This window comes from Streptomyces sp. CA-111067 (assembly GCF_050956065.1).
In the GTDB taxonomy this organism is placed as follows: Bacteria; Actinomycetota; Actinomycetes; order Streptomycetales; family Streptomycetaceae; genus Actinacidiphila.
In genome coordinates, this window is record NZ_CP192103.1 from 4,596,831 (window position 1) to 4,706,550 (window position 109,720).

At 72.5% G+C, this 109,720-nt stretch carries 104 protein-coding genes, 2 pseudogenes and 1 riboswitch (2 of these 107 only partly in view); of the genes and pseudogenes, 58 read left to right on the forward strand and 48 right to left on the reverse strand.

Annotated features, from left to right (window positions below):
- A protein-coding gene (kdpC, locus tag ACQPW6_RS20045; protein ID WP_433891024.1) for a potassium-transporting ATPase subunit KdpC crosses the window boundary here: on the forward strand, positions 1-336 show its 3' portion. 297 nt of this gene lie to the left of the window's left edge; 336 of the gene's 633 nt are visible here — the last part of the coding sequence; its start codon lies off the left edge, out of view; it ends in the stop codon at positions 334-336.
- On the opposite strand, the gene ACQPW6_RS20050 is transcribed toward kdpC, so the two are convergent.
- The 5 genes from ACQPW6_RS20050 to ACQPW6_RS20070 all read right to left on the reverse strand — a co-directional run bounded on the left by ACQPW6_RS20050 (position 305) and on the right by ACQPW6_RS20070 (position 8,443).
- The gene (locus ACQPW6_RS20050) at positions 305-1,195 is read right to left on the reverse strand and encodes an ECF transporter S component (protein WP_433891025.1); all 891 of its coding nucleotides are present in this window, start codon (positions 1,193-1,195) and stop codon (positions 305-307) included. The two genes, kdpC and ACQPW6_RS20050, sit on opposite strands and share 32 nt — an antisense overlap.
- A 104-nt stretch (positions 1,196-1,299) precedes the next feature.
- Positions 1,300-2,994: an ABC transporter ATP-binding protein gene (locus ACQPW6_RS20055; protein ID WP_433891026.1), complete on the reverse strand. Its 1,695-nt coding sequence runs from the start codon at positions 2,992-2,994 to the stop codon at positions 1,300-1,302.
- Positions 2,991-4,151, reverse strand: coding sequence for a CbiQ family ECF transporter T component (locus tag ACQPW6_RS20060; RefSeq protein WP_433894598.1), 1,161 nt, complete (start codon positions 4,149-4,151; stop codon positions 2,991-2,993). The genes ACQPW6_RS20055 and ACQPW6_RS20060 overlap by 4 nt, the downstream gene beginning before the upstream one ends.
- A 276-nt stretch (positions 4,152-4,427) precedes the next feature.
- Complete coding sequence (locus ACQPW6_RS20065; protein WP_433891027.1) at positions 4,428-5,627, reverse strand: hypothetical protein; 1,200 nt, start codon at positions 5,625-5,627, stop codon at positions 4,428-4,430.
- Positions 5,624-8,443, reverse strand: coding sequence for a prenyltransferase/squalene oxidase repeat-containing protein (locus ACQPW6_RS20070; protein WP_433891028.1), 2,820 nt, complete (start codon positions 8,441-8,443; stop codon positions 5,624-5,626). The genes ACQPW6_RS20065 and ACQPW6_RS20070 overlap by 4 nt, the downstream gene beginning before the upstream one ends.
- A 125-nt stretch (positions 8,444-8,568) precedes the next feature.
- A riboswitch (cobalamin riboswitch) is annotated at positions 8,569-8,639 on the reverse strand.
- Between the two features lie 616 nt (positions 8,640-9,255).
- On the opposite strand from ACQPW6_RS20070, the gene ACQPW6_RS20075 reads away from it, so the two are divergent.
- Positions 9,256-10,239, forward strand: a complete 984-nt coding sequence (locus tag ACQPW6_RS20075) for an aldo/keto reductase (RefSeq protein WP_433891029.1) — start codon at positions 9,256-9,258, stop codon at positions 10,237-10,239.
- A gap of 150 nt (positions 10,240-10,389) precedes the next feature.
- Entirely contained in the window at positions 10,390-10,851 is a 462-nt protein-coding gene (locus ACQPW6_RS20080; protein ID WP_433891030.1) for a type II toxin-antitoxin system PemK/MazF family toxin, read from the forward strand.
- Between the two features lie 132 nt (positions 10,852-10,983).
- On the opposite strand, the gene ACQPW6_RS20085 is transcribed toward ACQPW6_RS20080, so the two are convergent.
- Complete coding sequence (locus tag ACQPW6_RS20085) at positions 10,984-11,763, reverse strand: class I SAM-dependent methyltransferase (protein ID WP_433891031.1); 780 nt, start codon at positions 11,761-11,763, stop codon at positions 10,984-10,986.
- Between the two features lie 347 nt (positions 11,764-12,110).
- Here ACQPW6_RS20085 and ACQPW6_RS20090 point away from each other — a divergent pair, with 347 nt between their 5' ends.
- The 3 genes from ACQPW6_RS20090 to ACQPW6_RS20100 all read left to right on the forward strand — a co-directional run bounded on the left by ACQPW6_RS20090 (position 12,111) and on the right by ACQPW6_RS20100 (position 15,053).
- Positions 12,111-13,289, forward strand: a complete 1,179-nt coding sequence (locus tag ACQPW6_RS20090; protein ID WP_433894599.1) for a PP2C family protein-serine/threonine phosphatase — start codon at positions 12,111-12,113, stop codon at positions 13,287-13,289.
- Positions 13,290-13,458: 169 nt separating this feature from the next.
- A complete protein-coding gene (locus ACQPW6_RS20095) occupies positions 13,459-14,262 on the forward strand; it encodes a hypothetical protein (RefSeq protein ID WP_433891032.1) in 804 nt (267 codons plus the stop codon).
- The gene (locus tag ACQPW6_RS20100; protein WP_433891033.1) at positions 14,259-15,053 is read left to right on the forward strand and encodes a class F sortase; all 795 of its coding nucleotides are present in this window, start codon (positions 14,259-14,261) and stop codon (positions 15,051-15,053) included. The genes ACQPW6_RS20095 and ACQPW6_RS20100 overlap by 4 nt, the downstream gene beginning before the upstream one ends.
- Here ACQPW6_RS20100 and ACQPW6_RS20105 read toward each other — a convergent pair.
- On the reverse strand, positions 15,043-15,591 hold the full coding sequence (locus ACQPW6_RS20105) for a MarR family winged helix-turn-helix transcriptional regulator (protein ID WP_433891034.1): 549 nt from the start codon (positions 15,589-15,591) through the stop codon (positions 15,043-15,045). The genes ACQPW6_RS20100 and ACQPW6_RS20105 overlap by 11 nt on opposite strands.
- A gap of 201 nt (positions 15,592-15,792) precedes the next feature.
- On the opposite strand from ACQPW6_RS20105, the gene ACQPW6_RS20110 reads away from it, so the two are divergent.
- The 3 genes from ACQPW6_RS20110 (at position 15,793) to ACQPW6_RS20120 (ending at position 20,390) form a co-directional block, all read left to right on the forward strand.
- The gene (locus ACQPW6_RS20110; RefSeq protein ID WP_433894600.1) at positions 15,793-16,878 is read left to right on the forward strand and encodes a substrate-binding domain-containing protein; all 1,086 of its coding nucleotides are present in this window, start codon (positions 15,793-15,795) and stop codon (positions 16,876-16,878) included.
- Between the two features lie 336 nt (positions 16,879-17,214).
- Positions 17,215-18,987, forward strand: coding sequence for a purine-cytosine permease family protein (locus ACQPW6_RS20115; protein WP_433891035.1), 1,773 nt, complete (start codon positions 17,215-17,217; stop codon positions 18,985-18,987).
- Between the two features lie 221 nt (positions 18,988-19,208).
- Positions 19,209-20,390, forward strand: coding sequence for a hypothetical protein (locus ACQPW6_RS20120; protein WP_433891036.1), 1,182 nt, complete (start codon positions 19,209-19,211; stop codon positions 20,388-20,390).
- Positions 20,391-20,446: 56 nt separating this feature from the next.
- Here ACQPW6_RS20120 and argS read toward each other — a convergent pair whose 3' ends face one another.
- The 4 genes from argS to ACQPW6_RS20140 all read right to left on the reverse strand — a co-directional run bounded on the left by argS (position 20,447) and on the right by ACQPW6_RS20140 (position 24,173).
- A complete protein-coding gene (argS, locus tag ACQPW6_RS20125) occupies positions 20,447-22,249 on the reverse strand; it encodes an arginine--tRNA ligase (RefSeq protein WP_433891037.1) in 1,803 nt (600 codons plus the stop codon).
- A gap of 135 nt (positions 22,250-22,384) precedes the next feature.
- Positions 22,385-22,765: a roadblock/LC7 domain-containing protein gene (locus tag ACQPW6_RS20130; protein ID WP_433891038.1), complete on the reverse strand. Its 381-nt coding sequence runs from the start codon at positions 22,763-22,765 to the stop codon at positions 22,385-22,387.
- Entirely contained in the window at positions 22,762-23,817 is a 1,056-nt protein-coding gene (locus ACQPW6_RS20135; protein WP_433891039.1) for a hypothetical protein, read from the reverse strand. The genes ACQPW6_RS20130 and ACQPW6_RS20135 overlap by 4 nt, the downstream gene beginning before the upstream one ends.
- Entirely contained in the window at positions 23,814-24,173 is a 360-nt protein-coding gene (locus ACQPW6_RS20140) for a hypothetical protein (RefSeq protein WP_433891040.1), read from the reverse strand. The genes ACQPW6_RS20135 and ACQPW6_RS20140 overlap by 4 nt, the downstream gene beginning before the upstream one ends.
- A 167-nt stretch (positions 24,174-24,340) precedes the next feature.
- Here ACQPW6_RS20140 and ACQPW6_RS20145 point away from each other — a divergent pair, with 167 nt between their 5' ends.
- Positions 24,341-24,706 carry a hypothetical protein gene (locus ACQPW6_RS20145; RefSeq protein WP_433891041.1) on the forward strand — a complete coding sequence of 122 codons (366 nt, stop codon included), beginning with the start codon at positions 24,341-24,343 and terminating at the stop codon, positions 24,704-24,706.
- Positions 24,707-25,012: 306 nt separating this feature from the next.
- Here the strand turns inward: ACQPW6_RS20145 and ACQPW6_RS20150 are convergent, their stop codons facing one another.
- Entirely contained in the window at positions 25,013-25,309 is a 297-nt protein-coding gene (locus ACQPW6_RS20150) for a hypothetical protein (protein WP_433891042.1), read from the reverse strand.
- 219 nt (positions 25,310-25,528) lie between these two features.
- Here ACQPW6_RS20150 and ACQPW6_RS20155 point away from each other — a divergent pair, with 219 nt between their 5' ends.
- From ACQPW6_RS20155 to ACQPW6_RS20165, 3 genes are read left to right on the forward strand one after another with little or no spacing between them, the layout of a single operon-like run.
- A complete protein-coding gene (locus ACQPW6_RS20155; protein WP_433891043.1) occupies positions 25,529-25,780 on the forward strand; it encodes a hypothetical protein in 252 nt (83 codons plus the stop codon).
- Positions 25,761-26,288: a DUF6879 family protein gene (locus ACQPW6_RS20160; RefSeq protein ID WP_433891044.1), complete on the forward strand. Its 528-nt coding sequence runs from the start codon at positions 25,761-25,763 to the stop codon at positions 26,286-26,288. The genes ACQPW6_RS20155 and ACQPW6_RS20160 overlap by 20 nt, the downstream gene beginning before the upstream one ends.
- A 25-nt stretch (positions 26,289-26,313) precedes the next feature.
- Positions 26,314-27,165, forward strand: coding sequence for a DUF5753 domain-containing protein (locus ACQPW6_RS20165; RefSeq protein ID WP_433891045.1), 852 nt, complete (start codon positions 26,314-26,316; stop codon positions 27,163-27,165).
- Positions 27,166-27,186: 21 nt separating this feature from the next.
- Here the strand turns inward: ACQPW6_RS20165 and ACQPW6_RS20170 are convergent, their stop codons facing one another.
- Together ACQPW6_RS20170 and ACQPW6_RS20175 are read right to left on the reverse strand one after the other, a co-directional pair.
- Complete coding sequence (locus tag ACQPW6_RS20170; protein ID WP_433891046.1) at positions 27,187-27,867, reverse strand: hypothetical protein; 681 nt, start codon at positions 27,865-27,867, stop codon at positions 27,187-27,189.
- Positions 27,864-28,796 carry an ATP-binding protein gene (locus ACQPW6_RS20175; protein WP_433891047.1) on the reverse strand — a complete coding sequence of 311 codons (933 nt, stop codon included), beginning with the start codon at positions 28,794-28,796 and terminating at the stop codon, positions 27,864-27,866. The genes ACQPW6_RS20170 and ACQPW6_RS20175 overlap by 4 nt, the downstream gene beginning before the upstream one ends.
- Here ACQPW6_RS20175 and ACQPW6_RS20180 point away from each other — a divergent pair.
- Together ACQPW6_RS20180 and ACQPW6_RS20185 are read left to right on the forward strand one after the other, a co-directional pair.
- A complete protein-coding gene (locus tag ACQPW6_RS20180) occupies positions 28,789-29,649 on the forward strand; it encodes a helix-turn-helix domain-containing protein (RefSeq protein ID WP_433891048.1) in 861 nt (286 codons plus the stop codon). The two genes, ACQPW6_RS20175 and ACQPW6_RS20180, sit on opposite strands and share 8 nt — an antisense overlap.
- A gap of 4 nt (positions 29,650-29,653) precedes the next feature.
- Complete coding sequence (locus ACQPW6_RS20185; protein WP_433891049.1) at positions 29,654-29,875, forward strand: DUF397 domain-containing protein; 222 nt, start codon at positions 29,654-29,656, stop codon at positions 29,873-29,875.
- A gap of 74 nt (positions 29,876-29,949) precedes the next feature.
- On the opposite strand, the gene ACQPW6_RS20190 is transcribed toward ACQPW6_RS20185, so the two are convergent.
- A complete protein-coding gene (locus tag ACQPW6_RS20190) occupies positions 29,950-30,894 on the reverse strand; it encodes a helix-turn-helix transcriptional regulator (protein WP_433891050.1) in 945 nt (314 codons plus the stop codon).
- A gap of 70 nt (positions 30,895-30,964) precedes the next feature.
- Between ACQPW6_RS20190 and ACQPW6_RS20195 the strand changes: the two genes are divergently transcribed.
- Both ACQPW6_RS20195 and ACQPW6_RS20200 read left to right on the forward strand, forming a co-directional pair.
- A complete protein-coding gene (locus ACQPW6_RS20195) occupies positions 30,965-31,516 on the forward strand; it encodes a DinB family protein (RefSeq protein WP_433891051.1) in 552 nt (183 codons plus the stop codon).
- A complete protein-coding gene (locus ACQPW6_RS20200; protein ID WP_433891052.1) occupies positions 31,513-32,166 on the forward strand; it encodes a GNAT family N-acetyltransferase in 654 nt (217 codons plus the stop codon). Before ACQPW6_RS20195 ends, ACQPW6_RS20200 begins: the two co-directional genes overlap by 4 nt.
- Positions 32,167-32,370: 204 nt before the next feature.
- Here ACQPW6_RS20200 and ACQPW6_RS20205 read toward each other — a convergent pair whose 3' ends face one another.
- Complete coding sequence (locus ACQPW6_RS20205) at positions 32,371-32,805, reverse strand: protein-tyrosine phosphatase family protein (protein WP_433891053.1); 435 nt, start codon at positions 32,803-32,805, stop codon at positions 32,371-32,373.
- A 717-nt stretch (positions 32,806-33,522) separates the two neighbouring features.
- On the opposite strand from ACQPW6_RS20205, the gene ACQPW6_RS20210 reads away from it, so the two are divergent.
- Entirely contained in the window at positions 33,523-34,143 is a 621-nt protein-coding gene (locus ACQPW6_RS20210) for a DUF2785 domain-containing protein (protein WP_433891054.1), read from the forward strand.
- A gap of 172 nt (positions 34,144-34,315) precedes the next feature.
- Here the strand turns inward: ACQPW6_RS20210 and ACQPW6_RS20215 are convergent, their stop codons facing one another.
- Both ACQPW6_RS20215 and ACQPW6_RS20220 read right to left on the reverse strand, forming a co-directional pair.
- A complete protein-coding gene (locus tag ACQPW6_RS20215; RefSeq protein WP_433891055.1) occupies positions 34,316-36,400 on the reverse strand; it encodes a glycosyl hydrolase family 28-related protein in 2,085 nt (694 codons plus the stop codon).
- A gap of 312 nt (positions 36,401-36,712) precedes the next feature.
- Entirely contained in the window at positions 36,713-37,363 is a 651-nt protein-coding gene (locus ACQPW6_RS20220) for a hypothetical protein (RefSeq protein WP_433891056.1), read from the reverse strand.
- 226 nt (positions 37,364-37,589) lie between these two features.
- Here ACQPW6_RS20220 and ACQPW6_RS20225 point away from each other — a divergent pair, with 226 nt between their 5' ends.
- Complete coding sequence (locus ACQPW6_RS20225) at positions 37,590-38,825, forward strand: VWA domain-containing protein (protein WP_433891057.1); 1,236 nt, start codon at positions 37,590-37,592, stop codon at positions 38,823-38,825.
- Positions 38,826-38,923: 98 nt separating this feature from the next.
- On the opposite strand, the gene glpK is transcribed toward ACQPW6_RS20225, so the two are convergent.
- Both glpK and ACQPW6_RS20235 read right to left on the reverse strand, forming a co-directional pair.
- Positions 38,924-40,441 carry a glycerol kinase GlpK gene (glpK, locus tag ACQPW6_RS20230; protein ID WP_433891058.1) on the reverse strand — a complete coding sequence of 506 codons (1,518 nt, stop codon included), beginning with the start codon at positions 40,439-40,441 and terminating at the stop codon, positions 38,924-38,926.
- A 66-nt stretch (positions 40,442-40,507) separates the two neighbouring features.
- On the reverse strand, positions 40,508-41,371 hold the full coding sequence (locus ACQPW6_RS20235; protein WP_433891059.1) for an MIP/aquaporin family protein: 864 nt from the start codon (positions 41,369-41,371) through the stop codon (positions 40,508-40,510).
- 371 nt (positions 41,372-41,742) lie between these two features.
- On the opposite strand from ACQPW6_RS20235, the gene ACQPW6_RS20240 reads away from it, so the two are divergent.
- Positions 41,743-42,072 carry a zinc-ribbon domain-containing protein gene (locus ACQPW6_RS20240; RefSeq protein WP_433891060.1) on the forward strand — a complete coding sequence of 110 codons (330 nt, stop codon included), beginning with the start codon at positions 41,743-41,745 and terminating at the stop codon, positions 42,070-42,072.
- 2 nt (positions 42,073-42,074) lie between these two features.
- Here the strand turns inward: ACQPW6_RS20240 and ACQPW6_RS20245 are convergent, their stop codons facing one another.
- Together ACQPW6_RS20245 and ACQPW6_RS20250 are read right to left on the reverse strand one after the other, a co-directional pair.
- On the reverse strand, positions 42,075-44,063 hold the full coding sequence (locus tag ACQPW6_RS20245; RefSeq protein ID WP_433891061.1) for a CASTOR/POLLUX-related putative ion channel: 1,989 nt from the start codon (positions 44,061-44,063) through the stop codon (positions 42,075-42,077).
- Positions 44,064-44,311: 248 nt separating this feature from the next.
- Positions 44,312-46,345, reverse strand: a complete 2,034-nt coding sequence (locus ACQPW6_RS20250) for a S53 family peptidase (RefSeq protein ID WP_433891062.1) — start codon at positions 46,343-46,345, stop codon at positions 44,312-44,314.
- A 393-nt stretch (positions 46,346-46,738) separates the two neighbouring features.
- On the opposite strand from ACQPW6_RS20250, the gene ACQPW6_RS20255 reads away from it, so the two are divergent.
- Positions 46,739-47,650: an MBL fold metallo-hydrolase gene (locus ACQPW6_RS20255; protein WP_433891063.1), complete on the forward strand. Its 912-nt coding sequence runs from the start codon at positions 46,739-46,741 to the stop codon at positions 47,648-47,650.
- A 155-nt stretch (positions 47,651-47,805) separates the two neighbouring features.
- Complete coding sequence (locus tag ACQPW6_RS20260; RefSeq protein WP_433891064.1) at positions 47,806-48,195, forward strand: winged helix-turn-helix transcriptional regulator; 390 nt, start codon at positions 47,806-47,808, stop codon at positions 48,193-48,195.
- Positions 48,196-48,209: 14 nt separating this feature from the next.
- Here the strand turns inward: ACQPW6_RS20260 and ACQPW6_RS20265 are convergent, their stop codons facing one another.
- From ACQPW6_RS20265 to ACQPW6_RS20280, 4 genes are all read right to left on the reverse strand, one after another.
- Positions 48,210-49,493, reverse strand: a complete 1,284-nt coding sequence (locus tag ACQPW6_RS20265) for a dihydroorotase (protein WP_433891065.1) — start codon at positions 49,491-49,493, stop codon at positions 48,210-48,212.
- On the reverse strand, positions 49,490-50,773 hold the full coding sequence (locus ACQPW6_RS20270; protein ID WP_433891066.1) for a Zn-dependent hydrolase: 1,284 nt from the start codon (positions 50,771-50,773) through the stop codon (positions 49,490-49,492). The genes ACQPW6_RS20265 and ACQPW6_RS20270 overlap by 4 nt, the downstream gene beginning before the upstream one ends.
- Positions 50,770-52,257: a hypothetical protein gene (locus ACQPW6_RS20275; RefSeq protein WP_433891067.1), complete on the reverse strand. Its 1,488-nt coding sequence runs from the start codon at positions 52,255-52,257 to the stop codon at positions 50,770-50,772. Before ACQPW6_RS20275 ends, ACQPW6_RS20270 begins: the two co-directional genes overlap by 4 nt.
- A gap of 173 nt (positions 52,258-52,430) precedes the next feature.
- Entirely contained in the window at positions 52,431-53,411 is a 981-nt protein-coding gene (locus ACQPW6_RS20280) for an IclR family transcriptional regulator (protein WP_433891068.1), read from the reverse strand.
- A gap of 283 nt (positions 53,412-53,694) precedes the next feature.
- Here ACQPW6_RS20280 and ACQPW6_RS20285 point away from each other — a divergent pair, with 283 nt between their 5' ends.
- From ACQPW6_RS20285 to ACQPW6_RS20325, 9 genes are all read left to right on the forward strand, one after another.
- Positions 53,695-54,840, forward strand: coding sequence for an ABC transporter permease (locus ACQPW6_RS20285; protein WP_433891069.1), 1,146 nt, complete (start codon positions 53,695-53,697; stop codon positions 54,838-54,840).
- The gene (locus ACQPW6_RS20290) at positions 54,837-55,718 is read left to right on the forward strand and encodes an ABC transporter permease (RefSeq protein WP_433891070.1); all 882 of its coding nucleotides are present in this window, start codon (positions 54,837-54,839) and stop codon (positions 55,716-55,718) included. The genes ACQPW6_RS20285 and ACQPW6_RS20290 overlap by 4 nt, the downstream gene beginning before the upstream one ends.
- Positions 55,715-56,776, forward strand: a complete 1,062-nt coding sequence (locus ACQPW6_RS20295; RefSeq protein ID WP_433891071.1) for an ABC transporter ATP-binding protein — start codon at positions 55,715-55,717, stop codon at positions 56,774-56,776. Before ACQPW6_RS20290 ends, ACQPW6_RS20295 begins: the two co-directional genes overlap by 4 nt.
- On the forward strand, positions 56,773-57,858 hold the full coding sequence (locus tag ACQPW6_RS20300; RefSeq protein WP_433891072.1) for an ABC transporter ATP-binding protein: 1,086 nt from the start codon (positions 56,773-56,775) through the stop codon (positions 57,856-57,858). Before ACQPW6_RS20295 ends, ACQPW6_RS20300 begins: the two co-directional genes overlap by 4 nt.
- Complete coding sequence (locus ACQPW6_RS20305) at positions 57,848-59,497, forward strand: ABC transporter substrate-binding protein (protein WP_433891073.1); 1,650 nt, start codon at positions 57,848-57,850, stop codon at positions 59,495-59,497. The genes ACQPW6_RS20300 and ACQPW6_RS20305 overlap by 11 nt, the downstream gene beginning before the upstream one ends.
- On the forward strand, positions 59,494-61,059 hold the full coding sequence (locus ACQPW6_RS20310) for an amidase (RefSeq protein ID WP_433891074.1): 1,566 nt from the start codon (positions 59,494-59,496) through the stop codon (positions 61,057-61,059). The genes ACQPW6_RS20305 and ACQPW6_RS20310 overlap by 4 nt, the downstream gene beginning before the upstream one ends.
- 2 nt (positions 61,060-61,061) lie before the next feature.
- Complete coding sequence (locus tag ACQPW6_RS20315; RefSeq protein ID WP_433891075.1) at positions 61,062-62,381, forward strand: ring-opening amidohydrolase; 1,320 nt, start codon at positions 61,062-61,064, stop codon at positions 62,379-62,381.
- Positions 62,378-63,466, forward strand: a complete 1,089-nt coding sequence (locus tag ACQPW6_RS20320) for a hypothetical protein (protein ID WP_433891076.1) — start codon at positions 62,378-62,380, stop codon at positions 63,464-63,466. Before ACQPW6_RS20315 ends, ACQPW6_RS20320 begins: the two co-directional genes overlap by 4 nt.
- A gap of 158 nt (positions 63,467-63,624) precedes the next feature.
- On the forward strand, positions 63,625-64,188 hold the full coding sequence (locus tag ACQPW6_RS20325; RefSeq protein ID WP_433891077.1) for a DUF4383 domain-containing protein: 564 nt from the start codon (positions 63,625-63,627) through the stop codon (positions 64,186-64,188).
- Between the two features lie 9 nt (positions 64,189-64,197).
- On the opposite strand, the gene ACQPW6_RS20330 is transcribed toward ACQPW6_RS20325, so the two are convergent.
- The 3 genes from ACQPW6_RS20330 to ACQPW6_RS20340 are packed head-to-tail and all read right to left on the reverse strand — an operon-like array spanning position 64,198 to position 67,020.
- Positions 64,198-65,637, reverse strand: a complete 1,440-nt coding sequence (locus ACQPW6_RS20330; RefSeq protein ID WP_433891078.1) for an ATP-binding protein — start codon at positions 65,635-65,637, stop codon at positions 64,198-64,200.
- A gap of 50 nt (positions 65,638-65,687) precedes the next feature.
- Positions 65,688-66,326: a C39 family peptidase gene (locus ACQPW6_RS20335; protein WP_433891079.1), complete on the reverse strand. Its 639-nt coding sequence runs from the start codon at positions 66,324-66,326 to the stop codon at positions 65,688-65,690.
- A 49-nt stretch (positions 66,327-66,375) separates the two neighbouring features.
- Entirely contained in the window at positions 66,376-67,020 is a 645-nt protein-coding gene (locus ACQPW6_RS20340; protein ID WP_433891080.1) for a TetR/AcrR family transcriptional regulator, read from the reverse strand.
- Between the two features lie 216 nt (positions 67,021-67,236).
- On the opposite strand from ACQPW6_RS20340, the gene ACQPW6_RS20345 reads away from it, so the two are divergent.
- Positions 67,237-69,441 carry an MMPL family transporter gene (locus tag ACQPW6_RS20345; protein ID WP_433891081.1) on the forward strand — a complete coding sequence of 735 codons (2,205 nt, stop codon included), beginning with the start codon at positions 67,237-67,239 and terminating at the stop codon, positions 69,439-69,441.
- A gap of 88 nt (positions 69,442-69,529) precedes the next feature.
- Here ACQPW6_RS20345 and ACQPW6_RS20350 read toward each other — a convergent pair whose 3' ends face one another.
- On the reverse strand, positions 69,530-70,447 hold the full coding sequence (locus ACQPW6_RS20350; RefSeq protein WP_433891082.1) for an SDR family NAD(P)-dependent oxidoreductase: 918 nt from the start codon (positions 70,445-70,447) through the stop codon (positions 69,530-69,532).
- Between the two features lie 139 nt (positions 70,448-70,586).
- Here ACQPW6_RS20350 and ACQPW6_RS20355 point away from each other — a divergent pair, with 139 nt between their 5' ends.
- On the forward strand, positions 70,587-71,165 hold the full coding sequence (locus ACQPW6_RS20355; RefSeq protein ID WP_433891083.1) for a TetR family transcriptional regulator: 579 nt from the start codon (positions 70,587-70,589) through the stop codon (positions 71,163-71,165).
- Between the two features lie 47 nt (positions 71,166-71,212).
- Here ACQPW6_RS20355 and ACQPW6_RS20360 read toward each other — a convergent pair whose 3' ends face one another.
- On the reverse strand, positions 71,213-72,523 hold the full coding sequence (locus tag ACQPW6_RS20360; RefSeq protein ID WP_433891084.1) for a TDT family transporter: 1,311 nt from the start codon (positions 72,521-72,523) through the stop codon (positions 71,213-71,215).
- Positions 72,524-72,593: 70 nt separating this feature from the next.
- On the opposite strand from ACQPW6_RS20360, the gene ACQPW6_RS20365 reads away from it, so the two are divergent.
- Positions 72,594-73,535 carry a LysR family transcriptional regulator gene (locus tag ACQPW6_RS20365; RefSeq protein WP_433891085.1) on the forward strand — a complete coding sequence of 314 codons (942 nt, stop codon included), beginning with the start codon at positions 72,594-72,596 and terminating at the stop codon, positions 73,533-73,535.
- A 195-nt stretch (positions 73,536-73,730) separates the two neighbouring features.
- Here the strand turns inward: ACQPW6_RS20365 and ACQPW6_RS20370 are convergent, their stop codons facing one another.
- On the reverse strand, positions 73,731-74,630 hold the full coding sequence (locus ACQPW6_RS20370) for an aminoglycoside phosphotransferase family protein (RefSeq protein ID WP_433891086.1): 900 nt from the start codon (positions 74,628-74,630) through the stop codon (positions 73,731-73,733).
- A gap of 90 nt (positions 74,631-74,720) precedes the next feature.
- Between ACQPW6_RS20370 and ACQPW6_RS20375 the strand changes: the two genes are divergently transcribed.
- Positions 74,721-75,341 (forward strand): class I SAM-dependent methyltransferase, encoded by a 621-nt coding sequence (locus ACQPW6_RS20375; RefSeq protein ID WP_433894601.1) that lies wholly within the window; start codon positions 74,721-74,723, stop codon positions 75,339-75,341.
- Between the two features lie 76 nt (positions 75,342-75,417).
- Here the strand turns inward: ACQPW6_RS20375 and ACQPW6_RS20380 are convergent, their stop codons facing one another.
- Positions 75,418-76,986: a LamG-like jellyroll fold domain-containing protein gene (locus ACQPW6_RS20380; protein ID WP_433891087.1), complete on the reverse strand. Its 1,569-nt coding sequence runs from the start codon at positions 76,984-76,986 to the stop codon at positions 75,418-75,420.
- Between the two features lie 207 nt (positions 76,987-77,193).
- On the opposite strand from ACQPW6_RS20380, the gene ACQPW6_RS20385 reads away from it, so the two are divergent.
- Positions 77,194-77,766: a hypothetical protein gene (locus ACQPW6_RS20385; RefSeq protein ID WP_433891088.1), complete on the forward strand. Its 573-nt coding sequence runs from the start codon at positions 77,194-77,196 to the stop codon at positions 77,764-77,766.
- A 31-nt stretch (positions 77,767-77,797) separates the two neighbouring features.
- Here the strand turns inward: ACQPW6_RS20385 and ACQPW6_RS20390 are convergent, their stop codons facing one another.
- On the reverse strand, positions 77,798-78,667 hold the full coding sequence (locus ACQPW6_RS20390; RefSeq protein WP_433891089.1) for an NAD(P)H-binding protein: 870 nt from the start codon (positions 78,665-78,667) through the stop codon (positions 77,798-77,800).
- A 63-nt stretch (positions 78,668-78,730) separates the two neighbouring features.
- Here ACQPW6_RS20390 and ACQPW6_RS20395 point away from each other — a divergent pair, with 63 nt between their 5' ends.
- The 8 genes and pseudogenes from ACQPW6_RS20395 to ACQPW6_RS20430 all read left to right on the forward strand — a co-directional run bounded on the left by ACQPW6_RS20395 (position 78,731) and on the right by ACQPW6_RS20430 (position 84,138).
- Entirely contained in the window at positions 78,731-79,459 is a 729-nt protein-coding gene (locus ACQPW6_RS20395) for a helix-turn-helix domain-containing protein (protein ID WP_433891090.1), read from the forward strand.
- 140 nt (positions 79,460-79,599) lie between these two features.
- Positions 79,600-80,133: a DinB family protein gene (locus tag ACQPW6_RS20400; RefSeq protein WP_433891091.1), complete on the forward strand. Its 534-nt coding sequence runs from the start codon at positions 79,600-79,602 to the stop codon at positions 80,131-80,133.
- A gap of 266 nt (positions 80,134-80,399) precedes the next feature.
- Positions 80,400-81,110: a DUF4232 domain-containing protein gene (locus tag ACQPW6_RS20405; RefSeq protein WP_433891092.1), complete on the forward strand. Its 711-nt coding sequence runs from the start codon at positions 80,400-80,402 to the stop codon at positions 81,108-81,110.
- A 226-nt stretch (positions 81,111-81,336) separates the two neighbouring features.
- The gene (locus ACQPW6_RS20410) at positions 81,337-81,543 is read left to right on the forward strand and encodes a hypothetical protein (RefSeq protein WP_433894602.1); all 207 of its coding nucleotides are present in this window, start codon (positions 81,337-81,339) and stop codon (positions 81,541-81,543) included.
- Positions 81,527-82,051 carry a DUF6879 family protein gene (locus tag ACQPW6_RS20415; protein WP_433891093.1) on the forward strand — a complete coding sequence of 175 codons (525 nt, stop codon included), beginning with the start codon at positions 81,527-81,529 and terminating at the stop codon, positions 82,049-82,051. The genes ACQPW6_RS20410 and ACQPW6_RS20415 overlap by 17 nt, the downstream gene beginning before the upstream one ends.
- A pseudogene (locus ACQPW6_RS20420) lies at positions 82,041-82,779 on the forward strand (Scr1 family TA system antitoxin-like transcriptional regulator). The gene ACQPW6_RS20415 and the pseudogene ACQPW6_RS20420 overlap by 11 nt, the downstream one beginning before the upstream one ends.
- Before the next feature lie 72 nt (positions 82,780-82,851).
- Entirely contained in the window at positions 82,852-83,760 is a 909-nt protein-coding gene (locus tag ACQPW6_RS20425; protein WP_433891094.1) for a radical SAM protein, read from the forward strand.
- 27 nt (positions 83,761-83,787) lie between these two features.
- Positions 83,788-84,138 carry a hypothetical protein gene (locus tag ACQPW6_RS20430; RefSeq protein WP_433891095.1) on the forward strand — a complete coding sequence of 117 codons (351 nt, stop codon included), beginning with the start codon at positions 83,788-83,790 and terminating at the stop codon, positions 84,136-84,138.
- A gap of 130 nt (positions 84,139-84,268) precedes the next feature.
- On the opposite strand, the gene ACQPW6_RS20435 is transcribed toward ACQPW6_RS20430, so the two are convergent.
- Positions 84,269-84,484: a DUF397 domain-containing protein gene (locus ACQPW6_RS20435; RefSeq protein ID WP_433891096.1), complete on the reverse strand. Its 216-nt coding sequence runs from the start codon at positions 84,482-84,484 to the stop codon at positions 84,269-84,271.
- A pseudogene (locus ACQPW6_RS20440) lies at positions 84,481-85,317 on the reverse strand (helix-turn-helix domain-containing protein). Before ACQPW6_RS20440 ends, ACQPW6_RS20435 begins: the two are co-directional and overlap by 4 nt.
- A gap of 107 nt (positions 85,318-85,424) precedes the next feature.
- Here ACQPW6_RS20440 and ACQPW6_RS20445 point away from each other — a divergent pair.
- The 6 genes from ACQPW6_RS20445 (at position 85,425) to ACQPW6_RS20470 (ending at position 89,770) form a co-directional block, all read left to right on the forward strand.
- A complete protein-coding gene (locus ACQPW6_RS20445) occupies positions 85,425-85,670 on the forward strand; it encodes a hypothetical protein (protein WP_433891097.1) in 246 nt (81 codons plus the stop codon).
- Between the two features lie 114 nt (positions 85,671-85,784).
- Positions 85,785-86,474, forward strand: coding sequence for a hypothetical protein (locus ACQPW6_RS20450; protein WP_433891098.1), 690 nt, complete (start codon positions 85,785-85,787; stop codon positions 86,472-86,474).
- A gap of 212 nt (positions 86,475-86,686) precedes the next feature.
- Positions 86,687-87,817: an ATP-grasp peptide maturase system methyltransferase gene (tgmC, locus tag ACQPW6_RS20455; RefSeq protein WP_433891099.1), complete on the forward strand. Its 1,131-nt coding sequence runs from the start codon at positions 86,687-86,689 to the stop codon at positions 87,815-87,817.
- Positions 87,818-87,898: 81 nt separating this feature from the next.
- Entirely contained in the window at positions 87,899-88,255 is a 357-nt protein-coding gene (locus tag ACQPW6_RS20460; RefSeq protein WP_433891100.1) for a hypothetical protein, read from the forward strand.
- Between the two features lie 76 nt (positions 88,256-88,331).
- Complete coding sequence (locus tag ACQPW6_RS20465; RefSeq protein ID WP_433891101.1) at positions 88,332-88,850, forward strand: hypothetical protein; 519 nt, start codon at positions 88,332-88,334, stop codon at positions 88,848-88,850.
- 395 nt (positions 88,851-89,245) lie between these two features.
- Complete coding sequence (locus ACQPW6_RS20470; protein ID WP_433891102.1) at positions 89,246-89,770, forward strand: hypothetical protein; 525 nt, start codon at positions 89,246-89,248, stop codon at positions 89,768-89,770.
- Between the two features lie 27 nt (positions 89,771-89,797).
- On the opposite strand, the gene ACQPW6_RS20475 is transcribed toward ACQPW6_RS20470, so the two are convergent.
- Entirely contained in the window at positions 89,798-90,412 is a 615-nt protein-coding gene (locus tag ACQPW6_RS20475) for a TetR/AcrR family transcriptional regulator (protein ID WP_433891103.1), read from the reverse strand.
- An 86-nt stretch (positions 90,413-90,498) separates the two neighbouring features.
- Between ACQPW6_RS20475 and ACQPW6_RS20480 the strand changes: the two genes are divergently transcribed.
- From ACQPW6_RS20480 to ACQPW6_RS20495, 4 genes are all read left to right on the forward strand, one after another.
- The gene (locus ACQPW6_RS20480; RefSeq protein ID WP_433891104.1) at positions 90,499-91,272 is read left to right on the forward strand and encodes an SDR family oxidoreductase; all 774 of its coding nucleotides are present in this window, start codon (positions 90,499-90,501) and stop codon (positions 91,270-91,272) included.
- A 437-nt stretch (positions 91,273-91,709) separates the two neighbouring features.
- Positions 91,710-94,028, forward strand: coding sequence for a hypothetical protein (locus ACQPW6_RS20485; RefSeq protein ID WP_433891105.1), 2,319 nt, complete (start codon positions 91,710-91,712; stop codon positions 94,026-94,028).
- A gap of 92 nt (positions 94,029-94,120) precedes the next feature.
- Positions 94,121-94,585: a hypothetical protein gene (locus ACQPW6_RS20490; protein WP_433891106.1), complete on the forward strand. Its 465-nt coding sequence runs from the start codon at positions 94,121-94,123 to the stop codon at positions 94,583-94,585.
- Positions 94,582-94,959 carry a winged helix-turn-helix domain-containing protein gene (locus ACQPW6_RS20495; RefSeq protein ID WP_433891107.1) on the forward strand — a complete coding sequence of 126 codons (378 nt, stop codon included), beginning with the start codon at positions 94,582-94,584 and terminating at the stop codon, positions 94,957-94,959. Before ACQPW6_RS20490 ends, ACQPW6_RS20495 begins: the two co-directional genes overlap by 4 nt.
- Before the next feature lie 99 nt (positions 94,960-95,058).
- On the opposite strand, the gene ACQPW6_RS20500 is transcribed toward ACQPW6_RS20495, so the two are convergent.
- Positions 95,059-96,669, reverse strand: coding sequence for an APC family permease (locus ACQPW6_RS20500; RefSeq protein WP_433891108.1), 1,611 nt, complete (start codon positions 96,667-96,669; stop codon positions 95,059-95,061).
- A 393-nt stretch (positions 96,670-97,062) separates the two neighbouring features.
- Here ACQPW6_RS20500 and ACQPW6_RS20505 point away from each other — a divergent pair, with 393 nt between their 5' ends.
- Both ACQPW6_RS20505 and ACQPW6_RS20510 read left to right on the forward strand, forming a co-directional pair.
- Positions 97,063-98,112 carry an NAD(P)-dependent alcohol dehydrogenase gene (locus ACQPW6_RS20505; protein WP_433891109.1) on the forward strand — a complete coding sequence of 350 codons (1,050 nt, stop codon included), beginning with the start codon at positions 97,063-97,065 and terminating at the stop codon, positions 98,110-98,112.
- Positions 98,113-98,233: 121 nt separating this feature from the next.
- Complete coding sequence (locus tag ACQPW6_RS20510; protein WP_433891110.1) at positions 98,234-98,860, forward strand: DUF4126 family protein; 627 nt, start codon at positions 98,234-98,236, stop codon at positions 98,858-98,860.
- On the opposite strand, the gene ACQPW6_RS20515 is transcribed toward ACQPW6_RS20510, so the two are convergent.
- The gene (locus tag ACQPW6_RS20515) at positions 98,857-99,489 is read right to left on the reverse strand and encodes a hypothetical protein (protein ID WP_433891111.1); all 633 of its coding nucleotides are present in this window, start codon (positions 99,487-99,489) and stop codon (positions 98,857-98,859) included. The genes ACQPW6_RS20510 and ACQPW6_RS20515 overlap by 4 nt on opposite strands.
- 122 nt (positions 99,490-99,611) lie before the next feature.
- Here ACQPW6_RS20515 and ACQPW6_RS20520 point away from each other — a divergent pair, with 122 nt between their 5' ends.
- Positions 99,612-100,310, forward strand: a complete 699-nt coding sequence (locus tag ACQPW6_RS20520; RefSeq protein WP_433891112.1) for a TetR/AcrR family transcriptional regulator — start codon at positions 99,612-99,614, stop codon at positions 100,308-100,310.
- A 7-nt stretch (positions 100,311-100,317) separates the two neighbouring features.
- On the opposite strand, the gene ACQPW6_RS20525 is transcribed toward ACQPW6_RS20520, so the two are convergent.
- The 8 genes from ACQPW6_RS20525 to ACQPW6_RS20560 form a co-directional block, all read right to left on the reverse strand.
- A complete protein-coding gene (locus ACQPW6_RS20525) occupies positions 100,318-101,427 on the reverse strand; it encodes an LLM class flavin-dependent oxidoreductase (RefSeq protein WP_433891113.1) in 1,110 nt (369 codons plus the stop codon).
- 334 nt (positions 101,428-101,761) lie between these two features.
- The gene (locus ACQPW6_RS20530) at positions 101,762-101,830 is read right to left on the reverse strand and encodes a putative leader peptide (RefSeq protein WP_433894603.1); all 69 of its coding nucleotides are present in this window, start codon (positions 101,828-101,830) and stop codon (positions 101,762-101,764) included.
- Positions 101,831-101,996: 166 nt separating this feature from the next.
- Complete coding sequence (locus ACQPW6_RS20535) at positions 101,997-103,088, reverse strand: LLM class flavin-dependent oxidoreductase (protein WP_433891114.1); 1,092 nt, start codon at positions 103,086-103,088, stop codon at positions 101,997-101,999.
- On the reverse strand, positions 103,085-104,005 hold the full coding sequence (locus ACQPW6_RS20540; protein ID WP_433891115.1) for an ABC transporter substrate-binding protein: 921 nt from the start codon (positions 104,003-104,005) through the stop codon (positions 103,085-103,087). The genes ACQPW6_RS20535 and ACQPW6_RS20540 overlap by 4 nt, the downstream gene beginning before the upstream one ends.
- Positions 104,002-104,928 carry an ABC transporter ATP-binding protein gene (locus ACQPW6_RS20545; protein ID WP_433891116.1) on the reverse strand — a complete coding sequence of 309 codons (927 nt, stop codon included), beginning with the start codon at positions 104,926-104,928 and terminating at the stop codon, positions 104,002-104,004. The genes ACQPW6_RS20540 and ACQPW6_RS20545 overlap by 4 nt, the downstream gene beginning before the upstream one ends.
- Positions 104,925-105,773, reverse strand: coding sequence for an ABC transporter permease (locus ACQPW6_RS20550; RefSeq protein ID WP_433891117.1), 849 nt, complete (start codon positions 105,771-105,773; stop codon positions 104,925-104,927). The genes ACQPW6_RS20545 and ACQPW6_RS20550 overlap by 4 nt, the downstream gene beginning before the upstream one ends.
- Complete coding sequence (locus ACQPW6_RS20555; protein WP_433891118.1) at positions 105,770-106,792, reverse strand: NrtA/SsuA/CpmA family ABC transporter substrate-binding protein; 1,023 nt, start codon at positions 106,790-106,792, stop codon at positions 105,770-105,772. The genes ACQPW6_RS20550 and ACQPW6_RS20555 overlap by 4 nt, the downstream gene beginning before the upstream one ends.
- A gap of 40 nt (positions 106,793-106,832) precedes the next feature.
- A complete protein-coding gene (locus ACQPW6_RS20560; RefSeq protein ID WP_433891119.1) occupies positions 106,833-107,945 on the reverse strand; it encodes an ABC transporter substrate-binding protein in 1,113 nt (370 codons plus the stop codon).
- A gap of 412 nt (positions 107,946-108,357) precedes the next feature.
- Between ACQPW6_RS20560 and ACQPW6_RS20565 the strand changes: the two genes are divergently transcribed.
- Positions 108,358-109,158: an IclR family transcriptional regulator gene (locus tag ACQPW6_RS20565; RefSeq protein WP_433891120.1), complete on the forward strand. Its 801-nt coding sequence runs from the start codon at positions 108,358-108,360 to the stop codon at positions 109,156-109,158.
- A 53-nt stretch (positions 109,159-109,211) separates the two neighbouring features.
- On the opposite strand, the gene ACQPW6_RS20570 is transcribed toward ACQPW6_RS20565, so the two are convergent.
- Positions 109,212-109,720, reverse strand: partial view of an aconitate hydratase gene (locus ACQPW6_RS20570; RefSeq protein ID WP_433891121.1) — the 3' end only. It continues 1,558 nt past the right edge of the window; the window shows 509 of its 2,067 coding nt (coding positions 1,559-2,067); the start codon falls outside the window, past its right edge; its stop codon occupies positions 109,212-109,214.

The window sequence follows — 109,720 nt, forward strand, 5'->3', positions numbered from 1 at the left end:
CTGGCCTCCGGGGCGTCCAACCTCGGCCCCAACAGCCCCGACCTGGTCAAGGCGATCGACCAGCGGCGCAAGGACGTCGCCGCGTTCGACGGCGTCAACCCCAAGGAGGTGCCCACCGACGCGCTGACCGCCTCCGGCTCGGGGCTCGACCCCGACATCTCCCAGGCGTACGCCTACGAGCAGGTGAACCGGGTCGCGAAGGCCAACGGGCTGTCGCCGGAGGCGGTACGCGGCCTGGTCGCGGACAACACGCAGGGGCGCAGCCTCGGGTTCCTCGGCGAACCGGGCGTCAACGTGCTGGAGCTCAACGTCGATCTGACGAAGCTCGCGGGGTGAGGCCGTCGTCCGGCGGGGCGTCATCCGAAGGGACGGTCTCCGGCCGGACTTCGGGCGGCGGGGTTCCGGGCGGCGGTGTGAAGGTGACCGCCGCCTGGAACTTGGCCCGGCGGGCCGCCCGCCGGAAAGTGGCGAGCACGGCCGGGCCGGCGATCAGCAGGCAGACGAAGTTGGTGACCGCCCGGCCGGTGTCCCAGCCGAGCGAAGTGGCCACGTCGAAGGCCAGATACCGGTGCCACTGCTGGGTGAACGGCAGCCCGGGCAGGTAGGCGATCGAGCTGTTGGGGTCCACCGAGAACGGCCAGAACGACAGGTTGAGCAGGAAGCCGAACAGATAGCCGGACGCCGAGCCGTACACCGCGAGCAGGATCACCTCGGCCCGGCCGCGGGCCCGCGGCAGCAGCCCGGCGAGCATCCCGACGAACGCGCAGCCGAACATCTGGTACGGCATCCACGGCCCGACACCGCCGGTGAGCAGCGCGGACGCGAACAGCGAGGTGCAGCCCAGCGTGAAGCCGAAGCCGGGCCCGAACACCCGCCCGGCCAGCACCAGGACGAAGAACACCGTCTCCACACCGGCGGTGCCCGCGCCGAGCGGGCGCAGCGCCGCGTTCACCGCGGACAGCACGCCGAGCATCGCCAGCGCCTTGGCGTCGATCCCGCCGTCCGCGATCTCCGCGAACACCACGGCCAGGACCAGCACCAGCAGCACGCCGAAGATCAACGGCGGTGCGTAGGAGGCCCCGAAGTGGCCGGGCGCGGCGACGAACGGCCAGAAGAACGCGACCAGGCCGATGAAGCCGGCCAGCACGATGGCGGTGACGGCACCGGCGTGCACGCGCACTGCGGAGGGGGTCATCCGGCCGCCGGGCCGGCCTTCGGGGCCGCCTTTGGGTCCACCGCCGGCTCCGTTGCCGAGTCGGCCTTTGAGGCGTCCGGTCATCCGCCCGGTCACGAGGCCCGTCATGCGCTTTCCCCCGTCGCTCCGGCGGTCGCTTCCAGGGCCTCGGCCACCTGGGCGACGGTGAGATACGGCAGCGGCGCCAGGATCTTGGCGGTCTGCGGGGCGAACGCGGGCGAGGCCACGATCACTTCGGCGGTCGGGCCGTCCGCGACGATCTCGCCCTCGGCCATCACCACCACCCGGTCCGCGCTGGCCGCGACGAACTCCACGTCGTGCGTGCAGACCACGACGCTGCGGCCCTCGGCGGCCAGCCCGTCCACGATCGCGATCAGCGCGCGCTTGGCCTGGTAGTCCAGGCCCCTGGTCGGCTCGTCGAGCAGCACGACCGCGGGCGCGGCGGTGAGCTGGATGGCCAGCACCAGCGAGAGCTTCTGGCCCTCCGACAGGTCGCGGGGGTGCGCCTCGTCGGCGATGCCGGGCGCCAGCCGGTCCAGGATCTGCCGGGCGGTGAGTTCGGCGGCGCCGCCCGACTCCCGGTCGGCCTGGGCGAGTTCGGCTCCGACGGTCTCCAGGTAGAGCAGGTCGGTCGGGGTCTGCGGGACGAGGCCGATGCCGCGCCGTCCGCCGGCCTCGGCCTTGCGCGGGCCGCCGAACAGGCCGAACCGCCTCCGGGCGGGCCTGCCTTGGGCATCGTCCCGCGGCTCCTCGTCGAGCGTCACCTCCACCGTGCCGGCCTGCTGCGGCCCGGAGCCCTGAAGTGCCCAGAGCAGGGACGACTTGCCGGACCCGTTGCGGCCCATCAGCGCGGTGACCCGGCCGGACTCCAGCGTCAGCCCGACCTCGCGGACGGCGACGACCGGCCCGTAGCGGACCACGACACCGCCGGCCGTCAGCACCGTACGGCCGGCCGGCGGTGCCGGGCGCGGCGCGGGCACCGGGGCGCCGCCGAGCCGGGTGCGCAGCGCGGCCGAGGCGCGGCGGGCGTCGCGTACCGACAGCGGCAGCGGGTCCCAGCCGGCCAGCCGGCCGAGGTCCACCACCGGCGGTGCGACGGACGCGGTGCGGAAGACGGCGGCGGGCGGGCCGTCGGCGACCGTGCCGTCGCCGACCAGGTGAACCACCCGGTCCGCGTACTGCACGACCCGCTCCAGGCGGTGTTCGGCGAGCAGCACCGTCACCCCGAGGTCGTGCACGAGGCGGGTCACCGTGGCCAGCACCTCTTCTGCGGCGGTCGGGTCGAGCGCGGAGGTCGGCTCGTCCAGTACCAGCACCCGCGGGTGCGCGGTCAGTACGGAGCCGATCGCCACCCGCTGCTGCTGCCCGCCGGAGAGTTCGCTGAGCGCCCGGTGCCGCAGGTCGGCCAGGCCCAGCAGGTCGAGGGTCTCCTCCACCCGCTTGCGCATCACGTCCGGGGGCACCGCCAACTGCTCCATGACGTAGGCGAGTTCCTCCTCGACGGTGTCGGTGACGAAGCTGGCCAGCGGGTCCTGGCCCACCACGCCGACCACGTCGGCCAGTTCACGCGGCGGGTGGTGCGCGGTGTCCCGGCCGTCCACGGTGACGCGCCCGGCGAGCGTGCCGCCGGTGAAGTGCGGCACCAGGCCGTTCACCGCGCCGAGCAGCGTGGACTTGCCCGCGCCGGTCCTGCCGACCACCAGGCACAGTTCGCCCTCCTCGACCTGGAGGTCCACCTCCCGCAGCACGGGGGCGGCAGCTCCGTCGTACAGCACGCTGACCTGCTCGAACCGAATCACAGGGCGGCCTCGGAGTGGGTGGTGGGGTTGCTGGGCTGCGGCTTCTGGGCCGCTGGCAGTGACGGTGCCGGTGCCGGGCGGGCGGCGGGTGTGCGGCCCGGCGGCGGGGAGGCGAACGCGGCCACTCCCGCGAGCAGCACCGCGACCGCCGGAAGCAGCGGCAGCGTCGGCCAACTCAGCGGGTACAGGGACGGGTTGAGGTCGTTCGCGTGATAGCCGACGGTGACGAAGAGGACGACCGCCGTCACCACACCGCAGCCGGCCACCGCCCACTCCGGGGCGCGCCAAGGGTCGGGCCGGTAGCCGGTGCGCCGCACCCGGCGCCCGCCCAGCGCGATCCCGCCGCAGCACAGCACCGCCCCGGCCAGCATCGCGGGCAGCCCGAGCGAGCGCGGTGTCGTGCCGTCGAGCAGCCCGTACACCCCCGTGCACAGGCCGAGCATGCCGAGCAGCATCAGTGCCCCGGTGATCCGCCGGGACGCGCGGGTGGCGTCGCCGGCCCGGCCGTAGCCGCGCGAATCCATCGCGGCGGCCAGGTGCAGCGAGCGCTCCAACGCGTCTTCCAGGACCGGGATCACGATGCTGCGCAGCGCCCTGACCCCCTTGGTCCGGCCGGGGCGCAGCCGGCGCGCCCGGCGCACCCGCTGCACGCTCTCCACCAGTTGGGGCGCCACGCTCATCGCCACCGTGACGGCGACGCCGAGTTCGTACAGCGCGCCCGGCAGCACCCGCAGCGCCCGCTTGGGGTTGGCCAGCGTGTTGGCGGCGCCGATGCAGCACAGCAGGCAGGCGAGCCGCAGCCCGTCGATCGCGGCGGACAGCGTGGCTTCGAGGGAGACCGGGCCGCCGAGCTGGATTCCCGCGTACCAGTGCGGAGTCGGGATGTGCGGCAGCGAGAACATGATGTGGTCGGCCGGGCTGATGCCGCTGGCGAACACGCAGCGGAACACGACCCGGATGGCGATCACGCCGAGCGCGAGCAGCAGGTAGTAGTGGAAGCCGCGCGCCCAGGGGGCGTTGGTCCTGCGGGCGGTGACGACGTAGCCGAGGACGGCCAGAACGAGCAGCAGCAGGAGCGGGTTGGTGGTCCGGCTGACGGCGGTGGCGAGCCCGATGCCCCAGATCCACCAGGCCACGGGGTGCAGCGTGCGCGGCAGCCGGCGCCCGGACCCGGGCGGGCCCTGGTAGGCGGGGCGTTGGTGGGGCGGGGCGGCCGCGGGCCCGTTTTCGGACGCGGGCCCGCCGCCGGGCGCGGACCCTTCGTCGGGCGCGGGCTGGTCGTCGGACGTGGGCCCGCCGCGCGACGGGGTGGCGGCGCGCGGCGGGGGCGTGTGGGCGGTGCCGGCCCCGTCGGTGGCGCCGGTCGTGCCGGAGGTGTTCGTCGTGCCTGAGGTGCTGGTCGGTTCGGGCGGGCGGGATTTCGGAACCACGGCCTAGTCCGCCTGGCGCCGGCGGCGGATCGTGGCGATCGTGGCGGCGCCGACACCCGCGACCACCACAGCTGTGATCGCGACGGGCAGGATCGAGCCGGACGAGTGGTGCGCGGCGCTGGTGGGCTCGGCGTTCACGATCCGCGGCGTGGGCGAGGAGCCGCCGGACGAACCGCCGGTGGAGGCCGCGGCGCCCGTGCTGCCTGACGGGGTCGCGCCCGCGGACGTGCTCGGGTGGCCGCCGCTCGGGGTGGCCGTGGCCTTGCCCTTGCCGGGGGCGGCGGAGGTGGCCGGGGTGCCGCCGCTCTTGCCGTTGGACGAGCCCGAGGTGTGCGAGGTGCCGCCGCCGCCCGAACTGCCGCTGCCGGACTGGTGCGTGGACGATCCAGGCGACGAAGGGGCGTGCGTGGCGGGCTTGCCGCCGCCGGAGCCCCCGGAGCCGCTGGACCCGCCCGAGGTGCTTGAACCGCCGGAGCCGCTGGAGCCGCCGCTCGATCCCGACCCGCTGCTCGACCCCGAACCCGAGCCTGTCGGCGCGGTGTTGTGCGCCCGCACCGCGTCCGGCGAGACCGTCGGACGGCCCTGCGTGCCCTGCACGTTGGTGGCGCCGAAGATCCACAGGTCGACGCTGCCCGGCTTCGGGTGGTAGCTCATCGCGCCGAGCGTGCTGTATGTCCAGCTGTTCTGCCCGGGGTTGGCGTGCCAGTACGACCAGTAGGCGGTGGACGGCGGCGTGAGGTTGCACGCCTCCTGGGCCGGCTTGGGGAAGGCGGTGCCGCCCTGGTAACCGCCGTAGCCGATCCGGCAGACGAAGCCGGGGCCGTCGTGCACGGTGCCGGTGGTCTGCCAGCCGCCCTCGTTGAGCAGCGCGTAGCCGGTGGTCGGCGTGGTGCCGCAGGAGCGCAGCAGCGGGCCGCCCCAGTGGCTGAAGTCCACGGCGAGCACCACGCCCGAGGTGGTGGTGCACTGGCCGATCGACTGCGCCGACGCGGCGGCCGGGGTGGCCGCCGCCGTCAGGCCGCCGACCGCCGCGGCCAGCGTGAAGCCGAGCGCGGCGCCGAACCGGCCGAGCCGCCCGAGGCCGCCGAGTCGCCGGAGCCGGGCAACGCCCCTACGCGCGCCGGTGATTGGGGTGGCGCTGCCCGCGCGCGTGCCCGTGCCCGTCGGCCCGGTCGTGCCCGTCGCCTCGATGCCCGGTGTCACTGGTGCCTCCCGTTCGGTCGCGCCCTGCGGCGGGCCGCCGTGAACACGCCGCCGACCGCGACAAGCGCCCCGGCCAGCGCGGCGAGCGCCAGTACGTCGGTACCGGTCGCGGCGAGCGAACCGCCGGAGTTCCCGTCCGGGACAGTGCCGTCGCCGTCACCGCCGTTCGCGCCCGAGCCCGCGGCCGGAGCCGAACTCGTCGCCGTCGCCGTGCCCGTACCCGAACCCGTGCTCGTGGGCGGCGCGGGTGTCGTCGTACCTGTACCCGTACCGCCGTCCCCCGTACCGTCGCCCGCGGGGGCGACCACGTGGGTGAGGTCGGTCAGCGCGGTGCCGGCGAGTGCCGGGACGGCCTGGGTGGTGGAGCGGGTGTCGGAGTCGGTCTGGTCGGCGTCGGCGGTGATCCGGAAGCCGCCGTCGGTGTTCTGGAGGCCGGCCAGGAACTTCTGCCCGTCGGCGACCTCTTGGGGGCGGCCCTTGCTGGTGGCGGTCAGTGCCTGGAGGGCCAGCGCCGTGGAGTTGGCGTTGACGCCCGCGGCGCCGGGGAAACCGCCGCCCTTGACCTGGGACTTGACGAGGAAGGCGCGGCCCGCCGCTGTCCGGTCGGCCTGCGCGGGCAGCAGCGACAGGGCCTGCACGGCGTAACCGGTGGTGTCCACGTCGGACACGCAGTCGGCGCCGGGCGCGATCAGCGTGGAGGAGAAACCGCCGTCCGCGCACTGGAGTTGGTCGAGCCGGTCGAGCGCGGCGGCCGGCGGGGCGACGCCGGCGCGGGCCAGCGCCAGCACGCCGAGCGCCTGCGAGACCGTCGAGTACGCCTGCGAGAAGTCACCGGGCGCGGTGCAGAAGCCGTCGGTCGTGGCGGCCGTGCACACGTTGTCCGTCAGCGTCTTGAGCAGGTCGAAGCCGCCGACGGCCGTCGGGTCCTGACCCGTCACCTCGGCGAGCACCGTGAGCTTGGCGGCCGAGCCGGTGTACGGGCCCGGGTAGGCCGACGTCCCGGCCGGGTCCGCGTAGTCGGCGACGTGCGCGAACAGGTAGCCGTCCACCTTCGCCAGCGTCTCGTCCTGGCCGCCGGAGGCCGCGAGCGCGAGCGCCAGGTCGGCGGTCAGCCCGTAGTCGGGGCCGAACGAACTCGCCAGGTGGTTGCCGTCGGTGAGCTGCTTGACCAGGTAACCGGCGCCGGACGCGGCGGACTTGTGCGCGCCCAGGTCGCGGACCAGCGTGCCGAAGGACGTACCGACCGCGCCGCCGGTGGCCTGCGCCGAGGCCCGCACGTCGGAGCCCGACGGGTCGCCGTCCGACGACACGTTGAAGCCGCCGTCGCTGTTCTGCTCGTGGGCGAGGAAGGCGCGGGCCTTCGCGATCTGCTCCGCGTACGTACCGGCGTCCAGGCTCAGCCCCTGGACCGCCAGCGCGGCGGAGTTGACGGAGTCGCCGGACGCGCCGGGGAAGCCGCCGTCGGTCTCCTGCTGCTTCGCGATCCAGGCAACTCCCTTGGCGACGGCCTGCTGTGCCGTGTCACCGGGCACCAGGTCCAGGGCCATCAGTGCCATCGCGGTGCTGTCCACCTCGGAGTCGCCGGTCGGCGGGAGCAGGCTCGGGAACGCGCCGGTGGGCTGCTGGAGGCTCTCCAGGTACGCGATCGGGCCGGCCGCCTTGCCGGTGTCGCCGGCCCGCAACTGGGCGATGACGCCCAGCGATTGGGAGAAGACCGAGGTGGCGTAGGAGTAGTTGCCGGGGGCGGCGCAACTGGTGTCGGGCGCCTTGCTCGCCTTCGCGCAGAGTGTGGCGTCGAGCTCGGCGATCAGGTCGTGGCCGCCGAACGCGCGCGGGTCGGCGCCGGTGACCTCGGCGAGCAGCGCCTCCTTGGCGATCGAGCCGCCGCTGGCGTAGGCGGTGCCGACGCCCGTCCAGTCGGCGATCGTACGGTCGGAGCCGTCCTTGCCGCTCTGCACGAAGTCGGTGATCTTCGCGAGCGCGTCGTCGCTGCCGCCGGTCGCGGCGAGGGCGAGGGCGGCGTCGATGGTGAGGCCGAAGTCGGCGAAACCGGAGTCGGGGAAGGCCTCGTAGTAGTGGCCGTCGATCAGGTTCGCGGGGTCGGTGAGGTAGCGGGCGGCCTTGCCGAGGTCGGGGGTGGCGGACGGCTCGGCCGGCGCGGTGGTGGGCGGCGTCGTGACCGGGGTGGTCGTCGGCGGGGTGGTGACGGGGGTGGTCGGCGGTGGCGTGGTCGGCGGCGGTGTCGTCGGGGCGTCCTGCGCGCGGACGGAGGCGGGCGTGAACGACGGGCCGCCGTCCGTACCGCCGATGTCGGTGGGCCCGAAGACCCATGCCTCGACCTCGCCGTCCTCCGGTACGTCGCTGAGCGCGCCCTTCGGGCTGTACGTCCAGGTGTCCTGGCCGGCCGGCGCGATCCAGTACGACCAGTAGGCGTCCGGGAGGGGGGTGGAGGTGCACGGCTCGTCGGCCGCGGTCGGGTACTCGGTGCCGTTGTCGTTGTCCGGCGAACCGATCCGGCAGATGAAGCCGGGGCCGTCGTGGACCGTGCCGGTGGTGGTGAACCCGGCGTTGTGCAGCAGGTTCATGCCGGTGGTGGGGTGCGCGTCGCAGCCGCGGGCGACGCCGCCGCCCCAGTGCGCGAAGTCGACGGCGACGACCGCGCCGGTGGTGGGCGTGCAGTCGCCGAGCGGATCGGCGGTCGCGGGCCCGGCCAGGGCGAGCGCGCCCGCGGCGGCGGTCCCCACGGTGAGCAGCAGCGCGCCGCCCACGGCTGCCGCGCGCGGCAGGGCACCGCGACGGCTGACAGACTTCTGCACCGGTCTCCCCCGGGTCGGCCGGCACGAACCCCGACCGCGGAGGCGGGCGCCCACCCCGCTCGGCGGGGGCGCCGTGGTCCGCGCCGTAGTCCTCGACGGCGATCGTGACGTGCATGCGCGGCCCAGGCATTCCGGCTCGCCCACCATGCGGTGGGCCTACGGTTGCGGGTCAGCGCCGGATTCGGACCGGCTTCCCCTGGGCGGTTGCATTCGGATTGTCATGTCATGTGACCACGCTCCCCATTCCCCCGTCAACGCGCCGTCGCCATCCGGCGAGGTGAGCCTCCCCACTCCCGGCGCACCTCCGGGTGACCACCCCCCGCGACGCTTCCACTCGCCCCGCCCCCGCCCGCCGGTAGGTGGCTGATCGCGCAGTTCCCCGCGCCCCTATGGGCGCCACCCGCCGCAATGGCACCGGTTGCGCTCGCCCTCGCGCCCCGGTGGTGGGTTGCTCGCGCAGTTCCCCGCGCCCCTGTGGGGCGCCGTGGTGGCGCTGGGCGGTGAGCGGACCGCTTTTCGGGAGGCGCCGCAGTGCTGCCCGAGGCGAGCGGGCGACCCGTTAGGGGCGCGAGGAACTGCGCGACAAGCCACGACGGGGCTGCACGTGACCGCTCACCGGGGCGCCCCGATAGGGGCGCGGGGAACTGCGCGACAAGCCACAGCGAGCCTGCACCTGACCGCCGACCGGGGGCCCGTTAGGGGCGCGAGCCCGAACGGGCCGGGGCGCCGGGGCCCCGGGGCAGGGGTATCGGGGGAAAAAGGTGCACCTTGGGGGTGGGAGGGCTCAGCGGCCAGCGACGTAGCATCGGGGCATGGAACACCGCTCACTCCCCTTCTCCGGCCACCCCCTCTCCGTCATCGGCCTGGGCACCTGGCAGCTCGGTGCCGACTGGGGCGACGTCCGCGAGGAGGACGCCCTCGCCGTCCTCGACGCCGCCGTGGAATCGGGCGTCACCTTCTTCGACACCGCCGACGTCTACGGCGACGGCCGCAGCGAGCAGCTCATCGGCCGGTACCTGCGGCAGCGCCCCGACGCCGGCGTGTTCGTCGCCACGAAGATGGGCCGCCGCGCCGAGCAGCGCCCGGAGAACTTCACCCTCGACAACTTCCGCGCGTGGAACGACCGTTCCCGCGCGAACCTCGGCGTCGACACCCTCGACCTCGTCCAACTGCACTGCCCGCCCACCCCCGTGTACTCCACGGACGCCGTGTACGACGCCCTGGACACCCTGGTCGCGGAGAAGCGCGTCGCCGCCTACGCCGTGAGCGTCGAGACCTGCGCGGAGGCGCTCGCCGCCATCGCCCACCCGGGCATCGCGAGCGTGCAGATCATCCTGAACCCGTTCCGCCTCAAGCCACTTGAGGAGGTCCTGCCGGCCGCGGCCGCCGCGGGCGTCGGCATCATCGCCCGGGTGCCGCTCGCCTCTGGCCTGCTCACCGGCAAGTACACCCGCGAGACGGTCTTCGCCGCCGACGACCACCGCGCGTACAACCGGCATGGCGAGGCATTCGACCAGGGCGAGACCTTCTCCGGTGTGGACTTCGAGACGGGCCTCGACGCCGCCGCCGAGTTCGCCGCGCTCGCCCCGGCGGGCGCCACCCCGGCGCAGACGGCGCTGCGTTGGATCATCCAGCAGCCCGGCGTCACCTCGGTCATCCCGGGCGCGCGTTCCGTGGAGCAGGCCCGTGCGAACGCCGCCGCCGCGGCACTGGCCCCGCTCGACCAGGCCACCCTGGACGCGGTGAGCGACCTGTACGACCGGCGGATCAGGGCCCAGGTGCACGACCGCTGGTGACCGCCGGACGCTGACCGGGCCGCGCGGGCCACGACGTGCCCGCCCGGCCCGGCGCCCGGCGCCGTCACGTCCGCGCCCGTCCGCGCGTCCGGCGCGCCGAACGCCGACCCGCGCGCCGTCCAGGCACCCGTACGCTCTACCGTCTTGCGGATGACGACCTCCCCTGATCGCCCCGATCACCCCGAAGCCTTCCCCGGTTCGAGCGGCCCGTCGGCCACCACCGAGATCGACCCGCACGCGGTGGGCCGGGTCCGTACCGAGTACGCCCCGGTGCACGACGGCGACCCCGACCCCGGCGAAATCGTCTGGACCTGGGTCCCGTTCGAGGAGAACGACGGCCGGGGCAAGGACCGCCCGGTCCTCGTCGTGGCGCGCGAACCGGGCGGCACGCTGCTCGCCGTCCAGCTCTCCAGCAAGCGGCACGACCAGGACCGGGACTGGGTCCCGATCGGCGTCGGCCCGTGGGACCGCGCGGGCCGCGACTCGTGGGTCGCCGTCGACCGCGTGATGCGCCTGCACGAGGAGGGAATGCGCCGCGAGGCGTGCGCCCTTGACCGGGGCCGCTTCAACCTGGTCGTCAACCGCCTGAAGGAGCTGTACTCCTGGACGTGACGGTCCCCGGGGCCCGGACGTGACGGGCCCCGGGCCCTGGACGTGACGGGGTCCGGCACGCGGTCACGGCGGTCCGGCGCCTGGACGTGACGGGGCTCGGCGCGAAGGATGCGCGGCACTCCGACTGCCCCGTCAGCCGCCCGAGTTGACCAGCACCGCGACGTCGTAACGTTCCCGCACCGGCTCGCCGCCCGACGGCAGTCCCGCCACCTCGGACGCCAGCCGCCGCAGGCCCTGCTGGAACTCCTCCGCCGTCAACTGGTCGAACTTCGACTGCGGTTGGGACGTCATCCGGTCGTGGTACTCGGCCAGGCTCGCCGTGACGGGCTGCGCGAAGCTCGTCACCGTCCGCACGGTGAAGCCCGCTTCGGCGAAGTCGGCGAGCACCGCGGCCTGCGAGGGGAACCGCACCGCGTCCAGGTCGCGCAGCCGCGGCCAGTAGTCGTAGACCAGCGCGTCCAAGCTCTCGCCGAACGTCGTGCGGATCACCACCACCCCGCCGGGCCGCAGCACCCGCGCCAACTCCCTTGCCGCGCGCGGCCGGTCGGGGACGTGGTGGATCACCCGGGACAGCAGCGCGAGGTCGAACGCGTCCGCGCCGGCGGGCACTTGGTCCGCGCTGCCGGCCTCGTACCGCACGCCGGCGTGCGCGTTCACCTGCCGGGCCCGGCTGAGCATCGGCAGTGACGGCTCCACCCCGAGCACGCTCGACGGCCGCAGCCAGCGGGCCATCGCCGCGCAGAACATCCCGGTGCCGGCGCCGATCTCCAGCAGGTCGGGGGAGTCGGCGGCGGCGAACGAGCCGATCAGCTCCGCCCAGGCGCGCAGCGATTCCTCGGGCATCGCGTTGCCGTCCTGGTAGGCGCCCGCCAGCCGGTCGTCCTCATAAGCATTGTCATATGCGCTCTTCATACCCCGGTCTTTCCGCGCCGGGCCGCCCACCAACCCCGCCGCGTCCGTTATGCCGGTTACGTTCGCCGACGGCCGGTTGCGGAGTCGTGTCCATAGCCTGTGGATAACTTTCTCCCGACACCGCGTGGATTCGCTAACGTTGAGTGAAGTTGCACCGGGGTGGGCCGGGGCGGTGGAAGTGCGGGGAGGTGGGCGCGATGGGGCGCATGACGGCGGGCAGCGGGCGGGCATCCCCGGCGGAGGCCGTACCGCTCGCGGATGACGTGGGCTCGGCGCACGCCGTGGCAGGGCGCGCCGCGGACCGGCACGCCGTACCGCCCTCGCTGGTGGTGCTGCCGTACGCCGTGATGGCTCTGGTCACGGTGGTCGACATGACGGCCGGGTCGAGCGTGGGCCTGCTGCCGATGATCTCGCTCGGGCCGGCGTTCTCCGGCCTGGTCGGCGGCTGGCGGCGGACGGCCTTCGTCGGGGTGATCGCCATCGCGCTGTGCTGCGCGCTGGGGGTCTACGACGACCTGTTCGAGGAGCGGCGCGGCTTCGCGGCGATGGCGTCGGTGGTCGGCGTCACGATCGCCGGGCTGATCGCCGCGGTGATGCGGCAGCGCCGCGAGGCGGAGCTCGCCAGCGTCCGTTCCATAGCCGAGGTCGCGCAGCGGGTGCTGCTGCGCCCGGTGCCGCGCAGCGCCGGGCATCTGCGGGTGGCCGTGTCGTACACCTCGGCGGTCGCGGAGGCCCGCATAGGCGGTGACCTGTACGAGGTCGTGGCCACCCCGGCCGGGGTGCGGGTGATCATCGGCGACGTGCAGGGCAAGGGACTTGAGGCCGTGGAGACCGCGGCGGTGGTGCTGGGCGCGTTCCGGGAGGCCGCGTATGACGAGACGGAGCTGACCGGTGTCGGTGAGCGGGTGCAGCGCGCCGCCGACCGCGCGCTGGACGGCGAGAAGTTCGTCACGGCCGTCATCGCCGAGATCCGGCCCGACAGCGGCGCCACCTTCCTCAACTACGGGCACCCGGCGCCGCTGATCGTCCACCCGGACGGCGGGGTGAGCTTCCCCGAGCCACCGGAGTTCTCGCTGCCGCTCGGACTGGGCGCGCACCACCAGGACCGGCCGGTGCCGTTCCCGGTGGCGCTGGCCCCCGACGACCAGCTGCTGCTGTACACCGACGGGGTCACCGAGGCCAGGGACCACACCGGTGCCTTCTATCCGCTGGGCCGGCGCGCCCACTTACTCAAGGATCCGGACCCGGACGCCGCGTTGGAGGCGCTGCGCTCCGACCTGGTCCAGCACTCGGAGGGACCGCTGCATGACGACGCGGCCATGCTGCTGATCCGCTTCCGCACCCCGGAGGGCGGCGGTTCGGCGCCGGCCAACGGCTCGGCGGCCCGGGCGATCCCGGCTCCCGCTCTCGCCCCGGCCCCGGCTCCCGCCCTCGCCCCCGCTCCCACCCCGGCTCCGGCCGGGACCGCAAACCGCGCCAATCGCCCCGATCCGCCCATCAGTACCTACCGCCCCACCCGTACATAGGGAACATTTACGCCAATCGCTCCCGTGTTCCAATCCTCACCCGCGCCCGCTCCGAATGCACCGCTGGAGACACCTTCTCCGGCCGCCCCGGTCCCGTGGCAGCCGCGGCAGCCGGCCGCGACTCGCGGTCCGCCGGACCGAGCGGTCACCGCGAGTGAAGGGCACAGCCATGCATTCCATACACGCACGGGTCCTGACGGCCATGGCGGTGGCGGCCGTACCGCTGGCACTTCCGGCAGCGGCGTGGGCGGCACCGGCGGAACCGGCGGTGGCGTGGACCCCGTACCAGGCGACGCTGAACCCGGTCACCGCCAACCACGTGACCGGCAGCGGCAAGGCCATGATCCAGCTGTCCGGCAACACCGCGAAGATCACCGTCACCGCCTCCGGGCTGGTCGGCGGCGCGTCCCCGCACGCCATGCACATCCACGTGGACGGCGCCGGGGCGTGTCCGACGCCCTCCGAGGCCAAGTCGCACAACGGCCACAGCTCGACCAACGTCGCCGACGCGATGAAGGACTACGGCATGATCGGCACGTCGCTGACCACCAGCGGCGACAGCACCGCCAAGAGCGCGCTGGCCGTCACCCGCTTCCCGGCCGGGTCGAGCGTCAACTACAGCCGGACGATCGAGGTCTCCGACGACGTGGCCGCGAACCTGAAGTCGGGCAAGGCCGTCCTGGTCGTGCACGGCATCGACTACAACAGCAACGGCAAGTACGACAACGTGCTGGGCGCCAGCGAGCTGGACAAGACGCTGCCCGCCGAGGCCACCGACCCGGCGCTCTGCGGCGCGTTCACCGCCTCGCAGATGACGTCGATGCCCAACGGCGCGGCGGACACCGGTGACGGTGCCACCCAGGGCGGCAGCGGCACGGACAACGGCATGATCGCCGGTGGCGGCGCCGCCGTGCTGATCGGTGTCGGCGCCGGCACCTGGGCGCTGCGCAGGCGGAGCAGCGTCACCCGATGAGTGACGACGCCGCACAACCCGCGGACCGGGACGACCGGGACGACCGCGCCGACCGCACCGGTCACTCCCGGCGTACGGCGGTCGCGCTCGTCGTGCTCGCGGTGCTGTGTGTGGCGGGCGGGCTGACGGCCGTCGCGGTCGGGACCAGCGGTGGCGGTGCCTCACCGCCGCCGCAGCCCGGCCCGGCCGCGGCCGGCCAGCCGACGCACAGCATGGACCCGGGTATGGACCCGAGCATGGATCCGGGCATGGACCCGAGCATGGGCGGCTCCGCGCCGGCCGTGCCGGGCCCGTCGGCCGGCACCCCGTCGGCCACGGCGCCGACCGGCGGCGGCTCGGCGCTGCCCGCCTCCCGGCCCACCGAGCTGGCCATCCCGTCCATCGGGGTGCACGGCGCGCTGCTCGACCTCGGCCAGAACAAGGACGGCAGCGTCCAGGTGCCGGGCAAGCCGTTGCAGGCGGGCTGGTTCCACGGCTCGCCGACGCCCGGCCAGGTCGGCCCGTCGGTCATCCTCGGCCACGTGGACTCGTACGCCACCGGCCCCGCCGTCTTCTACAAGCTGGGCGCGATGAAGCCGCACCAGCAGATCCGCGTCACCCGCGCGGACGGCAAGGTGGCGGTCTTCAGCGTGGACTCCGTGCGCTCCTACGCCAAGAAGGACTTCCCCACCCTGGACGTCTACGGCAACACCCCCGACCCGCAGTTGCGGCTGATCACCTGCGGTGACTGGAACGCCCGCACGCACGCGTACGACGGCAACATCGTCGTCTTCGCGCACCTCACCCACTGAGCGGGCCGCGACGGCCGAGGGCGGCCGTCAGCTGGTCCAACGCCTGGACGAGTGAGGCGAGTTCGGAGTCGCCTGCCGTGTCACCCTCCGCCGCCAGGCCGCCGGCCGGGGGTGACAGGCGGGGGGCGTCCTCGGCCAGCCGCCGGGCGGCGCGGCGGTGCAGGGTGCGGCCCCGGGCGGCGAGCTGGAGCAGCACCCGGCGCCGGTCGCCCGGGTCGGGGCGGCGGTAGACCAGGTTGTCGGCCACCATCGCGTCCACCAGCTTGGTCAGGCTGGGCGCGGGCATCAGCGCGTGGTCGGCGATCTCGGTCATGGGATGGCCCGCGCCGTCGCCGACCGCGGACAGCACCCGCCACTGCTCCAGCGTGCAACCCACCTCGGCCAGCACCGAGTTCAGCCGCCGGACCAGCCGCCGCTCGGCATGGCTGAGCAGATGCGCCAGTTCGCCCACCTCCACCGCCACCGGCTCCCGCCGCGGTGCCGGCGAGGGCTGTGGCGAGGCGGCTGCCGACGGCCTGCCTGCCGGATCGGATCGCATGTTTGCCGGTGTCCTTCCCTAGGTCTACTGTTCGGCCACATCAGGGGTCTCTGCAAGGGTGCCGGGGCCGGGTTCACGACCCTCGTCGCCCGCACAGTCCCCGGAGGTGGCCGCGTGTCCCTGGGACCACCGCACCCACCCGGCTCGTCCGGTCCACCCGATCCGCCCCCGCGCCCACCTCAGCACGTCCCACCTCAGCACATCCCGCGGCTGCGCGCCGCCGCGGACGACACGCTGACGGTCGCGCTGGTCGTCCCGCTGCACGGCCCCGGCGGCATCTTCGGGCCGTCCTGCGAGCTGTCCGCGCGGCTGGCCGCCGAGGAACTCAACGTCAGCGGCGGCGTGCTGGGCCGCGAGGTGCGGCTGGCCGCGGTGGACGGCGGCGGGCCGCCGCAGCGGGTGGCCGCCGAGGTCGAGGCGCTGGTCCGGCTCGGCGCGGTGGACGCGGTGGTGGGCTGGCACACCTCCGCGGTCCGCAAGGCGCTGGCGCCGCGGGTGGCGCACCTGGTGCCGTACGTCTACACCGCGCAGTACGAGGGCGGCGAGCGAACTCCCGGGGTGTTCCTCACCGGTGAGACCGACGAGGCCCATCTGCTGCCCGCCATGCGGGCGTTGGCCGAGACGATGGGCGTACGGCGCTGGTGCACGGTCGGCAACGACTACGTCTGGCCGCGGGAGACCGCCCGCGCCGCCCGCGGCCACGCCCGGCGGTGCGGCGGCCGCGTGCTGGGCGAGGCGTTCGTCCCGCTCGGCACCCGCACGGCGGACTTCGCCCAGGTGCTGCGCCGGATCGAACGTGCCCGCGCCGACGCGGTGTTGATGCTGCTGGTCGGCGCCGACGCCGTCCGCTTCAACCGGGCCTTCGCCGACCGCGGCCTGCACGAGCGCTGCCTGCGGCTGAGCACCCACATGGACGAGAACATGCTGCTCGCCACCGGCGCCGACGCGACCGCCGGGCTGTGGGCCGCGGCCGGCTACTTCGAGACGCTGGCCACCGCCGAGAGCCTGGACTTCAACCGGCGGTACGCGCTGCGCTTCGGCGTCGAGGCGCCGGTCGTCGGCAGCCTCGGGGAGTCCTGCTACGAGGGGCTGCGGCTGCTGGGCGCGCTGGTGGAGCGGGCCGGCTCGCCGGCCGTGGCGGCGCTGCGCAGGGTCAGCGAGACGGACGGCACCGTGGGCTACGAGGGCCCGCGCGGCGCGCTGCGGCTGCGCGGCAACCACCTCGACCAGCGGGTCTACCTCGCACGGGCGGACGCCTTCGACTTCGACGTGGTGGCCCAACTCTGAACCCCCCTCCGGGAGTCGGTGCGGCGAGCGGCAACCTGCTTCTCCTGCCTGGGCGTTGACAATAGCTTCCCCTGGAAATACTTTCTAGGGGAAGCATCTGGCGGCGGCCCCGAGGGCGGCACCGTCCCGCGCCGACCCTCCCCGCGGTCGGCGCCGCGCCTCTCGAATTACCTTCTGAATTCCTCGCGGCTTATCATCTACGCGCGTCATGCGAATTCCGTCCGCGGTCCGCCAATTTAAAGGACCGGAAACTGCGGAGAAACAATACGGCGGGACTCTTCCCTCGCCGCCCGGGGCGTCCGGGAGGCGGACACCTTGCGCGGAAGAGGGATCACCGTGACGGACACACTCGGCACGCAAGCGCCCCCCGGCGCGGAACCGGAAGCCAGGACCCGCAGCTACAACGGCTGGACGAAGAACACCACGCTCGAGGACTACTCGCTGCGCTACGCACCGAAGTCCTTCCGCCGCTGGACCCCGTATGTGGTGGCCACCACCGCCCTCGGCGGCATCGCCTACCTGGCGGACTTCGCCATCGGCGGCTCCATCGCCATCTCCAACGGCTTCAGCAGCGCGATGATCGCGATTCTGGCGGCGGCGGTCACGATCTTCCTGACCGGTATCCCGATCTCGTACTACTCGGCGAAGTATTCGATCGACATGGACCTGCTGACCCGAGGCGCCGGATTCGGTTATCTCGGCTCGACGCTCACCTCGATCATCTACGCCAGCTTCACGTTCATCTTCTTCTCGCTCGAAGGCTCGATCATGGCCCAGGCGCTCGACCTGGGACTGCACATTCCGCTGGCCGTCGGCTATCTGATCTGCTCGCTGATCATTCTGCCGCTGGTGTTCTACGGGATGACGGCGCTGTCGAAGATGCAGGTGTGGACGCAGCCGGTGTGGCTGGTCCTGATGGTCGCGCCGTTCGTGTCGATCGCGATCCAGAAGCCGCACAAGTTCCAGCAGTTCACGCACTTCGCCGGCAACTCGCCCACCGGTTCGTCGCTCAGCCTGCTCGGGGTCGGCGCGGGCGCCGGCGTCGCCCTGTCGCTGATCGCGCAGATCGGCGAGCAGGTGGACTACCTGCGCTTCATGCCCGACAAGACCCCCGACAACAGCCGCCGTTGGTGGGCCGCGGTGCTCAGCGCCGGGCCGGGCTGGGTGGTGCTGGGGGCGGCGAAGCAGATGGGCGGGGCCTTCCTGGCGTTCTACATCGCCGGCAGCGTCGGCCTGTCGAAGGCCAACGAGCCCATCCAGCAGTACGTCTCCGGCATCAAGACCTTCGCCGCGCCGGTCGCGCTCGGCCTGGCCACGTTCTTCGTGATCCTCTCCCAGATCAAGATCAACACCACGAACGCGTACTCCGGTTCGCTGTCCTGGTCCAACTTCTTCTCCCGGCTCACGCACCGCCACCCCGGCCGGGTGGTCTACATCTTCCTCAACGTCGGCATCGCGCTGACCCTGATGGAGGTCGGCGTCTTCGGCTTCCTCAACACGGTGCTCGGCTTCTACTCCAACGTCGCCATCGCGTGGATCGGCGCGGTCGTCGCCGACCTGGTGATCAACAAGCCGCTGGGGCTGAGCCCTTCGTACATCGAGTTCAAGCGCGCGCACCTGTACAACTTCAACCCGGTCGGCTTCGGCTCGATGCTGGTCGCCTCGGCCGTCTCGATCGCCGCGTACTTCCACGCCTTCGGCGCGTACGGCAAGGCGTTCTCGCCGTTCATCGCGCTGGCCGTCGCCATGGTGCTGTCGCCGCTGATCGCCTGGGCGACCAAGGGCCGGTACTACATCGCCCGCACCGACGACCAGGTGGAGCCGCTCTTCCTGGAGAACGGCCTGCTGTCGGCCGCGATCGTGACCTGCTCCGTCTGCGCGGAGGACTTCGAACGCCCGGACGTGGCCGGCTGCCCCTTCCACGGCGGCGCGGTGTGCTCGCTGTGCTGCAGCCTGGAGCGGGACTGCCACGACTCCTGCAAGTCCGTCGCCACCGGGCCGGTGGACCTCGGCCTGCCGTCCGTGGGCCTCGGCCTGCCGTCCGGGGGCTCGGCCGAGCCTCCCGCCGGGCCCGCGGCCACCCCCGGGAACGCTCCCGGTTCGCCCTGACGCCCGGGGCGCTCCCTGGCCCGTGCCGGGCGCGGGCCAGGGGTGCTGCCGGTTCGACGGTGCCGTCTGGGAGGGGTGTGGCTTGCTGATCGTGCCCGGAGATGACGGTAGGTGACCGGCCTTGCCAGTTTCGATCAGGTGTGCTGATATTCGCTTGCCTGTTGTCGGCTCGTCTCGGCACGGCCTGGTCAGCCCGCTGCCTTTTCTCACTAACGAGTGCGATGCCGCAGAACTTCTTTGAACCACGCACGCCCGTCGCGCCCCGCGGCGAACCCCCGCGCGCGGCACCGCCGGCTCCGACTCCGCCGCCGCTGCCTCCCAAAGAGCCGTCCTGGCTGCGGATCTACTGGAACACGCTGCGCTCGTTCACCCGTCGGCGGCTCGGGCTGGCGCCCATCGCCCCACGGGAGTTCGGGCCGCGCGACGGGGAGCCCGGGCCCGGACGGTCCCGGCGGCGGATCGTGCTGCCGGTCGCGGTGACCGTGGCCGTCGCGGTGGTGGCCACCGCCATCGTGCTGATGAACTCCGGGGACGGCCACGCCGACCACGGCAAGGTGTCGGCGTCCGCAACTCCCAAGCCGGGCGCGGCCGTTCCCACCGTCACGGCGGCCCCGACCGCGCCGGCCACCACCGCGCAGCCCACGCTGCCCGAGGCGCCCGAGCCGTCGCCCGAGGTGCGGCGGCAGGTCGCGCTGTGGGTCAGCTCGCACATCGGCGCCGGCCATGTGGTGGCCTGCGACGCCGCCGTCTGCACCGAACTGCGCAAGGCCGGCCTCCCGGCCGCCGCCGTGCGCCAGGTCCGGGGCAGCGCGGAGGACCTGCTGAGCGCCGACCTCGCCGTCGTCACCGGGCCGTTGCGGACCCTGCTCAGCGCCGAGACCGTCGACCGGTTCACCGCCGGGCAGCCGCTGGCCGCGTTCGGCCCCGGCGGCCGGCCGGCGAGCGTGGTGTCCGTCGCCCCCGCCGGCCCGCAGTCGTACACCACCGCGCTGGCCGCGGACCTGGCCGCGCGCAAGCTCTCCGGCGCGGCCCTGCTGAAGAACAAACGGCTCGTCCTGACCCCGGGCGCCCGCGCCGCGCTCGTCGCCGGCCAGGTGGACCTGCGGCTGTGCGCGCTGCTCGCGAACCTGACCAGGGCGCACACCGTGAGCGTCACCGCGTTCGCCGCCCCGTCGCCCGGCGCCGACGCCTCCATGGCGCGCACGGGCATGGACATCGCCTCGGTGGACACGTACCTGGCGACCGGCCCGAGCGCCCAGGCCGGCGCGCTGCGCAAGCTGATCGTCGGCCAACGCGCCCCGTACCGCCCGCTGCACGTGGTCAGCGTCAAGCGGACGCCCAAGACCAACCCGGTCCTGAGCGTCTTCTACGCGCAGCCCGCGCCGCTCACCCGGGCCCGCTGACGGGCCTCACGCGGCCCCGGTGACCGCCACCTGTCACATCGCGTGACGGGCGCCGGTCACATCCGGTCCGGGGCCGTGATGCCCAGCAGCGTCAGTCCCTGGGAGAGGGTCGCGGCGGTCAGCCGGCACAGTGCCAGCCGGGTCGCCCGGACGGCCGGCGCGGACTTCAGCACCGGGCAGGACTCGTAGAACGCCGTATAGGTCTTGGCCAGCGCGTAGAGGTAGCCGGCCAGCCGGTGGGGTTCGAGGGTGCCGGCCACCGCGTCCAGGGTGGCGGGGAACTCGTCCAGCAGCAGCGCCAACTCCCGTTCGGCGGGCTCCAGTCCGGCGCCCGGCGCGAAGCCGGCGGCGGCGTCGTCCGCCGCCCTGCGCAGGATCGACGCGATCCGGGCGTGCGTGTACTGGAGGTAGACGCCGGTCTGGCCGCTGAAGGACACCATCTGGTCCACGTCGAAGTTGTAGTTCTTCAACCGGGACGTGGACAGCTCCGCGTACTTCACCGCGCCGATGCCCGCCAGCCGGGCGATCCGGGCGAGTTCGGCCGGCCTGGTGTCCGGCGCCTTCTCCGCCAGCACCTGCGCGGCCCGCCGCTCCGCCGCGTCGAGCAGGTCCTCGAGCCGTACGGTGCCGCCGGCCCTGGTCCGGAACGGCCTGCCGTCCGGGCCGTTGATCGTGCCGTTCCGCACGTGCGCGGTCTCGACCTCGTCGCCGAACCAGCCGGCCCGCCGCGCGGTCCTGAACACCATCGTGAAGTGCTGCGCCTGCCGGGCGTCGACCATGTAGAGGATGCGGGTCGCCTTGAGGTCCCGCACCCGGTGCCGTACGGCGGCCAGGTCGGTGACCGCGTAGCCGAACCCGCCGTCGCTCTTGCGGAGCAGCAGCGGCACCGGCCGGTCGTCGTGCCCCCGGATGTCGTCGTAGAACACGCACCAGGCGCCCTCCGACTCCACGGCGATCCCGGCCTGCTGCAACTCGCCGAGCACACCGGCGAGTTCGGGGTTGTACGAGGACTCGCCGGCGACGTCGTCCAGGGTCAGCAGCACGCCGAGCCGGGCGTAGACCCGCTGGAACGCGGCCGTGGACTCCGTGACGATCTCCCGCCACGCGGCCACCGCGGCCTCGTCGCCCGCCTGGAGCGCGACCACCCGCCGCTGGGACCGCTCCTTGAACGCGGGGTCGGCGTCGAAGACCACCCGGGCGGCCCGGTAGAGCTCGTCGAGCGCGGAGACGGGGGATGCGGGAGACGTGGCGGGTGCGGCCGAATCACCGCCGGCCGGCGTCAAGTCCCGTTCCCGCCACGGCAGATCGGGGTGCTCCAGCAGGTACTGGATGAGCATGCCGAAGTTGGTGCCCCAGTCCCCGACGTGGTTGCGCCGAATGACGTCCGCGCCGAGGAAGTCCAGCGTCCGGGCGAGGCAGTCGCCGATCAGGGTGGACCGCAGATGCCCGACGTGCATCTCCTTGGCCACGTTGGGCCCGGAGTAGTCGACGACGGTGACCTCGCCCTCCCGCGAGCACGGCACTCCCAACCGCGCCGGGTCGGCGAGCCGTTGCGCCAGCCGCCCGGTCAACGCGGTATCGGCGAGCCGTAGGTTGAGGAACCCTGGCCCGGAGACGGTGACGTCCGCCAACCACGGGTTGCCATCGGTCAGTTCGTCCCGCACGGCCTGCGCGAGCGCGGCGGGCCGCTGCCCGAGGCTCTTCGCGAGCGAGAGCGCGACGTTCGACTGGAAGTCGGCCCGCTCCGACCGGCGCACCAGCGGATCCACCTCGGTACCTGGGCCGATGGCGCGCCGGACGGCCCCGACCACAGCCGCCTCGACGTCCTCCCTGAGCGTCCGCACCGCCCCAGTCACCATCTCGCCCCAGCCCTCCACTCCCCGCGACGACCGCTCCCGACGAGCGGCCGAGCCGCCAGAGTGCCATCCCGGCCGCCGGGAACGCCCGCGATTTAGCGGGCGCCGCGACCCTCGGGGCGAGGCCCGATCACCGGGTCAGGCGGCGCTGAGCAGGGACAGCACCTGTTCGACGGTGGCCGGCGACTCCCGGTGCAGACCCGGCAGGTCGAGGCCCTCGTCGGCGAGGATCACCAGCAGCGCGTGGTCGCCGACGGCCAGCACCACGACGTAGCCGCCGTTGCACCGGGTGACGACGTCACGCAAGCCCCCGAGCCCGGCCTCCGCGGCCGTACGGCGGCCGAGACCCAGGCTCGCGGCGGCGAGCGCGGCCACCGACTCGGGCTGCGCGGTCGCGGTGTCGGCCGCCACGAGCAGGCCGTCCGCAGTGGAGATCACGGACTCGTTGACGCCCATGACGCGTTCGCGCAGGGACTTGAGCGATCCGACGAGCGCTTCGTACGGTGCGGAACTGGTCATGGTGCACTCTCCTCGGGGCGGTCGTTCGCTGCCCCGCTCTCGGCGACAGGCGGTTCTGCGACGGGTGCTCGGGCGGCGGGGTCGTGGCCGGCGGTGTCGTGCGGGCCGGTGCCGTGGCGGGCAGGGGCTCGGGTGGCGGGTTCCGCGGACGACGCCAGCAGGGCCTGGCGCAGCAGGTGCAGGCCGTGCACGGCGTCCTGGTCCCGGTCGGGGGCTCCGGCGCGCGGCGGGCGGTCGGCGGCACGCGCCGCCGGCAGGTTGCCGCCCGGATTGCGCCGGGGCAGCGGCGCGTCGCCGGTCCGCGGTGACGCGGGCTGTTCGGCGGCCCGGGCGGTCAGCAGCGGGCGGGCCGGCGGCGCGTCACCGTCCCGGACGACGAACCGGCGGGCGGCCAGCCGGGCCAGGTCGAGCATCACCGGGTACACCCCGCGCCCCGAGGTGAAGGCCAGATCGCGCGGTGTGCGGCGCCCGTTGGCGTCGAGCAGCAGCGCGCGGCTGCGGGCCGCGAGCCGGTCGAGGTCGGAGCGGGCGGCAGGACGTACCGCGGTCCGGGCGAACTCGCCGACGGACGGCAGCCGTTCGCGCAGTGTCCGCAGCCGCAGCGCGGTCTCCTCGGTGAGCCGGGCCGGCTCCTGCCCCGGGGAGGCGGCCAGTTCGGGGACGCTGCCGGGGCTGGTGCGCCAACCGGTCACCGGATGCAGGGCCATGGCGAAGGCGCCGTCGAAGATCGCGGCGGTGCAGACGATCGACAGCTCGGCGGCCGAGATCAGGCCCCGGCCCGTCAACGCCGCCTCCAGCCGCTCGCCGTCAGCGCAGGCGGCGAGCGCGGCCTCCCAGTCCTCCTCGCCGATCCGCTGCGACCTGAGCAGCAGCGAGCGGGCGGAGGGGGCGGCCGGGGTCTCGACCGCGCCGACCAGGCCGTCCCGCAGGAAGATCGTGCCGCCGGGCCCGCCCTCCACCTCGACCGCGCCGGTGAAGCCCTCCTGCCGCAGGGAGGTGAGCAGCGAGGGGACGTTCCTGGGTTCGCGGCGCCCGCCGCCCGCCGCCGTCATGCGTGCAGGCCGCCGGCGACGGCTGCCAACTGCCGTGCGGCCAGCGCCAGGTTGGCGTCGGCGCGGTCGAGCACGGCGGAGAGCAGCACCGGATCGCCCTGCCGGGGCACGACGTGCACGACGTGGTAGGTCCTGGAGCCGGTCACCACCACGTTCTCCAACTCCCCCTCCGCGCCCGCCTCGTGCAGCCGCTCGTCGATGAGGGTCAGCAGCCGGCAGACCTCGGATCCGCTGCCGGCCGCGGCGCAGTCGCCCGATTCCGCGTAGGTGAGCCCGGTCACCGCGTCCACGACGGCCGCGCCGGACGCACCCGCGGCGGAAAGGACTTCGCCGAGTACCGAGTCCAGCGCGTCCACGGAGCACCCCTTCACTTTCGAACACTTGGCAGGTTACTTTAACGCCGAAGTCTTTCGATCGTGATCGCGTATGGCGATTCTCAAGTCACGCCGGTCCCGCGCCCGTGCTGTACGCACCTGTGCTGCCCGTGCCAGCGGTGGACCCGCCCGAACCAAGGAAATTCCCAGTGAACATTGAGTCGGCGCTCAAAGAAGCGATGTCCATCGAGGGCGCGATCGGAGTCGCCCTCGTGGACTACGACAGCGGCATGGCGCTCGGAACTCAGGGCGGAGGCAGGGGACTTGACCTGGAGGTGGCGGCGGCCGGCAACACGGAGGTGGTCCGCGCCAAGATCCGCACGCTGTCGATGCTGGCGATCGACGACAGCATCGAGGACATCCTCATCACCCTGGGCTCCCAGTACCACCTGATCCGGCTGCTCACCAGCGCCCGCGGCTCCCTCTTCCTGTACCTCGCGCTCGACCGCAGCCGCGCCAACCTGGCACTGGCCCGCCACGTGCTCCGGGGCATCGAGAGCGACCTCCAGGTCTGACGGCACCCGCGGGTAAGCGCGCCGGCAAGCGCGGCAAAAGTGAATATGCACGCGGCCATTGCCGACCGGTAGTCAGGCAACCGCCCGCCGAATTACCCCTTTCCCGCCCCGCGCCCCACAGAAAACACCCCTCCCACCGGTCGCGCGTCCCCCATGGATTCGCGAGGAACGCATTCAGCACGCACCGTGAGAATTCCGTTTCTGTGCGTGCCCGCCGGTCGGTGTTTCATTGCCGGTGATTGCCCGGAGGGGGGTCGGTGGGGCAGCCCATCTTGCGGCAGTCGGGGTTCGAACACGACATGGTGATCACTCCTCGGTGTGCTGGTTGCCGGGGGCCGCTTCGATCTCGGCCCGCAGCTTCTCGGTGAGCGGCAGCGAGGCGCCGGCCCGGTGGTAGAGGGTGCTCACGAGCACATGCAGCCGCCGCCGGGCTTCCCCGCTGACGGGCCCGGCGAGCGCCTGCCGCAGCTCGGCGAGCGTCCCGGCAAGCGGCCGATCCGCGATCCGCCCGCAAGCGGCCTCCAGCGACCTGACCCGGGGCACGGGCATGGACTCGTCCAACAACCCGCGCACCGAAGGCAGCTCCCCCGCACACTCATCCATCCGGCCGCCCTCTCCTGGCGCCGCCCCGGGCCGGATGTACCGGCCGCGAGGCACTGTGCTGCTGACGCTACGAGCGGACGCCGCACGACCGCGAGCCTTGTGCACCAGTGTGCGCAGATTGCTTCGGCCGGTCCAGATGGCTGAATGCGTTCTTGACGGCTGCGCGTGCCAGCTCGACAGTGGTGCACAACAGCGCACCACATGAGGGAGACCACCGCCATGGCCTTACTGTTCGTCGGCGTCGACCCCGAGACGGGACTCAACGGATCACCCACCGCGTGGGTCGACACCGAAACGCGCGACATCGTCCTGCAGAGCTACACCGCCGACGACGCGACCCGCCAAGAAGCCACCGAGAACACCGTGCCCGGCCACGTGAAGGGCATCCCCGCCCACGAGACCGTCATCCGATTCCCGGCCCACCTGATCCCGCTGCTCAGGAAGGCGTGCGATGCCGCAGATCGACTTTAAGACCCTCATGGACTCCGCCCGCGCCTCCGCCGTGCACCTGGAGATGCGTGATGTCTACGGCGTCGAAGACGAGGCCGACGACTTCGCCGACTGGCGGAAGAGCGGACGGCGCGACGCCGATCCGGCCTCCGACTACTGGGCGCCGTGGATGGACCTGATCTCCAGGGCTCGAAGCCGTGGCGTGGCCGTGCGCCGCGCCCGGATCGTCTCCGAGCCGGTCACCGAGTACATCCGCTACGAGCACGCGGGCACCGCCGTGAACATCCTCGCCGGCGAGGAGGTTCGGTGGCTGCCCCGGCGGCGGGCGGCGACCCTTCTTGTGCCGGGCAGCGACCTGTGGGTCTTCGACGGCGCGACGGTACTGTTCAACCACTTCACCGGCGACGGCAACTGGTCCGCAACTGACATGGAGTTGACCACTGACCCGGCCGTTGCCAGGCAGTGCTCCGAGGCGTTCGAGACGATCTGGGAGCGTGCCGTACCGCACGACCAGTACGAGATCCGCTAACCAGAAAGCACCCGCAGACCTGACCATGCCCACCTCCCCGTCCTCCGCAGCCCAGGCCGCACGTGACGATGTCGCGCGGCGGCTGCGCGGGCTGCGGCGGGCGGCCGGGCTGACGGTCGTCGAGTTGGGCGGTCGGTGCGGGTGGCATCACGCCAAGACGAGTCGGATCGAGAACGGCCGCACCCCGCCTTCCCCGACCGACATCCGGCTGTGGTGCCGCGCGGCGGGCGCCGAGGATCAGGTGGCGGACCTCGTCGCCGCGTCGCTGCACGCCGAGTCGCTCTACACCGAGTGGAGGCGGAAGGCCCGCGACGGGCTGAGGAAGCTGCAGGACAGCTATCTGACGCTGTACCGCTCCACGGAGACGTTCCGGATCTACACCACCACGCTCGTCCCGGGCCTGCTGCAAACCGAGGGCTACGCGCAGGCGTTGCTCAGCACCAACGCCCGTTTCCTCGGCCTGCCTGACGACGGCGAGCAAGCGGCGGCCGCGCGGCTGGAACGCTCGAAGATCATCCATGACTCCGGGCACCGGTTCGTGCTGCTGGTCGAGGAGGCCGTGCTGCGCTACCAGCTCGGCGACGCCGAGGCGATGGCCGCTCAACTCGGCTACCTGCTCAGCGCCGGAGCCCTGCCGGCCGTCTCGCTCGGCATCATCCCCATGGCGACCCGTGAACGCAGGCTGTGGGCCGCCGAGACCTTCAGCGTCTTCGACCAGTCCCTGGTGGCCGTCGAACTGCTGTCCGCGCAGGTCAACGTGACGCAGCCCAGTGAAATCGCCCTCTATCTGCAGGCGTTCGAGCAGCTGCGGCAGATGGCCGTCTACGGGGCCGACGCCCGCGAGCTGATCGTGCGGGCCATCGACGCTCTGCGGTGAGGCCGGTGGCGGAGCCGGGGCTCAGGGGAGGGGGACGATCGTGCAGGCGTGGAGTTTGCGGACGAGTTGGGCGGCGATCAGGTGGCGGGTGCGGGGGTCGGCGTGGTCGAGGAGGGCGTCGTCCACCGTTGTGGGGGAGCGGGGGTGGTAGAGGGCGCCGTAGACGCCGCTGATCGGGGCCTCGCGGACGCGGACGGCGACGTGGCCGGCGCGGAGGTGGGGGCAGGCGCGGGTGGCGAGGCGGGCGCAGGGGAGGCAGACCGGGGGGTGGGTGGCGGCGGTGTCCTCCGGCCAGTCCGGCCAGTCGGGACCCGGGCGGTCGGTCTGGTCGCTGAGCAGCCACAGGATGCCCTGCTCGTTGCGGTCGGCGGGGCCCGCGCACACCTGGCAGAGGAGTCCGCGCATCACGCGGCGCTGCCGTAGCGGGTGGATACGGCCGAGTTGGGGCACGCCCTGCCCCTGCCGCAGGCCGACCCGCGTCCACAGCACGCCGTTGCTGTCGCGGTCCGTGCCGACCTCGTCGGTGTAGGCGATCCGGCCCCACCGGTCGGTGAACAGCCCTGGGCGCAGCGGCTGTTCGGCGCTCCAGGCCGCGATGTACGGGATGTTGGGGTATCGCGCCGCGTAGGCCGTCGGCGCCCCGGCCCGGGCGGGTAAGGGGTTGTCGGGTAAGGGGTTGTCGGGTACGGGCCTGTCGGTCATGCGTGCTCCGTAGGGCGGGTGGCGGCGGGGGCGGCCGGGGTGAACGTCCGCACCCGGCGGGCGCGTTGACAGCAGCCGGGCAGCGGCAGCCCCGTACCGCGTACCGCTCTGCGCAGCGCGTCCCACGGCGGCGGCGCCTCGGGAGGCGAAGGGGGCGCGGACGGTATCGGGGCCCCGGGCGGCTCCGGCGGCTCCGGCGGCCCGGCGGGCAGTGTGGACGCGGGACGCGCCGGCGGCACCGCCACCCGCAGCTCGAACCACACGCTCTTGCCGATCACCCGGGGCACCACCCCCCACCGGTCGGTGAGCGCCGCCACCATCCGCAGCCCCCGGCCGCTCTCCGCCTCGACGTCGTCCCAGGCCGAGACGGGGTCCGAGGCCGGGTCAGGGGCGGGTTCCGGGTCCGGGACCCAGTCCGGGGCCGGGTCGGGCGCCGGGGCCCGGCCGAGCTTCGGCATCCCGGTCGCCCAGTCCCGCACCTCCACCCGCAGCCCGCGATCCTCCAGCCGGTACGTCACCGACACTCGGCTTCCGCGTGCCGCCCGCCCGTGGACGACCGCGTTCGCGACCAGCTCGCTCACGGCCGATTCGAGCGCATCGGCCACTTCGGTGAGTCCCCACTCATCGGCTAACTCCCGCGCCCGGAGCCGGGCCGATCGAACAGCGGGACGAAAACGGCGATAGCGCACCTGTTCCATCCGATGAACCGTCATGTTTACCCCCTTGTATGGTAGTTGGCTGCGATGCCATGCTCGGCGAGTGCCGTAGCCAGGATCGATCCCGGCCGTAGTAGGTACTGTGCACCTTGGGCCTTCCAAAGTGTCAAGTACCCAAAGTGGTGAACTTCCAATACGTGTTGCTCTCGCAGCCACTGAACGGCACACTTGACCTGCACGAAGTACGAGGAAGGCGACCCCGCCCGTGCCCATCAATCACAATCCGACGATCCGTCAGCGACGCCTCGCCCGCCGACTCCGCGACCTGCGGGTCGCCGCGGGCCTCAAGCACGCGGACGTCGCCCGCGTCTTCGAGTCCGCCGAGTCGAAGATCAGCCGCATCGAGGGCGGCCAGTCCGGCATCCGCCTGCCCGACCTGCGCGCGCTTCTGGACGCGTACGGGGTGACGAATCCGGCGGAGCGCGCCGACATCGAGACGTTGTCGCGCAACGCGAGGAAGAAGGGCTGGTGGTCGCGTTACTCGAACGCGGTCGACTCGGAGTACGGCTCCTTCGCGGCGGTCGAATCGGACGCGATCGAGCTGTACAACGTGCAGACCAGTCTGATCCCCGGCCTGCTGCAAACCCCCGAATACACCCAGGCGCTCATCGAATTGCAGGTGCCGGACGCGACACCGGAGCACGTGACGGCGCAGCGCGAGGTGCGGGCCGAGCGGCGCAACGTGCTCACCAAGCCGACGCCCGTGCAGTTCTGGGGGATCGTCGCGGAGAGCGTGCTGTACCACCAGGTCGGCGGCAAGAAGGTGATGTCCGAGCAGTTGGACGCGCTGATCGAGGACAGCCGGATGCCGAACGTCCAGCTCCAGGTGCTGCCGCAGGACGACCCGATGAACGCGTGCCTCTACGGGCCGTTCGTCATCATGAGTTTCGCCTCGACGGCCGAGACGGACATCGTCTACACCGAGTCGCCGACCAGCACCGTGTACTACGAGGAAACCCCCGACGTGGACTCGTACACCACGTTGTTCCGCCGCCTCAACATGGCGGCATCAAGCGTCACCAAGTCACGGGCGCTCATCGCGGACGCCCTCAAGGAAATGAGTTAGCGCAATGACGTCGCACATCGAGTCTGCTTCGGCCGCGCGCCTGGAGTGGGTGAAGTCCTCCTTCTCCGGCAACAACGGCGACTGCGTCGAGGTCGCCGCCCTCCCCGACGGCGCCCGCGCGCTGCGCGACAGCAAGAACCCCGACGGCCCGGCGCTGGTCTTCCCGGCCGCGGAGTTCACCGCGTTCGTGTCCGGCGTGGCCGCCGGGGAGTTCAACGCGCTGTAGCAGCAGACCCGTTGTGCGGCAGTGATGACGCGCCCCACCGCCCCGGCGGCGGGGCGCCCTTCGTCGTGTCCGGGTCAGCCCAGGAAGCGGCGGCCCACGGTGTGGACGGCCTCCTGGAGTTCGGGGGGCTTGACGACCTTGAACGGAGCCTGGATCGCAGTGAGTTGGGCCGCGTACCAGGACGTGTCCTCCGTCGTCGCCACCACGCGGGTGCGCGTCGGGGTGAGCGGGTCGCAGCGGCCCAGGCTGCGGGGGATCCAGGTGGCGACGGTCGCCGCGGGGGCCTCGACGGTGAGCTCGACGTCGTACTGCCAGCCCTCCGCGAGGTGTTCCTCCAGGGCCTGGACCGGGTTCAGGCCGGGCGGGGCCGTGAACGTCGTGTCGAGGACGTCGACGGCGGTCACCCGGTCCAGCCGCAGCACCCGGCGGGCGTCCACCGCGTGCGACCAGCACAGCAGGTACCAGCGGCCGCGGCTGACGACGACGGCCCACGGGTCGACGTCCGTGGTGCGGTCCCGGCCGGGGCCCGGACAGTAGCCGATCCGCAGCCGGCGGCGGGCGGCGCAGGACTGGACGAGGAGCGCGGTGGTCTCCGGGTGCGGGCTGGAGGCACCGGTGTCGCCGCCGTAGGTGCTGACCCGGCGGATCGCCTCGGCCGGGCCCGCCACCGGTTCCGGCAGCACCCGCATGATCTTGCCGATCGCGCTGCCCACCGGATCGTCCGGGTCGGCGGCGTCGTGATGCCCGTCGAGGACGGCCATCACCAGGCCGAGCGCCTCGGTCGTGGTGAACATCAGCGGCGGCAGCCGCAGTCCGCGCCCGACCCGGTAACCGCCGTGCGGGCCGCGGGCGGACTCGATCGGGACGGCGGCCTCGCGCAGGATGCCGACGTAGCGGCGTACCGCGCGTTCGGAGACGCCGAGCCGGCTGGAGAGGCGGGCCGCGGTGATGCCGGGGCTGTTCTGGACGAGTTCGAGGAGCAGCAGGGCCCGGGCGGTCGGGCTCTCGTCCGGTCCCATCGGGTTCCTCCCCGCGGTTCGCCGCCATTCCGGACGTGGATCGTCCGGAATGGACGATAGCTTGCCGCCCATGGATGAGAGCAACGAGGCGGTCCTGCGGGAGCCGCCGGTCGCGGGGAACGAGGCCGATACGCTGATCGGCTCGCTGGAGCGGCAGCGGCGGACGTTCGCCTGGAAGTGCGGCGGGCTGGACGCGGCGGGGCTGCGCAAGACGGTCGGGCCGTCGCCGGTCACGCTGGGCGGACTGCTCAAGCACCTGGCGCTGGTGGAGGACGACATGTTCTCGCGGCGGCTGCTCGGGCGGGAGTTGTCGCCGCCCTGGGCGGTGGTGGACTGGGACGCGGACCCCGACTGGGAGTGGCGGACGGCGGCGGACGACAGCCCGGAGCAGCTGATGGCGCTCTGGGAGGAGTCCGTGGCGCGGTCGCGCGCGGGCGTGCGGCTCGCGCTGGAGGAGGGCGGGCCCGGGTTCGCCGGGGCGATCACGTTCAGGAACGGTGAATCGCCCAGCCTGCGGCGGCTGCTGGTCGACATGATCGAGGAGTACGCGCGGCACGTGGGGCACGCGGACCTGATCCGCGAGTCCGTCGACGGCCTGGTCGGAGAGGACCCGCCGCAGTGACGCCGCCGGAGAGGGAGCAGGAGCAGGCGCAGGAGCCGGGCGGGCCGATCGCGGTAGAACGGTTCACCGTCCTGCCGGCGAACGAGGCTTCACGCGACGACCTCGAAGCGGTCTTCGGGACGACCGGTGAACCGGCGCGCTGCCGCTGCCAGTTCTTCAAGATCCGGGACAAGGACTGGAGTTCGGTGCCGGTCGGCGAACGGGCGGCGGGCCTGCGCGAGCAGACCGGTTGCGGGACGCCCGGCGCCCCCTCGACCAGCGGGCTCGTCTGCTACCTGGACGGCGAGCCCGTCGGCTGGGTCGCGGTCGAACCCCGCACCGCCTACCCCCGCTTGACCCGCACCCGCGTCCCGTGGACCGGCCGCGACGAGGACAAGGACGACCCCGGCGTCTGGTCGGTGACCTGCTTCGTCACCCGCAAGGGCTTCCGCCGCCGAGGCGTCACCTACGCCCTCGCCCGCGCGACGATCCCCTTCGCCCGCGAGCGGGGCGCGCGAGCGCTGGAGGGCTACCCGATGATCACCCGCCCGGGCGTGGACATCACGTGGGGCGAGCTGTACGTCGGCAGCCGGCAGGTGTTCGAGGAGGCGGGCTTCACGGAGGTGAGCAAGCCGACGTTGCGGAGGGTCGTGATGCGGGTCGAGTTCTGAGCGGGGGCCCTCCGGGCCGGCTCATGACTGGGGGTGCGCCTTGGGGTTGCGTGGTCGGGTGCGGGTGCGCTGTGGCTTGTCGCGCAGTTCCCCGCGCCCCTGACGGGGCGTCTCCTCCGGGTGCGTCGCGCCCGCGCGGCGGCAGCCGCAGATCGGACACAGCCCCGCGCCCCTTACGGGCCCGGTCCCCGGGGCAGGAGGGCGTCAATTCGGTGTGAACGTGCGGACGTAGCGGCGCTGCCAGGGGGTTTCCACGGCGTGGCTGTCGTAGTGCCGGCGCACGAAGGCGACCGCCTCGGCGGGCGGGACGCCGTCGATGACGGCGAGCAGGGCCAGGGCGGTGCCGGTGCGGCCGCGGCCGCCGACGCATGCGAACTCGACGCGGTCCCGCTCGGCGCGGTGCCAGACGTCGGCGAGGAGGCGCGCGGTCGCGGCGCGGTCGGTGGGGAGGCGGAAGTCCGGCCAGTGCAGCCAGTGGCTTTCCCAGGGGGTCGCGGGTGGGGCCTTCCCCAGGAGATAGACGCCGAGGGTCGGCGCCGGCCCCTCCGGCAGCGGGTGCCGCAACCCGCGGCCGAGGATGAGCCGCCCGGACGGCAGCTTCAGCACGCCGGGGGCGGAAGGATCCCATGGGTCGGCCATCCGGCCAGGTTAGGCGCGCACGCTTTGGGGTTGCGGGGTCGGGTGCGGGTCCGCTGTGGCTGGTGGCGCAGTTCCCCGCGCCCCTAGGTGGGTGGCCCCTGAGGTCGCGCGGTCGGCTGCGGGTCCGCTGTGGCTTGTCGCGCAGTTCCCCGCGCCCCTGACGGGGCGTCTCCTCCGGGTGCGTCGCGCCCGCGCGGCGGCAGCCGCAAATCGGACACAGCCCCGCGCCCCTTTCGGGTCGCGTCGCCCCGGGGTGTGTCGCGCCCGCGCGGCGGCAGCCGCAGATTGGGTACAGCCCCGCGCCCCTGGGTGGGTGGCCCCTGAGGTCGCGCGGTCGGGTGCGGGTCCGTTGTGGCTGGTGGCGCAGTTCCCCGCGCCCCTTACGGGTCGCGTCGCCCCCGGCGCGAGTCCCCCGGCGTGTGTCGCGCCCGCGCGGCGGCAGCCGCAGATTGGGTACAGCCCCGCGCCCCTTTCGGGTCGCGTCGCCCCGGCGTGTGTCGCGCCCGCGGGGGCTTGTGGGAAGGTGGCGCGATGGGTGTTGAGGGTGGGGTTGACTGGGGGCGGGTTGTTGAACGGGGGTTTTTGTGGCCCGGTGGGGATGCTGCGGGGGTGGCTCGGGAGCTCGGGCGGGTGCTTGGTGCTCGGGATCCGGGTTTGCGGGATGACTGCGGGTATACCGCTACCGCGCGGTGGGTCGGGGAGGGGCGGCTCGATGGCGTGCTCGGCGTTTTGGGGGATTCCGCCGCGGAGCGGCTGACGCATTCTGAGGTGCAGGCGCGGGCGTTCGCGCCGCTGGTGTTGCGGGTGGTGCTCGACCGGGGGCTTGTCGGGGAGGGCGACGTGCGGCGGTGGTACGGCGCGTTCGCCGGGTGGTATCCGCGGGAGCGGGACGTGCGCGGGTGGGACGACGAGCTCGGGTGGCTGCACGCCGTCGCCCACGGGGCCGACGCCGCCGCCGCGTTCGCCAAGGCGGTGCCCGAACTCCGTTGCGAGATCCTGCAGTTGTGCGCGACGCGGTTCACCGTGACCGACACCGACTACCGCTACGTGCAGATGGAGGACGCCCGGCTGGCCCGGGCGGTCACCCGGATCCTGCTCGCCCCCGGCCTCACCGAAGCGGAGGCCACCGGCTGGCTCGACATCGTCGCCGCGCGGCTCGAAGGCGGCGGGCCCGGGGCCGTTGAGCCGTGGGCGTTCAACACGTTCGCCACCCTCCAGGCCCTGCACCTGCACCTGGTCCGCGGGCTCGCGGACGGCGAGGGCGTACCCCCGCACGCCCCGGCCGTCGCCGGCCGCGTCGCCGAACTGCTGCGGCTGCCGTACTACTGGCTCGGCTGACCCCCGAAAGCGCCCTGATCGCAGTATGCGCGGCCGCCCGGGGGTGTTCCCGGACGGCCGCGCGGTCTTGTGCGGTGCAGTTGTGGATGCTACTCGCGGTAGCGGCCCGCGGGGCGCTCCTGTGCAAGATCCACAGGAAGCTGCCGCGCGGTGTTCACCGGATTGCCGGTCCTTACCAGGTGGTCGGGGCCGGCGGCGGGACGACGGCCGGGCGGTCGTCGCAGGTGATCGTGTTCGGGAGTTCCCACGAGGCCAGCCAGGGCCCGGTGGTGCCGCCGCCGTCGTTGCCGCCGAGGTCGGTCACCGCGAACTCCGAGCCCGTGGGCGTGAAGTTGAACGAGCCGCAGTTGTTGATGCCGACCGCGCCGACGTTGCGGGCGTCCACGTTCTGGAAGGTGGCGCCGCCGGACGACCTGGCGCTGAGCACCGAGGTACCGGTGCCGTCCACCTTGATGTCCTTGAAGTGCACGTTGGTGATCGAGTACAGGTCCTTCACCGGGAAGTCGGACACCAGCATGATCGCGTTGTAGGTGTTGTCGAGGAAGTTGTCCCCGGTCACCTGGATGTCCGCGTCGATGTTCTTCTCCAGCGCGTAGAACCAGATCGCGCCGAGCCCGATGTTCCAGTTGAGCTCGTACGTCCCGGCCCTGACCGTGGTGTTGTCGGTGATCGACAGCTTGCCGGTGAACGCCTCGGAGCCGAACCGGGAGCCGACCTGGATGGCGCTGCCCTCGCGGATCGGGTCCGCGATCAGGTTGTCCGAGACGGTGTTGTCGGTGCCGCCGTAGATCGCGATGCCGTTGGCGAGCACCGGGGTCTGGACGGTGTTGTGGTCGAACGTGTTGTTCGCGTCCTCGGTCTTCTCCGACCACATCGCCAGGCCGTCGTCACCGGAGTTGCGCACGAAGGTGTTCGACACCGACGAATTCGTCACGCCGGTGTGGAAGTTGACCCCGTCGGCGATCTGGTCGACGATCACGTCGTTGGTGATCTTCAGGTTCTTCATCGGGCCGTCCAGCCAGATGCCGACCTTGGTGTGCTGGATGTACAGCCCGTCGATGGTCGAGTTGCTCAGCGCGCCGCCGATCCCGTTGACCTGGTCGGTGTCCACCCGCTCGCGGACGTCGCCCTGGATCGCGAAACCGGACAGGTGGACGTTCGAACTGCCGCCCGCCGAAGCGTCCTTGCCGTAGAAGCCGACGCCGGAGTGCACGGAGCCGTCGGGCGCCGGGGTGCTCAGCGTCACCTGGTGGCCCTTGATGACCGTGTACCAGTTGCCGGCGCCCTCGATCGTCACGTTGTCGACGATGATGTGCCGGTTGACCTGGTACGTGCCCGGCGGGATGTAGACCTTCAGGTGGGCGGCCTTGGCGAACGCGATGGCCTTGTCGATGGCCGGCGCGGAGTCCCGGCGGCCGGTCGGATCGGCCCCGAACAGCAGCACGTTGGCGGCCACGATGTCGATCTTCGGCGGCGCGACGAGCTGCGAGTCGAGCAGGTCGATCGTGGTGGTCGCGGCGCCGGCCGGGACCGCCAGCCGCACCTTGTCACCGGCCTTGTAGGTACGGCCGAGCAGCATCCGCTGCTCGTCGTAGAAGTGGTTCGGCCGGAACGGCTTGGCGAACACCGGGGTCGGCGTGGTGTCCTGCGGCACGCAACTGCACTCCGTCACCCAGTAGTCGGGGTGCAGGATGTCGGCGTTGGGGTCGTTCGAGAACGGGTACAGGTTGTACAGCCACGCGTACTGCGAGGTCAGCGTCATGGACTTCTTGGCGCCGCCGTTGACCGTGACGTTCAGCGGCGAGGTGATGCCGCCGCCGGTCGGCGCGTCCGGGATGCTGTAGCGCACGTTGATCGCGTTGGTGGCGCTCGGCAGCGTGAACTCCACGTACTGGCCCGGCTTCAGCGTCACCGCCGAGCGGCCGGACGCCTCCGCGGGCAGCGTGTACGCGTCCCGGCCGGGGCCGATGACGGTGCCGTCGGTGGCGGCGCTCTCCGCCTCCTGCTCGGCGAAGCCGACGTTCGCGCCGCGGCCCGCGCTGAGCGACGGGTCGAGGGCGGCGCGGGTGACGGCCGGGGCGGCGGCCGGCGCGCCGTGCCCGGCCCCGGTTCCGTGACCGGTGCCCGCGAACGCCGGGGCGCCGGCCAGCATGCCGAGGCCCACGGCGGTCGCGGTCACCGACGCGACGGCTACGGCGGTTCTTCGGCGCGATCTGCCGGACCAGTTCGCCACAGCACCTGTGATGCGACGTGACATCGAAAGCTCGATTCTCTCGGGAGAGTGTCGGGAGCGTGAGCGCCTGAGGCGCACTGGGCGCGGGGAGGCGGAGAGAGCGTCAGGCGAGGTGACATTAGAGCCGGAGCGTCACGTTCCACAAGGTTCGTGCGAGATGATTTCGCATCTTTGCCGGTGAGGTACGGGCGAGCGTTTATTTCTTGCGGTGATTCTGTGTGTCGTTGCAAAACGGGTGGGGCGGGACGGGCTTGATGGGGTAGGAATGACGAAAGCGCCATCTGCGACCCGGGGCGGGGTTCGCGGATGGCGCTCTCGGTTTTTCGGGCGCGGGGGTCAGTCCTTGGCGTCGGTCTTCTCGGGCTCGGCGTCGGCCTTCTCGGCCTCGGCGGCCGTCTCGGCGTCCGGGGCTTCCGGCTCCTCGGGCTCCTCCGGCTCCTCGACCTCGTCGGGGGCGTCCTCGAAACGGGCGTCGAGTACGGCGTCCAGGTCGGCCGTCCACTGCTTGAGCGTGCCGCGGGACGGCGCCTCGACGTCGGCCTGGTACGAGCGGCGGCCGGTCGTGTACACGGTCACGCTGAACCGGCGGGAGAAGCGCGGGCTGTCCATCTCGACAGCGCCGATCTCGTCCCAGCCGAACTCGGCGACCTCGCCGTCCAGCGTGAACGTGATGCCGGGCCGGTTCGCGACGATCGAGGCGCGGCGGTCGGAGATCTCGAAGACCGGGAGGTCGTCCTCGACGTCCTCCTCCTCGGCCGCCTCCGCGGCGGCCTCGTCCTCGTCGTCCTCGTCCACGGTCAGGATCGCGGGCACGGCGGGGGCCGCCTCCTCGGAGGCGGTGCTCTCAGGCGGTGCCGCCACCGCCTCTTCCGGCTCCTCCGCCGCGGGCCCCTCGGCGGGGGGCGGCGGCAGCAGTCCGGGTACGTATGCCGGATCTGTCCCGGCAGCGTGCATCGGCGGGACGATCGGTCCTATGCGTTGCTCCACGGCGGGCAGTATGGCGGAAGAACCTGTGCTGTCAACTTTCGGGGCCGCAGAACGAGACCGGGGCGCCCTTGCCGGGGCGCGTCTTCGTCGGTGCGGGGGAGAATGGCGGGACGGTTGTCGTGAGGAGGAGTTCCTTATGGGGGGTGTCACGGCGCTCGCGCCGGGAGGGAATGCGCAGCTTCGCGGGAGCGGCGCGCGGGCGCGGGTGGTGGCGGGTGGGGCGCCGGTGGATGTGTCGGCCGTGCTGCTGACCGCCGCGCGGAAGGTGCGGGGGGACGGCGACCTCGTGTTCTACAACCATCCCGCACAGGACGGCGTCACCGTGGACGCGGACAGCGTCGGCATCGACTTCGCGCGGATGCCCGGTGAGGTGCAGACCGTCGCCGTCGTGGCGAGCGTGGACGCGGCCAGGCCCGGCGCCGTCTTCGACGCGGCGAGCACGCCGAGGGTGGAGATCAGCGACGGCGGGCAGCAGCTGGAGTTCACGCCGCCGCCGCTGCACCTGGGGGAGACGGTCGTCGTGCTGGCCGAGTTCTACCGGCGCGGCGACGGGTGGAAGGCGCGGGCCGTCGGGCAGGGGTACGCCACCGGACTGGCCGGGCTCGCCGCGGACTTCGGCGTCGTGGTGGACGACCCGGGCCCGGCCGCCCCGCCGCAGCCGGTCGAGCAGCCGGTCCAACCCCCGCCGCCCGCAAGGCCGTTCACCCCGCCGCCGCCGCCGCCGCCCCCGCCGCCGCCCCCTCCCGCCCCGCCGGTCGCCGCGCCCGCGATCAGCCTGGAGAAGGTGCAGCGCTCCGCGCCCGCCCTCGTCGACCTCTACAAGCAGGCCGGGATCTCGCTCACCAAGCAGGGGCTCGCGGGGCAACGGGCCGCCGTCTACCTCGTACTGGACCACTCGTCGAGCATGAAGGGGCACTACAAGAACGGCACCATGCAGCACCTCGCCGAGCAGGTGCTCGGGCTGTCGGCCAACCTGGACGACGACGGGATCGTGCCGCTCGTCTTCTTCGCCAACGGCGTCCAACTCGTCTCCGAGATCGGCCTCGACAACTACTCCCACCGCGTCCAGGCCCTGCAGAAGAAGGCCCGTTGGGGCGGTACCGCCTACACGCCCGCCATGCAGGCGGTCATCCAGCACTACGGGGCCAGCGGCGCCACCGACCCCGCGTTCGTGGTGTTCCAGACCGACGGGGAGCCGTTCGACCGCCGGCAGACCGTCGATCTGCTGCGCCAGACCAGCGCGCTGCCGATCTTCTGGCAGTTCGTCGGCTTCGGGCACAGCCGCAATCTGAGCTTCCTGCAGAGCCTGGACACCCTCACCGGGCGGGTCATCGACAACGCCGGGTTCTTCCCGGCCGGCGAGGACCCGCGGGCCCGCCCCGACGCGGCCCTCTATGACGCCCTGATGAGCGAGTTCCCCAGCTGGCTCAGGCTGGCCCGGCAGGCCGGCATCGTCCGCTGACATGCCGACGGCCGCCGCACGGAGGGGATCTCCGTACGGCGGCCGTCCGCATCGGGCAGCGGGTCAGGCAGCAGCGTCAGGCGCGGGCCGGCGGGGGCCTACTCCACGTCCACCCAGTCGAGCGTGCGCTCGACCGCCTTCTTCCAGCCCTTCACGCCGGCCGCGCGCTGCTCGTCGTCCCACTGCGGCTCCCAGCGGCGCGACTCGTTCCAGTGCGCGCGCAGCTCGTCGGTGTCGCGCCAGAAGCCGGTGGCCAGGCCCGCCGCGTAGGCGGCGCCGAGCGCGGTGGTCTCGGCGACGACCGGGCGGCTGACCGGGACGCCCAGGACGTCCGCCTGGGTCTGCATGCACAGCTCGTTGGCGGTCACGCCGCCGTCGACCTTGAGCACCTCCAGGTGCACCCCGGAGTCCTTCTCCATCGCCTCGACCACGTCACGGCTCTGGTAGCACATCGACTCCAGCGTGGCCCGCGCGATGTGCCCGTTGGTGTGGAAGCGGGCCAGGCCGACGATCGCGCCGCGGGCGTCGGAGCGCCAGTAGGGCGCGAACAGGCCGGAGAAGGCCGGCACGAAGTAGATGCCGTCGGAGCTGTCCACCGTCTTCGCCAGCCGCTCGCTCTCGGCGGCGTCGGAGATCAGGTGCAGCTGGTCGCGCAGCCACTGGACGGCCGAGCCGGTGACGGCGATCGACCCTTCGAGCGCGTAGACGGCCGGCGCGTCACCGAACTTGTAGGCCACGGTGGTGAGCAGGCCGTGCTCCGAACGCACCAGGTCCGTGCCGGTGTTGAGCAGCAGGAAGTTGCCGGTGCCGTAGGTGTTCTTCGCCTCGCCGGGCGCGAAGCAGACCTGTCCGACGGTGGCGGCCTGCTGGTCGCCGAGCACGCCGGTGATCGGCACCGGGGCGCTGAGCGGCCGCGAGGTGCGGGTGGTGCCGTACGCCTCGGCGTGCGAGGACGGGTTGATCTTCGGCAGCATCGCCCGCGGGATGTCGAAGATCTGCAGCAGCTCGTCGTCCCAGTCCAGCGTCTCCAGGTCCATCAGCATGGTGCGGCTGGCGTTGGTGACGTCGGTGGCGTGGATGCCGCCGTTGGGGCCGCCGGTGAGGTTCCACAGCACCCACGAGTCGGTGGTGCCGAACAGCGCGTTGCCCTGCTCGGCGGCCTCGCGCAGCCCGTCGATGTTCTCCAGCATCCACTTGATCTTGCCGCCGGAGAAGTACGTGGCCGGCGGCAGGCCGGCCTTGCGGCGGATCGTGTCGCCGTGCCCGTCGCGCTCAAGTGCCTTGGCGATGGAGTCCGTTCGGGTGTCCTGCCAGACGATGGCGTTGCCGTACGGGCGGCCGGTGCGCGGGTCCCAGACGACGGCGGTCTCGCGCTGGTTGGTGATGCCGATCGCCGCGAGGTCGGTCGCCGATATGCCGAGGGTGCGGACGGCCGTCTGCATGGCGACGTTCGTACGCTCCCAGATCTCCACCGGGTCGTGCTCGACCCAGCCGGGACGCGGCAGGTACTGGGTGTGCTCCAGTTGGTGCTTGGCCACTTCGTTGCCGTCGTGGTCGAAGATCATGAAGCGGCTGCTGGTGGTCCCCTGGTCCACCGCGCCGACGAAGTCCGCCATGAATCGCTGCCTTTCGTGGGTGGTGCGTGAACGTACGGTGCCCTTCGGGCTGTTCGGCCCGCCGGGTCAGTGCTCGCTGGCGGACTCGGCGACCGGCTCGCGGCCGGGGGGCTCCGGCGCCGCGCCGGGCAGGAAGCGGCTCACGAACAGCTTGTAGAAGACGCCGCCGACCAGGCCGCCGACCAGCGGGCCGGCGATCGGCACCCAGAAGTACAGGTTCCCCCACTGGTCCCGCCATGCCGACTTGTAGCCGGTGATGTACTGGGCGAGCCGCGGGCCGAGGTCACGGGCCGGGTTGATCGCATAACCGGCGTTGGCGCCGTAGGCCATGCCGATCGCGACCACGATGAGGCCGATGATGAACGGGGCCAGGTTGGCGCCGGGCGGGTTGTTCAGCGCGTCGGTGATCGCCAGGATCAGGATCAGCAGGATCGCGGTGCCGATCACCTGGTCGCGGAACGCGCCCCACTCGTGCACGCCGGCGGTCAGCGAGCCGTTGCCGGGCAGCGTGGAGAACACGAACTGGCTCTTGAGGGTGTGGCCGGGGTCGAACTTGGCCAGGATCTCGGTGTAGTTCCAGCGCACCACCAGGGCGGCGGCGAACGCGCCGGCCACCTGCGCCACCATGTAGGGGGCGACCTTCTTCCAGGAGAAGCCCTTGAAGACCGCCAGCGTGAGGGTCACCGCCGGGTTGAGGTGCGCGCCGCTCAGCCGGGCGGCGACGTAGACACCCAGGGTGACGCCGAGGCCCCAGGCCCAGGCGATGCTGTCGTGGTCACCCAGGCCGCCCTGGGGGTCGGTCAGGCCGCCACCGGCGACCACCTGGGCCACCACGGCAAGGCCGATCAGGATGAGGATCATCGTCCCGGCGAACTCCGCCGCCAACTCGCCGGCCAGTCCTGATCCGGATCCGCGTGCACGTGTCGGCATCAATTCCCGCTTTCCGCCGGCCGTGCGTCGGCCGGCTGTGGCTAGTCCTGCGCCTGCGCTGCTCCTCGTACTCCTTCTCACCGAAACACGGGTCGCCTGCCGTGGCCCATGGGGCTACGCCGTCCGGCTGACGAGTGCTTCTACTCTGCGCGTGTGCCCCAGATACGGCCAGACCCGCGCGCCGGTTCGTACAAACCCGCCCTCCGGCGCACACCGCGTGCGCCGGGCGCATTCGCGGAGCCGCCGCCCGGCTGCCGCGCCCCCGGAGCCGTGCGGCACACTCTGCATATACGCGCGGGGGTCCTGGGCGGGCGAGAGCCCGTCGAGCGGGTCCCCCGCAGGGGCGGGAATCGGGAAACGAGGGAATTTACGTGATCATCTTCGGCACCAGACGCTACCTGTACCAATTGGCCATGCTCACCCTGGTCTGCGGCCGGTGCGGGAATCCCGCCGCGCACACATTGCGTAAGCGCGTCACGAAATTCACCCTTTTCTTCGTGCCGCTGTTCCCGATGAGCACGAAGTTCTCCACGCAGTGCACCTTCTGCGGGGTCGAGCAGCAACTGCCCAAGGAGCAGGCACTGCAACTCCAGGCGCAGGCCGCCGGCGCCCCGGCCGCCCCGCAGGGCCCCGGCCAGCAGGCACCGCAGCAGCCGGCCGGCCAGCAGGACCAGGGCCAGAACCCGTTCCGGCAGGGCTGACGCTAGAGGGTCTTCCGGGCCGGCAGCGGGTCCTGTGCCACCACGATCACCAGGTCCCGCGTGCCGAGCCGTACCGGCTGCCGCTTGTCCGGATTGAGCCGCACCCCGAACGACGGCCCGGTGGCGGCCTGTTCGTGCAGCCGGTAGCCGATCGCGCACTGCCGCTGCCGGCGGGCCGACTCCACCACGGTCGCGAAGCCGACCTCGCGGCCGGGCACCACGTAGTCGGTGGCCGGCTTGAGGTGGATCTCGTTGCCCTCGGCGGTGAACAGGTCGTCGAACAGCTCGGCCAGGTGCCGGTTCTGCGAGATCTGGGTCATCAGCAGGCTGATCAGCCGGCCGCTGACGATGAAGTCGGCGTCCGCCCGGAACGGGGCGAGCAGCCGGTTGCGGTCGTCGGTCAGCTCGGTGACGACGGACAGCTCGCGGCCGGTGGTCTGCTCCAGGGCCCGCAGGTGCAGCAGGGTCGTCAGGGTGGCGAGGTCGGTGCCGGCCGGGTCGCGGACGGCTTGTTCGCGGTCTGCCGGGCCGCCTGACCCCGGCGGGTCGTGGCCGAGCACGATCACCGCGTCGTACGAGGGCACGTCCAGGCCGTCCAGCGTGCCGGGACGCGCGGGGTCGCCGTCCAGGAAGCGCACCCGCAGCCGCTCGGTGGCCGGCAGCGTGCCGGCCGCGCCGGCGTCACTGGCGCCGTCCCCGTTGCCGTATCCGGCCAGCACGTCCAGCCGGGAGCCGGCGCCCACGTAGGCGTCGAGCAGGGCGGCGACCATCGGCGCCCGACGGTTCCAGCCGAGCAGCAACAGCCGTTCGGTATACGGCGGACGGGGCTGCGGGCCGGTGATCGCGGACTCGTCCACCACCAGCGGCTCACCGGCCGGGACCGCCGAGTCGTCGTCCCGGGTGATCACCACGAGCCGGTCGCCGGCCCGGATCACCCTGCGCGGCGGCGGGTTGAGCTCCACACCCCCGTCGGCCCGCACCAGGCCGACCACCGACGACGTCGCGTACGCCAGCAGGGCGTCGCCGAACTCCCGCCCGACCAGGGACGGTTCGCTGACGGTGTGGAACTCGTCGCCCGCGAAGCTCAGCAACTCCGCGTAGACCAGGGACAGTCCGGGGCGCCGCGCGGTCTGCGCGATCAGCCGGGCGGTGATCGTGTCGATGTCCAGGACGTGCGCGCCGGGCCCGGCGGCGAGGGACGCGGCCAGGTGGTGCCGGGCCTCGCGGACCGCGGCGACCACGACGGTGCGGTTCCGGTCCGGCGCGGCGGCGGCCAGCGCCAGCAGCGTCTTCACCACCAGCGCGTCGCCGCCCGCCCCGGGATCGGCGGTGTCCGCGCCGTGCGAGAGCACCAGGACGGCGTCGGCGGTGTGCGGGCTGACCCGGGCGAGCAGCGCGGGGTCGGTGACCGAGCCGTTGCGGCAGATGACCCGGGTGGTCCTGGTCCGGCCGACCTTGGTGTGGATCTCGTCCTCCATCCCCACCTTGTCGTTGGGCGACAGGATGGCGACCACCGCGCGGCGCCGGCCCGCGTTCGCGACCACCAGCTCGGAGACGACCGGGAAGACCTGGTCGGACCAGCCGAGCAGCACGGTGTGCCGCTCCTCGATGACGGTGGAGCGGCCGAGCCGCAGCGCCGCCAGCCGCCGGTCGAAACCGGCCGTGAGCAGGCTGACCAGGGTGGACACGAACAGCAGCGTGACCAGGGCGAGCAGCACCGACAGCAGCACGTACACCGGCGGCCCGACCGCGCCGCCCAGCCGCAGGGTGCCGCCGACCTCCCGCCACACGGCGGCGAGTTGGGCCCGGCGGCCGTCCGGGGTGCCGGTCTCGGACCAGACCAGTCCGGCGCTCGCCGGGAGCACCACCAGCAGGCACAGCAGCGTCAGCCAGCCGACCAGCGCGGTGGTGCCGTGGCCGAGCACGTTGTCGAACCGGTAGCGCAGCCGGTACCGCAGCCGCGGCCGGGCGTCGGTCTTGCGCGCTGCCATCCCAGAGCCCCCCGAGCGACGGTCAGGAGCTCACGCTAAGCGTCCGGCGGCGGCTTCCGGCCTGGTCGGGGCGGCTGCCACCCCATCGCGTGAGCGCTCGATCCAACGTCCTGTGCGGGCGCGGGGTTTGACGAGTGGGGGCCGGACGCACGCCGGGCCCGGCGGAAGGTTTCTCCGCCGGGCCCGGGGTGCTGGTGCGGTACTACCGCCGTGTCGCTGTCATCAGGCAGGACCTCAGAGGACGAGCCTCAGAGGAACGACCTCAGGTAGGACGCGGTCGGGGTGCCTACGCCGGTCGCGGAGTCGAATCCGTGGACGGCGTTGAGCGAGGTGTCCTGGCCGAAGGCCGCGAGCCGTACGGTCAGTGCGCCGTTGACGACGCCGAAGTCGGCGACGTTGCTCAGCGGCGCCTTGTGCTGCTGAGCCTGCTGGTCCACCACGTCCCTGAACTGGTGCAGGAACGAGCCCGCGTAGATCAGCGGGTTGGCGAACCCGGGCGCGTGGTGCATGGCCTGCATCTTGTCGGCCTGCACCGCGGCGAACTCCGGCGACGACACGCTGGTGCCGCCGTAGCCGGCCTCGCTGTAGTCCGCGCCGTCGGAGATGCCGACGAGCACCGAGGTGTACAGGTCGCCGACCATGGAGACGTCAGGCGTGACGCGCTTGGCGCTGCCCGTGTGCTGGCCGGTCATCAGGGTGTGCGACACCGAGCTGGGCACGGTGCCGACCTGGTAGAACGGCTGCGAGAAGTCCTCGCTGGTGCCGCCGCCACCGCCGAAGTAGAACGGGGCGGGGACCGGCGGGGTCCAGCTCTTGCCGTCCGCCGACAGGTTGGAGCGCAGGGTGCCCATGTCGGTCTCGAAGCCGTACGAGCCGCTCTTGTCGCCCAGGCCCAGCGCGGTGCCGCCGACCGAGGTCACCCACGGGTCGGAGTCGGGCCAGTTGGCCTGCGCGCGGGAGGTGTCGGCCTGGCAGTTGACGCCGGTCGCGGCGGCCGTCGGGCTGCTGTCACCGCAGTCGCCCGCGGAGAAGCCGATGCCGATGCCCTTGACCGCGGCCTCCTTGAAGACCTGCTCGTAGGCGGCGATCTCCGAGGCCGTGATGTCGAGGTTGTCCGTGGTGTGCATGATCTCGCCCCACGAGTTGGAGACGACATCGGCGAGGTGGTTGTCCACGATCGTGCTGATCGCGCCCAACAGGTCGTCGTCGGTGCAGGAGTTGGCACCGACGTAGACGACCTTGGCGTCAGGGGCGAGCCCGTGCGCCATCTCGACGTCGAGCGCCTCCTCCGGCGCCCAGCCCTCGGGGCCGCCGCACAGGTCCTGGCTGTTCCACTGCGACGGGTCGACGACCTCGCTGTACTGGCCCGGCTTGAACGCCTTGTCACCGTGGTTGGTGGCGTAGGTGTTGGCGTCGGACTCCATGGTGGAGCTGCCGTACGCGTCCACGATGGCGATCGTGGCGCCCTTGCCGGTCAGACCGGAGGCGGTGATGCCGTACGCCTTGCGCAGCTGCGAGGGGTAGAACGAGCACTGGTCGAACGGCACCGCGCCCTTGGTGTAGCCCTCGGGCGCGCCCTTGGCGAGCTTCTGGCCGTAGTAGTCCGAGCAGGTCGCCGTGGTCGGCAGGCCGCTGTCGGGCTTCTTGTGGTTCGAACCGGCCTGCGTGGCCGGGGTGTTGACCCTGATGCTGTCCGGCTTGGCGACATTGCCGCCGGCCGAGGACAGGCCGCTGACACCGAGGATCGCCGACGACACGGAGGCCGGCACGGTGACGTTGCGGGCCGGCGCGTGGCGCAGCGCGCCCTGCACGCGGTACTGGTGGATACCGGTGCCGAACGCCTTGGTGAGCGCGGAGTTGGTGCCCTTGACGGTGATCGCGTGCTGGGTGGTCTTCAGCACCTTCAGCCCGGAGTCGTGGGCCCACTTCTGTACGGCCGAGATCTGCGCCTTGGTGGCGCCGAACCTGGCCTGGTAGTCGGCCGCGCTCAGGTACTTGCCGTAGCTCGCGCTGTGCGGGTCGGAGACGGCGGTGGCGTACGCGGTGAGCCCCGCGGCGTCCTGGCCGGCCAGGTAGACGGTTCCGGTGATCTCGGTGGAGGCCGACACGGAACCGGCGTCGGTGGAAGCGGTGGCCCAGTCAGGGTGGCTTCCGCTGATGGTCTTCGCGGCACCGGCCGGGCTCGACGCCTGCGACGGGATGGCGAGCATCAGGGAGCCGCCGACCATGGCCAGGGATGCGGCCGCGACGACGGCTGTGCGGGCCCGCGAGACGCGGGGCATTCGTATGGTGGAAATGACTACTCCAGGCATCGGTAGAAGGCGAGCTGGTGGTGAGGGTTATGCCATGCGTTGGCCTGTAGTGTGCACGCCACACATAGTTCGCGGAATAGCCATTAGTGCTGAGAGCTGCGGCTTTACCGAATGCAGAAGATAAAGCTGTCAGATATCTGCCCAGAAGCGGGCGATATCGGAGTGTTCCGGCAATGCCCCGACAACAGGGGCGACTTACCCGGGCGGGATCGGGCAGGTCGGGTCGGGCGGCGGCGCGGCTGAGGCGGCCGGGGCCGGCGTGGAGGGCGCCGCGCACTTGCAAGTGCGTACTTCCGGCCGCGCGTGACCGGGCCGACAGTGGAGGCGTACTCCTCCACCAACCCCCGGACCTGGGAGGTCCTCATGCTCCGGCCCGCTGCGCGCGCCCGGATCGCCGTCGGCGACACCACCGTCACCTACCTGCCCGACGGCGTCGGCTGGGCGCTGCCCGAGGCGTTCTTCCCCGGCAGCGACTGGTCCCGCTACGCCGACCAGCTGGACGAACGCGGACGCTTCCCGGTCAGCATCGGATCGTTTCTGATCAGGACCGGCGGCCGGTCGATCCTGGTCGATCTGGGCCTGGGCGCCGTCGACTTCTCCATCCCGAACGCCGTGTGGTTCACCGGCGGCGGGCTGCCGGCCGCGCTGGCCGCCGAGGGGCTGACCCCGGCCGCGATCGACACCGTCGTCTTCACCCATCTGCACCACGACCACGTCGGCTGGACCAGCGACGTGGCCCCGTCCCCCGGCGTGCCGGCCGGCACGGTGGCGCGCGGCCTGACCTTCCCCGTCGCCCGGCACCTGGTGACCGAGGCCGAGTGGCAGCACTGGACGGCGGCGCCCGGCTTCCCCGGCCCCGATGACGCCGCCGTGCTGCAACCGCTGCGGGAGGTCGTGGAGTTCGTGGCGGACGGCGACGAGATCGCGCCTGGCGTACGGGTGCTGGCCACGCCCGGCCACACCCCCGGCCACATCAGCCTGTCGGTCACCGACCCCGCCGGCGCGGGTGACGACGGCCCGCGGGTGCTGGTGCTCGGCGACGTCATGCACTGCCGGGTCCAGGTCGCCGAGAGCGGCTGGACGTTCCGCTTCGACGTCGATCCCGTGCAGGGTTCGGCCACCAGGGAGCGGCTGCTGAAGGAGCTGGAAGACGGCCGGACGGTGCTGGCCGGCGGCCACTTCGCGGACCACGTCTTCGGCCGGGTGCTGCCGCCGCGCTCCCTGCGGGCCTGGCAGGACGGCCGCTCGGGTGCGCGGCGAACCACGGAGTGGTGAGGCGCGGAGGCTTCCGCGTGCGGGACGGGGCGCCGGTCGGCGGTGTGCGGCGGCCTGAGCCTGCCGGGGGTGTGCGGCGGTCTGAGCCGGTCGGTAGCGTGCCGGGTATGCCGACGTCTCGCAGTCACCGTCCGCGGCCCGGGTCTCCTGGGCGGGTGCCGACTCTGCTGCCCGACGGCCGCCCCGCGGACGTCTACAGCGCGATGTGCCCGTCCCGCGCCGCCCTCGACCGGATCGCGGACAAGTGGACCGCGCTGATCGTCGGGGCGCTGGCCGACGGCACCCTCCGTTACGCCGAACTGCGCCGCACGGTCGAGGGCATCAGCGAGAAGATGCTCACCCAGACCCTGCGCAGCCTGGAGCGCGACGGCCTGGTCGTCCGGCACGAGCAGCCCACCGTCCCGCCGCAGGTCGCCTACGGCCTCACCCCGCTCGGCCGCACGCTGGACGAGCCGCTGTCCGCCGTCAGGCAGTGGGCAGAGCGGCACATCAACGACGTCAACGCGGCCCGCGTGCGGTACGACGAGCCGCCGCCGGCCGGCTGACCGCCGGACCCGTCCTAGCCCGCCGGGCGGTCGCCGTGGGTGATCCGCCCGTCGAGCGCGGTGAGCACCACCCGGTGCGCGAACTCGCGCCCGGTGAAAGGGGAGTTGGCGGACCGGCTCTGCCAGCCGTCCGGCCCTGCCTGCCAGCGCTCCGCGCGGACCAGGCAGAAGGTCGCGGGACCGCCCGCGGTGACGGGCCGGCCGGCGAGGCCGGGGATGCCGCCGATGGCGGCCGGGCGGACCGACATCACGCGGGCGACCGCCGCCCAGTCCACCGCGCCCGAGGCCGGATCGGCGAACACCTCGGCCACCACCGGCAGCGCCGTCTCCAGCGAGGTCAGCCCGAAGGCGGCGGCCTGCCACGAGCAGGTCTTGGTACGGGCCGGGTGCGGTGCGTGGTCGGTGGCGACCAGGTCGATCGTGCCGTCGCGCAGCGCCGCGCGGACCGCGGTCACGTCCTCGGCGGACCGCAGCGGCGGGTTGACCTTGAGCGCCGGGCCGCGGCGGGCGGCGGTCTCGTCGGTGAGCAGCAGGTGGTGCGGGGTGACCTCGGCGGTGACCGGCAGCCCGTCCCGCTTGGCGCTCCTGACCAGGGCGACCGCCCCGGCCGTCGACACATGGCAGATGTGCAGCCGGCCGCCGGTGGCCGCGGCCAGCGCCAGGTCCCGGCCGATCACGGCCTCTTCGCCTGCGGCCGGCCAGCCGGGCACGCCGAGCCCGGCGGCGACGGGCGCGTTGACGACACCGTCGCGCACGATGGACGCGCTCTGCGCGTGCTGCGCGAAGGCCGTGCCCTGCCGGGCCATCGCGGTCAGCAACTCCAGCACCAGCCCGGCGTCGTCCACGCAGCGCCCGTCGTCGGAGAACAGCGTGACGCCCTCGGCGGCCAGCGCGGCCACGTCCACCGCCTCCTTCCCGGCCAGGCCGACGGTGGCGGCGCCGACCGGATGCACCCGTACCCGTACGCCGGCCGCCAACTGCCGTAGCGCCCGCACCCGTTCGGGGGTGTCGGTGACCGGGGAGGTGTTGGCCATCGCGAACACGTCGGTGAAGCCGCCGGCCGCGGCGGCGCGCCCGCCGCTCTCCAGGGTCTCGGCCTCCTCGCCGCCGGGTTCGCGCAGATGCGTGTGCAGGTCGACGAGGCCCGGCAGCAGGACGCCGCCGTCCGCGGTGCCGGCCGGCCGGATCTCGGCGATCGTGCCGTCGTCCGCGACGACGACGTCCCAGCCGCCGTCCCGTCCCGCGATGCCGACTCCGCGCAGCGTCCAGGCGGCCGGCGGGCCCGCCGCGGGGGTCACCGGGTGGTCCCGTCGAGCCTGCGCAGCGTTTCGAGCAGCGCGTGCACGCCCGGGGTGATCTGGTCGGTGGGGGTGAACTCGTCGGGTACGTGGCTGAGTCCGTCCCGGCTCGGCACGAACAGCAGTCCCGCAGCGATCACATGGCCGATCTGCTGCACGTCGTGGCTCGCGCCGCTCGGCAGCACCCGGTAGGGCAGGCCGAGTTCGGTGCACGCGGCGCGGGACTCCGCGGCCACCCAGCCGGGCAGGATCACCGGCGAGGTGTCCGCCATGACCTCCGTCACCAGCTCCACCCCGCGCGCCCGCGCCAGCGACTCGAAGTCGCGGGCCAGCGCCCTGGCGGTGTCCCGCTGCCGTACGGAGTCCACGTCCCGCACGTCGACGGTGAACTCGACCGCGCCCGGCACCGTGGTGATCGAACCGGGCTCGACGCCGAGCCGGCCGACCGTGACCCGCACCCCGCGGTGCGCGGGGTCCCTGGCCAGCCGGTCGCCGAGCAGGACGCACTCGGACGCCGTCACCAGCGCGTCCCGCCGCAGGTGCATCGGGGTGCCGCCGGAGTGGGTGGCGCGGCCCTCGACCCGCACCCGGAGCCGGGTGCTGCCGGAGATCACGTCCACCACGCCGAGCGGCAGGCCCTGCGAGCGCAGCACCTCGCCCTGCTCGATGTGCAGTTCGACGAACGCGAACCAGTCGTCGGGCCGCCAACGCGAGCCGTCCACCAGGTCGGGGCGCAGCCCGACGGCGGCCATCGCGGCGGCCATCGTCACGCCGTCCCGGTCGGTGAGGCCGGCCAGGTCGGCGGCGCGGGTCAGCCCGGCGGCCATCCTGCTGCCGTTGCACGCCTGCCCGAACCGCGCGCCCTCCTCGGCGGCGAACGCCACGAAGCGCCACGGGCGGCGGTGCGGGACCGCCTGCCTGACCATGATCTCGGCGACCTCCATGGCCGCGACGACGCCCACGATGCCGTCGAAGCCGCCGCCTTGCGGGACGGTGTCCAGATGCGATCCGGTGCCGACCGCGGGGAGCCCGCCGGGCCCGGATGCGGCCTGGTCGGGCGGGAGTTCGGCGACGGTGTTGCCGGCGTGGTCGGTGCTGACGGTCAGGCCGAGCCCGGCCATGTGCGCGGCGAAGACGGCGTGCGCGTCGCGTTCCAGCGGGCTGTAGGCGAGGCGGGTGCAGCCCGGGCCGCCGGGTTCGGTGAGCGCGGCGAACGCGGCGAGGTGGGCGTCGATCCGGCCGGCGTCGACGGGGGAGGCGGCGGTGGTCGCGGTGGTCATGCTTCCGCCCCGGACGCGGCGCCGCCGATCGCGACCGGTGGCGCGGTCAGCGAGCAGACGGCGACGACCTCGCCGCCGTGCCCGGTGACGGTCCGGATCAACGGAGTGAGATCGGGGGCGGGTTCACCGCCGAGGCTGATCACGACCGTCCGCTCCCCGGGCAGCACGTCCTCGACCACCAGCCGCCCGAGATCGGCCACGACGACCCGCCGCGGCACACCGAGCGTACGAGCGACGACATGCGCGAGCAGCACCTCCCGGGTGTCATCCCAACTGACCACGGCCTGAGCACCGAACTCCCCGGCGGCCTCGGCCAGTTCGGCCCCGGCCCGCTCGACGCTCGCGGGGTCGTCCGCGAACGGAGCCCCCGGGGAGGCGGATCGGGGGAGCGGTGCCTGTGCACGGGACATGACGTTCTCCTGTCGGGTCGATTCCGGCTCGGGGGCGACGCCGGCCACCACGAAGCGGCCTGCGGCCCGCACGACGAGAGCGGACCGCCGCCTGAACGCGGCCTCGCCCGGCCCCGGTTGGGGTTGATCGCGCGTCGCGCGATCGGGCGTGGTGGGCGTCGGCACGTAGGCCGGTTGCCCGGCACCGGCGGCCCCTTCGCGCTGCGCGCGGCCGGGTGCCGGTGGCTCTGCGGGGACGACGCCCCCGACGGGCCCCGGCGCGGTGGGTGGTTGGCGGGGCGCGGGGAGGCTGCCGCTGCTGGGTTGCGACTCGTCGCGCTGCGCGCGGCTGGACGCGTCGGGTTCCGTGCCCGCGAGAGGCGTAGGCACGGCGGCCGGCCGGCCGGGGACGTCCGCGACGATCACCGCCGCCGTGTGCGAGAGCGCTCCCGCCGCGCGCACAACGGGCAACGCGGCGGCGGCCATTGCCGCGTCCACCGCCAGGACGACGACCGTTTCGCCGGGGTGGATCACGCCGAGGTCCGGCGCGCCGGGGGTGAACGCGGCGAAGGGCAGGCCCGTTTCCAGCGAGACGGCCGCGCCGAGGGCCTGCGCCCCGGGGCCCACGGCCACCAACCGGTCAGCGGTGGCCGGCACTTCCGCGGCGAGTCCGGCGGCGATCCGCCGCAGCAACGACGCCCGGTCCAGCCATCCCGTGCCGCTGCCCCCGTCGAGCCCCGCCGCCGTGAGATCCCCCGCCAACTCTCCGGCCACGACCTCCGCATCCCGTACGAGCCCATCCAACCCCGGGGCAAGGGGAGTTGCACCGCGGGAACCAGAGCCTGGGCTGTCCGGCGTCTGGCCGTCGGCCGCCGGGCTGCCCGCGCCGAGGCCGCAGTCGTCCGGCGTTCCGCCGTCGACCACCGGGCTGCCGGGGGCGGCCGCGCCCGGGCCTGGGCCGTCCGGCGTCTGGCCGTCGGCCGCCGGGCTGTCCGCGCCGAGGCCGGAGCTGTCCGGCGTTCCGCCGTCGACCACCGGGCTGCCGGGGGCGGCCGCGCCCGGGCCTGGGCCGTCCGGCGTCCCGCCGTCGACCACCGGGCTGTCCGGGGCGGCCGCGCCCCGGCTGGGGGTGCCGGGGGTGGGCTCGGCGGGCCTCCGGACGTCGTGCGGCGGCGGTGCGCCGGTGGGGCGCGCACTCTCCCGTGGGCCGGCGGCGGCCGAACCGTCCCCGTTCGGGGGGAGTTTCGGCCTCCCGCCCGAGGGGGGTGTCATCGCTCGCCCGTCGCGAAGGTCGCCCCCGTGGTGAACGAGTCGGGGGATTCCGCGTCCGCCGCCAGCAGGGCGGTGAGCTCCTCCTGCGTCGGATCGGGAGCGAAGGAGTGGTCGTAGCCCTGCTCGCGGGAGAGCGCCTGGGCCGCGTCGAGCACTATGCGGGCCGCCGCCGCGCGGTCGGCGGGGTCCGCGACCCGGGACCAGGCCGCGCACACCGTCACCGCCGTGCTGACCCGGCCGGCCGCGCCCGAGCGCACGGGCGCCGAGACCGCCCACACACCCTCGTCCAACTCGTTGTCGCAGACGTCGAATCCACGCTCGCGCACCACCGCCAGGTGGTCGATCAGCCGGTTGATCTCGCGGACCGTCCCGGAGGTGAAGGACGCCCGCGGGTACGACGTCAGCAGCGTCTCGACGAAGGCCGGGTCCTGGTAGGCGAGGATCGCGCGGGCCGACGCGGCGGCGTGCAGCGGCACTTCCTGGCCGAGCCTGACGAACAGCCGCAGCGGGCGCTTCGTGCCGGCGATCGAGACGGCGACCACCCGGCCGTCGATCAGCTGGGTGAGCACGACGCTCTCCCCGCACCGCCGTTCGGCCTCCACCAGCGCGGCGGGCGGCTGGATCACGAACGGCTCGTAGTCGTCGATGTGCCCGAGGCCGAGCGCGGCGGCGCCGAGCACGTACCGCTTGGTGGTCGGCGACCTGCTGACGAAGCCGGTGTGCTCCAGCGTGCTCATCACCCGGTGCATGCTGCCGACCGGGATCTCCAGCTGCTGGTGGAGCTGCTGCAGGGTCAGGCCCTGCCGGTACGCGGACAGGTGGGTGAGTACCGAGAGCGCCCGCACCACCACATGCATCGGCTTGTCCGCGCCGGCCCGCTCCGAGGCGCCGGCCCGCTCCGAGGCGCCGGCCCGCTCCGAGGCTCCGCCCCGGTCAGGCGTCCCGGCCCGTTCCGGCGCCTCGCCGCTCTTGTCCATGAAGTAGTCCCCATCCCGTTGGTTTCGCCGCCGTTACCTCCGGCGGCCCTTCGCGTCCATTTCCGTAACACGGAATCAACAACACGGCTCTGTCCCATGGAGTATCCGAGCCCTGCTCAGCCGCTGTCAATGCCACTCCCGCAACGTGCAGCCCAGGACTCCCCAATCCCCGAGGTCATCAGCCACCCAACCCTTGACAGCCGGAGTTCGGCGTTCCAATACTGTCCAATCCGCACCGCGGAATCGTAGTTTCCGCCTCACGGAAACAAGGGAAGGAGGCGTGATGACCGTCTCGGACGCCACCCTGGCCGAACCTCCGCCGCCGGCCCGGCCGGCCGGAGCAGGAGACCCGGTCGCCGCCGGAGACCCGGCCGCCCCGGGCCGGCCCGGAGCCCGGCCCCGCGGCCTGCTGCCGCGCGGCGCGCTCCTGCTGGTGGCCCGCAAGCTCGGCGGCATGCTGCTGGTGGTCTGGGGCGTGGTCACGTTCACGTTCGTCGTCGCCCGGGTGGTGGCGCCGGACCCGACCAGCCTGCTCGTCCCGCCGGGGGCCAGTGCGGCGGCCCGCGCCCAGGTGCGCTCCGACCTCGGGCTGGACGGCAGCGTGTTCCGGCAGTACCTGATCTACCTCCGCGACCTGCTGCACGGCGACCTCGGCACGTCCTTCGGCACCGGCCGCGCGGTCAGCGCCGACCTGACCAGCCGGCTGCCCGCCACCCTCGAACTCGCCGTGCCCGCCCTGGTGATCGGCGTGCTGCTCGGCACCGCGCTCGGCGTCATCAGCGCGGTGCGGCGCGGCAAGCCCGCCGATCACGCGATCCGGGTGGTCACCGTCGCGGCCCTGGCCATGCCGCAGTTCTGGCTCGGCCTGGTGCTGCTCTCGGTGTTCTTCGTCAGGTTCGGCTGGCTGCCGGGCCCGATCGGCCGGCTGCCCGCGGGTGTCGCGCCGCCGCCGGGCGTCACCGGCAGCTACGTACTGGACGCCGTGCTGGCCGGCCAGTGGGAGACCGCCCGCCAGGCGGTGCTCCAACTCGTGCTGCCCTGTGTGGTGTTGATCTGCGGCATCTTCGCGCCGATCACCCGGGTCGCCAGGTCCGGCATGGTCGAGGCGCTGCGCAGCGAGTACGTGCGGACCGCGCATGCCTACGGCTTCAGCCGGGCCCGGGTCTACCGCAGTTACGCGCTGCGCAACGCGCTGCTCCCGGTGATCACCATGATCGCGGGCGGTGTCGCGTTCGCCTTCACCGGCGCGGTGCTGGTGGAGGGCGTCTTCGGCTGGCCGGGCATCGGCCAGTACGCGCTGACCGCCGTCCAGCAGTCCGACTTCCCCGCGCTCCAGGGCTTCGTGCTCTACGCGGCCGTCGTCTACGTCGTCCTGTACGCGCTGGTCGATCTCGCCTACTCGCTGGCCGACCCGAGGATCCGCTCATGACCGCCCCGGCTCCCGCCCCCGTCCTGTCCGCGCCGCCGCCCGCCGCCCCCGCGGCCGGCCGCCGGCGGCGCCAACTGCCGGGCAGCGGCTCGCTGACCGTACGGCTCGGCCTCGCCTTGATGGCGGTGCTGCTGCTGGCCGCGGCCGTCGGACGGATCTGGACGCCGTACGACCCGGAGGCACCCGGCGCCGGCCTGCCGTACTCGGGGCCGAGCGGCTCGCACTGGTTCGGCACCGACCAGGCCGGTTCCGACGTCTTCTCCAAGACGCTCGCCGCCACCTGGACCGACCTGTGGCTCACGCTCGTCGCGGTCGCCATCGCGTTCGTCGTCGGCAGCGTGCTCGGCGCGATCGCCGGGTACTGGGGCGGCTGGGCGGACGCGGTGATCATGCGGGTCACCGAGATCCTCCAGTCCTTCCCCGCCCTGCTGTTGGCGCTGCTGCTGGTCACCACGCTCGGCTCCGGCCTGCTCAACGTGATCGTGGTGGTCGCCTTCGTCGGACTGCCCGGCTACCTGCGGCTGCTCCGCGCCGAGGTGATGGGCCGCAAGTCGTGGGAGTTCACCGAGGCCGCGGTGCTGGCCGGCAACAGCGGCCCGCGGGTGCTCGCCCGGCACCTGGTGCCCAACGGCCTCACCCCGCTTGTCTCGTACGCGGCGGTGAACGCCGCCTGGGTGGCGATCGTGGTCTCCAGCCTCGGCTTCGTCGGCGTCGGCATCGAACCCGGCAGCCCGGAGTGGGGCTCGATGATCGCCGGCGGCAAGGACTCGCCGGACGCGTACTGGATCTCGCTGTTCCCCGGCCTCGGCATCCTGCTGCTGGCCGCGGCCTTCTACCTGCTCGGCGACGGGCTCCTTGAGCGGGAGGACGACCGATGAACGGCGGAGCGACCGCGGCCGAACGCGGACGACAGGCCACCGGGCCGGGCCGGACAGGCACGGCGGACGGCGAGGCTTCGCGCGGCGAGGCGTCGCGCGGCGAGGGCGCCGCCGGTACGGCGCTGCTCACCGTCTCCCACCTGTCCGGCGCCTTCCGCACCGCGCACGGCGAGGAGACGCAGGTGCTGCGGGACGTGAGCTTCGAGGTGCCCAGCGGCGGCATCACCGCGATCGTCGGCGAGACGGGCAGCGGCAAGTCGCTGACCGCGCTGACCGTGATGGGGCTGTGCCCGCCGCGGCTGTCCGTCGAGGGCTCCGTGAGGTTCGACGGCCATGAACTGCTCGGGCTCGACGAGGACGGCTACCGGCGGCTGCGCGGCGGCCAGATCGCCATGGTCTTCCAGGACGCCCGCTCCTCGCTCAACCCGGTGCTCACCGTGGGCCGCCAACTCGGCGACGTGGCGCGGCTGCACCACGGCGTGAACAAGAAGGCGGCCGCCGCGATGGTCGCCGAGACGCTGGCCAGGGTGCGCATCCCGGACCCGGTACGGCGGATGGCGCAGTACCCGCACCAGTTCTCCGGCGGCATGGCGCAACGGGCCATGATCGCGATGGCGTTGCTGTGCCGGCCGCGGATGATGCTGCTCGACGAGCCGACCACCGGACTCGATGTCACGACCCAGGCCGACGTGATGGAGCTGGTGGTCGAGCTGGCCCGGCAGGACGGCCTCACCGCGTGCCTGGTCACGCACGACCTGGGGGTGGTCGGCGAGACCTGCGACCGGGTGGTGGTGATGCGGCACGGCACGGTGGTCGAACAGGCCGCCGCGCAGGACTTCTTCCGGTCGCCGAAGGCCGACTACTCGCGGATGCTGCTGGCCGCGAACCGGCTGGACGGCGGGACGGACCCAGTTGACGCCGACGACAGCAGCGAGGCCGCCGACGCCGGTGATGCCGTCGGCGCCGACGCCGGTGATGCCGCCGGCGCCGACGCCGTTGATGCCGGCGACGCCGGGACGGACACCGCTCAGGCCGACGACGCCGGGAGGCCGTCATGACCCCGTTCGCCAAGCCCGCTCCCACCGGCGGGGACGGGGCCGCCGCGCCCGTCCTCGAAGTCGGCGCCCTGCGAACCGAGTTCACCGTCCGCAGCCGCGGCCTGCGGCACACCCTGCGCGCGGTCGACGGCGTCGACCTCGTCCTGCGGCCCGGCGAGACGCTGGCGGTGGTCGGCGAGAGCGGCTCGGGCAAGTCGACGCTGGCCCGTTCCATCCTCCGCCTGGTGGAACCGGCCTCCGGCCATGTCACCATCGCCGGGCGCCCGTTGGCGGACTTCCGGAACCGGCGCGAGGTCTACCGGGACGTGCAGATGGTCTTCCAGGACCCGCGCTCCTCGCTCGACCCGCGGCAGAAGATCCGCTCCATCCTGGACGAACCGCTGCGGCTGCACCTGAAGTTGCCCGCCGAGCGGCGCGAGGCCCGGGTCCGCGAACTGCTGGCCGCCGTCGAACTGCCCGAGACCGTACTGGACCGGCTGCCCGCGCAGCTCTCCGGCGGGCAGCGGCAGCGGATCGGCATCGCCCGCGCGCTCGCCGTCGAGCCCAGGGCCGTCATCCTCGACGAGCCCACGGCCTCGCTCGACGCGTCCACCCGCGGGGTGGTGCTCGACCTGCTGGCCAGGCTCCAGCGCGAGACCGGCATCGCCTACCTGCTGATCTCGCACGACCTCCAGGCCGTCCGGCGGATCGCGCACCGGGTCCAGGTGATGTACGTGGGCCGGGTCGTGGAGTCCGGCACGACCGAGGAGGTACTGCGCGACCCCGCGCACCCCTATACCCGGGCGCTGCTCGACGCCGCTCCGGTCGCCGCCCACGGCGGCCACCGCAGGACGGTGCGGCTCAGCGGCGAGAACCCCGGACCGTTCGATCTGCCGGCCGGCTGTGCGCTGGCCCCCCGCTGCCCGCTGGCGGAGGAGTCCTGCACGGCCGGCCGGCCCCCGCAGCTGTCTTTCGGCGGCACGCACGAGGCCGCCTGTCCCGTCACCCACCGGCAGGTCACCGACCCGCAGGTCTCCGGCCGGCAGGCCGGCGCCGACCTCTCGGCCACGCGTAGAGAGCAGGAACGTATCCATGACCAGTGAATCTCCACGCCGTGCCCGCAGGCTCGGCTGCGCCGCGGCGGTGGCGCTCGCCGCGCTGCTGGCCGGCTGCTCGTCCTCGGCCGGCGGCTCAGGCGGCGGGGCGAAACCGCCGGCCGCGCTGGTGGCCGCCTGGCCGAGCGACGTCTCGACCATGGACCCCGGCAATGTCAACACCGACCAGGACAAAGAGCTGGCGATGAACGTCTACCAGAATCTGGTGGGCTACAAGACCACGGCCAAGGACGGCAGTTCGGTCTCCGACGGGCTCGCCTCGGCCCCCGCCGTCGCCTCCTCGTGGACGATCTCCGGCGACACCGTCACCTTCGCGATCCGGGCCGGGCTGACGTTCCATCCCAGCGGCAACCCGGTCACCGCCAAGGACGCGGTCTGGTCGCTGCAACGCTCGCTGAAGCTCAACGGCGCCGTCGAGCTCAACAACAGCGGGGTTTTCGACGCCGGCCAGATCACCGCCCCCGACGCCACCCACGTGGCGATCCGCTACCAGGACGGCAACGGCAAGCCGGTCAAGGCCAGCGAGGTCAACGTGGCCACGCTGCGCACCTGCTGGTACGGCATCGTGGACTCCGTCGCCGCCAAGGCGCACGCCACCGCCGCCGACCCGATCGCCGCCGACTGGCTCAAGAGCCATGTGGCGGGCAGCGGACCCTACTACGTCAAGAGCCGGCAGACCGGCCAGTCCATCGACCTCGCCGCGGTGCCCGGTGCCGTGCTGGACGCGCCGAAGTTCGCCGCGGTGACGCTGCGGGTCGTCAACGACGGCAACGTGGCCGCCCTGTTGCGCGGCGGCAGCGTCAACGTCGCCCAGTACGGCCTGAGTCCGCGCGACACCCAGTCGCTGAAGTCGGCCGGCTTCCACGTCGCGCACGCCGACACCTCCAGCTACCTCTACCTGCAACTCGCCTCCGACGCGGGCCCGTTCAAGGACCCGCTGGTGCGGCGGGCGGTCGCCGAGGCGCTGCCCTACGACGGGCTGCTGAAGAACGTCTACTACGGGCAGGCCGAGCGCGCCGACACCTATGTCACCAAGGGCGCCCCCGGCTACGACCCGGCGTGGAAGGCGTACGGCGACGAGGCGAAGGCCAAGTCGCTGATGGGGCAGGCCGGGAACCCGTCGATCTCCACCAAGCTGCGCTACCCCAGCGAGAACACCGACTTCGCCACCGCCGCCCAGCTGATCAAGAGCGCGCTCAAGCCGCTCGGCATCGACGTCACCCTTCAGCCGCAGACCTCCGCGGCGCTGATCACCTCGATCATCGGCCGGGCCACCGCCAAGTCGGCCGGCGGCGCCGGTGACGGCATGGTGCTCAGCACTCTGTCCACCTACGTGGAGGACGCCAAGACCCCGGTGAAGCTGTGGAGCGTCACCGGCGGCGTCGTCAACTTCTCCCGGACCAGCGTCCCGGAGATCGACACGCTGCAGAACCAGTACGCGATGGCGCCGCCGAGCCCGGCGCGCGACCAGGCGTACCAGAAGATCCAGCAACTCGCCGCGCAGGACGCCTCGTTCCTGCCGCTGGTGGTCACCGGCCGGACCCTGGTCAGCGCCGCGGGCATCACCGGTCTGACCTTCACCCCCGAACCCGTCACCCTCTACTGGAACCTGGAGCCCGCCAAGTGAGCCCCGAGGCCGAGCCGTTCACCGCCCCCGACCCGCGGGCGGGCGGACCGCCGGACCCGCGGCCGAGCGCGGCTGCCTGGTGGCAGCGGTCGGCGCGGCAGCTCGCCGCCGGCTACGCGGACGGCTCGGCCTCGCCCGTCGACGTGGTCGAGGCGGTGATCGAGCGGGCCGGACCGGTGGACGAGCGGCTGAACGTCTTCGCGCACCGGGCGTTCGACCAGGCCCGCGCCTCGGCCGCGGCCAGCGCGGACCGGTGGCGGCGCGGCACACCGCTCAGCCCCTTCGACGGGGTGCCGCTCACCGTCAAGGACAACATCCCCGTCGCCGGGATGCCCTGCGCCTGGGGCAGCCGGGTGTTCCGCCAACTCGTCCCGGAGCGCGACGAGTTGTGCGTGCGGCGGCTGCGCGCGGGCGGCTGGGTCATCCTCGGCAAGAGCAACGTCTCGGAGTTCACCCTCGGCCTCGGCAACGTCAGCACCCTGCTGCACGGCACCACCCGCAACCCGTGGAACCCGGCGCTCACCACCGGCGCGTCCACCGGCGGCGGCGCGGCGGCGGTGGCCGCCGGGGTCGGCCCGGTGGCGCTCGGCACCGACGGCGGCGGCTCGATCCGCTGGCCCGCCGGGTACTGCGGTCTGGTCGCCCTCAAGCCGACCGTCGGCCGGATCGCCCGGCTCGACGGGCTGCCGACGGTGCTGCACGACCTGGAGGTGGTCGCGCCGGTGGCCCGCACGGTGGCCGACCTGGCCGCGCTGCTCGGCGCGGTGGCCGGGCCCGACCCGCGCGACCGGCGCTCGCTCGGCGTGCCCGACGAGCCGCTGGGCGCGGGCGGTTCGGCCGCCGGGCGGCGGCCGCTGCGGATCAGGCTGGTCGGCCGGTTCGGCGACTACCCGGTCGAACCCGCCGTCAACACCTCGCTGCTGGCCGCCGCCGACCGGCTCACCGCGCTCGGCCACCACGTGGAGACCGGCGAAGTCCCGTTCGACTTCGGGCGGTTCGACGCGCACTGGCGGACCATCGGCACCACCGGTCTGGCCTGGCTGCTGCGCGACCGTGACGGCTGGCGGGACGAGGTCGCCGACATCTACCCGCCGATGGTCGAGCACGGCGCGTCACTGACCGCCGTGGACTACGTCAGCGCGCTCGACACCTTCCGTGAACTCTTCGCGCAGCTCGCGGAGTTCTTCACCGGGGAGGAGTCCGGGTCGCCGACGGACCTGCTGCTCACCCCGGTCGCCGGGGCGATGCCGTGGGCCGCCGACCAGCTGGCGCCCCCCTACCAGCGGGTGTTCACCGGCATCGCGAACGCCACCGGCGTGCCCGCGCTCAGCCTGCCGGGCCCGCCGTCCCGCGACGGCATGCCGGTCGGCTTCCAGCTGATCGGACGGTACGGGGCCGATCGGGCGCTGCTCGATCTGGCCCGCGCGTACGAGGCCGCGTACGGCTGGGCCGACCGGTGGCCGGATCTCGCGGCGCCGTCGTCGGCGCCGGCGCAGCCCAGGCCGTCCGACCGCCCGGCGGACGTGGACGCGTCCCCCAACTCCCCCTCGAAAGGCGCCTGATCATGGCAGTGAGGATCGACTCCTTCGACACGGCAGGGCCCGGCGACACCGACGGCCTGGCGGCCCGGCTCGGCGGCCACGATCCAGCCCGGATACGGCGGCTCGCCCTGCTGGTGAAGACCGAGGGCAGCGCGGACGTGAACGATTTCTCGCGCGAGCTGGCGTCCTGGCGGGCGCGGGAGGTGGTGCTCGCGCACGGGGGCGAGGCGCTGCTGGAACGGTCGGTGTTCCTGCACTCGACGGGGTCGGAGGGGGCGATGACGCCGTTCGGGTATCTGATCGTGGAGGAGGCGGAGCCGCCGGGTGGGGGTGGGCCGGGGACGGGCGGCGCTGCGCCGGGTGGTGGTGCGCCAGGCACGGGCGGGCCTGGGGCCGCGGGTGGGTTCGGGGCCGGGTCCGGGCCTGGGGACACCGGGGGGTCCGGCGGGTTCGGGGCCACCGGCGGGTCGCCGTCCACGGGCCGGTCCGCGTCGACGGGCGGTTCCGCGTCCGCGAGGCCAACGGGCACGCTGGCCCTGGGTGTCGGGCGCAGCCGGACGATCCGCGGCTCGGAGGTCGGCTCGGCGCAGCACGTCGAGCTGGCGGAGCGCGCCGTCGCCGAGGCCGTCGCCGACGCGGGCCTGACCCCGGCCGACGTGGCGCTCGCCGTCGTCAAGACCCCGCTGACCGCGACCGACGAGCCGATCCGGGTCACCTCGGCCGAGGCGAAGGCGGTCGGGGCGCTCGGCGCGGCGCTCGCGCTCGGCGAGGTGGACCGGGCCGACGTCGTGCCGGCCGCGTTCGGCCGGGACCTGGCGCTGTACTCCCGCCGCACGATGGTCTTCTCCAGCACTGAGGCCGCCCGGGTCGAGGTGCTGGTGCTCGGCAACCGCCCCGGCGCGGGCGGCGACCTGCGGATCGCCTCGGGACTGCTGGACGACGTCCTCGACGCGCCGGGCATCCGCCGCGTACTCGCCGCCGCCGGGGCCGAGTTGACGCCGGAGGGGTCGGTGCGCGAGCCGGAGCGGGTCGCCGCGCTGCTTATCAAGTCCGGCTACCGGCAGGACGGAACGCTGCGCGGCGCCAGAACCACCGTACTGACCAGCCATCTTGACCCGGACAAGCACACCAGGGCGGTGATGAGCGGGGTCGCGGGCGCGGTGCTCGGCACCGGGCGGATGTTCATCTCGGCCAACTCCGTCCACCAGGCGCCCGACGGCGGCGGCCTGTGCGTGGCGATCGTCGGACCGGCGGGCCCCGGACCGGCGGCAGTTGGGTCGCCGGTCGTCGGAACGGAGGTCGTCGGATCGGCGGTTGCCGGGTCGGCGGGTGGCGCCGTATGAGCCTGCCGACGCTGCCCATGGTCAGTGACGCCGCCGTCCGCTCGGTGATCACCGTCGCCGACGCGCTCGATGTCGTCGAACGGACCTACGCCGACTTCGGCGCGGCCCGGCTCGCGCTGTCCAGCCCGACCATCACCCGGCTCGGCGAGGGCGCCGAGGGCTTCGGCCTGAAGGGCGCGCTGCTCGACCGCTACGGGGTGGCCGGGGTGCGGATCACCCCGCGGCACACGGAGGGGCGCAACAGCTGGTGCCTGGTGCTGGAGACGGCCTCCGGCCGCCCGCTCGTCGCGGTCGAGGAGACCTGGCTGCACCGGCTGCGTACGGCCGCCTCGGCGGCGGTGGCCGCTCGGCTGCTGGCCAGGCCCGGCAGCCGGGTGCTCACGCTGGTCGGCGCGGGGCGGATCGCCGCGTTCGTGCCGGCCGCGTTCGCCGAGGTGTTCGGCCTCGACGAGATCCGGGTGGTGACGCGGGCCGCCGCCTCGGCGGAGGAGTTCGCCGCCGCGCACGCCCTGCCCGGTGTCCGGTTCAGCACGGGCACCGACCTGAACGCCGCCGCCCCCGGCTCCGACCTCATCGTGGCGATCACCTCGTCCCGCCTGCCGATCATCCATCCGCACCATCTGTCCCCCGGTGTGACCCTGATCGCGCTGGGCGGCGGCCCGGAGATAGCCCCCGAGATCCTGACGGGGACGGCGGTGCCGCTCGGCGCGGCGCCCGCGGGCGGCCCGGCCTCCGCGACCGGCCCGGCCTCCGCGACCGGCCCGGCTGCCGGGGCAGTGCTGCTGGGCCCGGGCAGCGGGGCAGGCTCGGGCGGCGGGGCCGGTGAGGGGAGCGGCGTGGAGCGGTTCTTCGTCGACGACCTCGGGTACGCGCGGGAGATCGGCTCGGTGGCGGGCTGGCTCGCCGCGGGGCTGCCGGCCGAGACCGTGCTGTCCCGGCTGACCGGTTCGCTGCCGGCCGTCGCGGCCGGCACCATGCCCGGCCGCACTGCCCCCGACGAGCGCATTCTCGCCGTCGTGCAGGGCGTGGCGGCCTGCGATGTGGCGCTGGCCTGCCTGACCATGCGCCGCCTGGGCATCGCCTGACGCCCGCCGGGCGGGAAACCGGATGTTCCGGACTGCGGGCCGGCGCCGACCGGCTCTAAACTGGTCGTATCCGGCATCCCGCCCGCAAAGGCGGCCGGACCCGAACGAGACGGGGCAGCGTCCGCGCCGGAGGCGACCCCGTACGGGAGGAGAAGCCGATGGCCGCCATTCACGCGACCCGTTCGCACCACCGCCACGTACGGCTCGACGAGCACCTGCCGGTGGACCACAGGCTCAGCCGCGTCTACCGCTTCGGAGCCGGCCTCTTCGGCCTGTTCCTGGTGGTCTTCGGCATCCTGGGCCTGATCAACAAGATCGGCTTCTTCAACACCGGCGGTGACAGCGTCGCGGGCCTGAACACCAACGGCGCGCTGAGCACCATCTCCATCGTGATCGGCGCGCTGCTCCTGGTCGGAGCGGTGGTCGGCGGCAACCTCGCCTCGACCCTGAACATGGTCATCGGCCTGGCGTTCATCCTGAGCGGTTTCGTGAACCTGGCCCTGCTCGACACCAGCAACAACTTCCTGGCGTTCAAGATGCAGAACGTGCTGTTCAGCTTCATCGTCGGCCTGCTGCTGATGACCTTCGGAATGTACGGCCGGGTAAGCGGCCGCCTCCCCTACGACAACCCCTACTGGCGCTCCCGCCACGCCCCCGAACCCCCCACCGCCAAGCCCCTCACCCCACCCGCGGCGAAGCCCCGCGAACTCCCCCACCCCTGACTCCGTGGCCTACCCCGCCGCCCAGGCCCGCACCAGGTCCTCCGGCCCCCAATGAGCCGTGAGCGGCAGCCCCTCGACCACCCCGGCACGGGAGACCGCGACCAGCGGCGTGCCGGGTTCGGCACCGGGGACGGCGAGCACGTCGCGGACGAGGGCCTCGTACTCGTGGCGTCCGAAGGGCGCCGCCTCCAGCCACTTGACCGAGCCGACGAAGTGCACCTGCCGCGCGACCGGCTCCCGGTCCGCCCCGACCAGGTCGATCTCCGGCTTGTTCTGCCGGTTCCACCAGCCGCCGACCGCCTCGACGTCGGGCCACTCGTCGTCGGGCAGCAGGCGCAGCAGGGACTCCCGGATCAACGGTCCGACGGCGCGACCGCGCCAGCTGGGCCAGGAGCGCTCGATGCGTTTCAGCGCGACGTCGCCGCGGCCCCGCTCGATGAGCGGGATCGCCCGGTTCAGCAGCGCCAGCCAGAACCGCAGATACGGGTCGGCGATGCGGTACCGCTTGTTCTTGCTGTCCGGCTTCGCGGCGAGCGGCAGGTCGGCGGCGAGGATCCGCTTGGCCTGAAGGGCGGTCAGGATGGGGGACAGCGTGCCGGACGGCAGCGCCCCGGCCCCGCCGGCCCGGGCCGCGATCGCACCGAACGTCGTCTCACCGCTGCCGACCGCTTCCAGCACCGCCCGAGAATGTGATGCCTCGGGGAACTCGCCGAGCAGCGAGAGCTCGCCTGCCGCGAGCAGCGGCGACAGCGGGTTCGCCGTTGACGCCCGTAGGAACTGCCCGCGGCTCATGCCCGGCCGCCACGACTGCACGATCTCCGGGAACCCGCCGGTGATCAGCAGCGCGTCGACGGCCTCTGCCGCGTCGAGCCCGGTCATGGCCTGCACATCGGCCAGGTGCAACGGCTGGACGGCCATCCTCGCCGCTCGTCCGAAGAACGGCCGCCCATACGTCTGCAGGGCCTCCATCACCGACATGTCACTGCCGACGAGGAGAAGGAGTACCGGTCTGGCCGACAGATGGCGGTCCCACACGGTCTGCAGCGCGCCCTCGAACTCCTGGTCCTGTTCGACCAGCCAGGGCACCTCGTCGATGACCGCGATGCTGGGCGTCTGCTCAGGGACGGCCAATGCCAGTGACCGCAGCGCCTGATTCCAGTCCTGCGGCTGGAGACCGGCGACCGACTCCGCGCCCGGCAGGCTCGATTGGGCCAGGGCCGCGGTGAAGTCGGCCCGCTCGGCGACCGGGTTGCGCCCGCGGCTGGCCTGGAACACGACATACGGAGCCCCGGAGCGGTCGCAGAACTCCTGGACGAGTCGCGACTTCCCGACGCGGCGGCGCCCCATCACCGTCACGGCTTGCCCGCGAGAGCTGCCATCACCTTCTGTGACGACGCGCAACTGCTCGGTCAGCAGTGCGAGGTCCCTGGCGCGGCCTTGGAACTCCACGTGTGGCTCCCGACGGCTAAAGGTAGATCGATTCTTACGTAGATTGAATCTTACTTTACCGTCTGCGACCACTCAGACAGGATGATGCCGCGGGCCGCGTAGAAGCGGGGGAGGGCCGGCCAGGGGATCTCGGCGAAGCGTTGGGTGTGGGGTGGGAAGCCGGAGGGGTTGTGGATGATCAGCGCCTCGGCCGTGACGCCTACCGCGAGTACCAGGTGGCCGCCGCGGGTCGGCGGGGTGCGGGGGAGGTCGCGGATCGAAGGGTGGACCGAGAGCATCACCAGGGCGCCCGCGGTCACCGCCTCGCGGACCTCGGGTGCGGGCAACTCCGGTCGGGACTCGGCCCGTAGCGGCCACCGCGCTGACACGTACTCGGCGAAGGGCGCGTAGATCAGCCCGTCCACGCGATCACCGCGCCGCACGTACGCCCCGGCGGCCACGCACTCCTCGGCGACCGCCAGCGCGGGCGGCACCGGCTGGCCCCAGTGGTCGAGCGCCATCCGCAGGCAGGCGACCCCGCACAGCCGCCACGACCAGAACGCGTACTCCTCCGCGCTCGCCGCCCCGGACTTCTGCCACAGCGGGTCCTCCCGGGCGTCCAGTTCGCCGGCGATGATCCGCGGTACGAGATCGGCGGACTCCCACTGGGCGTAGTACGGCACGGGGTGGATCACGGCAGGCGGCGTCATCCCGCCAGTCTGCTGCCCGGCGGGCCCCGGCGCCCGGCTCGCCGGGCGGTCAGGCGGGGTCGCGGGGCGGGGGTGGGACTTTCAGGATGCGGAGCATGGTGGTGTAGAGGGCCTCGCGGAGTTCGGGGTCGGTCAGGTCGGTCAGGTCGGGGAGGGTGTCGGGCATCGAGACGACCGCGTGGTAGGAGAGGCGTTCCGCGCCGGTGGGGTGGTCGCCGAAGAAGAGGGACAGCGCGCGGGTGTGGAGGATGCCGGCCTCGGTCGTCGCGGGCTTCTTCTCGTGGCCGCCGTCGGGGTCGGTGGACGCCATCACCGCGATGTGCCGGTTCTGCACCATGAAGTCGGCGAAGCCGGCTGCCACGTGGGCGATCCGGGCCCGCCGGCCGCGCATGGCCTCGGCCTCGTCGAGCAGCGTCGCCATCCGGTGGATGCCGGGGAGCATCGCCGCGTGCAGGATGTCGTGCTTGGCCCGGAAGTGGTAGTAGACCGCCGCCTTGGTCAGCCCCAGCTCGTCGGCGATCCGCTGGAGCGACGTCGCCCCGTAGCCGAGCTCGGTGAACAGCCGCTGGGCGGTCTCCAGGATCTGCTGCCGGGTCTGCTCGGCCTGCTCGGCGCGGGACGACCGGCCACGGGTGCGGCCCGCGCCGCGGGTGGCCGCACCGAGAGCGGTCGTGCACTTGCCCGGCATCCGCATGGGAAACGCCCCTCCTTCGTCGCTGCGCGTCCCGCAGCATACAAGCTGGTGGCGGGTCCGGCACCCGGTGAACGACCAACAGGGTTCACCCATCACTCGGCTGGCGACTCACCGTCCATCGGCTAGCGATTCACTTGACCTTCGGCTAGTGAATGCTTAGCGTCGGCAGCGGCGTTCGATGCTCGATACCCGCACCGGCTGTGGAGAGACCTGCCTATGTCCACCTATCTGTACCGACTCGCCAGGTTCGCGTTCAGGCGACGGCGACTCGTGCTGGTGCTGTGGCTGGCCGCGGCCGTCGCGGCCATCGCCGTCGCGCAGGCCAGCGGCGGCAAGACCAACGACGACTTCACCATCCCGGGCACCGAGGCCCAGCACGCCTCGGACGTGCTGTCCGCCAAGCTGCCGGCCTTCAGCGGCGGCCAGACCACCATCGTCTTCGCCACCACCGGCGGCAGCGCGAAGGTCACCGACCCGGCGAAGAAGAAGGCGATCGAGCAGTCGCTCGCCAGGCTCAGGTCGGTGCCTCAGGTCTCCTCCGTGGTGGACCCGTTCACCGGCCAGCTCGTCTCCGGCAGCCAGCAGATCGCGCTCGGCCAGATGCAGTGGACGGCCGAGCCGCTGGACGTCAAGGACAAGAACCTCGACGCCCTCAAGGACGCGATGAAGCCGGTGCAGGCCGCCGGGGTCCAGGTCGAGTACAACGGCAGCGTCTTCCCCGGCTGGCACGTGGAGATCTCCGAGGCGCCCGAACTCATCGGCCTGGTGATCGCGTTCATCATCCTGATGATCACCTTCGGCTCGTTCGCCGCCGCCGGCATGCCGATCCTGAGCGCGATCATCGGCGTGATCACCACCCTGATGGGTGTCACCGCGGTGGCGTCGGTGATCACCATCGCCTCCGCCTCGACCACCGTCGCGCTGATGCTCGGGCTGTCGTGCGGCATCGACTACGGCCTGTTCGTGCTCTCCAGACACCGGACGAACCTGCTCAACGGCATGACGCCGGAGGAGTCCGTGCCGCTGGCGATGGGCACGGCCGGCAGCTCCGTCGTCTTCGCCGCCCTCACCGTGATCATCGCGCTGTGCGGGCTGACCGTGGTCGGCATCCCGTTCCTGACCGTGATGGGCCTGGCCGCCGCGGCCTCGGTCGCCGTCGCGCTGCTGATCGCGCTGACGCTGCTGCCCGCGGTGCTCGGCTTCGCCGGCGACAAGGTCGCGCACTTCACCCGGCTGCCGTGGCTCGGCGCCCGCGCCGAGCGGGTCGCCCGGCGGTCGGCCGCCGACCCGGAGAGCCCGTTCGGCGCCCGGTGGGCGCGGTTCGTGGTGCGCAACCGGGTGCTGGTGCTGATCGGCGGCGTGGCACTGCTGGGCGTGCTGGCCATCCCCGCGTTCGACATCGAACTCGGCCTGCCCAGCGCCGCGTCGCAGAACAAGAGCACCACCCAGCGCAAGGCGTACGACCTCACCACCGAGGGCTTCGGCGCCGGCTTCAACGGCGCGCTGCTGATCGTCAACCAGGACGTGGACTCCCCGAAGGACACCGCGCAGATCGCGACCGCGCTCGCCAAGGTGCCGGGTGTCCAGAAGATCACCCCGCTGGCCGCCAAGAACGGCGTCTCGCTGATCCGGCTGGTCCCCAAGTACGGGCCGAACGACACCAAGACCGCCGACCTCGTCCACACCCTGCGCGACGAGCGGGCCACGATCGAGGGCGACACCGGGACGCACATCCTGGTCGGCGGCACCACCGCGTCCAACATCGACGTGTCGTCCAAGCTCTCCAGCGCGCTGCCGATCTTCCTGATCGTGGTGGTCGGACTCGCCTTCATCCTGCTGACGTTCGCCTTCCGGACCATCCTGGTGCCGATCAAGTCGATCCTCGGCTTCCTGCTGTCGATGGCGGCGGCCCTCGGCGCGCAGGTGGCGACCTTCCAGTGGGGCTGGGGCCAGCACGTGTTCGGCATCGCCCCGTCGGAGACGATCAGCTTCCTGCCGATCATCATGCTGGCGATCATCTTCGGACTCTCCAGCGACTACGAGGTGTTCGTGGTCTCGCGGATCAAGGAGGAGTACACGAAGAACGGTGACGCGCGGCGCTCGGTGCAGCGCGGCACGGGCGTGTCCGCCCGGGTGGTCACCGCGGCGGCGCTGATCATGTTCTCCATCTTCGTGGCGTTCATGTTCACCAACGACCCGACGATCAAGGCGATCGGCTTCAGCTTCGCGGCCGGCGTCTTCCTCGACGCGTTCGTGGTCCGGCTGACGCTGGTGCCGGCGGTGATGGCGATCGTCCGCTCCAAGCTCTGGTACCACCCGCAGTGGTTCGCCAAGTACATCCCCGACCCGGACATCGAGGGGCAGCGGCTGGAACACCAGCTGGAGGAGCGCGAGTTGACGGCGACGGGCCGCGGCGAGTGACCGGCCGCGGCGCGTAGCGGCCCGCGGCCGGGTCACGGGCCGCCGGTGGTGCGGGGGGCGCCGGGCGCGGTGTAGGCGCCCGGGGCCCTCAGTCGGCATGGTGGCCCAGCGGGTCGAGGTGGGCGGCGGTGGCGTCGTCCGCCGTCGTGGACTCGCTGAGTTCCCGGCGCCGCTCGTCCTCGGCCAGCAGCGCGCGGCCGGTCGCAGTGCCGTAGGTGTAGGCGTCGGCGCCGACCAGCAGCCGCAGCGGCGGGTCGGCCAGTGCGACGACATCGAGGACCAGCCGGGCGACCTTGACCGGGTCGCTCGCCGAGGTGGTGCCGCTGTTGTGCATCGCCGCCGACCTGCCGACCGTCGGCTCGTACTCCGGCCGCACCTGCGCGACGCGCATCGAGGAACCGGCCCAGTCCGTCGACATCCCGCCCGGTTCGAGCACGGTCACCTTGATGCCGAGCGGGGCGACCTCGGCGGCCAGCACCGAGGAGAAGCCGCCGACGGCCCACTTCGCGGACTGGTAGGCCGCCAGGCCGGGCGTGGCCATCCGGCCGCCGACCGAGGACACCTGCACGATGTGCCCGGAACCCTGCTCCCGCAGCACCGGCAGCGCCGCCTGGGTGAGCCGGACGACGCCGAGCAGGTTGGTGTCGACCTGTGCGCTGAAGTCGTCGAAGTCGACGTCCTCGATGGGGGCGATGTTGGCGTACCCCGCGTTGTTGACCAGCACGTCGAGCCGGCCGAACCGGTCGACGGCGGTCTGCACGGCGGCCCGCGCCTGGCCGGCGTCGGTCACGTCGAGCGGTACGACGGCGACGCGGTCGGCGCCGAACTCGGCCACGAGGTCGTCCAGGGCGGAGGGCGAGCGGACGCCGGCGACCACCTGGTGGCCGGCCGCCGCGGCGGCGCGGACGATCTCCCGGCCGAGGCCGCGGGAGGCGCCGCTGACCAGGAAGACGGAGGGGGTGGGGAGGGGGCTCTGCGGGACGTTCGGGGAGGCCGGGGAGGTCATGGTGGCTCCGATCGGGTTCCGGGGCCGGGAGCGCCCGGCGACTCCGGGGCTTCCTGACTAACCGGTTGATTAGTAAGTCCCATGGAACACCCCGGGTCGACCTTTGTCAACTATCCAGTTAGTTGGTAGGCTCGACGTCATGAACGCGGTGATGAACAGGGATGCGGAGGCGACGCGGCGCCGGCTGCTGCGCGCGGCGACGGACGAGTTCGCCGCGTACGGGATCGCGGGCGCGCGGGTGGACCGGATAGCGGCCGCGGCCCAGAGCAACAAGGCGCAGATCTACCACTACTTCGGCAGCAAGGACGGCCTGTTCGACGCCGTCTTCGACGCGATGTGCCGGGAGACGGTGGACGAGGTCCCGATCGACGCGGCCGACCTCCCCGGCTACGCGGCCAGGCTCTTCGACTCCTACGAGGCCCGGCCGTGGGTGCAGCGGCTCGCCACCTGGTACCGGCTGGAGCGAGCGGGCACGGGCGTGATGCTGACGGTCGTCCTGGAGAGCAACGGAATGAAGATCGAGGCGGTGGCGGCGGCGCAGCGGGCGGGCATCCTGCCCGACCGGTTCAGCGCGGAGGAACTGCTCGGGCTGGTGCTGCACCTGTCGGGATTCTGGAGCGCGAACATACCGGAGTTCGAGGCGAGCCTCGGCCCGGCGGATGTCGCCCGGCGGCGCGAGGTGGTGCGGGAGGCGGTGGCGGCGCTTATCGCCGGCTAGCGGTTGCCCGGGGTTATGGCTGCCCCGGTAGCGGCTGTGGTGGGCCGTCACGCCTCCGGGGCGGGAGCCGGCGTCGGCGGGAGGAAGAGGCTGCCGCGGGCCGCGCCCCTGGCCGTGCGGGTGGCGACCGTCGCCCACGCGCCGAGCAGCAGCACGTACAGCCCGACCGCCGCGACCCGCAGCGGCGTCGAGCCGAGGTGGACGGCCAGCGCGCTGGTCCCCGTCACGCACGTGCCGACCGGGAAGGTGAAGCTCCACCAGGTCAGCGAGAACGGCAGCCCGCGCCGGGCGGTCCGTACGGTCACGCTTGCCGCGAGCGCGAGCCACATCATCGCGAAACCCCAGGTGGGGACGCCGTACAGGAAGCCGAACGCCTCGGCGGCCGACGCGTAGGGTGCCGCGTCCGTCCCGGTCAGCGCGAGATGGGCGACGGCGCCGAGCGCGTTCGCCGCCGTCACCGACTGCCCGAGCGGCCCGAGCACGATCCACAGGGTGGGGACGGTCGCGGCGGGGCCGACCCCGTACCGCATGAGCCGCGCCCAGATCTGCGTGATGATCACAACGGCGGCGAAGAGGCTGATGCCGAACATCGCGTAGCAGGCGAGGAGCAGCGTCAGCCGGGGCTGGCCCGGGGGCAGGTGCGGGATGAGGGCCGCGCCGGTCGCGGCGGAGACCATCGGCGGGACGACGGGCATGAGCCAGCCGCCGAACGCGGCACCTTGCCCGGCGTCGTTCGCGCCGGGGTCGTCGCCCGCCTTCGCGCCGGCGTCCGTGCCCGCCTTGGCCCCGGCCTTCGCTCCGGTCAGCGCGCCTGTCATCGCGCGGTACGGAATCCAGACGCTGGTGACCAGGCCGAGCACCGTTCCGGCCGTCCACAGCACGGCGTCGGCGCCGATCGCCGCGCGCGTCCCGATCCAGTCCTGCCCGAGGGTGAGCGTGCCCGCGCCCACCGTCAGCAGCGCCATCGCCGGGGCGCCCCAGAAGTGCGCCATCACCGGGTGGCCGGCGTGCGCCCTGGCCTGCGTGCGGTGCCGGGTCCAGTGCACGGCCCAGGCGCAGGTCAGCGCCACCAGCAGCAGGGCCGCCGCCGCCCAGACGACGGTGGCGGCGGTCCGCAGCCCGCCGGTGTGCAGGGGGAGGGTCGCGGCGGCGTTCGCGACGATGCCGGTGCCCATCACGGTGGCGAACCAGTTCGGGCCGAGGTGCCTGAACAGGTCGGCGGGCCGGTCGAGTTCGCGCAGCAGGCGGGTGGCGGGGGCGGGTTCGCTCGGGCGCCGGTCCGGGGGTTGGGGCGTCTGTTCAGGCGTGGCTTCCGGTGCGGTTTCCGGGTTCTGCGGGCGTACGGCGGCCGAGGTCATGCGTCCACCCTCGCCGGGTGCGGCCGGTGCCGGTAGGGAGCAATCGGGCATGACGTCATAGACTCGGGTTATGCCGCTAGCCAGCCGTGTGACCGACCTCGGACCGTTCGACCTGCTGCTTTCCGTTGCCCGGTTGGGCAGTCTCGGCGCGGCGGCGCGGGCGCACGGCATCAGCCAGCCGGCGGCGAGTTCGCGGATCCAGTATCTGGAGCGGCGGGTGGGCGTCGCGCTGCTGGAACGTTCCCCGCAGGGTTCGCGGCTCACCGCGCAGGGTGCGCTGGTCGCGGACTGGGCCCGTACGGCGCTGGACGCGGCGACCGCGCTCGAAGCCGGCATCACGTCGTTGCACCACACGGCGGAGAGCCGGCTCGCGGTCGCCGCGAGCATGACGATCGCGGAGTATCTGCTGCCGCACTGGCTCGTACGGTTCCGCGCGGTGGCCGCCGCCGCGCCGGAGGGGGTGGTGGCGGTCGCGCTGACGACGGGCAATTCGGATGAGGTCGCGGCGGCTGTGCTTGACGGGGCTGCCGCGATCGGTTTCGTGGAGGGCCCGACGGTGCCGCCGGGCGTCACCGCTTTCCCGGTGGGCCAGGACGAGTTGACGTTGATCGTCCACCCGTCCCACCCGTGGGCCCGCCGCACCGGCCGCCGCCGCCTCACCCCGGCCGCCCTGGCCGCGACCTCCCTGGTCACCCGCGAGCCCGGCTCCGGAACCCGCCTCTCCCTCGAACGCGCCCTGCGGGCGGCCGGCGTGAACGAGGCGGACGTGGCCGCCCCCCTGCTCGAGGTCTCGTCGACGACCGCGATCAAGACGGCGGTGGCGGAGGGCGTGGCACCGGCGGTCCTCAGCTCCCTGTCCGTCCGAGCGGAGCTCGCCTCCGGCGCGGTGGTGGCTGTCCCGGTGGCGGGACTCGACCTCTCGCGGACGTTGCGGGGCGTGTACAGGGCGGGCCGGCCGTTGACGGGGCCGGCGCGGGTCTTGGCGGAGGTGGCGGGTTCGCCCGGGGCGTAGCGTTTCGGCGGTGGCCGGGCCGGGGCTCCCGGTGCGGGGGTGCTGCTGACGCACACGTCGGGCTCCGCTGGCGCGGGGCTGACCCCGATGCAGTGGCTGCGGCAGGCCGCCCGCCGCCCCGCTCCCCGCGCGCCCGGCAACCCGATCGGCACCGGTTCCGCGGCCTTGGTGCCGGGCCGTCGAGCCGTGCCGACGTCAGATGCCCCGCAGGACACGCTCAAGTGCCGCCCGCCCGGCGGGTCCCCAGTGCGGCTTTCCCCCGGGCAGACCCCGGTCCCCGCTCTGGCCCATCAGCATCAGGAACAGGCTCTTCATCGCGGCCAGCCCGCGCGCCCGCCGGATCGCCGCGTCGTCCGCCCGCGCGTAGCTGTCGAAGAACCGCGACGCGCCGCCCTCGGGGAGCAGCACCCAGGCGGCGGCAAGATCCCAGGCCGGGTCACCGGCGCAGACGTCGCCGAAGTCGACGACCCCCGTCAACGTCCCGTCCGCGACGACGACGTTGGCGGGGTGCAGGTCGCCGTGGATCCACACCCGCGGGCCCTCCCACCCGGGGGCCGCGGCCGCGTCGTCCCACACGGCCCGAATGTCGTCCTCGGCGAAGTGGCCGAGATCCAGGTCACCCAGGAAGTGCTCGAAGCCCCCCGTGCACTCCTTGGGGTGGATGCCGCGGTCCGGGCTGTCCGGCGCTTCGGCGGGCGCCTCCACGTGCAGCGCCGTGAGGAAGGCCGCCAGGGTGTCGGCCGCGTGGTCGCCGCGGGTGATCGAGCCAAGGTCGAGCGGCGTGCCCTCAACCCATGACATGACGGTCCAGATCTTGGGGAAGCGCTCGGACGGCGTCCCCTCCCGCACGGGCACCGGGATCGGCAGCGGCAGGCGCGAGGCCAGGGTCGGCAGCCACCGGCGCTCCTTGAGCAGCACCGCCGGATCGACGTCCATCCGCTGCATCCGTACGGCCAGCTCGTCCCCGAGCCGCCACATCTGATTGCCCCAGCCTCCCACCACCTCGCGGATGGGCAGCGCGGCCAGATCCGGATGCTGGTCCCGCAGCAGCTCGCGCACCAGATCCTCGCTGATCTCAGTCTGGGATTCGATCATGCCTCGTCACCCTACTGGGGGCCGGCCCGCCGGCGCCGGGGAAAATGCGATCGCTTCGGGGGGACGGGGGCGTTAGCGTCCGGCGGTGTGATGAATGGGGATCCCAAGGATGTGGTTCGGCGCGGGTATGACCTGCTGGCCGGGCAGTATGAGCGGGCGTACGGCGCTGAGACGAAGTACGGGGACTGGATCGAGGAGCTGCTCGGGCGTCTTCCGGCGGCCGGCGGCGACGTACTGGATGTGGGGTGCGGGAACGGGATTCCGCTGGCGCGGTCGCTGAGCGCGGCGGGGCATCGGGTCACGGGGGTCGACATCAGCGACGTTCAGGTGCGGCGGGCCCAAGAGCTCGTGCCGGCGGGCGAGTTCATCCGGGCGGACGTCACCACGCTGACGTTCCCTGAGGCGAGTTTCGACGCCGTGACCTCCCTTTACGCGCTGATCCACATTCCGGTGGAGGAGCAGCCCGCCCTGCTGGGCCGGATCGCGTCCTGGCTGCGCCCGGGAGGTTGGCTGCTGGCCACCACCGGGCACCGGGCCTGGACGGGGACGGACGACAACTGGCTCGACGGCGGGGCCACGATGTGGTGGAGCCACGCGGACGCGGCCACGAACCGTGGCTGGCTGGAGGTGGCCGGACTGGACGTGACGCACGAGGAGTTCGTCCCGGAGGGGGACAGCGGGCACGTGCTGTTCTGGGCGCGGCGGCCCTGAGGCGGGGTGGGGGCGGGGCACGGGCCGGGGGAGTGTTTCACGTGAAACATCGCGAACCGGACGCGGCGGCGTTCGTTCAGTGCAGCAACTTGACCTGAGCAGCCGTCAGCGCCCGGCCCCACACCGTGACCTCGTTGATCTGCCCGTTGAACCAGTCAACGGCGGCGTCGCCGAACCGGCCCCGCCCGATGACGAACTTGCCGCCCGTGGCGAACGGCGCGATGTCCTGCGCGGTGCCCTGGGGCGCGCCGTTGACGTAGAGCGTCATGTTGTCGTTGCCCGCGTTGAACACCCCGACCAGATGGGTCCAGGTGTGCAGGACCGGCGGGGCCAGGGAGAGCGCGCGGTAGTGGGTCTTGTCGGAATCGCCGCCGTCCGTCTGTACCCGGGAGAACGCCCAGCGCCCGTCCTCCAGGGAGTACTGGAGGTAGAAACCGCTGTCGTGCGCCCCGTTCTGGCTGACCGCGGTGGCAAAGCCGTTGGTGCTGTTCAGGTACACCCAGGCCGAGATGGTGAAGCTCTTGTCGGGTCCGGTGGGAACCACCATCTCCGACGTGGTCAGCTGGCTGTCCTTGCCGTTGAAGAGACCCGCGCCACCGTGCCCGCCGGTGCCGGTCACGTTGGACACGGCGGCCGGGTGGACACCGGTTTCGTCCGCGCCCAGCGCGCCGGGCCTGATCGGCCAGTAGTCGATCGGCTTCGGGATCTTAGGGGACTTCGGGGCCTGCGGAGATTTCGGGAGCTGCGGGGCCGCGGGCTTCTGCGTGCTGCCGCCCGATGCCCCGGACGTGGGCTGCTGCGTCGGTTGGGCCGGACCTGTGCTGGGCGGCGGCGGGGCGAGGGTCGCCGTGGGGGTGGGGGTGAGGGTGGCGCCGGCTTCGACGACCTTCTCGGTGGCGCCGGAGTTCACGGCGGGTTTGTGGGCGATCCAGAGCATGACGAAGGTGAGGGCGAGGGCGGCGATGACGCCGAAGAAGGTGGCGAGCCAGCGGGGTAGGAAGCCGCGTTGGACGTAGGTGCCTTCCACCGGGTGGGGTTTGCTGCCGGAGCGCAGGACGGAGAGCCGGTAGGGGCGTTGTTCTTTGGTGCCGAACCAGATGATCTTCCGGGGTCGCAGGGTGGTTTTGACGAACACGGCGCGGCCGGGTTCGATTTGTACGCTGCTGGGGCGGATGTCGTAGGAGAGCTGGTCGCCGTTGTCGTTGCCGTCCAGGGAGGCGGTGAGTTTGGTGTTGCCGAGGTTGTCGATCGCGAGCCGGGGTCGGCCGCGGAAGCGGCCTTTGACGGTGGGCGGGACGAGTTCGGCGCGCATCTCGGTGAACGGGGTGATGGTGAGGTTGCCTTCGGGGACGGTGGTCGCCTCGGGGTGCTCGGTCGGGGTGATCCGCACGGCGTACGGGTTCGGCCCGGCGGTCGCGTCCGGTGTGCGGGGCGGCGCGAACGTCAGGGCGACCGCGCCGGTGGTTCCGGGGAACAGCCGCAGTGTCTGCGGTTCGACGGTCGTCCAGGGGGCGATGTCGCCGACCGGTTCGAAGCGGTACTCGTCCACCACGTCACCGGTGTTGCGCAGGCGCAGCTGCACGGTGGTGGTGCTGCCCGGATCGACCGTGGCCGACGCGGGTTCCAGCGAAGTCCAGAGGCTCACCCTGCCACGCTAGGTCAGCCGGGCCATAGGGTCAGGTGCCCCTGGGGCAGCAGTGGTTGTCCGCAAGGGCAGTTCGACATGCGCTGATGCTCAGTTTCAGGCAGGGTGCTCGCCGAGGGGATCGATCCGGTTGCCCCGGCCAACCCCCCACCGGTATAATCAATTGCAGCGCGTCGACCTCCCACCTGCGGAGTCGACGCTTTTTTCATGCCCACTCACCCCGCCCCGCGCCAAGCCCGCGGCACCCTCTTCCACACCGCGGTCGCCGACCCGCGCGGCGATGCGCTGCTGCCGCTGACGATGCTCCGCCGCCGTTATCCCGACCTCCACGCCCGCCACCTCGCCAAATACGCCGGCCGCGAGCACCGCCTCCACGAGCGCGTACTGCCCCTGGACTGCACCTGGTCCGACGTCGTGTTCCTGTCGCCGCTCGATCCGACGGTCCTGTTCGACGCCGTCCGCGGCACCGGCCGGCGCGCGTTCGGCGGCCCGTTCTGGACGCTCGACGCCTCGCGGCTCGACCCCGGCCGGTGCTGCATCCGGCTCATGCGCGTCACGCGGGGCGCCCGCACCGCCGACCCCGGCACCGAGGACGACTACCTCCCGCTGACCACCCCCGCTCTCCGCGCCGTCTCCGAGCTGACCGTGCGCGCGCTCGACCGGCTGCGGACGCTCGGGCCGGACGAGCCCGCGCTGCCGTTCGGCGACGTGCCGCACGTTCTCCACCGGGGGCCGGTGCCGTTCGACGTCTTCGACCTCGTGCAGCGCTCGCCGGGGTAGCCGGGTACGGCGCTCGCCGGGTGGACGGTGGTTACGGCGTCGCCGCGAACGACTCGCGGTGGTCGCGTACCCACTGCTCGAACGTGCCCGCCGGCCGGCCGAGCACCTGCCGCACGTGGTCGGTGACGTAGGCGGCGCCGCCGGCCCGCGCCCAGCCGATCTCGGTGACGATTGCGGCCGGCACCGCGTCGGGCCCGGGCGCGTCGGCGACCTTCACCGGCCGTTGCAGGACGCGTTCCAGGACGCGTTCCAGGACGGCCGCCTGGTCGGCGAACGTCAGCAGCTCGGGCCCGGTCACGGTGTACCGCTGCCCGTCGTGCGCGTCGCCGGTCAGCGCGGCGACGGCGACGGCGGCGACGTCCCTCGGGTCCACGATGGCCTGCCGGGCGTCGCCGACCAGGTTCGGGATCGGCTCACCGGCGTGGATCAGGGCCCGGTAGAAGAGGACGTTCGAGGCGAAGCTCGGCGGGCGGAGCATCGTCCAGGCGAGGCCGCTCGCTTCGATCGCCTGCTCGGCGGCGTGATGCCAGGCGCCGACGGTCGCCCCGTCGAACTGCTCGCCGGTGCCGATCGCGGACAGCTTGACGATTCTGCGGACGCTGCCTGCTGCCCGGGCGGCGGTCAGGAGGGCGAGGTCGTGGGCGGCGGTGGGGGTGGGGGGCGCGGTCACGAGGAAGACGGTTTCGATGTCGGTGAGGGCGGTGGCGAGGGAGGCGGGGTCGTCGAAGTCGGCGCGGATCCAGTCGGGTTGCGCACCGTCGGGCCCGGGTGCGCCGTCGAGCCCGGGTACGCCGTCGGGCCGCTCGCGGCGGGACATCGCGCGAAACGGGACGCCCCGCTCCGTGAGCTGGCGGGCCACGTGACTGCCGATGGTGCCCGTAGCACCGGTAACAAGAATCATGTGGTGACGATCGCATCGCGCTCGCCCCGCCTTATAGGAAGATTCGGCACTATCGTGGGCCGCGTGAGCTCTCTCGCCGTGCCGCCCGCGCTGCGGCGTTGGGTGGACGGGATCGACGTCGCCACGGCGGCCGGTTCGACGGCGGTCGACGTGCCCGATCACGCCACCACGCTCGTGCTGCGCACCGATACGGGTGAGCTGATCGTCATGGGCCCGCGCACCCGGGCTGCTTATCACTCCGAGGCCGGCGGGCGGTCGTGCCTGCGGGTCCGGATGCGGCCGGGGCGGGCGCGGGCGCTGCTCGGGCGTTCGCTGCGGGATCTCGCGGACCGGGCGGTGCCGCTCCGCGAGCTACCTGACGTGGACGTCGAGCGCCTGGACGTCGGCCGGTTGGACGTCGGCCGGTTCGCCGCTGATCCGATCGCCGCGCTCGGGGAAGCGCTGGCCGGGCGCCCGGAGCCGTCCGAGCCCCGGACGCTGGTGGAGGAGGCCGCTCACCTGCTGCCCGGCAGGACGGTCGCGGCGACCGCGGCCCGGCTGCACATCAGCGAGCGCCGCCTGCACACGTTGTTCACGGAGGGCACGGGGCTGTCGCCGAAGCACTTCGCGCGGATCGAGCGCGTGCGGTCCGTGCTCGCGGCGCCCGACGCGTGGGCGTGGGCGGCCGTCGCCGCGGCGGCCGGCTACTACGACCAGTCCCACATGGCCGCGGAGTTCCGCCACTTCATGGGCGTCCCCCCGGCCGCCTTCACCGCGGGCCGCCGCCCGCCCCCAAGCCCGTGCACGGCGTGACCCCGAACTCCCCGGGGCGGGTGGCTACATGTCGTATTCGAGTGGCCGCAGCCCGGCGCGGTAGGCGGCGTCGGGCAGCGCGACGAGCGGGCTCAGCCAGGGTCGTGCGTCAGGCTCTGCGCTCGCGCTAGGTTCACGGGATGCAGCAGCCGCCGGAACAGGTTCCCGCGCTCCTTGACGGCCCGGCCGTCGACGTGTCCGACGCCCATGAACTGCTCGTCGGCTACCTGGAGTGGTACCGGGAGGCCCTGATGCGAAAGCTCGCCGGACTCTCCGACGACCAGCTCCGCACGCCTGTCGAACCGCTTGGCTGGTCGCCGCTCGGACTAGTCCAGCATCTCGGCTGGGTCGAACGCCGATGGCTGCGATGGGGGTTCGGCGCCCAGGACGTCACCGCCTATCCGCCCGGTGGAGACGCGGACGAGTGGACGGTCCCCGCCGGCACTTCTACCACGCAGGTCATGGCCGCGTACCAAGCGGAGGTGACCGCTGCGAACTGCCATACCAGGACTGCCACCTTGAGCGACAAGGCGCGCCTCGGGGGCCGCTTCAAGACGCCAGACCAAGCGCCCTCGCTCGGACGGATCCTCTTCCACCTGCTCCAGGAGTACGCCCGCCACCTCGGCCACCTCGACGTCGCCCGCGAACTCATCGACGGCGAGACAGGCGAGTGAGGCCCCCAGGCTTCTGACGCGGCACGGGCCAGCCGGTCGCCCACCGGGCCATCGACCGGCCGCGCCGTGCTGCTTGCCGGGATAGGGGTGTGTTGGGTCGGGCGTAGGGCGGTGAGCATGGGGTTGTTGGATTGAGTTCCGGTTTGGGGGAACCGGAGTTGCCGGGACAGAATCCGGACACTCACAGGATCGTTTCAGGATCGGACCCTCCCTAGTGTCGTTGTGTCAGCAGGAAACACCGACACCGACAGCCGCTGGAGATCACGATGCGTCGTCCGCGTCCCGCCACCCGTTCCGCCCGCCTTTTCCTGGCCGCCGCCGTCATGACGGCGCTCGCCGCGACCGCCACCGCGTGCGGGTCCGGGGACGACGACAACGCGAGCTCGCCGGCGCCATCTTCCACGGCCCCCGCCGTCACCCTCAGCCCGTCCTCGTCCGCCACGGCCCCGTCCGCCTCCGCGCCGTCCACCGACGCCCCGGCGGCGCCCTCGGCCAAGACCCCTCCGACCAGCGGGAGTTCCAGCACGGGCGGGTCCGGGAACACCGTCGCCGACGGTGGCGGGAAGACCCCCATCTGCCACACGGCCGACCTGGCCATGATGGCCAAGAACACCTCGCCCGACGCCCAGACCGGCGACGTCACCGTCCTCATGACCAACAAGGGCGGGAGCACCTGCTCGGCGGCGGGCTTCCCCGGCGCCGACATCAAGGACAGCGACGGCACCTCCGTCTCCGTCGACCGGGGCCGTGAGGTGCCCAAGGTCACGGACCTGAAGCCCGGTGAGACCGCGAGCTTCAGCATCTCCTACCCGGTCGATCACAGCGGCGACCGCCTCTACCTCCCGGTCGCCATCCTCACGACGCCGCCGAACGAGACCCACACCGTCTCGCTGAAGTGGCCGGCCGGCGCCCCGCCGCTTCAGGGGCCGTACGGCGACAGCGACATCCAGGTCCACCCGGTCGCCCTCGAAGGCTGAGGGCCGGGACGTCCCCTTTGACGAACGTAAGGCCGCTCTCCGTGGCGGTCAGCTTCGGGCGCGGCGGACGGTTGGAGTTGGTCGATTCGGCCTCGCCCGGCCGGCGACGCCGAGGATTCTTACCCGACAACGCGAATATTCGTGTTGCCGCATGGACGACCTGGACGAGCCCCCGTACCGTCGACTTCAGTGGCCCAACGAGGCCGGGAAGCATAGGGGTTTCAGCATGGCGCGAGAGGAACTGACCCGACTTACCGGTACTGGGAACGGGGAGTGCGGAAAGGATGACTGCCCGAATGTCTACCGCACCGCCAGCGGCTCGATCATCGTTCAGGGGAACATTTCTGAGGCGTTCCTGCCGCCTGCAGGGGAAGGGCTCGTTGAGATCCCCGAAAGCGTGCTGAGGGAGGCCGTACGTGTTCTTGGCTGGTGAGGACTGGGCGGCCCGATTTGAGGGCTTCCGGCAGGAAGCCTGGAGGCTTGAGACTCTGCCCCAGTACCGCATGCCGCAGGAGGAAGAGGAGTTCGAGGCGTTCAAGGCAGGGGCGCGTGTCGACCCCGATGCCGTCTCGAATGACTACACAGACCGGCTGCGACGACAGGTTGCGGAAGGACGCTCGCAGGGGCGTGTGCATGTTGTATCCCGACCGCTCTCGGACTACCTGCGATTCGAGTTCTCCCAGTACTACGCACCTCATGCACTGGCCGGTGAACAGATCCGTATTCTGGACGTGACCGACCGGGCGAACCCCTTGGACGGGGTTCAAGACTTCTGGGTCTTCGACCGCTCCGAGGTGGTGCTGATGAACTACCACCCGGACGGACGGCAGATCAACCGTGAGGTCCACGAGGGCGATGTCGACCGGTTCACCGAATATCAGCGGATCGCGATCGCCGAGTCGGTGTCCTTTGAGGAGTACGTGAAGGGTCTTGACGTTTGAGCCCGAGAAGCTGGGTCAGTCCAGATCAGACCTAGCGGAATCATTGAGAAGTCAGCGCAGGCGGGCTGGGAAGACGCAGACCTGGCTCGCTCGCCGCTGCAACATGTCTCAAACCAAGGTCAGCAACATCGAGAGCGGCAAACTCATGCCGTCACTGGTCGACATCGACTTGATCCTTGGGGTCCTCGGGGCGGACAAGGCCACAGCGGCAGAGGTCTTGTCCTTGGCCAGAACCGCCAACACGGAGTGGCAGGATCACCGGACTGCTTGCCACGCCCGAGTATGTGCGCGCCAGCATCTCCGATGTTTCCGGGGATCAGTCAAAGACCATCGCGAAGAAGCTGGAACGGCAGCAAGTGCTTTACGACCCCTCAAAGTCATTCACGTTCATTCTCACGGAGCAGGCGGCCAGATGGCCTCTGCTGCCCACTATGGCAATGGCTGTCCAACTCGACCGTCTTGCATCCCTGTCCCGTATTCCGAGCGTGCGTCTGGGTGTCATCCCGCTGGGTGGTCACATTCCAGAGAGGCCGCTGAACACCTTTACGGTGTACGACCGGAGGTTGGCCACCGTGGAAACGGGTACAGGAGTCCTGATCCTACAGGATCATAGAGACGTGTCGGCATATCTTGCCGACTTTGATACATACGAAAAGCACGCGGTCTTCGGGGACGCATGTCGGGACCTCCTGGCCGAGTGGTCCATGATCTTTAATCGACAACGCTAATATTTCTGAGAATCGGCACTCCTCGCCTCTACGTTGGATGCGGATGAGTTTTCCCATCGTAAGGGGTGCGGGATGAGAGCTATCCGAAACGGGCTGAAGTTCGCGTGGTTAGAGGTAACGGGTCTGTGTAACGAGTTCTGCCATCACTGCTATGCCGACTCGTCACCGAAGGGAACGCACGGCATCATGACCGTGCGGGACTGGACAAGGGTCATCGACGAGCTTTCGGGTATGGGTGCGCTGGATGTTCAGTTCATCGGCGGAGAGCCGACGCTGTACCCGCGCCTTGCGGAACTGATCCGCCATGCGTACGACTTCGGGCTGTCCGTCGAAGTGTTCTCCAACATGACGCACATCCGGCCCGAACTCTGGGAGACGTTCACGGACTGCAAGGTCAAACTGGCTACGTCCTACTACTCCGACACGCCGGAAGAACACGACGGCGTAACCAGGCTCCGAGGCTCGCACAGAAGGACCCGGGTCAACATCGAGAAAGCGCTCGACCTCGGCATTCCGATTCGCGGCGGCGTCGTGGCCGTACAGAAGGGCCAGCGCGTCCACGAGGCCGCGCGGGATCTTTCGGCGCTGGGAGTCGGTACGGTCGGCGGCGACCGGGCCCGAGCATTCGGAAGGGCCGGCGCAGGCGCCGAGCCGACCATCGGTGATCTCTGCGGGCATTGCGCGTACGAGAAGTGCGCCATCGGCCCCAGCGGTGCCGTGTGGCCGTGCGTGCTTGGGCGGTTCCTGAACCTCGGTAACGTGCTGGAGAGGCCGCTTCCGGAGATCTGGGGCGGTGCGCGTATGGCCGACGTGCTTGCCGACATCACGGCCGTGCACGGAGAAGGCGCGCAGTCCTGTACGCCCCCGCAGTTCCTCCCGATGTGCGGGCCGTGCAGTCCGTGCGTTCCGTCCGTCGGGCACTGCGATCCGACGGAGGCCGGCACTGGGGCGGGTCCGGATACGATCGACACACCCGCGTGAGTTTTGAGATCACCAGGAGCGCACCAAATGGACGATCACGGGGACGACTTCGGCCGGTGGGGCACGGACGGCAACGCGACCGCGATGCGGCGGAGCGAGGAAGACTGGGCGAGGATCGCCGGGTACATCCGGCACGCCGCGAACAAGGTGGGACCGGCGTTGCCGCTGTGTCTGCCCGGCGAGCCCCAGGAGTGCGGTCGGAGCGCTCAGCAACACGTGTTGGCGTGGTCCGCGCACCTCAAGGCGGTGGCCCACCACCTGATCGAAGAGTCCGCTCCCAGCGAGGCCCGGGCGGCGCACGTCGCCGGGCCGCTCTACCAGCGCCGTCTGGCGGAACTGCGGGCGCAGGCAGCCCCGATGCCCGCCTCACGGGGGTGAGCTGCCGGTCGCGCTAGCGACGGGCAGTCGCCGCGCTGTTCCCCGCGCCCGCGGGGATGGCCCCGCGGACGACGGCACGGACGTCGAGTACACGGCCTGCTCCCCGCGCACGTGGGGATGGCCGGGCGGGTTACGCGGTGGGGAACTCGTTGGCCTTCACTGCCGCCACGAACGACGTGAACGCCGTTGCCGGGAAGGTCAGGATCGGGCCGGTCGGGTTTTTTGAGTCGCGGACGGGGATCACGCCGCGTGAGTCCGTGAGGTTGGTGGCGACCTCGACGCAGTTGCCGCCATTGTCGCTGTAGGAGGACTTGAACCAGCGGGGGGATTCGGTCGTGCTCGTCACGGGGCGCCCTTTCGCAACTTGCTGATCATGGCCACGGTGTCCGCCTGAGACAGCGATTCGGCCTGGAGTTGATGGTAGGCCGTCAGCTGAGGTAGTACGAATTTCGTGTCGCGTTCCAGGTGACCGCGCATCTGGGACTCCGCGTACGCGTACACGGACAGGTCCGACATCGTCACCAGGTTCATCGGCAGGTTGAACGGGCGGCGCTCACCCATCTCGAACGGGGCGATCTGGAGCACGGTGTTGGGCAGTTCGGCGAACTCGATCAGGCTCGCCAACTGCGCGTCCATGACGTCATCGCCGCCCACCCGCCTGCGGACACAGCTCTCGTCCATCACCACCAGCATCATCGGAGGGCGCGGCCGTACCAGCGCGGCTTGGCGCTCCGCCAGGAACGAGAGCCGCTCGGCCGCCTGATCACGGTTGATCGTCCCCCGCCGTACGGCCCCGTCGGCCAATACCTGCGCGTACTACGGTGTTTGGAGCAGGCCGGGGATGATCCCGATCTCGTAGAGCCGGATCTCCACGGCTCGGCCCTCGTACCCCACGTACTGCGGGAAGCCCTCCAGCAGCGAGCCGTGCTTGAGCTCGCGCCAATCGCGTTCGAACGTGTCTTCGCTGCCGGCCGTCCCGAACGCGAGATCAAGGCTGCGTGAAAAGCGAAGAGTTGGCATCTTGCGACCAGTTTCCACGGCCGAAATATGCGTGCTGGAATATTCCGTCGCGTCGGCGAGATCCTCCTGCTTCCAGCCTCGGGCTTCGCGCAAGCTGCGCACTCGTGCTCCGAAGGCCGCCTCGGGGCTGCTGTCCGGGTCTAACTCCTTGCGGTTCACTGGCTTTTTACCGACCTTCCGCTCATAACTCACAGGTTGAAGCGCCTCTGACGCTACGTCACTCTGGGCGCATCTGGTAGTGGAACAGCTACTGAGAGGAGCGGATCATGCCCTCACGGCCACGTCAACCCGACCCCGGGGACGCCGACTTCCCCGTCAACGGGGAGCCCCCGATCCGCTCCGCCCTGTCGTGGCCGCCCTGCGAGTGCCCGAAGCCGGACTGCCCGCTCAAGGCCGCGCCGAACGTGCGCAGGGAGCGGGAGGAGAGTGCGGTACTTCGCGCACTGCGGGAACGGGTTCGGGACGACTGCGACAGCCGGCGTCGGCTCGGGATCCTCGGGCGGAAGCTGTGAACGCCCCCCCGCCCCCCCGCCCCCCCGCCCCCCGCTCCCCGCTTGCCGCGCCCCGGGGCGCCGGGGCCCCGCCGAACCCGGCAGCCATACATGACCGTTGACCAGGGAGAGATGATGCCCGCAGCGCAACAGCCCGCCGCTGACTCCGGCGTGGCCGGCCCGCCCCAGCTGATCTGGGGGCCGAAGAAACTGCCCGTGCCGTTCGCCGCCGCCTGGAGCGGTGAGCAGCCGGATATCAGCCGGTTGATCGCGCGGCCGTTCGGGGCGGGGCTCGCGTACAGCGACGAGCGGCCCGAAGACCGGGACGAGCACGGGGTGTTGTGGGCGCGGCTCTCGATCGCGCCGGGGTCGGGGCGGCCGGTCTTCGAGGCCATGCACTCCGTCCGCCAGCGCGAGGCGCTCCTGCACCGGCTCTGCCAAGTCTGCGGAAAGCCGGCCGAACGCACCGAACAGGGCTGGCTGTTCCTCTCGCAGTACACCCGACTGACGCAGGCAATGGGCGACTCAGCGAACCAGGGCTTCACCTCCAAGCCGCCGATCTGCCCGCCCTGCGCCCGACTGGCCGTCCGGTTGTGCCCGCACCTGACCGACCCCGTCTGCGTCCGCAGCGCCAACCCCCGGGTGTGGGGGGTGTCCGGCGGCTTCTACGTCCCCAACCACGACGCGAAAGCCGTCCCCTACCCCGCCGACGAGAACCTCCCCTACCGCCACCGCCCCGACCTGGAGAAGTGGTTCCTCGCCTCCCAACTCATCGTCCACCTCACCAAATGCACACCCGCCACGCTGGACGACGACGGGTCGTGAGAGCTGTTGCTCGGGCGGGGCGAGTTGCGGCCCGGGCCGATCCCGCGCCGTGCGCTGCGCGGAGGTGCGGAGGGTGATCCGTTCGAACGGGGCAGTCGTGTCTCGCGGCGCTCGAGGGTCGCGGCCGGCGCGTGCGGGCCTACCTGGGCGCGTTGACCTGGTCTTCGCGGGCTTCGACTTGACCGCCGACTTCAGCAACAAGGGCAAAAATCATGACCGTTGATTCCACCGCGCTCCGCCGTGCCCTCACCGAGCGGATCTGTGGCGGCGGCGCCCGGACCGACCGCGCATGGTGCGCCGCCGTCGGGGCCGTTGCCCGGGAGCTCTTCGTGGATACGGCTGTCTACCGGTCCGGCGGGGGCAGTTGGGAGCCCGTGCGCCGCGCCGACGTCAGCGAGGAGGAGTGGCTGGGCCTCGTCTACTCCGACACCACGTGGGTGACCCAGGTCGACGGCACGAGCGCTGCCGACGCCGACGGGCCGGTGGTCGGCAGCCCCACCTCGTCCTCCACGCTGCCTTCCCTGGTGGTGCGGACGCTCGAAGTGGCCGGTCTCCAGGACGGGGACAAGGTACTGGAAATCGGCACCGGGACCGGGTATTCCACGGCGATTCTGTGCCACCGGCTGGGGGAGGGGAACGTCACGTCGGTCGAGTTCGACGCAGGTCTGGCCGCGAGCGCCGCCGGTCATCTGAGGGCAGCCGGGTACGGCCCCACGCTCGTCAACGGCGACGGTCTCCAAGGGCACCAGGAGGGCGCCGAGTACGACGCGGTGGTCGCCACCTGCGCGGTGCGGTACATCCCGCGCCACTGGCTGTGGCAGCTCCGCGACGGCGGCACCATCACGACCGCTCTCAGCGGCTGGATACTCGCGTCGGGCCTGATCCGCCTCACCCTCGACGACGAGGGAGCCGCCACCGGCCGGTTCGAGGGGGACCGGATCTCGTACATGCTCGCGCGCCCGCACGAACGGCCGCCCCGGCCCATGTTCCACCGGCTCCCCGGACAGTCCCGGGCCAGCCGCGTCGATCCTGGCCTCCTCCAGGACTGGACGGGGCTGTTCGTCGCTCAACTCGCCGCACCCTCCGCGGAGTTCTGGAACTCGGGCAACGACGGCCGCGTCGTCCTCGCCGATGTCGCCACCGGATCCCAGGCGTGGAGCGACGCCGGCGAGGTCCACCAGCACGGGCCGCTGCGCTTGTGGGACCAGGTCGAGGACGCTCTTCTGGCGTGGCAGGGGGCAGGGTCGCCCGATCAGACGGCGTTCGGGATGACGGTCACCGACGAGACGCAGACGGTCTGGCTCGGCGAACCGGGCGGGCCGAACTGGCAGCTCCCGGTGTGACGTTGCCCTGGCCGTTGCCCGGCGCACGCGGAGATCGTCCCCGCGCCCGCGGGACCCGGCGCCTCAGGAGGGCGCCAGGACGTGACACGGCTCGCTCCGAAGGCTGCGACGGTCTGGGCACTGACGGGGGATATGGGGGACTCGGGCGACCAGGGCTTCACGTCCAAGCCCCCGGTGTGGGCGCCGTACGCGCGACTGGCCGTCCGCCTGTGCCTTCACCTGACCGACCCGGTCGCGATCCGCAGCGCCAACTACCACGTGTGGGCCGTCTCCGGCGGAATGTACGTCCCCAACCACGACGCGAAGGCCGTCCCGTACCCGGCCGACGAGAACTTCCGCTACCGCCAACGCCCCGACCTGGAAAGGTGGTTCCTCGCCTCCCAACTCGTCGTCCACCTCACCAAATGCACACCCGCCACGCTGGACGACGACGGGTAATGCGTCCGCACAGGTGACGTGTGTCCCGGCGGATAAAGGTGAGCAGGGCGGTCGGACCATCCATTATGATCCCCGTATGAAAATATCTGCCGCTCTGCTTCTTGCGGCCCCTGTCCTTCTCCTGGCCGCAGCATGCAGCAGCAGCGACTCCGGCGACACCAAGCACGCCAGCGAACATGCTGCCACGGCCGTGGCTTCCGGCGTCTCCAGTTCCCCCGCCATCGTGCCCACCTCGACGCCGACCACCGCTGATCCGGCGCTCAAGCTGCGGCGCGAACGCGACAAGATCCAGGCCGAGGTCGATCAGGATCTGAAGAAGGCGCATCTGCCGGACGGCCGGGACAAGTACGCGAACAACGGCGACTGTAACGTCACCCGCACATTTCTCGCCCCGATGAGCAGCTATCACCGCACCCGGGAGAGCATGGTCGCGTTGCTCCGGGAGCAGAAGTGGCAAAGCGCGATCAGTTCGGGCACCGACGAGACGCATCTGACCCGGAACGGCTGGGACATGTTCGTGTCCCGGATCACCGATATAAAAGGTGACGGCGGAGTCACCTATCAGCAGTTGACCGTTTCGGCGACTTGCCCCTGAGGCGGAAGCCGGGGTGTGCCCTCGCCGTTGGGATCGTCGAGTACGAACTGATTGCCCCTGGGCGGCGACTGCCCCCGCGCCCCGCGCGTAAGGTGTGCCGCGCTCGCGAGCCCCGGTCCCTCGGGGGGACGTCAGGACGTGGCGGTCGCGGCTCGCGCCGAAGGCCGCGACGGTCTGGGCGACGAGGACGGCGAGCAGGATGGCGATCGGCAGCGTCCATCCCCCGCTCGCGGAGTGCAGCAGGCCCAGGCCGAGCGGGCCGAGGCAGGCGATGAGGTAGCCGATTCCCTGGGCCATGTCGAGAGCCGGCCGGTGTTGCCCGGCGCACGCGGAGATCGTCCCCGCGCCCGCGGGCGCGTTGTCGGGGCGGGTGGCTCGGTCACTACGATCCGCGTATGAAGAGAACCGCCGCCTTGTTTGTTGCGGCTCCGGTGCTGCTCCTCAGTGGAGCCTGCGGCAGTGGGGACTCCGGGGGCACCCGGCACGCTGCCGCCGTACCCGTCGAATCCAGCGTCTCGGCCGCTCCCGCCGCCGTGCCCAGTGCGACGGCCACGACGGCTGACCCTGCGGCTCAGCGGCGGCCGGAGTACGAGAAGATCACCGACGAGATCAAACGGGGGTTCCAACAGGCTGAGATACCCGTGCAGTTGGACAGGGATACCGACCCGTACCACTACTGCCTCATCAACCGTTACCGCATCTACCCGAAGGCCGGGCACACCCGCGCCCGGGAGTCCGTGGTGGGGTTCCTCCGGGGGGAGGGCTGGCGGAGTGACACCACGGCGGGGACCGACGAGACGCATCTGACGCGTAACGGCTGGGATCTGTTCGTCACGCGGGTGACCGATATCCCGGGCGATGCCGGTGTTCCGTACGAGTCGCTGACGGTCTCGGCGGATTGCAACCACCCGCGCTCGTGAGCGCCCCGCCGCCATAGGGCGGCGCGATCAGCGTTGCGCTGCCGGCCAGGCTGCCAGTGCCAGTTCGACCGCTGCCGTGAGTTGGGCGGCACTGGCTCCGTCCTGGGCTCGCTGGGAAAGCCCCTGGAGGACGGTGGCAAAGTAGTCGGCCAGGGCCCGGGGTTCGGTCTCGGCGGGCAGTTCCCCCGCGCGCTGCGCCTCTCGCAGCCGGGCCTCGAACCCGTCCACGTTCTTGTTCCGCAGATCGCGGAGGAACGCCCGCACCTCCGCGTCCTGCGGAGTGACGTTCGTCGCCGCGCTGATGGCCAGGCAGCCGGCCGGGTGGGCGGGATCCGGGTAGATGGTCGCGGCCTCTCGAAGGATGCGCGCGAATGCCCCGTACGCGGTGGACTCCTCCTGGAGCGCCACCCCCGCGAAGGCGCCGACAGGTGACCGGCCGTAGGCGTCGACCACCTCTTTGAACAGGGACTTCTTGTCTCCGAAGGCCGCGTACAGGCTCCCTGAGCGGATCCCCATCGCCTCGGTCAGCTCGCCGATGGAAACGCCTTCATAGCCTCGCTCCCAGAACAGGCGCGTGGCCGCGGTCAGCGCCGCCGCGCGGTCGAAGGTGCGCGGGCGGCCGCGCTTGGGTGTCTCGGTCATGCACACATTTTAGAGCGATCGACCAAGAAACCGTGCTAGCTTTTTTCTTGGTCGATCACTCAACAAATGGAAGGCGGCCAACCACCATGGGTACGCGGCGACTTGAAGGAAAGACCGCACTCGTCACCGGAGGCAGCAGGGGCATCGGGCGCGCCGTCGCAGAGCGGCTCGCTCGGGACGGCGCCGTGGTCGCACTGACCTACGCCCGCGACGAGCCCGCGGCGCACGAGGTCGTGGAGCGCATCCGGAAGGCCGGCGGCCGGGCCTTCGCCCTCCACGCGCAGTTGGGAAGTCACGGCGACGCCGCCGCCCTGTGGTCGGCCTTCGACGCCCGGATTCCCCACCACACGCCCGAGCCGGTCGTCGACATCATCGTCAACAACGCCGGCATAGGGCGCAGTGCGGACCTGACGTCACTGACCGAGGACGGTTTCGACGAGGTCTTCGCCGTGAACGTGCGAGCGCCGTTCTTCATCGTGCAGGAGGGGAGGAAGCGGCTGCGGGACGCCGGCCGGATCATCAACATCTCCAGCGGCGCGGCCCACCTCGCCATGCCCGAGGCCATCGCCTACGGCGCCACCAAGAGCGCCCTGGACAACTTCACCCGCAACCTCGCCAAGGAACTGGGCGCTCAGGGCATCACGGCGAACTCCGTCGCCCCCGGAATCATCGACACGGACGTCAACGCGGGCTGGCTGCGCGGCAATCCGGAGGCCGAAGCCCACGCGGCCTCGCTGGCCGCACTGGGCCGCGTCGGCCGACCGGAGGACGTGGCCGACATCGTGGCCTTCCTCGCCTCGGACGAGGCGCGCTGGGTCACCGGCAAGGTGATCGACGCCACCGGCGGCGCGGGCCTGTGAGCCTTCACCCTTCGCCCCGGTGACCGGGGGGTTTGCCTTGTGTTCGGAGGGAGTTCATATGGGACTGATACTTTACCGCCGCCAGATGGCTCCCGGGGGGGACCGACGGGGCGGGTCGCGAGAGGCGGATCGGCCCGGTTGCCGGCGTGACAGCAGGGGAACGTGATGGACAGGGTGGGGACCTTGCCGCGGGAACGGCCGCGGCCGCATGTCTCTCGCACGGGACCGCATGTCGCTCGCACGCGACCTCGCACGCGACCTCGCACGTGCCCTCGCACGCGCCCTCGCACGTGCCCTCGCACGGCGCCGGAATCCGCGCCGCTTCGCCCGACTCCCCGCAGCCCCGGTCCACTTGGACCGACCGCGGCCCGCGCAGCGGCCCCGCGCCCTTTCGACGAAGGACGATGAACCACGTGCACCGACTTGCCCAACGACACGTGCCTCGGCGCGTGCTCGCCCGCGGCCTGACCGCCGCCGCCACCACCGTCGTACTCGGCGCCGGGCTCGCCCCGGCGGTCTACGCCGACACCGGCGCCAACAGCACCGCCAAGGCGGCCCCGCGGGCCGCCGAGCCCGAGACCGTCGTCCCGGCCGGCAGCCGCTTCGCGCCGACGCGGGAGGTCCTCTTCTCCGCCGGCGACTCCGGCTATCTCTCCACCAACGAGGCCGGCACCACCCGGTGGGTGGACGAGGCAACGGGAGCCCAGGGAGCCCCCGTCACCGGGGCGGGCCAGACGAACGGCGGCCTGAGGGCCGGCCAGAGCGGCACGGCCGTCACGGTCACCGATCTCGCCACCGGCACCGCCGCGGCCACCGTCCAGGTGCCGGCCGGCCAGCAGTTCACCGGGGTCTTCCGGTCCGACGCCGTCGTCACGGACGGCACCGGCACCGACGGCACGGACGGCCTGCACATCCTGCGCACCGCGGCCGACGGTACGACGACCGACCAGGCCGTCACCGGCACGCCGGCCGGCGCCCTCGACTACTCCCGGGTCGCCCAGAGCACCGACTTCGCGGTCTTCCACGTGAAAGTCGACGGCACCGTCCGCACCTACCTGCTGAGCTACGCCGACGCCTCCGTGCGGGAGATCTTCGCGTCGGTGCCGGACCCGACGGGGTACCGGACGGTCATCGGCGGCACCCGGGTGCTGATATCCCAGCCGGGCGGCTCGACGGCATACTCCGTGCGGCTGGACGACCCGGCCGGGACGGTCGAGACGACCCCCTTCCCCGCGCTCCTCGGTGCCCCGCCGATGATCCCGGTTCCGGTCGGCGACCGGGTGCTCTTCCTGCGGGAGGGGTCAGACCTGGGGCCCAAGGTCCCCGGCCTGCCGCTGCTCAGCGTTCCGGTCGGCGGCGGAGCCGCGCAGACCCTGCTGACCGCTTCTGAGCAGTTCTACGCGATCGCGCCGGACGGTTCGGTGCTGGTGGTCGGCGGCACCGACTCCGACGACTGGGCGGTGCGCAAGGTCACCGCGGCCAGCGGCGCCGACCCGGTCCTCACCACGGTCCGCGCGCTGCCGCCGGTGCCCGCCGTGATCTACGGAATGACGTACACCGCCGGGCAGTTGCTCTACAGCACCAACGTCGTGGAGCCCTCGACGCTGGTCAGCCGCGAGGTGGGCACGGGCGCCACGCCGACCGTCGGCGCCGCGACGCAGCCGTGGAACGCCGCCGCCGTCCCCACCATCAGGAACTGCGGGCCGACCACCGCGCCCTGCGTGCCGCTGACCGGCCTCGGCACCGGCACCGCCGCCACCCCCGCGCCCGGTAGGGACGGGGTCCAGGCGCCGGTGCCCGGCCAGTCGAACGTCATCCGCGACGTGGACACCGGCGCGACGGACAACGTCGTCTCGGACGCGTCCGACGGCCACACCCTGATCACCAGCCCCTCGCAGGGCAAGCAGTGGGTGGCCGACCTCGGCCTCGGCTACACCGGGCAGATCGAGGTCAGCCGGACCACCAGCGCCGCCGCCCTGTGGGGCAACATCTTCTGGGTGCCGGGCACGGCGGGCAAGGGCAGCGTGCGCCCGTACAACCTGACCAACCGCACGTTCGGCAGCACGTTCCAGACCGCGGCGACCTGCGCCTCGTTCACCGAACTCCAAGCGGACGACCGGTGGTTGTACTGGTCGTGCGGGAGCACGGCGGGGGTCTACGACTGGAAGACCGGGAAGAACATCCCCGTACCCGCCGGTACCGACACCCTGCTCGGCGACGGCTACCTGGTGCGGCACGACAAGTCCCGCGGCAAGCTCGTCCTGACCGACTTCCACAGCGGCACCGCGGTCACCGGTGACGTGGCTGACCTGGCCGCCGGGAACTACACCGACGACCGCGGGGTCACCTGGTCGGTGGACAAGTACGGTGGCGGCGTCGCCTACGTGGACGCCACCCGGCACATCCACGTCCTGCCGCTGGCCGACATCGTCCCGCAGAACATCAACCTGCTGCGCTCCCAGGTCTCGGGCGCGAGCGTCGGCAGCACCGTCACGCCGTTCACCGGCCAGTGGGACTACTCCCGCCCGACGGGTCCCTGGACGCTGGCGGTCAAGAACGCGGCGGGCACCGTCGTCGCCACCCGAACGGGCACAGCCCGCAACGGTACGAACGTCACGGCGTCGTGGGACCTGAAGACGGCCTCGGGCAGCTACACCGGCGCGGGCACGTACAGCTGGACGTTCACCGTGCAGCCGCGGGACGGCCAGGGGCCGTGGCTCAGCGAGTACGGGACGCTGAACGTGACCAAGGGCTGACGCCTCCGGCCGCGGGCGGCGTGCGCCTCCTGTTGACTTTCCGAGTGGGAAAGTGGGACGCTACTTTCCAACAAGGAAAGTGAGGTGTGGCGATGAACGACATCGCTCCGGAGGACGCCCTCGCGGCGCTCGACGTCGCCGATCGGGCCAGAGAACAGGTGGCCGCCGAGGTCGGGCTGCCGCGCGGCTACTGGTGGGGGCTGGCGGGCGGCTGGCTGCTGCTCGGCGGGCTCGGCAGCGTCGGGCCCGCGTGGCTGGCCGGCACCGCGACGGTGGTGTTCGGCGCCGCGCACACGACGGTCGCGTCGCGGCTGCTGGACGGGCGGCGGCGCACCGACCGGCTGCGGGTCAGCCGGGCGGTGGCCGGCCGCCGGCTGCCGCTGGTCGTGATCGGCATGCTGGTCGGGCTCGTCGCGATCACGGTCCTGGCCGCGCTCGGGCTCGACGCCGACGGGGCCGACCATGCCTCCATCTGGGCGGCGCTGCTGGTCGCCGCGGTCGTCGGGTTCGGCGGCCCGGAGATCCTGCGGGTGCTGCGGCGTTGGGCCCGGGCATGACCAAGGCGCGGTTCGACGAGCTGATCCACCCCAGTACGCGGCTGTCCCTGGTGGCGACGCTCACGGCGGCGGACTGGGCCGAGTTCGCCTACCTCAAGGACCAGTTGGGGCTGTCGGACTCGGCCCTGTCCAAGCAGCTCGCGACGCTCGAAGAGGCCGGCTACGTGGCGACCGAGCGGCGGCTCAGCGGAACGCGCAGAAAGGTGCGCGCCCGCCTGACGGAGGCCGGGCGCGAGGCGTTCGACGGGCACATCGCGGCACTCCAGGGGATCATCGCCGACGCGAACGCGGGACGGAGGGACGGGGCGGGGGCGTCGGCGGACGCGGACCCGGGCGCCGACGCCGGACCGGGCCGAGCGGGCGAGCCGGGGTGACCTGCGCGCGGCCGGTACAGGGTGACGGGTGCGCCGGGTGACGGGGGCTCCGGCGCGGAGGCGGCGCGGGCCGGGGCGAAGACCCCGGCCCGGCATCGTTCACGCCGCGTCCGCCAGGGCCTCCTGCTCCACCGCCGCCTCGGTCCGGGCCTCCTCGATGTGGGTCAGGACCCGGTCCCTCGGCAGCCGGGAGCGCAGCGCCAGGAAGTACACGATCGCCGCCAGCACCAGGTTGAGGGCGAAGCCCCAGCCCAGGCCGATCCAGCCGCGACCGCCGTCGTAGTCGCCGGCCCAGCTCAGCACCGTCAGCCCGACCAGCCACGGCATCAGCCAGGTCGCGCCCGACTTCCAGTCCAGGTCCGGGGGCATGGACCGGTTCGTGGCCTCGAAGATCACCAGCAGCACGAAGCCGATGCCGATCGTCGCGAAAAGCTTCCAGTTGGTGTTCCAGCCGGCCCAGTAGACGATCAGGTTCGCCGAGTACAGGCCGAGGAACGGGATCACGTCACCGCCGGGCACTCGGAACGGCCGCTCGTGCTCGGGGACCTGGCGGCGCATCGCCGCCAGCACCAGCGGGCCGGAGCCGAACGACAGCACCGTCGCCGACGTGATGAACCCCACGAGCTGCTGCCAGCTCGGGAACGGCAGGAAGACGATCAGGCCCAGCACGAACGTCACGATCAGGCTGATCAGCGGCGCGCCCCGCGAGGTCGTACGGGACAGCGGCTCGGGCGCGTTGCCGTTGCGGGCCATGGCGTACGAGATGCGCGCGGTGACCGTCGTGTAGATCAGGCCGGTGTCGGCGGGCGAGACCACCGCGTCCACGTACAGCAGATACGCCAGCCAGCCCAGCCCGATCGCGCTGGCGATGGCGGCCAGCGGGCCGAAGTCGTTGGTGAACGACAGGCTGAGCCAGCCGCCGGACGACTTCAGGTCGTGCGCCGGGACGGCCGCCAGGAAGGCGATCTCCAGTGCCACGTAGATCACACCGGTGAGCAGCACCGAGCCGATGATCGCGAACGGCACGTTCCGCTTGGGGTCGTCGGTCTCGCCGGCCAGCTCGACGGCCTGCCGGAAGCCGAGGAAGGAGAACGTGATGCCGGCCGTCGAGATCGCGGTGAACACGCCCTTCGCGCCGCCCGGCGCGAAACCGCCGTACTCGTGCGCGGTGAGGTTGTGCCCGTGGAACGCCGTGACCGCGAACGCGATGATCACCGTGAGGATGATGCCGAGCTTCCACCACACCAGGACGTTGTTCACCCGGGCGAACCAGCGGATGCCGAAGTAGTTCAGCAGCACGAAGAACGCCATCGCGACCACCGCGACCACGTAGCCGAGGCCGGTGAGGGTGTACGCGCCGGACGACTTGTGGAGCTGGGTGAAGTTCGCCCATCTGGTGGCGTACTGGAGTGCGCCCTCGACCTCGATCGGGGCGACGGTCGCCGCCGCGACCCAGGTGATCCAGCCCATCGTGTAGCTGGCGAACGAGCCGTAGGACAGGTGCGGGAAGCGGACGACGCCGCCGGACACCGGGAACATCGTGCTCAGCTCGGCGAAGCACAGGCCGATCAGCAGGATCATCACCGAGGCGATGGCCCAGGAGAAGATCGAGGCGGGGCCGGCCTCCTTGGCCGCGTTCAGCGCACCGAACAGCCAGCCTGAGCCGATGATCGAGCCGACGCCGGCGAACAGCAGGCTGACCCGGCCCATGTCGCGGCGCAGACGCGGCTTCTCCGCGCCGCCGCCGCCCTTTGCTCCGCCGGAGGGGCCGCCCGGGGCTCCCCCGGAGGGGCCGCCCGGAGCTCCGCCGGAAGGGCCGTCCGGAGTTCCGCCGGAGGGGCCGCCCGGAGACGCGCCCCGCGAACCGTCTCCAGAACCGCCCGGTGACCCGGATTCCGGCGTCATATGAACCGCCTCCTCGCCCTGCGTCGAGCGCGCGGGCCCGCTCGGCCCGCACCGCTCCTCTCTGGCCGCCCTGCCCCGTGATCCAGATCGCATGCCCGGTCCGTCCGGGAATGGTTCGGCTGCCGAGCGCCTTGAACGATGGGTGCCACGGCCGACGCCGTGCCACACATTCGCTTGGCTTCTGAGGAGTAACCCCGTATGACCAGCCTTTCCGCCGTGCCCGCCTACGCCGCCCCCGCCCCCAAGGCACCGCTGGAGCGCACCACGATCGCCCGCCGCGCGGTCGGCGCGCACGACATCCTGATCGACGTGAAGTTCGCCGGCATCTGCCACTCCGACATCCACCAGGCCCGGGAGGGCTGGGGCGAGGCGATCTTCCCGATGGTGCCCGGCCACGAGATAGCGGGCGTGGTCAGCGAGGTCGGCTCGGACGTCACCGCGTACGCGGTCGGCGACCGGGTCGGCGTGGGCTGTTTCGTGGACTCCTGCCGCGAGTGCGAGTACTGCCTGCGCGGCCAGGAGCAGTTCTGCGCCAACGGCAGCGTCGCCACGTACAACGGCCGCGACAAGAACGGCGACCCCACGTACGGCGGCTACTCCACCGCCCTGGTGGTGGACGAGCACTACGCCGTACGGATACCCGAGGGCCTGAGCCTGGACGTCGCGGCGCCGCTGCTGTGCGCGGGCATCACCACGTACTCGCCGCTGCGGCACTGGAACGTCGGCCCCGGCAAGAAGGTCGCCGTGCTCGGCCTCGGCGGCCTCGGCCACATGGCCGTCAAGCTCGCGCACGCGCTCGGCGCCGAGGTGACCGTGCTCAGCCAGTCGCTGCGCAAGAAGGACGACGGGCTGCGGCTCGGCGCCGACCACTACTACGCCACCAGCGACCCGGCCACCTTCGAGGAGCTGGCGTCCTCGTTCGACGTCATCCTGTCCACCGTCTCGGTGCCGCTGCCGATCGACTCGTACCTGAAGCTGCTCAAGGTGGAGGGCGCCTTCGTGAACGTCGGCGCGCCCGAGGAGCCGGTCTCCGTCAACATGTTCTCGCTGATCTCCGGCCGCAAGACGCTGGCCGGCTCGCCCATCGGCGGCATCGCCGAGACGCAGGAGATGCTGGACTTCTGCGCGGAGCACGGGCTCGGTGCCGAGATCGAGGTGATCTCGGCCGACCAGATCAACGAGGCGTACGAGCGGGTCGTGGCGAGCGACGTGCGGTACCGGTTCGTGATCGACACGGCGACGATCTGACGGGTCGGACGCCGGACGCCGAGCGGCCGGCCGGCTGATCGCTGATCGCTGATCAGTTTGACTGGTTCGTACGGATTGCTTCGGGTTTCGCGGTGCGCGATTCACGGGAATCCGTTGTCTCATGATGCGAACGCTGGTGCGCGGGGCCCTCGCGGGGGCGGTGCCGGCGCTGCCGGTTCTGGTGGGGGCGGCCCTGGTCGGGGCGGCGAGCGGCCTGCGCAGCCAGACCGGCCTGGCGGCCGTCGCCCTGACCACGCCTGCCGTGCACGTGTCCCGGCCGGTGGCGCTGCTGTCCGGGCACCGGGGGAGTGTCGGGGCCGCGACGGCGGCTGTCGGGGAGATCGTCGCGGACAAGTTCCCGGGGATTCCGAGCCGCCTCAGTCCGGCGGGGGTGACGTCGAGGGTGCTGCTCGGGGCGCTGGCGGCGGCCGCGTTGGCGGCGGCGGCCGCCCGTGACCCGGAGCCCCTGGATGCCGTCCCGGCCCCGGTCCCGGTCCCGGCCCCCGTCGCGGGCGGGCCGCGTGACGCCTGGTTCAGCGAGGACGCCTACCCGGCGCCGGCCGGCCAGGACCCGGCGGTTGTCGCGGTCGCCGCGACGCTGGGGGCGGTCGCGTCGGTCGCGACGACCTTCGCCGGGGCGTGGTGGCGCCGGGCGCAGTCCCGGCACCGGCCGGACTGGCCGGGGGCCGTCCTGGAGGACTCGGTGGCGGTCGGCCTGGCCTGGGCCGGTTGCGCGGTCGCGACCTAGCTCGCCCGGCGGGCCTGCTCGTCGGGCTGCGGCCGGGGCCGGCTCGCGGCCGCCGAGCGGGACAGCCGGAACGCCGAGACGAGGAAGAAGATCCCGCCGAGCAGGGCGTAGCCGGCCAGGGTGGTCAGTGACGGGTTGTCCTGCGAGGCGCTGCGGAAGAAGGACGCGCCGGCCAGGACGGAGACGCCGCCGCTGACGATCATGGCCCACTGGCCGCCCATCGCCCGCCGCGCCCGTCCCACCAGGAGCTGGACCAGGCCGGAGACCACCGCCCACGCGCCCCAGACGCGCAGCACGTCGGCCGTCCCCGAAGCGCTGGCGACCGCGATCCCGACGGCGGCGAGCGCGCTGATCGCCATGTTCGCGTACAGGCCCTTGACCGGCCCCGCCCCGGCGACCCGCCCTGGCCCGGCGGCCCGCGCCGACCTGGCGTCCACGACCGCCGCGGCCACGTCGAAGGCGGGATAGAGGAACAGCAGCAGCTTGGCCCCGGTGGTGAGGTCGGAGCCGGACACCAGCAGGAGCACGGCCCACGCGGCGGCGAAAACGAAGCGGATGAGGTAGAGCCGGCTGAGGGCGGGCGCGGTGTGCGGGGCGGGGGCGGGCTCGGTGGGGACGGCGGTTGCCATGGGGTTCTCCTGTGGGTGAGGGTCGTGATCGTGATGTAGAGAGAACGGTCTCTCTTGTTCGAAGCGTGGCACACTCCCGGCCGCAAAACAAGAGAGAGCGTTCTACCTGCTAAGGTGGACGTATGACGCAGACGGATGTGAGCACCGGCACGGGCAAGAGGGTCTCCGCGGCTCGCGAGCGGCTGCTGAAGACCGCCGGGCAGCTCTTCTACGCGTACGGCATCCACACCGTGGGCATCGACCGGCTGGTCGCCGAGGCGAAGGTCACCAACGCCACGTTCTACCGCCACTTCCGCAGCAAGGAAGACCTCGCGGTCGCCTACATCGGCAGCGTCGACCAGGCGATCCGCGGCCAGCTCGACTCCCTGATGACCGCGGACGCGCGGCCGGACGGCATACTGCTGGGCATCGGCGCGTCCCTCGTCGAGCAGATCCGCTCGCCCGGCTACCGCGGCTGCGCGTTCCTCAACGCGGCGGCGGAGTTCCCCGACCCCGAGCACCCGGTCCACCGGGCCGTCGTGCAGCACCGCGACTGGTACCTGCGCACGGTCACCGGCCTGTTCGCCGAGATCACCACCGTGGAGGCCGACCACGCCGGACGGCACTTCGTGATGTGCCGCGACGGGGCGATGAGCGCGGGCTACCTCGGCGACCCCGTCCAGGCCGGCGAGACCCTGATGCGCGGCATCGAGGGACTCCTGCGCATCCACACCGCCCGCGGCCTCGACGCCGCCGCCGACCCCGTCGCCCCCGCCTCCGCGGCCGGCCCGGCCGCGCAGACGTCCGTCCCGGACATCGCGTGCTCACCGTCCGGCGAGTAGCCGCAGCTCAGACGGTCCGGTGGGGGTGGGTCCACAGGCCCCGGGCCTGGAGGAGGGGGAGGACGCCCTCGCCGAACCAGTAAGCCTCCTCCACGTGGGGGTGGCCGGACAGCACGAACTCGTCGATGCCCAGGGCGTGGTACTCGGCGATGCGGTCCGCGACCTCCTGGTGGCTGCCGACCAGGGCAGTGCCCGCGCCGCTGCGGACCAGGCCGAAGCCGGCCCACAGGTTGGGTGAGATCTCCAGGTTCGCGGTGCTCCCGCCGTGCAGCGCCAGCATCCGCCGCTGGCCCTCGGACTCGCTGCGGCCGAGGCCCTCCTGGGCGGCGGCGATCAGGGCCGGGTCGAGGCGGTCGAGCAGCCGTCGCGCCTCCGCCCACGCCTGCTCGGCGGTGTCGCGCGGGATGACGTGCAGGCGGATGCCGAACCGCACCCGGCGGCCCTCCTTCTCCGCCAGCGCGCGGATCCAGCCGATCTTCTCCGCGACGGCGGCGGGCGGCTCGCCCCAGGTGAGGTACACGTCGCTGTACCGGGCCGCGACCTCGCCGGCCGCCGGAGACGAACCGCCGAAGTACACCTCGGGCACCGGGTCCGGCAGCCGGCCGAGTTTCGCGCCCTCCACCCGCAGGTGCTCCCCGGCCAGATCGACGGTCTCCCCGGCCCACAACCCCTTGACGATCGTGAGGAACTCGGCGGTACGCGCGTACCGCGCGTCCTTGTCGAGGAAGTCGCCGTAGGCGCGCTGCTCGCGGCTCTCGCCGCCGGTGACCACGTTGAGCAGCAGCCGCCCGCCGGAGTGCCGCTGGAAGGTCGCCGCCATCTGCGCGCCGAGTGTCGGCGAGATCGATCCCGGGCGGAAGGCGACCAGGAACTTCAGCCGCTCGGTGGTCTGGGCGAGCATGGCCGTGGTCAGCCAGGCGTCCTCGCACCACGCCCCGGTCGGGGTGAGCGCGCCGACGAAGCCGAGGTCTTCCGCGGCCCGGGCTATCTGGGTGAGGTAGCCGATGGTCGCGGGCCGGTCGCCGCCGGCGGCCGCGATCGGGGTGCCGTGGCCGCCGCCGACGATGTGCCGGCTGTCGCCGTAGGTGGGCAGGAACCAGTGGAAGGTCAGGGTCACGGGGTCTCCGTTCGGGGTACGGCGGTCTTCCGGTCGAGGCGGCGGAGTCGGACGACGGGGGCGGGAGAGGGTTGTCACCAGCCGCGGCCACGTTCCGGGGCGGCGGGTACGGGGGCCTCGTCGGCGGATGTCTCCCGGGGCGTCGCACGTGTGGCGCCTCCAGCGCTGCACGCGCGGCGGCGGGGCGTGGCCGCCGGCCCGGCCGGATCCGGCACGGTGGCTTACGTGCGGCGGGCTCACGTGCGGCGGCCTTATGCGCGGCGGGCTTATGTGCGGCGGCCTTACGTGCGGCGGCCTTATGCGCGGCGGGCTTATGTGCGGCGGCGGCTCGCGGTCAGCGGCGACAGGTGGCGCTGGCGACGCGCGCGAGGTCGATGTGGCGCCGCTTGGTGAGGCTGCGCATACCGTTCACCCTCTCGCTCCCGCCTTCGCGGCACGGATGCCTTCCGCCCGCCGGCCAGCGTATGCGCCCGCGCCCCGCCGGGTCGAGAGGACCCGGCGCCCACTCCCGACTCGGCCGTCCCGGTCCGTCCGCTGTCCCCGGCGGGGCCGGCTCCCGGCCGATCAGCTCATCCCCCGCCACCGCGCAGCGCCGGAAGTACGGTCTCGGCGATCCGGTACGACTCCTCCAGCAGCGGATTGCCGGACAGGATGAACGTGTCCACACCCAGCTCCTGGAACTCCCGCAGCCGTTCCACGACCTGCTCGGTGCTGCCGACGACGGCCGTACCGGGCCCCGGCCTGAACAGGCTCATCCCGGGCCACAGATTGGGATGCTTCTCCAACTCCCTTGCGTGCCGCGGCACTCGGCCCCCGTGCTGCCGGAACTGCCGGGCCCAGCCCTCCCCGTCCTTGCCCTCCGGGTCCCCGAGCATCCGGGTGTACGTGGCCTGGCTGGTGACGTCGAGCAGCCGGTCGGCCGCCGCCCACGCCTGCTCCTCGGTGTCCCGGACGATCAGGTGCAGCCGCAGCCCGAGCCGCAGTTGGCGGCCGTGGTGCGCGGCGCGCTCGCGCACCCGGTCCAGCTTCTCCTTCAGCAGGTGCGGCGGCTCGCCCCAGGTGAGGTAGACGTCCACATGCTCGGCGGCCATCTCGATGCCCGGCGCGGAGGACCCGCCGAACCACAGCGGGGTGTGCGCCCCGCCCTGGATCGCGGTCAGCTCCCGCAGGCCCGCGCCGGCCTGCGTCAGCTCGTAGAACCGGCCCTTGTGGTCGAAGACCTCGCCGGCGGTCAGCCGCTTGACGATGTCCCAGTACTCGGCGCTGAGTTCGTACCGCTCGTCGTGTTCCAGCTGGAGTCCGGCCTGCCGCAGTGCCTCCGTCGAGCCGTTGACGACGTTGAACCGCAGCCGGTCCGGCCCGAAGAGGTGGGCGAAGCTCAGCGCCATCTTGGCCAGCATGGTCGGCGAGATCAGTCCCGGGTGCACGGCGAGCAGCGGCTTGAAGCTCGGCCTGGTCACCGCGGCGACCGCACTGGCCAGCGGCCAGACGTCGTAGAGGTCGGTGGCGAACAGCGCGCCGTCGTAGCCCAACCGGTCGACCGCGACGCCCAGTTGCTGGAGGTACGCCAGGTCGGCGGTGCGGCGTCCGGCGGGCTCCCAGGGGTAGGCGCCCTCGCGCGGAATGATGTACCAGAGGATCTCGGGGGTGGGCACGGTCACTTCTCCGCGGATTCGGGGGCTGCGGCGGTGGCGGCCAGGGACTGCGCGGCGACCGCGTCCAGGCCCGGGTGGCGGGCGTCGGCGACGGTGATCGGACGGGCCAGGAAGCCGGCCGCGGCGAGGATGTCGGCGGCCTCCTGCTGCTCGGCGACGAAGGCGTCCGAGACCGGCTCCAGCCGCCAGGGCAGCGCGGCCAGCGCCTGCCGCCAGTCCGCGGCCGAGCCGCCCTGGTCCTGTGCGGCGATGCCGGCGGCCTCGTCCAGGTGGCTCGCGGCCCAGTCGTCGGCGGCCTGGAGGGCCCGGGTGATCAGACCGACCAGTTCGGGGCGGGCGTCGGCCAGTTCACGGCGGGTGAAGAAGACCGAGCGGTCCGCGATCAGGTCGCCCGCCTCCGCCAGGGTGCGGACCCCGCCCTCGCGGCGGGCCGCGGAGAGTTCGGCGCCCTGGCCCACCCAGGCGTCGGTCCTGCCGTCCAGCAGGTCCTGGTGGGAGTCGGCGGTGGAGCGCTCGGCGGTGATGTCGGCGCCGTAGGAAAGCCCCTGCTGGGCAAGGGACTTGGCCACGAAGTGGGTCTGCCAGGAGCCGATCGCCAGGTGCACGGTACGGCCCTTGAGGTCGGCGATCGACGTGATGTCGCCGTCGGCGCGGACCAGCAGGGCGCCGTGGCCGGGACGCGGTGCCGAGACGGCGGCGTAGACCAGGTCGTGGCCGTCCGCCTGCGCCGACAGCGGCGGGGTGGAGCCGGTGCCGCCGAAGTCGATGGTGCCGGCGGCCAGCGCCGCAGCCGTGCCGAGGCCGCCGATCTGGTGCCAGGCCACGGTCTCACCGGACGGCCGGAGCAGCTCCTCCAGCAGGCCGAGCCGGGACAGGTGGTAGAGGGAGGGGTTGGCCTTGTGCACACCGATGTTGACGGTCATGAGCTGAACTCCTTCGAGATGGCCGGGCCTTGGGCGGACGCGGGTGCGGGCGCGGACGGCGGTGCGGGGTCGAGTGCGGAGTCGGAGGCGGGATCGGACGCGGCTGCTCCGGAAGCGGCTGCCCCGGCGGCGGGTGCGGCAGCCGGCTCGCCGCGGTGCACGCCGAGTTCCGTGAGCAGCCGGGTGCGCAGCGCGGCGAACCGCGGGTCGGCGCTGTCGCGCGGGTGGTCGATGGCGATCCGCTCGTCGGTCGCCAGCCGGCCGTCGCGCAGCACGGCCACCCGGTCGGCCAGCCGGATCGCCTCGTCCACGTCGTGGGTGACGAGCAGCACGGCGGGCCGGTGCCGGCGGCAGAGTTCGCCGACCAGGTCGTGCATCCGCAGCCGGGTCAGCGCGTCCAGTGCGGCGAACGGCTCGTCGAGCAGCAGCAGTTCCGGCTCGCGGAGCAACGCCCGCGCCAGCGCGACCCGTTGAGCCTCGCCGCCGGACAGGGTGGCGGGCCAGGCGTCGGCGTGCCCGTCGAGGCCGACCTCGGCGAGCGCGCGCCGGCCGGCGTCCTTGGTGCGCGGACCGCGCGGCAGCCCGACGGTGACGTTGGCCAGTACCTTCTTGGAGGGGACCAGCCGAGGTTCCTGGAAGACGATCGTTCGCGCCTCCGGCACCAGCACGGTGCCCTCGTCGTGCCGGTCGAGGGCGCCCAGGATGCGCAGCAGCGTGGTCTTGCCGGTGCCGCTGGCGCCGAGCAGCGCGAGGAACTCGCCCTGGGCGACGTCCAGATCGAGGCCGGCCAGCACATCGCGGGCGCCGAAGGTGCGGCGCAGGCCCCGGATGCGGACAGCGGCCACGCGCTCGCCGCGCCGCGTCCCGCCGGTGTCGGTGTCGGTGTCGGTGTCGGTGTCGGTGTCGGCCAGTGTCTTGTTCATCGTGCGCTCCCCTGGCCGCGCCACGGCATCAGCAGCCGTTCAAGCAGCCGCGCCGTGCCGTCCGCGACCAGCCCGATCAGGGCGTAGATCAGGATGCAGACGGTGAGGATGTCGGTGCGCGAGTACTCCTGCGCGGTGGACATCAGGTAGCCGATCCCGGCGGTGGAGTTGATCTCCTCGGCGGCGATCAGCGCGATCACGCTGAGCGTCATCGACAGCCGCAGCCCGGACAGCAGCGCGGGCAGCGCCCCCGGCAGCACCACCTCGCGGACCAGTGCCAGCCGGCCGAGGCCGAAGCTGCGCATGGCCTCCACCAGCTTGCGGTCGGTGTTGCGCACCCCGCCGGCCGCCGAGACGTACATCGGGAAGCTGGTCGCCACCGCGATCAGCACCACCCGGGCGGTCTCACCGATGCCGAACCAGACCATGAACAGCGGCACCAGCGACAGGAACGGGATGGTGCGCAGCAACTGGAGCGAGGAGTCGAGCAGTTCCTCGCCGAGCCGGGAGAAGCCGGTGAGCACGCCGAGCACCAGGCCGGCCGAGGCGCCGATGGCCAGGCCGAGGCCGGCCCGGGTGAGCGAGACCGAGAGCGCGTCGCCGAGCTGGCCGCTGGTCCACAGCTCCCGGAACGCGGACAGCACCTGCCGGGGCGAGGCGAGCAGCGCGGGGCTGAGCGTGCCGGACGCGGACGCCCAGATCCACAGCAGCACCAGCGCCACCGGGCCGAGCAGCCGCAGGCCGAGGCTCAGGGTGCGCGGGCGGGGCCTGGCCACCTTCGGCCGCGGCGCGACCAGGCCGGGCGCCTCCGGGTCGGCCGACGTACCGATCGTGAGGGTGCTCATTTGCCGCTCGCAGCGGTCGCGTTGATGTCGATCACGTGCGGCTTGACGTCGAAGGCGCCCTTGGTGATCTTCTGGTCGGCGAAGAACGCCGCCACGGTGGCGAAGTGCTGGAGCTGGGTGGCGCCGATCGGCTGCGCGGTGCCCAGCGCCTTGTCGATCGGCAGCTCGACCGCCTGCTGCGCGGCGTTGACCGCCTCGGGTCCCGAGTCGGTCTTGACGTTGAGGTACGCCTGCGGATTCTGCTGCTGCTTGAGCCCGGCCTCGTGCAGGTAGTCGTAGAGCGCCTTGACGACCTCGGGGTGCTGGTCGGCGAAGGCGTTGCGGACCGTCCAGACCGCGTAGTTCTCCGAGCCGACCTGGCCGCCGGTGGTCAGGAAGCGGGCGTCCGCCTTGGCGATGGTCGGGACGGAGTACGTGCCCCAGGTGGACCAGGCGTCCACCTGCCCGGAGTTGAACACCGGGCCGACCTGGTTCGGCTGGAGGTAGACCCGCTTGACCTTGTCCACCGGGATGTGCTGCTGCTGGAGTGCCTTCAGCAGCAGGTACTCGCTGGTGCCGCCGTGCCAGACCGCGACCTTCCGGCCGACCAGGTCGCTGACGCTGTTGATGCCGGAGTCCTTCTTCACCAGGATGCCCTCGCCCAGCTTGTCCGGGTCGACGGCGGCGAACAGCTTGAAGCCGGGCGTCTGGGCCAGTGCGGCGATCGCGGAGGTGATCGAGCCCTCGGCGAAGTCCAGCGCATTCGCGTCGAGTTCCTGGGCGGCCGGGGCGAACGCGCCCGCGGTGCCGGTCCACGCCACCTTGGCGTGCACCTTGGCCAGCGCCTTGGCGAGCGAGCCGTCCTTGCGGCCGAGGGCGAGCACGCCGGAGTTGCCGCCGTCGGGGATGCGGACCGTGATGGTGGAACCGCCGCCGGCGGTGTCCGCCCGGGCCGAGCCGGCGGAGGACGAGGAGCAGGCGGCCAGACCGAGCGCGGCGAGCAGTGAGGTGGTGGCGAGGGCGAGCTGACGGACGTTCACGGAGGTTCTCCAGGAGGTGCGTGCCGGGGTCGGCGCGGATTCAGGGGGTGGTGGCGGGGACTTCGGCGGCGCCGGCGGTTCCGGCGCCGGGGGTTCCAGCGCCGGCCGTTCCGGCGTCGGCGGTTGCGGCCGAGCCGGTTCCGGCGGGGGCCGCGGCGGCCCGGGCGGCGCGCAGTTCGCGGGCCCGGCGCAGCGGCTCGTGGTCCGCCCAGCCGGCGACGTCCACCGGCGCCGGCAGGAAGCCCTGCTCGGACAGGAACCGCTCCTGCCGTGCCAGCAGCGACAACCGCTCCTGGCTGAGGTCGAGTCGCAGGCTGTCGGCGGTGCCCTCGCGGTAGGCGCCGGCCACCCCTTCGGGGCCGGCCCCGGTCTCGGCGCCGAGGATCCGGGCCAGGTCGCCGGGGTGCCCCGCCGCCCAGTCGGCGGCTTCGAGCAGTACGGCGAGGAAGCGCGTCACCAGGTCGGGCCGCTCGTCGAGCAGCCGCTGGTGGACGGTGATCGGCCGCGGGGTGCCGTTGTTCACCCGGGCCCGGCGGTCCGGTACGGCGTCCAGGTCGATCGCGACCTCGGCCCCGTACCGGCGGGCGGTCTCCACGGCCACCGCGCCCTTGACGTAGACGGCGTCCACCCGGCCGTCCCGCAGTGCGGCCAGCTCCCCTTCCCACTGGCCCTGCCGTACGCCGGGCACCTCGACGAGTTCGGCGTCGGCCAGCGAGAGTCCGGCCAGGCCGAGCGCGCCGGCGTGGCCGTGCAGCGCCATCGCCCGCCAGAAGTCGATGGCGATGTCGTGGCGGGGTACGGCAAGCCGCCGGCCGCGCAACTGCTCGGCGGAGCGCAGGTCGCTGCCCTCGCGGACCAGGATGGACTGCCGCTCCTCGATCCAGGTCAGCGCGATCAGCCGGGTCGCCTCGCCGCGCGAACGCGCCCACAGGGCAGGGACGTTGCCGCCCTCGCGGAACAGCGCGGTCAGTTCGTGGGTGTAGTGGCTGAGCGGCAGCCCGTCGGCCTCCGCACGGTCGGCCGCGTCGCGCAGCGAGCGCACGGCGATGCCGTCGGGGGCGAACTCCGCGGCCAGGCTGCCGCGTTCGGCTGCGATGCCGGTGGCGGTGGGGACGGGGCAGCGGGTGAACCAGATCTCGTGCGGTTGCGACATGGGTGCTCCAGGCGGCAGAGGCGAAGGGCGGGGCGCGGGCACGGGGCGGCCGTGCGGGCGCGGGCTGTTGGCACCACCACGCGAGAAGTGCCGCGAGCGGGGGCCGGCCGTCGGTCAGCGACAGGAGGCGCCGCGGGACCGGGCGAGGTCCAGGTACAGCCGGGCGGACAGCATCGGGCGGAACGGGCTGAGCAGGCCCGGCGCGGCGGTCGGCATGGTCATCGCGGGCTGCTCCCTCCGGGTCCGGTGCGTGGCGTGTGGTCTCGAACGGAGGCTGGCACACGCGTTCGGCCGAGGGCAACCCTTCCCATGATGTGGGAAGGGTTGTGCAAGAGAGAGTTCACACCACGAGACGTGGCGCAATGTTCTGGCAACAGTTGCCAGAACGTGGCAGCCTCCGCATGCTTGCCCCATGACCACGGACGCGCGCTCGAAGGCCGCAGACGCGCCACCGGGAGCGCAGGCGGTCACTCGCGCGCTCCGGCTGCTGCACTGTTTCCGCGACAACACCGGCGAGTTGAGCGCCTCCCAACTCGCCCGCCGCATGGAGCTCTCGGTGTCCACCGCGCACCGGCTCGCCCGGACCCTCGTCGCGGCCGGCTTCCTGGAGCAGGACGGGCACAGCGCCCGGTACCGGCTCGGCCCGTCCGTCGCGGAACTCGGCCAACTCTCCCTGCACCAGCGGGGGATGCACCGGGCAGGCCCCGAACTGGACGCGCTGGCACGGGCCACGGGCACCACCGCCGACCTCGCCATCCGCAGCGGCGCCCACGCGGTGATCCTGGTCGGCGGATCGGTCAACCCGGCGGCCGGCCTCGGCCTGCGCCGGCCGCTGCACTCCACGGCGCTCGGCAAGGTGCTGCTGGCCTGGGCCCGGCCGGGCGAGCAGGATCTCGCCGCGCTGCCCCCGCTGCACGCCCACACCGACCGCACGATCACCGAACTCGACGCGCTGCGCGAGGAGTTGGAACGGGTCCGGGCGGCGGGGCACGCGCTCAACGACGGCGAGTCCGCCTACGGCGTCCGTACGGTGGCGGTGCCGGTGCTCGACGCGGCCGGCCACGCGCACTCCGCGCTGGCGCTGCGCTCCACGCCCGACGTGCTCACCGACGCCCGGCTGCCGTGGTTCACCTCCCGCGCCCACGCGTGTGCGGCGGCGCTCGAAGTGCTGCTGCTGCCGCCCGACCAGCGCCGCTCCCGTACCGCCGACTGACCGCGCGCCTCAACCAGCAGCCCACCGCAGGCGCGCCGCACACCGGGTGTACCTCAGCCCTCCTCCTCCGCCGCGATCGCCGGGATCACGCCGCCCGCCCGTACCGTCGCGCGGCGGGACGGCGGCAGGTGGTGGTGCAGGGCGTAGGTCTCGTCGCGGGTGGTGTTGCGGACCGTCACGTGCGGGTCGGCGTCGGCGGCGAGGGCCGCGTGCAGGGACTCGAAGCGGAGGTCGTCGCCCTGCTCGATCCGGTCGTAGTCGGCCGGGTCGTCGAACTCCAGGGCCAGTACGCCGAAGTTGGCGAGGTTCTGCCAGTGGATGCGGGCGTAGGACTTCGCGATCACCGCGCGCAGGCCCAGGTAGCGGGGGGTCAGGGCGGCGTGCTCGCGCGAGGAGCCCTGGCCGTAGTTGTCGCCGCCGACGATCACATGGCCGCTGCTGCCGTCCGCGTCGCGCTGCTCGGCCGCCCGCTTCGGGTAGTCCGGGTCGATCCGGGTGAAGGTGAAGTCGGCGAGCTTGGGGATGTTGGAGCGGTAGGGGAGCGCGCGGGCGCCGGCCGGGG

What these genes read in the sequence shown, in the direction of transcription:
- ACQPW6_RS20500 (WP_433891108.1), bottom strand. Translation starts at nt 96,669, where the DNA reads ATGGGCCGGGTCAGCCTGCTGTTCGCCGGCGTCGGCTCGATCATCGGC.
- ACQPW6_RS20325 (WP_433891077.1), top strand. Translation starts at nt 63,625, where the DNA reads ATGGCCGCCATTCACGCGACCCGTTCGCACCACCGCCACGTACGGCTC.
- ACQPW6_RS20495 (WP_433891107.1), top strand. Translation starts at nt 94,582, where the DNA reads ATGACCAAGGCGCGGTTCGACGAGCTGATCCACCCCAGTACGCGGCTG.
- ACQPW6_RS20090 (WP_433894599.1), top strand. Translation starts at nt 12,111, where the DNA reads ATGGCTCTGGTCACGGTGGTCGACATGACGGCCGGGTCGAGCGTGGGC.
- tgmC (WP_433891099.1), top strand. Translation starts at nt 86,687, where the DNA reads ATGACCGTTGATTCCACCGCGCTCCGCCGTGCCCTCACCGAGCGGATC.
- ACQPW6_RS20155 (WP_433891043.1), top strand. Translation starts at nt 25,529, where the DNA reads ATGGCCTTACTGTTCGTCGGCGTCGACCCCGAGACGGGACTCAACGGA.
- ACQPW6_RS20245 (WP_433891061.1), bottom strand. Translation starts at nt 44,063, where the DNA reads ATGGCAGCGCGCAAGACCGACGCCCGGCCGCGGCTGCGGTACCGGCTG.
- ACQPW6_RS20305 (WP_433891073.1), top strand. Translation starts at nt 57,848, where the DNA reads ATGACCAGTGAATCTCCACGCCGTGCCCGCAGGCTCGGCTGCGCCGCG.
- ACQPW6_RS20315 (WP_433891075.1), top strand. Translation starts at nt 61,062, where the DNA reads ATGGCAGTGAGGATCGACTCCTTCGACACGGCAGGGCCCGGCGACACC.
- ACQPW6_RS20340 (WP_433891080.1), bottom strand. Translation starts at nt 67,020, where the DNA reads ATGCGGATGCCGGGCAAGTGCACGACCGCTCTCGGTGCGGCCACCCGC.
- ACQPW6_RS20295 (WP_433891071.1), top strand. Translation starts at nt 55,715, where the DNA reads ATGAACGGCGGAGCGACCGCGGCCGAACGCGGACGACAGGCCACCGGG.
- ACQPW6_RS20160 (WP_433891044.1), top strand. Translation starts at nt 25,761, where the DNA reads ATGCCGCAGATCGACTTTAAGACCCTCATGGACTCCGCCCGCGCCTCC.
- ACQPW6_RS20375 (WP_433894601.1), top strand. Translation starts at nt 74,721, where the DNA reads ATGAATGGGGATCCCAAGGATGTGGTTCGGCGCGGGTATGACCTGCTG.
- ACQPW6_RS20445 (WP_433891097.1), top strand. Translation starts at nt 85,425, where the DNA reads ATGCCCTCACGGCCACGTCAACCCGACCCCGGGGACGCCGACTTCCCC.
- ACQPW6_RS20150 (WP_433891042.1), bottom strand. Translation starts at nt 25,309, where the DNA reads ATGGATGAGTGTGCGGGGGAGCTGCCTTCGGTGCGCGGGTTGTTGGAC.
- ACQPW6_RS20565 (WP_433891120.1), top strand. Translation starts at nt 108,358, where the DNA reads ATGACCACGGACGCGCGCTCGAAGGCCGCAGACGCGCCACCGGGAGCG.
- ACQPW6_RS20425 (WP_433891094.1), top strand. Translation starts at nt 82,852, where the DNA reads ATGAGAGCTATCCGAAACGGGCTGAAGTTCGCGTGGTTAGAGGTAACG.
- ACQPW6_RS20360 (WP_433891084.1), bottom strand. Translation starts at nt 72,523, where the DNA reads ATGACCTCGGCCGCCGTACGCCCGCAGAACCCGGAAACCGCACCGGAA.
- ACQPW6_RS20540 (WP_433891115.1), bottom strand. Translation starts at nt 104,005, where the DNA reads ATGACCGTCAACATCGGTGTGCACAAGGCCAACCCCTCCCTCTACCAC.
- ACQPW6_RS20075 (WP_433891029.1), top strand. Translation starts at nt 9,256, where the DNA reads ATGGAACACCGCTCACTCCCCTTCTCCGGCCACCCCCTCTCCGTCATC.
- ACQPW6_RS20520 (WP_433891112.1), top strand. Translation starts at nt 99,612, where the DNA reads ATGACGCAGACGGATGTGAGCACCGGCACGGGCAAGAGGGTCTCCGCG.
- ACQPW6_RS20335 (WP_433891079.1), bottom strand. Translation starts at nt 66,326, where the DNA reads ATGACGCCGCCTGCCGTGATCCACCCCGTGCCGTACTACGCCCAGTGG.
- argS (WP_433891037.1), bottom strand. Translation starts at nt 22,249, where the DNA reads ATGGTGACTGGGGCGGTGCGGACGCTCAGGGAGGACGTCGAGGCGGCT.
- ACQPW6_RS20270 (WP_433891066.1), bottom strand. Translation starts at nt 50,773, where the DNA reads ATGACCACCGCGACCACCGCCGCCTCCCCCGTCGACGCCGGCCGGATC.
- ACQPW6_RS20365 (WP_433891085.1), top strand. Translation starts at nt 72,594, where the DNA reads ATGCCGCTAGCCAGCCGTGTGACCGACCTCGGACCGTTCGACCTGCTG.
- ACQPW6_RS20510 (WP_433891110.1), top strand. Translation starts at nt 98,234, where the DNA reads ATGATGCGAACGCTGGTGCGCGGGGCCCTCGCGGGGGCGGTGCCGGCG.
- ACQPW6_RS20165 (WP_433891045.1), top strand. Translation starts at nt 26,314, where the DNA reads ATGCCCACCTCCCCGTCCTCCGCAGCCCAGGCCGCACGTGACGATGTC.
- ACQPW6_RS20130 (WP_433891038.1), bottom strand. Translation starts at nt 22,765, where the DNA reads ATGACCAGTTCCGCACCGTACGAAGCGCTCGTCGGATCGCTCAAGTCC.
- ACQPW6_RS20515 (WP_433891111.1), bottom strand. Translation starts at nt 99,489, where the DNA reads ATGGCAACCGCCGTCCCCACCGAGCCCGCCCCCGCCCCGCACACCGCG.
- ACQPW6_RS20320 (WP_433891076.1), top strand. Translation starts at nt 62,378, where the DNA reads ATGAGCCTGCCGACGCTGCCCATGGTCAGTGACGCCGCCGTCCGCTCG.
- ACQPW6_RS20105 (WP_433891034.1), bottom strand. Translation starts at nt 15,591, where the DNA reads ATGCGATCCGATCCGGCAGGCAGGCCGTCGGCAGCCGCCTCGCCACAG.
- ACQPW6_RS20405 (WP_433891092.1), top strand. Translation starts at nt 80,400, where the DNA reads ATGCGTCGTCCGCGTCCCGCCACCCGTTCCGCCCGCCTTTTCCTGGCC.
- ACQPW6_RS20300 (WP_433891072.1), top strand. Translation starts at nt 56,773, where the DNA reads ATGACCCCGTTCGCCAAGCCCGCTCCCACCGGCGGGGACGGGGCCGCC.
- ACQPW6_RS20505 (WP_433891109.1), top strand. Translation starts at nt 97,063, where the DNA reads ATGACCAGCCTTTCCGCCGTGCCCGCCTACGCCGCCCCCGCCCCCAAG.
- ACQPW6_RS20345 (WP_433891081.1), top strand. Translation starts at nt 67,237, where the DNA reads ATGTCCACCTATCTGTACCGACTCGCCAGGTTCGCGTTCAGGCGACGG.
- ACQPW6_RS20480 (WP_433891104.1), top strand. Translation starts at nt 90,499, where the DNA reads ATGGGTACGCGGCGACTTGAAGGAAAGACCGCACTCGTCACCGGAGGC.
- ACQPW6_RS20370 (WP_433891086.1), bottom strand. Translation starts at nt 74,630, where the DNA reads ATGATCGAATCCCAGACTGAGATCAGCGAGGATCTGGTGCGCGAGCTG.
- ACQPW6_RS20050 (WP_433891025.1), bottom strand. Translation starts at nt 1,195, where the DNA reads ATGACCCCCTCCGCAGTGCGCGTGCACGCCGGTGCCGTCACCGCCATC.
- ACQPW6_RS20550 (WP_433891117.1), bottom strand. Translation starts at nt 105,773, where the DNA reads ATGAGCACCCTCACGATCGGTACGTCGGCCGACCCGGAGGCGCCCGGC.
- ACQPW6_RS20080 (WP_433891030.1), top strand. Translation starts at nt 10,390, where the DNA reads ATGACGACCTCCCCTGATCGCCCCGATCACCCCGAAGCCTTCCCCGGT.
- ACQPW6_RS20465 (WP_433891101.1), top strand. Translation starts at nt 88,332, where the DNA reads ATGAAAATATCTGCCGCTCTGCTTCTTGCGGCCCCTGTCCTTCTCCTG.
- ACQPW6_RS20235 (WP_433891059.1), bottom strand. Translation starts at nt 41,371, where the DNA reads ATGCCGACACGTGCACGCGGATCCGGATCAGGACTGGCCGGCGAGTTG.
- ACQPW6_RS20175 (WP_433891047.1), bottom strand. Translation starts at nt 28,796, where the DNA reads ATGGGCACGGGCGGGGTCGCCTTCCTCGTACTTCGTGCAGGTCAAGTG.
- ACQPW6_RS20120 (WP_433891036.1), top strand. Translation starts at nt 19,209, where the DNA reads ATGCCGCAGAACTTCTTTGAACCACGCACGCCCGTCGCGCCCCGCGGC.
- ACQPW6_RS20545 (WP_433891116.1), bottom strand. Translation starts at nt 104,928, where the DNA reads ATGAACAAGACACTGGCCGACACCGACACCGACACCGACACCGACACC.
- ACQPW6_RS20170 (WP_433891046.1), bottom strand. Translation starts at nt 27,867, where the DNA reads ATGACCGACAGGCCCGTACCCGACAACCCCTTACCCGACAACCCCTTA.
- ACQPW6_RS20475 (WP_433891103.1), bottom strand. Translation starts at nt 90,412, where the DNA reads ATGACCGAGACACCCAAGCGCGGCCGCCCGCGCACCTTCGACCGCGCG.
- ACQPW6_RS20185 (WP_433891049.1), top strand. Translation starts at nt 29,654, where the DNA reads ATGACGTCGCACATCGAGTCTGCTTCGGCCGCGCGCCTGGAGTGGGTG.
- ACQPW6_RS20350 (WP_433891082.1), bottom strand. Translation starts at nt 70,447, where the DNA reads ATGACCTCCCCGGCCTCCCCGAACGTCCCGCAGAGCCCCCTCCCCACC.
- ACQPW6_RS20290 (WP_433891070.1), top strand. Translation starts at nt 54,837, where the DNA reads ATGACCGCCCCGGCTCCCGCCCCCGTCCTGTCCGCGCCGCCGCCCGCC.
- ACQPW6_RS20285 (WP_433891069.1), top strand. Translation starts at nt 53,695, where the DNA reads ATGACCGTCTCGGACGCCACCCTGGCCGAACCTCCGCCGCCGGCCCGG.
- ACQPW6_RS20355 (WP_433891083.1), top strand. Translation starts at nt 70,587, where the DNA reads ATGAACGCGGTGATGAACAGGGATGCGGAGGCGACGCGGCGCCGGCTG.
- ACQPW6_RS20190 (WP_433891050.1), bottom strand. Translation starts at nt 30,894, where the DNA reads ATGGGACCGGACGAGAGCCCGACCGCCCGGGCCCTGCTGCTCCTCGAA.
- ACQPW6_RS20195 (WP_433891051.1), top strand. Translation starts at nt 30,965, where the DNA reads ATGGATGAGAGCAACGAGGCGGTCCTGCGGGAGCCGCCGGTCGCGGGG.
- ACQPW6_RS20400 (WP_433891091.1), top strand. Translation starts at nt 79,600, where the DNA reads ATGCAGCAGCCGCCGGAACAGGTTCCCGCGCTCCTTGACGGCCCGGCC.
- ACQPW6_RS20250 (WP_433891062.1), bottom strand. Translation starts at nt 46,345, where the DNA reads ATGCCCCGCGTCTCGCGGGCCCGCACAGCCGTCGTCGCGGCCGCATCC.
- ACQPW6_RS20490 (WP_433891106.1), top strand. Translation starts at nt 94,121, where the DNA reads ATGAACGACATCGCTCCGGAGGACGCCCTCGCGGCGCTCGACGTCGCC.
- ACQPW6_RS20135 (WP_433891039.1), bottom strand. Translation starts at nt 23,817, where the DNA reads ATGACGGCGGCGGGCGGCGGGCGCCGCGAACCCAGGAACGTCCCCTCG.
- ACQPW6_RS20280 (WP_433891068.1), bottom strand. Translation starts at nt 53,411, where the DNA reads ATGGACAAGAGCGGCGAGGCGCCGGAACGGGCCGGGACGCCTGACCGG.
- ACQPW6_RS20385 (WP_433891088.1), top strand. Translation starts at nt 77,194, where the DNA reads ATGCCCACTCACCCCGCCCCGCGCCAAGCCCGCGGCACCCTCTTCCAC.
- ACQPW6_RS20095 (WP_433891032.1), top strand. Translation starts at nt 13,459, where the DNA reads ATGCATTCCATACACGCACGGGTCCTGACGGCCATGGCGGTGGCGGCC.
- ACQPW6_RS20410 (WP_433894602.1), top strand. Translation starts at nt 81,337, where the DNA reads ATGGCGCGAGAGGAACTGACCCGACTTACCGGTACTGGGAACGGGGAG.
- ACQPW6_RS20205 (WP_433891053.1), bottom strand. Translation starts at nt 32,805, where the DNA reads ATGGCCGACCCATGGGATCCTTCCGCCCCCGGCGTGCTGAAGCTGCCG.
- ACQPW6_RS20255 (WP_433891063.1), top strand. Translation starts at nt 46,739, where the DNA reads ATGCTCCGGCCCGCTGCGCGCGCCCGGATCGCCGTCGGCGACACCACC.
- ACQPW6_RS20450 (WP_433891098.1), top strand. Translation starts at nt 85,785, where the DNA reads ATGCCCGCAGCGCAACAGCCCGCCGCTGACTCCGGCGTGGCCGGCCCG.
- ACQPW6_RS20085 (WP_433891031.1), bottom strand. Translation starts at nt 11,763, where the DNA reads ATGAAGAGCGCATATGACAATGCTTATGAGGACGACCGGCTGGCGGGC.
- ACQPW6_RS20470 (WP_433891102.1), top strand. Translation starts at nt 89,246, where the DNA reads ATGAAGAGAACCGCCGCCTTGTTTGTTGCGGCTCCGGTGCTGCTCCTC.
- ACQPW6_RS20560 (WP_433891119.1), bottom strand. Translation starts at nt 107,945, where the DNA reads ATGTCGCAACCGCACGAGATCTGGTTCACCCGCTGCCCCGTCCCCACC.
- ACQPW6_RS20390 (WP_433891089.1), bottom strand. Translation starts at nt 78,667, where the DNA reads ATGATTCTTGTTACCGGTGCTACGGGCACCATCGGCAGTCACGTGGCC.
- ACQPW6_RS20430 (WP_433891095.1), top strand. Translation starts at nt 83,788, where the DNA reads ATGGACGATCACGGGGACGACTTCGGCCGGTGGGGCACGGACGGCAAC.
- ACQPW6_RS20100 (WP_433891033.1), top strand. Translation starts at nt 14,259, where the DNA reads ATGAGTGACGACGCCGCACAACCCGCGGACCGGGACGACCGGGACGAC.
- ACQPW6_RS20215 (WP_433891055.1), bottom strand. Translation starts at nt 36,400, where the DNA reads ATGTCACGTCGCATCACAGGTGCTGTGGCGAACTGGTCCGGCAGATCG.
- glpK (WP_433891058.1), bottom strand. Translation starts at nt 40,441, where the DNA reads ATGGCGGACTTCGTCGGCGCGGTGGACCAGGGGACCACCAGCAGCCGC.